Raw genomic sequence first — 90,547 nt, 5'->3', positions numbered from 1 at the left:
CCAGTACCGCCACTCTATCGCCCATTAAACCATTTAAAACAGGTAAGTTAGCCATGCCACCGGCGGCTGAAAAGTTCACACCTAAATCAGTTAATAACGATTCAGATGAACCTAACGATAGGTGTTTGTTTTGTGCTTGACCGTGTACTTCAATCACTTCAATTGAGGCGTCATCTGCAAAGGCAACAGGCGATAGTACGCCACTTATAACAAGTGCCAAAGGTGATACTAAATAGGAGGTTAGGGGATTTTTTTTATCAGTCATTATTGATTTACCACAAAAACTTTGTGGGTAAATTATACGTGCTGCGGCAAGTTAAAAAGCGCGACATATTGTCGCACTTTGTTAATTTTTAACCCTGTTCGTCATCAAAAATGTCTTCTATTTTAAGTTTAAACAACCTTGCGGCCTTAAAAGCCAGTGGCAAGCTGGGATCGAACTTACCCTTTTCAATGGCATTAATCGTTTGGCGCGATACATCCAACAGCTCGGCCAACTTTGCTTGAGTGAAATTATGCTCGGCTCTTAACACTTTTAATCTATTTTTCATTCATCACCTGCGCAATAGTATTTATTAAGCACATACACACTAATTAAATACACCGCCCCCATTAAAAACATTAAGTCGGGTATTTGCGCTTTAAAATCAATTAAACCACTCAATTGTAAATTGGTGTATGCCAGCCCGCCTACTAACACTGCACCTAAGGTAAACCCCATGGCACTGAGATGTATTTTTTGCATTAATTCATCCATGCCTTGCAAATAGCGCTTGTTGGCTAAAATCATCCCTACGCCAGCAGCCAAATTTATAATAATAAAAAAGCCACTAATTAGCGCTGAACGATCCCAGATTAAAGTGGGGCCAAAGCTGCAAATAGCTAAAGTAAAAAGCCATATTAAGGTCCATTTAGCTAGGTAACTGGTATTTTTAATTTGGCGTTGTTTTAAATTTAATTCTGCTTTCATTGCCTTTATCCTGTTTTTAAAAGTAATGTTTACTTTACAAATATCATTCATGCCTTACAAAAAGTCAAGTTAACATTACATTTTAAATTTAACACTGCTTATTTTTGATTGCGTTAATACTTTGCTGAACTTACTTAACCATCCTTTGGTTGGCTTAAGTTAAATTTTATTCATCTTAAATTATGGTTTAGTCCATGACGAAAGAGAGCTTTTAATTTAAAATGCACGCCTCTTTACTCCTCATTTCCACATTCAACTAAATAAGCGTGTGTGCTTTATTTTTAAACGCACTGGCGTTTAGTTTGTTATTAAATTTTATTTATTATCTTCAAGGATTTTATATGGCCGTTGATACTACATCGCCGTCGGGTCAGCCCAATAGAACCGCTATTTTAATTGTGCTGGCGTTGGGTACTTTTATTTTGGGGTTATCTGAATTTTCTATGATGCCTATGTTGCCATTAATTAGTGAGGCTTTTGGCAGTACCCCGTCACAAAGTGGTTATGCTATTAGTGCTTATGCTCTTGGGGTGGTGGTTGGCGCACCCATTTTAATGTTGGCAACGGCAAATATGCGAAAACGACGAGCGCTATTATTATTTTTAAGCTTAATGTGTATTTCAAACAGTTTAAGTGCATTAGCGACCTCGTTAGAACAACTGGTGCTGTTTAGGTTTTTAAGTGGCCTTCCCCATGGCGCTTATTTTGGTGCCGCGTTATTACTGGCCTCTGATATAGCACCGCAAGGAAAACGCGCTAGCTTTATGTCAAAAGTGTTTATGGGCTTAACCATAGCCACTATCGTTGGTGTGCCGGTGGTGACATTGGTTGGGCAAAATCTTAGTTGGCGTTATTGCCTCGCTGCGGCTGGGGTGTTGGCGTTTATTGCCTTTATTTTTGTGTATAACGTGGTGCCTAATATTAAAAACACCCATACCTCTAACTTACTCAACGAATTAGGGGTGCTAAAAAACAAATTGGTTTGGTCAATATTAGGGATTGTTATTATTGGCTTTGGTGGCGTATTTTGTATTTATACCTATGTGGCCGATACGATCTTAGAGGTCACTCAGAGCGCGCCCTATACAATTTCAATTGCTATGGTGATGTTTGGTATTGGCTCTACGCTCGGTAATTACATGCTAGGTAAAGCTGCCGATAAATCAGCGATAAAAACCACCGGATTTACGCTTGCCTCTACTATTGTTTTTGCATTTGCATATGTAAGTGCCAGCTATAATATTTATCTGCTGTATGCGGTTATATTTTTTATTGGCTGCAGCTTAGGGCTATCAACCTTAGTGCAAACGCTATTAATGGATGTATCACCTAATGGTCACGCCATGATTGGGGCATTAGTGCAGTGTGCGTTTAATATTGCAAATGCTATTGGACCTTGGGTTGGCGGCATTGCTATTGCAAAAGGGGCAGCGCCAAATCAAACAGGCTATGTTGCTGCGGCTTTATTTTTAGGTGGGCTGTTAATGTGGTTGCTAAGTTATATACAAATTAGCGGTAACAAAACTAAACACGCACAGCCTTGTTAATAAAAACAAAAAGAGCCACTAAGCGGCTCTTTTTACATTCACTCTTTAGCGTATTAAACGCTAATAGATGACATATCAATAACAAAACGGTATCGCACATCAGAGCGCTCCATACGCTCATAAGCGGTGTTAATTTCGTCTATGTTGATCATTTCACACTCTGGCAGTACGTTGTGCTCACCACAAAAATCAAGCATTTGCTGTGTTTCTGCAATGCCGCCAATTAACGAACCAGCCACACGACGACGACCCATTAAAAGAGGAACTGTGTTTAGCTCATCTACTGGGCCTACTTGGCCAACAATAACCAAGGTACCATCGATATCAAGTAGTGGTGTGTAAATTGATAAGTCATGCTTTACAGGCACGGTATCAATAATGACATCAAACGCTGACTGCGCATTTTTCATTTCATTATCATTGTTTGATACTAAATAATGCTGTGCGCCGAGCTTAATTGCATCTTCTTTTTTAGACTCAGTACGACCAATAACAGTAACCGTTGCACCCATTGCTACTGCATTTTTAACCGCCATATGACCTAATCCACCAAGGCCTACCACGGCAACACGGCTACCTGTTTTTACACCCCATTTATGTAACGGTGAATAAGTAGTAATACCCGCGCATAGTAACGGTGCCACACGCGATAATTCTAAGTTTTCAGGCACTGATAATACAAACTCTTCGCGTACTACAAGGTGTTTAGAGTAGCCACCTTGAGTCATTTCGCCGTTAACTCTATCGGTACCGCTGTAAGTACCTACCATACCTTCACGACAGAATTGCTCTTCGTGATTATCACATTGGTCACAGCTTTGGCAGGAGTCAACCATACACCCTACAGCAACGGTATCGCCTTGTTTGTATTTTTTAACATCACTACCGACTGATATTACTTTACCTACAATTTCGTGCCCTGGAACTAATGGGTAATTACTACCACCCCAGTCGTTACGCACTGCGTGTAAGTCTGAATGGCATACACCACAATATAAAATTTCTATTGCTACATCGTTATTTCGTAAATCGCGGCGCTCAAAAGAAAACTCTGTGAGTTCAGAACCTTGGCTTTTTGCTGCATATCCGACTGTTTTCATAATAACTCCATAGTTTATTAAAAATCATACACAGTATACACTGTCAGCTATGAACATAAGCTGATCATGTGCAACTGCAAATATCCCCGCAAAGTGCAGGGCTGTTTTTCTGTTATCAATTATTCCACAACAACGGCATTTAACTCTTCAATGAGTGTTTTAATACGCTGCGCATTTTTACCTAAATCACTTTTACCAATGCGTGATTTACTGCGTATATCGACCACGCGTTTACTGCCTTTATCGTTAATACGAACCACAACATCGTCTTTAAAACCAAACCATGTTGTGGTGTCTGTCGCTTCAACAATTCCGTTATTAACATCGCTATTGACCAGTTCCCAGCCTAAGTTTTCCATTGCTTTAGTGATTGCTGCCACCAGCTCTGTTTGGGTTTGGTTGTACTCGAGCGGTTTTAGCTCTGGGTACGCTTTACGTTGCTGCGCTGCGGTTTCTTCACCCGCGTAAGCAACCGGGTTTGGCGAATCTGCACGCAAAGGCACTACCGCAACAAATTTAGGCGGGTTAATCAAATCGGTAGAAATATCATGAATTGGCGGAACACTTTTTGCGGTGTTCATCATGTTAATCGGCATTGCAATAGCAACTGCTGCAAAAATAACCGTGACAACAGCACTGACTAAGCTCACTGTTTTACGCATAAATAGCACTTGAATCAATAGCAAGGCTAATGCTGCACCACCTACATAAACGCTTAATCTAAAACCGGCAAAGGCAGTACCTAGCTCAACCATATTAAATTTATAAAGAGGCCCCGGTAATACCACCATTAAAAATGCGATAAGCCCAACTAAGCTCACTAAATGTTTCATTGCCTACTCCGTTTTTGTTATGTCGTTATTGTTTTCAAACAGCTTTATACTGTTAACACTCCAATTTAGATTACTATGACCGATAAGTATCTATAAAGTCATAATTTATTGTCCTTTTAAAGTAGATAACTTGACTCCTTGGTAAAAATCAACAAACTACGGGGGTAAAATTATCAGGGTATTATTATTTATGAAAACAGAGATTAGTTATCGATTTGAATCATCCCAAGTTGCAAACCGTTTTTTACACGAATTAAAAGATTGGCCAGTCAATGACGTAAAAACACGTCTTTTTAATGGCGGCGACAGCGTTAAAGTAAGCTACGAGTATGATGAAAGCGGATTTGATTATACCGTTGCCGAACTTGATGATTTAGCCGAGCAACACGGCGGACAAGAAGTATCGAGTTAAGATACTTATACCTACGCTCAATAGCCACAACACACTTTGTAGCCATGCCTACATTGTAAACTTTAAGCTTACAAAGTTATGTAGCAATAGGTATTACACAACGTATTAAAGACCCCATACCCACTTTACTTTCAACCTCTATAGTGCCATTGTGCTCTTTAAGTACATTGTAAACTATAGCCATTCCCATACCAGTGCCTTGGCCTACGGGTTTAGTGGTAAAGAAGGGATCGAACATTTGTTTAAGTGTATCAGCGTCCATTCCACAGCCGTTATCTGCCACCTCTATGTAAATATTGTTTTCATTGGCAAACAGCTTAACACTTATTTTTCCTTGCTGATCGCGCAAATCGTCGCAGGCGTGTTTGGCATTAATTAATAAGTTTACAAACAGTTGTTTCATCGATGATATATTACACCGTGTTAGAGGTAACTTTTCAATGTGTAACTCTATAGCACACGTCCCTAGCTGGTTGTCGAGTAGTTTTAGTGTGCCATTGAGTGATTCTGTAATATCTGCCATTGCAGTTACGTTGTCTTTTAGGCTTGCAAAGTCGACAAGGTTACTAACAATATGAGCGATACGCTCTAATCCCTCTTGGGTATCATCAACTAAGTCATCAATATCGTCCACAATAAAGCTTAAATCGTTCTCTTGATTGAGCTGAACTAAAATAGACTCCAACTGCGATACTGAAATCGATTTATCTACAAATTTTTGAGCCGCCGTCATTAACGAAACCAGCACGGGCTTTATAAATTTTATACTTTCTACATTACTGGTTATATAAGCAAGCGGGTTATTTATTTCGTGGGCCATCCCAGCAGAGAGTGTCCCTAGCGTGGCCATTTTTTCACTTTGCATTAAGGTTATTTGTTGGTTTTTAACCGTTTCGAGCTTTTCTTCCAGTTCTTGATTAACAATAAACAATGCCCGTGTTTTGTCTTCTAGTAGGGTTTCTAATTGATCTCTGGCTGATTTTTCGCGCAAATACGCTTTTTTATAATTGTAGTCGTCTTCAGCCATGGGGAGTCTCATATTTTATTTCAATTAAACACGAATCAAACCCATCATGCATACACTGGGCATGATTAAGTTTAGCATCAACCCCATAATGAGCCGCAGCACCAAAAATAAGCCCTTCGGCGCACATACAAAGCTGTCGCTTAGAGTTGTAACGCATTAAAATAAACCCGTCTTCAATAATTTGGGCGTCAATTTCAGGTAAATTAGGCTCATGATAAAGCTTAGCTACTTCAACATGAATTACTTTATCAATACCAATAATGAGATCAGCAAAACAATTAAAGTTAGCAACAATGCTTGGATGACGTGCCTTTAAGTGAGAAAATAAATACTCTCCAAAGGCCTTTAATACCTCTGGCATAGACATAGAAAGTGCAGTGGCTACATCTTGGGCTAAACCAACTATTTCTTCATCTGGATAACTTTCTGCAGAAATATAAACACGACCCTCCGGTGCATTTTTTTCAAGTAAGTCGTCCCATGCAGCCATGTCACATTTTTCAATAACCAGTGCTTCAAGCCCTCTAAAGATAACGCCTTTCATGCATGTTCCCTCTATTATCACTTTTAGATTGTTAGCTGCATCTTCAATTAGTTACAAACGCTTGCTACCTTACTGCTCATATGTACACTAGGGTAATAAGTCTTACCCTATAAATATCAGCATTAAAGTAATAATAGTTTAGTGCTTGTAAAACGCCCAAAAATGTTCGTTATTTGCATGGTCAACATTTAACACTAAGTAAAATTAAGGAAGCGTGATCACATTCTGCTTTTTACTCTATTAGTGGCAACGCTATTGGCAGGATCGTCTGGCCAAAAATGTTTGGGGTAGCGCCCTTTCATCTCTTTTTGTACCTCGCGGTAACTACTATTCCAAAAATGTGCTAAGTCTTGGGTTAACTGTAGTGAACGCTTGCCTGGCGATAACAACTCCATTAGCAATGCTAATTTACCGTTAGCTAGCATAGGTGTACTGGTTAAACCATATACCTCTTGCATGCGCACACTAAGCTTGGCAGGTCCATCAAGTTGGTATTCAATTTTTATGTTAGAGCCACTTGGTACTGTTAGTCGCAGTGGGAGTAAAGATTTTAGCTCGCTTTGCTGTTGCCAATTAAAACAGTTTTGTAGTGCCTCAAAATAATTAAACTTTTTAAGTTGCTCAAGGGTTTTAATATTTTCAAGGTACACCCCTAACCAATCACCTGCTGTTTCAATGAGCTGCTGCTGATTAATAACAGGAAACTGTTCTGGCATCAATTTGCTGGCTAGGCACATTCTAATAAGTAACTGCTCACTTTCTTTTTGCTCGTTAAACAGTGAAAAGCCCTGCTTGGCAAACACACTAAGCCATGCCTTGGCACGCTCTGCTTTATCAAGCTTATGTTTACTTGGTTGGCTACTAAGGGTAATTTCTCCAAGTTTTACTTCATCTTGATGAATAAACCGAGCAGCTTTTTCATCAAACTCGCAGCGGGTCAACTCAGTGAATAAATGCGGTAAATACTCTTTAAGCGCTAATGGATTTAGCGCCGTGGCCGCAAAAACTCGCCCGCCTTTGTGTCCGCCCATACTGGCAATAGCTATATATTCGTCATTATGCCAGTAGTCAGGGTTTAGCTCGACCCCTGCGCCATTAGCAAGTAAGTAGCCATTACCGCGTTTTTTAGCGATGCGATCTGGATAGCCAAGCGACACTAATAAGCTTAAATGATCGGTGTTTAAGTCTGTTTTGCTGTCGGTAAATTTTAAGCGTTTTAACCAATAATTTAATTGTTGCTTATACACAGGATGCGGACGCTGCTGTTGACTATGCAGTGCTAGATTAAGCTCATTGGCAGTGTTAACTCGGCTTTCTAGTAAGGCGACTAAATAAATAGCTAAGCGATAAATTCCGCTTAACTGTGGTTCTAACATTTGCGCTTTTAATAACATATGCGCTAAGCGAATATCGGCACCAAAGCCCAACATTTTACTCCCCAGTGCGGTGAGCTTACCGTGGCTATCTATCGCTTCAAGCATAGATAATAAATTGGTAGCTTGGCTGCATTGTTGCTCACTCGGCGGGTCAAGTAAGGTGAGTTCACTAATGCTTGCGCCCCACTGCTTCGCCTCAAGCATCAGTTGGCTAATATCTGAGGTAAGAATATCAGGGTTATCGTGGCTGTTTCGTCGCTCAAAAGTTTGTTTTGAACCTAAACGATACACAACCCCTGGTTCTATTCGTCCTGCACGCCCTGCGCGTTGTACTGCCGATGAACGAGATATACTTTGCGTAGTGAGCTCAGTTACACCGGTTTTTAAATTAAAGCTGGCTGCACGGCGCTTGCCGCTATCAATCACAATTCGAATGCCTTCAATGGTTAAGCTGGTTTCGGCAACATTGGTGGTCAGTACTACTTTTCGCATCCCTTGAGGCGCAGGTGCTATTGCAGCTTGTTGATTGGCTTTATCTTGCTCACCAAATAAAGTGGCGACTAGGCAGTTACTAGGTAAGTCGCTCAATGCTTGTTGCACGCACAGTATTTCTCGTTGGCCGGGTAAAAATACCAGCGCACTGCCGGTTTGCTCATTGAGTGCTTGTTTTATAATAGCGGGGATGGCATCAAGCCAGCGGCTTTCATCTTTTATTGGGCAATATATTTCGTCAATCGGGTAACTTCGCCCGCTTGACTGAATAACTGGGCAATTAAAAAATGCGGTATAACGATCGCTATCGAGGGTGGCCGACATCAGCATAATGGTTAAATCTTCACGTAGCGCCGCTTGCGATTCTAAAGCAAAAGCCAGCGCGGTATCTGCTGCGATAGAGCGCTCATGAAACTCATCAAAAATCAGTAAATCAACATCACTGAGCTCAGGGTCATTTTGTAACATGCGTGTCAGCATGCCTTCGGTGGCTATTTCAAGGCGCGTGTTCACACTTACTTTACTCTCACCTCGCACCCGTAAACCAACACTTTGTCCAAGGGATTCGTTTTGGCATTGGGCTAGGTAATTGGCAATATTACGTGCAGCTAAGCGTCGCGGCTCCAACATCACTATGTGTTTATAATGCCCATCGCGCATAAGCTGTAATGGCAACCACGTCGATTTACCTGCACCAGGCGGCGCTTGCAGTAAGGTGATTGAGTTGGCTTTTAATGCATCAATGAGTGAGTTATATATTTCTTGAACCGGCAGCACGCTATTTACCCTAAATTACTTTGCCGCCATTGTAGCAAAAATTATCGTTTTATTATTAAAAAGCAAGTGGCGTTTTAAGTGATTTAAATGCCCTTAAATTAGCTCGTGATTGCATTTCGTTTCAAATACCTAGTAGGTATAAAGCTGTAAACCGAAGCTACAGCTAAGTAAATACTCTTTTTAATTATTACGTTTTGCGCAACTTCGCGGCTAATTGTATTTATAATAAGCAAAAAGATGCTAACGTCACCTTTATTAGACTAAAGAATGATTGCTGCTGAATCTGCTGATTTTATGACCTTTTCGCTATTCTGCATGACAAGATCACACTGTAAAAACAAAACAATAAACCACTGAATTTAAAGACCTTTTAAATTTAACAAGCCAGTTACAACACATCCCTTTGCTATTTTTGTTAACACTTACAAAGCGTTAAACTGGGCTATGCACGACCTTTTGCCTAATTACAATCTGTAGCAAGCTGTTTTACCCTGCGCACTCAACGTTCATTTGCTTTGTAAAAGCTGTATTTTTATTTTGAGTTAGCAACTAAGTTGCAGGAGAAGTCATGACCACCAAGCCGCTAGATGATAATTCATCTGATGCTATATCAGGAGCGGATACTCAAACCGTGTCCGATAGCTATGAAAATCTTCATAAGCCCAGCTCTGAGTTTGAAAGCCGCGACGCTTACCTAGAGCACGAACTGCAAATTATGCAGCCAAAACGCTGGCGTCCAAATTTACCATTTAGAGATTATCGCTTTGAATTTGAAGACACCATTCCAGCGATGGCCGCTACTATAGGTAAAGTAGTCATGGTTGCAGCCATTGCTGCCACGTTTGCAGGCCCTTTGGGTTTAAGTGATGGCTTTGTACTTGAAAACGTACGCTACGAACTTTTAATTGTTTCGCTATTTATTTTACTATTTTCGGGCTTTATTTTACCGACCGCTAATTTAGCCGGTACTCATGGCCCACTCATTCCATTAATTCCTATTGTGGTTGCCGCAGGCGGACATCCTATGGCCTTTGGTTTACTCATAGGTGCCTTTGGATTGATATTAGCATTTAGTAAAGGCGGCAGCCTCATGGCCAAGCTCACCAGTAAAGGGGTGTGTGGTGGCCTACTCCTCTATTTAGGCTTTGTGGGTACCATTTCACAAGTTAAAAAGCTGTTTGCATGGGCTGAAGAAATTCAAATGACCCATATTGCTTTTATCGTAATCTTAGCCACAATTTTACTTTATGCTTTATTGGAGCATTACAAAAAACGCTGGTTAGCCGTGCCACTGAGCTGTTTAATTGGTGGTTTTACTGCTTTTGCATTGGGCGCACCGTTTGAGTTTCATACCGCACCGGGCCTACCAAACATGAACCCTATGTACTGGTGGGGGGAAAACACTGGTTGGATGCTTGGTTTACCAACCGCTGAAAGCTTTGTAGTTGTACTTCCTTTTGCAGTTTTAGCGGTTGCTATGTGGTCGCCTGACTTTTTAGGCCATCAAGTATTTCAAAAAATTAGTTACCCAGAGCGTACTGAAAAAGTACAAATGAATATTGACGATACCATGCTTAGCGCATCAACAAGACAAACCTTTGGCTCGCTATTAGGCGGTGCTAACTTTGCGTCATCTTGGGGCACTTACATTGTTCCTGCTGCTATTGCAAAACGCCCTATTCCTGCAGGCGCTATTTTAACTGCGTTATTTTGTATTATCGCGGGTGTTTGGGGCTATCCAATGGACTTAGCTATTTGGCAGCCAGTATTATGTGTTGCCTTAATTGTAGGGGTGTTTATTCCACTACTTGAAGCGGGTATGGAAATGACCCGTGAAGGTAAAACCACGCAGTCGGCAGCTATTGTGGTGTTTGCCTCAAGCCTAGTAAACCCTGCATTTGGTTGGTCACTGACTATGCTTTTGGATAACTTGGGCCTTATTGGCTGTAAAGAAAGAAGTGCTGATTTATCACGAATGAGCCGCTGGATCATCCCACTTATTATGTTTGTGTTATTAACCGGTGTAATGGCACTGGTAGGTATGCTGCCAGGCATTCCTGCGCTAATGCCAAGCTTTAGACATTAATTCCTTTATTAAACACCAAAGCGAGCTTTAACAGCTCGCTTTTTTTGTACTTATAAAAAACCAGCACAGTGTCCCTGCAATAATCCCCCCTGAAGTAACAGCCCCTGAAGTCACAGTCCCTGCAATAATTACAAGCCACCCTGCAGAATTTTTATAAAGCTCGCCACCAGCTAAAAAACTTTACGCATCAAAAAACCATAACCAGTTGATATATAAATAAAATTAAAATTTTACTTTCTGGTATAGCCTTTGCAACTTTATAAGTGAACGTTAAAAATCATTTTATTAGTAACGCTTTTAAAATGAAAAATCATCACTCTTAATAAGGAGCTAATTATGAATAGCGATCGTATCGAAGGAAATTGGAAAGAACTTAAAGGTAAAGCGCAGCAAAAATGGGGCGATCTTACCAACGATGATTTAGATAAAATTGAAGGTAGCCGTACCGAGCTTATTGGTAAAATTCAGCAAAAATACGGTAAATCGAAAGAGGAAGCCGAGCGCGAAGTAAATGACTTTGAGAAAGGCCATTAAAATAAAGCGTGTTAACAGTTTTACTTGCTAATAAAAAACCGCCAATTGGCGGTTTTTTGTATACCTTAATTCTAGGAAGGTTTTGCTAATGCTAGCGCTTCGCCAGCAAGTGCAAAAATATTTTTAAGCATTAATTGCAAAATATGCCTAATAGAAGCGTAAGTAAAAGAAATCACCTGAAATGGATAGCCACAAAATGTCAGCATATGCCCTAAAATCCCTTTTACATCTTTAGTACAATTTTTAGAAAAATCAATGCTATCAGCTAATGCTTTAGCTATCTGATCGTATACTGTGAGAGCGTTCGAAAAATGATTTTGTATCGCATATAATTTACCAGTCTCACGTAAATGAGTAATTAAAGCTGCACCAATTTTCCGAGCCCATTTAGAGGTGCGGCTACATTCGAGTCGTCTCTCATAATCAAGCCTTACCTCTTCTTGAATTCGTTTTTCCATTCCCTTGTTAATAGCAGAATAACTTTTGAAGTTGCTAGCTGTATGCAAATATCCTGGCGTATCCTTAGTCATACTATGTGCTTTTGGAGTAATAGTGGCAGCACCGTGTAAAATATATTCTTGCTCCGTATGCATAAATGGCCACACAGGCACTAAAGGAACTGGGTCGGCTGCATGTACACAACGATAAATGCTATTATCTGTTGCGGACTCAGTTTTTACTGCAAAACTATTATAACCAACTCGCGGCGCACCAAAAGTATATAATTTTACATTCGCTCCAAAACGTTGCTTTAACCAGTTAGCAGCTAAGTTTGCTAAAGCACCACCTAAACTATGACCTACAACATGAATGTTTAATTTTTTCTTAGTGCTTTGTTTAAAATACAGCTCTAACTGATTTTTGAAAGAGTTAAATGTATGGTTGAAGCCTGCATGTACAGGTTGATTATTACTACAAGTACTTAAACCACAATGTAAGTCAGTAACAACATCACGTATTTTTGCCGTGCCACGTAAAGCTAAAACATAATCATCTTCATATGCACCCTTCTTACCTTTTGCAATACAGCCAAAATTGGTCGAGTGATTAAAAACTCGCTCAAGAATAGAACCACTTACACCTTTTATAGATTCTGATTCGAATGAAAATAAAGAGCTAATCCTTTCAAAATATGGATTAGCTCTTAAGCCTCTTTTATCAAGGCTTTCGTATGAGATAGCAGCAAAGTTAGCAGCTATTGCAGGGCTTAAAACATTCATCAATATTTCCTTATAATTTAGGTTTTGTTTTATTAATTTTCATCCGTTTCAATTTCTGAAAGGTCAAAATAAGCATTTTTTTCCACTACTTCAAAATCATCAGACCAACGACAAATACTTAAAGCTTCAAATTTATAGCCTTCAGTTTTTTTATTCTCAAATTTAAAAAGAACCTTTTCATCAGTGGTATCGGCTATTAATTGCCTTAATTTTTTTGCATATTCCTCTCGGTATTTAGCGCCTGACAATCTGGAACCCCAAAGGCAATATTCTTCATGATTGTAGGATAAATAAATAGCTTGAGAAGTAAAAATCTCAGCAAGTGGGACTGCTGGTTGATTAGAACGGATATTAATTTCAGGTAGTAAGAAACTTCCGTTCTTATCGGTGTAAGTGAAATCTTCAGCACATTTGCCATCAGAAAAATTTAATACTCTGTCTATTCTCACATTAGATAAAGGCTTGCCCTTTTCACTAACTTGGCCTTTCACCTCAGGGCACAAGTGCACTTTGTAAGCACCAATATGATTACCAAACTTTTTAAGTGTCGTTAAAAATGACATAAACAAGAAGCCTTAAAAATAGGCCGTGAACATTTTGTGGAGGGTTGCTACATGATTCCCTATAAGCTTAAATATTCACATGCCTTTGTAAATAGACCTCATATGATAAACAAGCCTATATAAAATACAATAATTAAAGCTTCAGATGTATAGGTTAAAGGAAGTTAAGCCGAGCGCGAAGTAAATGACTTTGAGAAAGGCCATTAAAATAAAGCGTGTTAACAGCTTTACTTGCTAATAAAAAACCGCCAATTGGCGGTTTTTTGTTATCTCAAGCTTAACTATTTTGCCAGTGCTAACTTCACTGCTGCCTCGGCATGTATTTTGGTGGTATCGTAAAGCGGAACCTGCGTATGTTGTGGTTTTACCAACAAGGCGATTTCAGTACAGCCTAAAATAATAGCCTGTGCGCCTTGTGCAAATAAGCGCTCTATAATACGCACATAATCAGCTCGCGAATCGTCATCAATAATCCCTTGGCATAACTGCGAATAAATAACCTCGTGCACTCGCTTTCGCTCATTAGGCTCAGGTATTAATACCTCAATGTTATGCTTATTAGTTAAACGCTCTTTGTAAAAGTTTTGCTCCATTGTAAATTGCGTTCCCAACAACCCTACTCGCGTAATGTTATCGTGCTTTAGTTGCTCAGCGGTGGCATCGGCAATATGCAAAATAGGAATGGTAATATTACTGGCAATCTCATCGGCCACTTTATGCATAGTGTTGGTACAAATAAGTAAAAAGTCGGCACCACCAGCCTCTACAGATTTAGCTGCCTTAGTGAGTAACTTAGCTGTTTGTTGCCAATCACCTTGATGCTGTAGCGCTTCAATTTTTGCAAAATCGACGCTCACCATACAAATTTTAGCACTATGTAGCCCACCCAATGAGTTTTTAACGCCTTCGTTTAAAGCTTTGTAATAGCTGGCTGTTGACTCCCAACTCATACCTCCGAGCATGCCAATCGTTTTCATAAAATTGCCTTGTTTAATAGTGGTTAAGAGCAAGCCGATTACTACACAGATATGCGACAAAACAATAAGCAAAGATACCTGTAAAGCCTTGTATAGCGAACCCTCTGACTCATTCTGCCTTACTGTTTTGCTAACTATCAGATGTTGACTTAACAACGAATTTTTCGAATACACAATTTAGTGGGAAATAAATTACCAAATAAATAGCTAGGAAAAGTAAAAACTCCATATAAAAAGGTAGATCTTTTAGGTTTATTATTGAATCAGTTAAATAGCGGCTAACAAACGATGTAATGAATGCAGATAAAAATATAATGACTAAGTTTGAAGTTTTTTTATTCATGTAAATCCTTTTAAAAAAGCTAATTGCACAACCAATTTCATTATCGTAGTTTATGCGACTACAATTATTGTTTTAATATTTATATATAAGATAATTCAATATCTACTTTTACCACATCATTTTTAATAGCCCATTGAAAAGCATCACTATTTTCAATAAACGCCCTAAGACTATCAACCTCATTTAACGCAGAACACCACTGACTCGTTGTTGAAAGCGCAAATGCAGCCTCGCTTGGTAAAAATTTAAAAGTCGTACTAAGTTGCTGCATAGCATCTGTAGCTTCATCTATGTCGTCTAAATCAGGAATAATTTGGCGTGTAATATCAACAATAAAGTAGTCTTTACTCAGGCTATCTTCCCCGCACTGAAAAAGAAGCATATCGCCGTCATTTTCTAAAATAGTATTTTCAATTCTGTAGCTTTCATATAAATCAATAACCAGTTTAATCAACTGTTTAATATCATTGTTTTTATAAAATTCAGAGCTTTCAATTTTTATCTTGATATCTTCTATTTTCATATTTTATTTCTAATTCTGTTTAATCATTAGTAACTATGTACTCTTTTCGATACTGTATTAACCTTTACTTACAACGTCTTCAAATAACAATTGCTTATCGTTTTTATATACTTCAAGCCAACCTGGTGGTGAGGTATCACAGCCAATTACAGTAACGTGTAATATGTAACTATAGCGCCCGTTTTTAAACGTATAACTGTGATTACCGCCACTGCCACTAAACGTTATCTCACCATGAATTAAAACGATATCAGGCCTATCCCTTGGGCTTTTATCAATACTCCACGATGCATAGCGGAAGTTTCCATCGCCTAAATCATCAATGCGAACACGATAGTTAGCTGTTTTCCAATCAAGTATTGGTTTTTGAAAGGTTTTAATACTTGAATGGAGTGATTGTTTATCTTGAGCGATTAACTTTTCTGCATGTGCTTGCTCAGTGATATTTTGTGTATTCACAGCAATAACTTTGCCGTCTGTGTCTACCCACATTACGCCGTTATTGAGCATAATGCCGCGCCAGCCCACTTTATCCCAATCAGTATCGATATTTGAACTGGCAATAACTGCGGCGAGTTTATCATCAAACACTTCATCAAAACGCTCTATCAACTCAGCTTCATTTTTAATATCAGGCAATGGATACTGCCTTTTTAGAGGGTAGCGAATATGCGCAGCAATCGCAGTTTTATCATGCGTTTTAAAAGCAGCAATAACAGGTAAAACACTCTCGTGATACTTTTGCTCAAGCGCAAATGTGTTCGATGTGAAAAATAGAGATAGGCAAAATAATATGTAATTTAGATACTTCATTGATAGTCCTTTATTCAAAGTAATAGAATAGATTTATAAAGAGATTAAATGTGTAACTCCTCTTAAAGCTTAGCCTTTACTATTTTTTAAAAAGGCAGCAAATTTGTGAGGCGAACTATCATAAAATAAACGTATTATATTTTCTGTTTCATCTTCATTTTTATCTATAAAGATTTTGAAGGTGTTACGCTTAAAAAAAGGTCCAAGAAAGCGCCTTCGGATAGAAACACTGGTAGAAATGCACCATAAACTTTTTTCTAGGCAACTTATTTGTAATGAAGCCTCATTATCCCCTAAAGCTTGAAAAAATAAAATTTTCATGGCGGATTCTGAATTTTCATTCTCCCAAATAAAACTTTTGAAAAAGGTTATAGCTTCACTAATGTTTGGTTGTAATGGAACATCCTGCTCCGCTTCCTCATCATAATAGCCACAAAAAATATTTTCCATTAGTTATTTTTTCCTTTTAAGTTATAAATTTTCCGCTTAAAGAAGCTAAAAGTTACATTAAATAAACCTTATAAACTATACAGTTTATTAGTAAATATATAGATTATTAATCCGCATATAAACGAAGCTAGTACATTTAAATAAATTCGAACGTTATAGCTTTTCACGAGCCGCTCTTTTATTAAAGTTAATGGGATCAAAGCTAAGCACAAATAAGCAAACCAAAATGATACAAATATATCTGCTAATCTAGATTGCATTAAGGGAGCGCTATTGCCATATCTTGCGTTACTTATTGCCTCAAAACTCTCACGATCGAATGCTATGGCAGCTACTGCAAATAAAAAAATTATATGAGTAAATAGTAAAGCTAAATTTAGAGTTCTTTTTAACAAGCTAATTTCATGAGTTTTAATAGTCCGCGATCCTTGCATTTAGTTTTTCTGCTCTTAAAAATTGATACGATGATAATATTTTTATATAAACTAAACCTGCTTTACGCTTTTTTAAAATTGACATAAGACACCTTACTTTTTTTTAGCCTAAACAAAGCCTGCTATTTCGTTTTTCACAGTGAAAGATTTAAAGTGGAGTCTAGTTTATTTATTCTTGTAGGCGCTCTTGTTGAAGGAACAGCTATGTGTTTAATTTATACTAATAGGATAACTAAAAAATTATAGCTAGTCTAAGAGTTGCTTATAATGCACATGACGAAAACCGTATAAAGTTTAACCGTAATTTATTTGTATACCTTATTTAAATGATGATTAAAGGGAGTTTAATGAAACACGAAAGAATAACGTTAAGTAAAAATATAAAGGGTATTTTTTTATTTACTTTCTTCTTTGTGCTCACCATTACTCTGCCTATGATCTCATACAGTGAGGTGACACTCGTTTTTGAAACTTTGAATCAACATCAGCTAATCTTTGAGGAGAAGAGTTTTAGTGCGTGTTTAATTTTATATACGCCAGCATTTGCAATGCTTACTCGACTGATATTCTTAAAAGTAAGAAATATTGAAATAAAGCCTGAGCTTTTAATTAAATGGTATAAGGTCTGTGGGGTTACTCTGATTTTGCTATTGATTTCAGTTCCTACTTATACCTACTTTATTGAAAGTAAGATTAAAAGTGAAGGCTACACTGTTTGTAATTCGTATAGCACCTCTAGGGGGGCAGATATTTGGGTTACCTCTCAACACTACTGCATTGAAAAGGGTTACAGAGTCAGCTCAGAAATAATAGATTGGTTAAAACAACAAACGACTGAGCCAACACCAGAAGATGTTATAAAAAAAGTAGATGAGCTAATCGCTAATAATCCTTAAAGATTTTTTATGTGTAATTTAAAAAACGAGCCTAACTTGGCTCGTTTTTGTTTTACTGATAGCTGACAGCTAAAAACTGACCGCTTCAACTTTTGACTGCTGCTCTTCTAATCAGGATCATACCCCAAGTTAGGCGATAACCACCTTTCGGCTTCTGCGAGCGTCATATTTGTTCGCTTGGCGTAGTCTTCCACTTGGTCACGTTGTACTGCCGCTACGGCGTAGTATTTCGCTTGTGGGTGTGAAAAGTACCAACCCGAAACCGCAGCACCTGGCCACATGGCGTACGAGCTGGTGAGCTGCATACCAATACGTTTTTCGGTATCGAGCAACTGCCAAATTTTCTTTTTCTCTGTGTGCTCAGGGCACGCTGGGTAACCGGGTGCTGGGCGAATACCTTGGTAGTTTTCACGTATTAGTTCATCGTTTGCGAGGTTTTCATCCGGTGCATAACCCCAATACTCTTTACGCACTTGTTCGTGCAAGTATTCAGCAAACGCTTCAGCGAGTCTGTCGGCAACCGCTTTTACCATTATTTTATTATAGTCGTCTTGCTTGGCATCGAACGCATTGGCGAGGTCGTCCTCTTCTAAACCACCCGTTACCGCAAACGCACCAAAGTAATCGGGTGTGCCTTTTGGCGCAATGTAATCGGCTAGGCAGTAGTTAGCAAAGTCGGTTTTTTCGGTTTGCTGACGTAAATGGCATGAGGTAGTTAATAGCTCTTTTCGCGTTTCGTCGGTGTAAATTTCTATATCATCGCCCACACGGTTAGCTGGGAATAAACCAATAACACCTAATGGCTGCAAAGTGCCTGACTTTTCAAGCTCATCGAGCATGTCGTTGGCGTCTTTAAACAAGCTTTGTGCTTGTTCGCCCACTACTTCGTCGGTCATTATGCGCGGATATTTACCGGCGATTGACCAGGTCATAAAGTACGGCGTCCAGTCTATGTATTTGCGTAGAGTCGCGATTGATACATTTTTAAACTCGGTCACGCCCAGCTTTTTAGGCACGGGTGGTGTGTAGTTATCCCAATCGAGCTTTGCAGCATTATCGCGGGCGCGCTGTATGGTAACTGGTTTTGAGCGCGGCTTTTTGCGTGCTTGTTGTTCGCGTACTTTGTCGTACTCGGCGGTGGTTTTAGCTAAAAATTCTGCTTTATGCTCTTTAGAAAGTAAGTTAGACACCACACCCACAGCGCGGCTGGCGTTATTTACATACACCACGCCTTTGTCGTACTGCGGCTCTATTTTTACTGCGGTATGCGCTTTTGAGGTGGTTGCCCCACCAATCATGAGCGGTAGCTCAAAGCCACGACGTTTCATTTCTTTGGCAACATGTACCATTTCATCAAGCGACGGGGTAATTAAGCCTGAAAGGCCTATAATATCGGCTTTTTCGTCAATCGCGGTTTGCAGTATTTTATCTGCTGGCACCATTACGCCAAGGTCGATTACTTCGTAGTTATTACATTGTAGTACAACGCCTACGATGTTTTTACCTATGTCATGCACGTCACCTTTTACGGTAGCCATAACAATTTTACCGTTGGTGGCGCCTTCTTCTTTTTCGGCTTCAATGAATGGGTCAAGGTAGGCCACGGCTCGCTTCATCACACGAGCCGATTTAACCACTTGGGGTAAAAACATTTTACCGGCACCAAATAAATCCCCAACCACGTTCATGCCATCCATGAGTGGCCCTTCAATGACGTGAATAGGTTTATCGGCGCCAGCACGGCACTCTTCTGTATCTTCATCTATAAAGGTGGTTATGCCTTTTACAAGGGCGTGCTCCAAGCGCTTCTCTACAGGCCAAGTGCGCCATTCTAAATCTTCTACCCGCTCAGCTTGTGCCATGCCTGAATATTTAGGCGCAAGTTCAACAAGGCGCTCGCCCGCACCGGGGTCGGTGTTAAGAATTACATCTTCTACGGCTTTACGAAGTTCCTCGGGGATGTCGTCGTAAACCGCAAGTTGCCCTGCGTTTACTATGCCCATATCCATACCCGCTTTTATAGCATGGTATAAAAACACCGAGTGAATCGCTTCACGTACTGGGTTATTACCTCTAAACGAGAACGATACGTTTGATACCCCACCCGACACTTTACAGTGCGGTAAGTTTTGCTTAATACGGCGGGTGCCTTCAATAAATTCTACGGCGTAGTTGTCGTGCTCTTCTATGCCGGTGGCAACGGCAAATATGTTGGGGTCGAATATAATATCTTCTGGCGGGAAGCCAATTTCATCAACCAAAATACGGTAGCTGCGCTCACAAATTTCAAACTTACGGTCTGCAGTATCGGCTTNCTTGGCCGTCAGTATCAAATGCCATTACAACAGCGGCGGCACCAAAGCGTTTTATAATTTTAGCTTGGCGAATAAACGGCTCTTCACCCTCTTTAAGCGATATTGAATTTACAATGGCCTTGCCTTGAATACACTTTAAGCCTGCCTCTATTACTTCCCATTTAGAGGAGTCGACCATAATAGGTACTTTAGAAATATCAGGCTCTGAGGCAATTAAGTTTAAAAACTTCACCATGGCCGCTTTTGAGTCCAGCATGGCTTCGTCCATGTTGATATCAATAACTTGGGCGCCATTTTCTACTTGTTCGCGGGCCACATTAAGGGCGGTCTCGTAGTCTTCTTCCATGATCAAACGTTTAAACATGGCCGAACCAGTTACGTTAGTACGCTCGCCGACATTGGTAAATACTGCAATTTGTTGGGTCATTGGCGGCTCCTAATTTAAGTTACAGGCTTCTAGGCCTGATAAACGCATACGCACTTCAAGCTCAGGTAATTTTCGTGGTGCTGTGCCTTCAAGCCCTTTAGCAAAGGCACGAATGTGCGCAGGCGTAGTGCCACAGCAACCGCCAACAATATTAATAAAGCCCGATTTACCCCAATCTATGATCTCTTTTGCCATGTCGTCTGCTTCTAAGTCGTATTCTCCAAACTCATTGGGTAAGCCCGCGTTAGGGTGAACAGAGACAAAGGTTTCGCACACGCGCGATAGCTCTTCAACGTATTGGCGCAGTAAATCTGGCCCAAGAGCGCAATTTAAGCCAATTGAAAGCGGCTTAATGTGGCGAATAGAGTTATAAAATGCTTCGGTGGTTTGCCCTGAAAGCGTGCGGCCTGAAGCGTCGGTGATAGTGCCTGATATCATCACTGGCAATTTGCGCCCTGCTTGTTCAAACGCTTCTTCTACTGCGAACGATGCCGCTTTTGCATTAAGCGTATCGAATATGGTTTCGATTAAAATAATATCTACACCGCCTTCCATAAGCGCCAGGGTCGACTCAACATACGCAGTCACTAACTTATCGAAAGTGATATTACGATAGCCGGGGTCGTTTACATCCGGCGATAACGAACAGGTTTTAGATGTTGGCCCTAAAACACCTGCTACATAGCGCGGTTTTTCTGGGGTTTTAGCACTAAATTCGTCACATACAGCGCGGGCTAACTTAGCTGACTCTAAATTAACTTCACGGCTTATACTCGCCATGTCGTAATCTTCCATCGAAATGGTGGTCGAGTTAAAGGTGTTAGTTTCGATAATATCGGCTCCGGCGGCTAAAAAGCTGCGGTGTATATCAGTAATAATTTCAGGCTTGGTTAGGCTTAATAAATCGTTGTTGCCTTTAATGAGCACGTGCCAATCTTTAAAACGTTCACCACGGTAGTCTTGCTCTTCAAGCTTATGCGCTTGGATCATGGTTCCCATTGCACCATCTAAAATTAAAATGCGCTGTTTGAGCGCAGCGCTCAGCTCTTGATGCTTATTGTTTTGAGGATTATTCGGCATAGTTGTTAGTCCTTACGTCTTGGCTAACTAAGTTAATATCATAGGGTGTGGTTTGGTAAACGTAATAATTTAACCAGTTTGAAAACAGTAAAAACGCGTGACTTTGCCATGTTTTAGACGGTTGCTTGCTGGTATCGTCATCAGGAAAATAGTTTTCGGGCTTTGGCGCATCAGGGCTTTTTTGTAAATCGCGCTCATATTCGGCTTTTAAACTGTCGGCATCGTATTCTGGGTGGCCGGTAATAAACACTTGGCTGCCCGATTTATTTTTAAGTAAATAAGCCCCGACTCGTTCAGAGCCCGCTAATACCACCAGCTCTTCACAAGCGTTTATTTTATCTATATCTATGTGGCCATAACGTGAGTGCGGCACTAAAAAGGTATCGTCAAAGCCGCGGGTAAGTGCACCATGGGCAAAGTAGCATTGATGGGTAAACACTCCGCAAAGTTTATTGTCTTTTAAATCGCGCTTTAAATTATAACGGTGATATAAAGCCGCGTGGGCAGCCCAGCACGAAAACAAAGTAGAAGTTACATGCTGCTCGGCCCAATCAATAATCACTTTGAATTCTTCCCAATACGCCACTTCTTCATACTCTAAATGTGCCAAAGGCGCACCGGTAATTAATAGTGCATCGTAATTATTGTTTTTCACTTCTGAAAAGTAACGATAAAAGGTATCTAAGTGTTGCTCTGAGTTGCTACTGCTGCGGTGCGTATCAAGGCGTAATAGCTCAACATTTACTTGCAGCGGAGAGTTAGCCAACAAGCGAATAAACTGTACTTCGGTTTCTACTTTATTAGGCATAAGATTAAGAATAGCCAAACGCATAGGGCGTATTTCTTGCGTTTTTGCACGCGTTTTTGGCATTACAAACACGTTTTCATGACGTAAACGTGCAATAGCTGGCAATTCGTCTTCTACTGTAATTGGCATTCTTAAAGCTCCTGCTCATAAAAACCGAGAATTAATACGCTCTCATTATGAACAGAATGTCAAAAATATCAACCTCTAGATGTATAGATGTCTAAATGAAATTTATTCACGCGTTTTGTACAAATTGAATATGTACTTTAAAACAGCCCCATTCGTTGACTGTTTCACCTGTGAGCCACTACAATACAGCATTGAAATTTTTATTATTATTGAAGGCTTCTTCCATGGTTTTACCTGATAAGTTTATATTCTCGATGAGTCGAGTATCTAAGGTTGTGCCACCAAAACGCACTATCTTAAAAGATATTTCGTTGCATTTTTTCCCTGGTGCAAAAATTGGTGTGCTAGGTCTAAATGGTTCTGGTAAATCATCATTACTACGCATTATGGCAGGTGTTGATGAAGATTTTGAAGGTGAAGCTCGCCCTCAACCAGGCACTAAAATTGGTTACTTGCCGCAAGAGCCTGTTTTGGACGAAAGCAAAACAGTTCGTGAAATTGTTGAAGAAGCTGTGGGTGAAGTAAAACATGCCCTTAACCGCCTTGACGAAGTGTATAACGAATACGCAATGGAAGGCGCTGACTTTGACGCACTGGCTAAAGAGCAAGGTGAATTAGAAGCGATTATTCAAGCGCACGATGGTCATAATATTGATAACGTATTAGAGCGTGCTGCCGATGCTCTGCGTTTACCTGAGTGGGACGCTAAAATTGAGCACCTTTCAGGTGGTGAACGCCGTCGTGTTGCTATTTGTCGTTTGTTACTTGAAAAACCAGATATGCTTATTCTCGATGAGCCAACTAACCACTTAGATGCTGAGTCGGTTGCCTGGTTAGAGCGCTTCTTACATGACTACGAAGGCACCGTTGTGGCAGTAACGCATGACCGTTACTTCCTTGATAATGTTGCTGGCTGGATTTTAGAGCTTGACCGTGGTGAAGGTATTCCGTGGGAAGGTAACTACTCGTCTTGGCTTGAGCAAAAAGATGCCCGCTTACAGCAAGAGCAAAAATCTGAAAAAGCACGTCAAAAATCAATTGCACAAGAACTTGAATGGGTGCGTTCAAATCCTAAAGGTCGTCAAGCTAAATCAAAAGCGCGTATGGCACAGTTTAGCGAGCTACAACAGTCTGATTACCAAAAACGTAACGAAACCAACGAATTGTTTATTCCACCTGGCCCACGTTTAGGTGACCAAGTATTAGAAGTAAACAACTTACGTAAAAGCTTTGGCGACCGTGTTTTAATTGATGATTTAAGCTTTAGCATGCCTAAAGGCGCTATTGTGGGTATTATTGGTGCCAATGGTGCAGGTAAATCAACGCTATTCAAAATGCTAAGCGGTGAAGAGCAGCCAGATAGCGGTAATATCAGCATTGGTGAAACAGTAGAACTGGCAACTGTTGATCAGTTCCGTGGCAACATGGACGAAAGCAAAACGGTATTCCAAGAAATCTCTGATGGCCAAGATGTACTAAAAATTGGTAACTTTGAGTTCCCAAGCCGTGCTTATGTTAGCCGTTTTAACTTTAAAGGTAACGATCAACAAAAGTTTGTTAAAGACTTATCTGGTGGTGAGCGCAACCGTTTACACCTAGCTAAGCTGTTAAAAGCAGGCGGCAACGTAGTGCTACTGGATGAGCCAACCAATGACTTGGACGTTGAAACATTACGTGCTCTTGAGAATGCTATTTTAGAATTCCCTGGTTGTGTCATGTGTATCTCGCATGACCGTTGGTTCCTTGACCGTATTGCTACACACATTTTAGATTACCGTGACGAAGGCCAAATTAACTTCTTTGATGGTAACTACACTGAGTACGAAGAGTGGCTTAAAAAGACCCTTGGCGCAGAAGCTGCACAGCCTAAGCGTATTAAGTACAAAAAAATTGGCTAACAGCCACAGTGAATAAGTTAAAAGCCCTGCATTTTATGCGGGGCTTTTTTATGCGAGCTATTTTTATCTTTGAGCAAATTGGCGTGTTGAGCATTACCAGCTATGCTTATTATAAATAACAACTTTATAAGATTATTATGCAAAACCGTCGGCAATTTTCTCGTATTATGTTCTCTACAGCAGCGCAATTGGAAACGGCTAGCTCCCAGTATGCATGTACCCTATTAGATATTTCTTTACATGGTGCACTGATCACTAAAAGCGATGCCTTTACATGCAACAAAAATGACGAAGCAATATTACGTTTTACCTTGCCACAAAGCGATATTGAAATAAAAATGCCGGTGGTTATTCGTCACATAGAAGAAAACCATATTGGTCTTAAATGTCATAACATTGATATAGACAGCATTACGCATTTAAAGCGCTTGGTTGAACTAAACCTTGCTGATGAAACATTATTACACCGTGAGCTTGAAACGCTTATTTACCAAACATAAATAGACGCACTGCGTGAAGTTGATTACCATAACCAAAAATAATTAAACGACGCAGATATGAGTTTAAATCCCAATCTACCTTTAGTTTATCATCCTAATTACTCGTTTAGTTTTGATCCCAAACACCGCTTTGTAATGAGTAAATTTGCGCAGCTATACCAGCATGTTAAAACCCTTGGGCTTGCTGGCAGCAATATCATAGAGCCACCACATGGTCGTGTTGAAGAGTTAGAAATAGTGCACTGTGAAAACTACATTCACGATTTATGGCATAATCGCCTAGATGAAAAAGCCATGCGCCGTATAGGCCTACCTTGGTCGCAAGCACTAATGAACCGCACATTTACCGCCCCATTAGGGACACTGCAAACTGCGCGTTTAGCGCTTAAAAGTGGTCTTGCGTGCCATTTAGCGGGCGGCACTCACCATGCCCACAGTGATTTTGGCTCGGGTTTTTGCATGGTGAACGATTTAGCTTTTACCGCACAAACGTTAATTCAAAATCGTGAAGTTACCAACGTACTGATTTTTGATTTAGATGTTCACCAAGGTGATGGCACCGCAGCCATGCTGGCTCATCAACCTTATGCGTTTACCTGTTCAATACATTGTGAGAAAAACTTCCCATTTAGAAAGTCTCCTAGCGATTTAGATATTGGTTTAGCCAATAATATGCAAGACGCTGAATACTTAGGTATTGTTGACGATACGCTACAATTTTTATTACACGAGCTTAACCCAGATCTGGTTTTGTATGATGCTGGGGTTGATATTTGGCAAGAGGATGGCTTAGGCAAACTGGATATTAGTTGGCAAGGAATAGAAAAGCGCGACCACATAGTGCTTAAGCGTTGCCTTGCAAATAATACACCTGTAGCCACTGTGATTGGTGGAGGCTATGACAGAGATCATCAGCGCCTAGCAAAACGTCATGGCATTGTTATAGAGCAAGCTGCCAGTTTTTAATTATACTTTTAACTGACTCGGCGTAATACCTGTCCAACGCTTAAATGCACGGCGAAAATTAGGAATATCATAAAATGCAAGCCGATCAGCCACTCGTTCATTACCTTGCTGGCACACCCCCAGTAAATGCAGAGCTTTAAGTTTATTTTGCTCATCTTGTAATTGAGAATAACTGACACCGTGTTGTTTTAACTTACGTTTAAACGTAGCAGAGCTCATGGCAAAATGCTCAGCACTGTTAGCAAGGCTGTTGTTTTTATCACGGTAAATGCGCTGGCACACAGCCTCAACAAAAGACTGTGATACATTCTTATGTAACTCACTTTGCGCTATGCACTGCTGCCACCTAAGCTGACTAGCCTCTGGGTTTGTGCACTTAAGTAGTTGTTTATTAAAGTGCCAACGGGTATAGGGTTGTTCAAACCGTATTCGTAAGCCTAAGTGCTGCTCATATTCTTGAATATGCCGAGGGCGTTTACAGGTAAAGTCAAAATAACAATGTGGATACACATTACATACTCGTTTAAGCAAGCTCATTAACGCAGCGCTATATATTTCAAAACAATAATTTTTTAATGACTCGTCCATACCGATACTCGGTTGCAAGTACAGATATAAATCGTCTTTAAATATATGCTTACGGGTAAATAATAAAGGGGCAATAACGGTACTAATTTGTTGTAATTGCTTTAAAGCCATACCTAAACTGGGGCTTAAACGCACACTTTGCACTGCTGGGCTAACGTCATTAACCAATTGATGACCCAGTAAAAAGCCACTATCATTACTCTTCATTAAGGCTTTAAACTGGCTAATTAAAGCCAATAACTGGGATAAACTAAAGCGCTGTGATAGATCATATAAATCTTGCTCAAAAATACCCGTACCACGCAGCAATTTATGCAGCGGGATCCCTCGCCCTTGAGCAAGCTCCACCAGCGCAGTGATCATTCCCTCCGCGCTGAGGTATTTATCATCTAGGCTAATATACTGCTGCACCTACAAGGGCCTTTTCTTGTTGTAATTGTTGATGTAACTGGCTGGTTTGCTGCACTGGATCTTGCGCTAAATCCATTGCCATGGTGGCGGTTAAAATATGCTGGAACTGTGCGCCTTTGCTTTTTGCGACTTTAAACGCACAATGGTTAAGCGCCGCTTTCATTTGCGCTAGTAATTCTTTGGCTTGGCTTTGGCTGGTATTCGGCATAAGCACAATAAAACAATCGCCAGCATAGCGACAAAGCACATCATTCAAACGGCAATTCATTACTAATAAATCACTAATTTCTCTTAGTAACCTATCACCTTCACTAAAACCAAACTGCGCATTAAACTTTGCAAAATCACGAATATCAATAACGCCTAAAGTGCCGCCTTGCTGCTCTGTTTGTTGTTGCTGCATGAGTGAATGTAAGTAGTTAACTCGGTATAACCCTGTTACAGGACAGACTTTTTCATGCTCTCGCAGATGCGCTTCACGACGACGTAACTGACGATTTAGAACAAACTGTTCTTGGTGCCAATAATAAAGCCCAGCGCTGGTAAGCGACATACCAAACGGCGCTGGCAGTGATTCAAACCAGGTGAGCCATAATTGTGAAGGTTGCTTTAACCACTCATCGAGTAAATCGAGCGTGGCTGAGAACATAAACAAACCTAAACCTAACACTAATAAGGTAGTTACTTTGCCTGGCGGTCGTGAAATAAGTAACGCAACTATCCAGCTGAGTGTCATCAACACAATACCGCCCTCACCAACAATATCGAGCCACGCAATGTCTTGCCATTGCTTAAGTTCGCCAAAGTAAGCGCATATTGCTACAGCAATAACCAATAATAAAATGATGGTGTTGGTTAATTTTGCATGGCTGGTAAATGGGTTATATCGCATTAGGGTGGCTTCTTTAGTCTATGTTGGTCTGCATGCTAGCTTAGTCATGCTGTGTTCGGCAGGGTCATATTGGCTCATTGATATGACATTGAGATTAAAATTTATAGGTATTTAACCTAGTAATAACCATCTTTAGTGCGCTGGAGCCGTGTTTAAACAGCTCAAATGTCTGTTTAAAAAGCACTAAGTTGGCGTTTTGTCAGGAATTAACGGTAAAACTGTCACATTAGCGTCATTAACTTTTTTTAGTTTGCTCACCAAACCAAGGACAACCGGAGCAAATCAATGAAACAATTTAAGTTAAATGCTGTTGTGGCGGCGTTAGCACTGAGCCAATTTAGTGTTAGCGTGAATGCACAAGAACAAACATCACCAAGAGAACCTGAAGTAAAGGTTTCTGAAGAACTTGTGGTATATGGCGAGATTGGTTATCGCAACCGCTCGCAAGAACTAGCGCCCACGCTTGAATACTCACAAGAATACTTTCAGCGCTTTGAACCACTCACCGCAGGTGATGCATTAAAGCGTGTTCCTAGTGTTACTTTTTTATCTGATGTACTGGAATCAGACGGCGCACGTATGCGAGGCTTAAGCCCTGCTTACACAAAAGTACTTATTAATGGCGAGGAAGTTCCGGGCGCAGGTGCTGACCGTTCATTCTTTGTTGACCGTATTCCTGCAGAATTAATTGAGCGTGTAGAAATTATTCGCTCATCTAGTGCCAACCGCTCTGCCGATGCCATAGCAGGTACGCTTAATATTGTACTACGCGATGGCTATAGCTTAGACGGCGGTTATATTCGCGCTGGTGGCTTACGTTATGATGATGGCGAAATAAAAGAGAGCCTTGCGGGCGTTTACGGCACTGAGTTTGCAGGTGGGCGTTTACTGTTAGGCGCTAATTTACAAGGTCGTTATAACCCAAAACAAAAATCAAGCAGACGTTATGGCGATAGCCCTGAAAATAACCCGAATTACGCAACAGACGATTTTGATAACCGTGAAGATCAATCTGATACCCGTGATGGCGATGATACCTCTTTAAATGCCAGCTTTGAGAAGGTATTTGATAATGACGGTAAGTTTGACATTAGTGCTATGTGGGTTGATACCGACCGTACTGAAGACGAACGCTCTTTTGAATACGACAACCCAACGGCAACGTCAGGCTCTGTTGTTGAAGGGGGTAATTTACTCTCAGATAACGCAAACGTTTCGTTTATTAATCAAACCAACTACAACATTAATTCTGGCTATGAATTACCTCTGCTCGGCGGCACCAGTAAATTTAAAGTGGGTTACGCCAGCTTTGAAGAGTCTGTTTACGAACAAGAAGTTGAGCTTGATACCTCAGAACTTCCAATGGTATTTGAAGAAGCAGAAGAAACCGTTGATATCGATGATAAAGAATGGTCATTACAATGGCAGCACAGCTTACTAGTAGGTGATTCAAAAGAAATCCAATTTGGTGCTTTTATACAAGGCAAAGAGCGCGATACCGCTATTTTTGTCGCTGAAGATGAGCTTGAAAAAGACTTTACCAATTGGGATCAATTTACTAAGAATCCACTGACTCTTGCCGGTTTTGACAACGCCTTTGAACCAGTGGCTGGTGGCGTTAATACCCTAGAAGAAGACCGTTTTGATTTATTTGCGCTAATCAAGCATGAAGCGGATGTGTTCTCGTGGGAGATGGGGGTGCGCTGGGAGTCAACTGATTCAAGTATTACTGATACCAATGAAGGCGTAACTGCCGAGAATGATTATGACTTTTTCTTACCGTCGGCTCACTTTCGTTATAGCATCAGCGATAACGGACGAGTCAGTGCCTCTGTTGCTCGCAGCTTACGCCGCCCTGACTTTGACTACATGACACCCGCCTTACTTGAAAAAGAGCTCGCCGATAATGACTTTTTAGGTAACCCAAGCCTTAAACCAGAATCGTCTTGGGGTATCGATTTAGGTTACGAATACCGTTTAGGTAAAAGTGGTGTTGTTGGTGTAAACGTATTTTACCGTGACGTTAGCGACCTTATTGAAATTGCCAGTACCGGTGTTGAAGGCTCTGAAGGCGAAGGCACATTTGTACTGCAACCACAAAATACTGGTGATGGCACAGTTCAAGGTGTTGAGTTTGATTTATCAACTCCACTAAGCGCCTTGAACATGCCTAACACTGGAATCTTCTTAAATTACTCTTGGCTCGACAGTGAAGTTGAAGACAGCTTTGGTAAGCGTAAATTTAATGACCAATCTGATTATGTTTATAACGTAGGCTTTATCCAAGATTTACCAACACTTGGCGCATCATTTGGTGCAACGTACCGTAATCAAGGTGATGCATACGGACGCTTTGTGGGTGAAGAAGTGACAACCTCTTATGGTGCTGATTTAGAGTTATTCGTAGAAAAACGCTGGGAAAATGTAACGCTTCGCCTAGTTGGTTCAAACCTACTTGATGCCAGTAAAGATGAAGTTTTCAACAAGTTTGACTCTCTTGATGATCAAAATAATCGTAACTTTGATGAGTACGAGCTTGAGTCTGAAGAAGCAGGTCCAGTGATTCAAGTAATGCTACGTTACGCATTCTAATCACACGTATTGTCATTTTAAGCACGTATTGGCAAGCCATCGCGTGCTTTTTTGGAGATAGAACATGTTTAAATTGTCTTTCATAATGGCCGCGCTACTGTGCTCATCAGCGCTTAGTGCTGGTGAGCCCGTTATTTATAAAGATGCGCTATATCAACAACAAAAAATAGCCAAGTTAACTACGTTACCTAATAGCCTTAACTTTATGGTTATTGGTGATTGGGGACACAACGGCCACTTTTATCAAAAAGAGGTGGCTCATCAGCTAGAAATCGCCATGTACCAAACCGATGCCGATTTTGTTGTCTCGACCGGCGACAACTTTTACCCAAATGGTGTGGCAAGTGTGAACGATCCTCTTTGGCAATCAGCCTTTGAGAATATATACCACGGCCCTCACACATTTGAAGATTGGTATGTTGTTTTGGGGAATCACGATTACCTTGGTAATGCTCAAGCACAAATTGACTACACAGCAAAAAGTCAGCGCTGGCAATTACCAGCAAGGTACTACAGTAAAACATTTGCACTTGAAAACAACGAGCAAGTGTTAATGGTTTTTTTAGATACCAACCCGATTCAACCTGAATATAAAACCCGTGAAAAATACCGCTCAACCCAAAGTCAAAGCTATCAAACACAATTGGTATGGCTTGAAACCCAACTAGCTGGCAGTAACGCAAAATGGAAAATTGTTGTTGGCCATCACCCGCTTTACTCTAGCGGTAAACGCTTTGGTCGCAACCAAGGTCTTCGCGACATTTTAGAACCTATTTTAGAACGCCATAACGTGCACGTTTATATCGCAGGGCACGAGCACGACTTGCAATACAATCAACCAAAAAATAGCAAGGTGGCTCACTTTGTCTCTGGTGGTGGCAGTGAAGCACGGTTTGTAAAACAACGTGAATTTACCCGCTACGCAGAAGCAACACCGGGCTTTTTAAGTGTCTCTATCAATGGCGAAACGCTAACAATGAGCGCGATTAATCACCTTGGTGAAGTACGTTTTAGCACTGAAAAGCACATAGATAAGTAAAGGATAAAATAATGAACTTTAAACTAAATACAATTTCAGCTGTGCTTGTCAGTGCACTCCTAATGACTGCAGTAAGCGGCTGTACAAGTAATGACGATACGCAAAATAATGCAGCAGTTGCAAAAAAAACATATATTGAAAAAACAGACATTGAAACCAAATTATTTGGCCCACAACAAAACATGCAAGGCTCACAAGCAGCAGCTCTAGGTAATAATCAATGGCTAATGGCGAGCGAAAGCCAGGGCTTATTACTTGCCGATAACGAGAAAAGCAGTGTGCTGTTAGCCGGTAACTTTGAATCAATTTCACTAAAGCAATTATCAGCACAGCAGTTTTTACTCGCCAGCCTTGATAAAAGCCAAGACAACGTAGCTATTTTTAAGCTTATAAAAAATGGCCGAACTTGGCAGCTAAATGAACTCACCCGCATTAGTCCACCTCAAGCCCAGCCTGATACAGTGTGTTTATTTAAAAACAGCAATACCAAGACTGTATCAGCGTTTGTGCCGGATGTTCGCGGCTTGATCAGCGAAACGGTTATTTATGATTTAGCCACTAACCAAGCTAAAAATATCGCAGTACGTGAGTTCTCTGCGGTCACTGAGGCTTCAGGTTGTGCTGTTAATGATGACACCAAAACTCTGTATGTGGGTGAAGCAGATCTCGGAGTGTGGGCTATTAACGCGGATGCAGAATCTGATGCCAATAAGCAGCCTGTGGCTTTGGTACAACCCTACGGCGAATTAAACAGTGAAATTGGGGCCCTATCGATATCACAAGACGGTACTTTATGGCTGAGTGCCACTGATGGTAATGTGGTTTATGCTTACCAAGCTCAAACAGACAAGCTAAGCCAATGGTTACTGGCAGGTGAGCACACAATAGAGTCTGTTGCAGCGAGCTTTATCAATGACAGTCAAGCCCAGCTGGTATTAATTGATGATGAAACAGGCGCTTACATTCAAGCAAACGTTAACTACACAGCGCAAACAGCGACTTCACAAAACAATGTCGCGATGACTCACCTTCATGCCAGCGCACAAACTACACCGGTTGCTGCGTTTGGTGATGCAGCAGATGATCCGGCTATTTGGATTAATGAGCAAGACGCTAAAAAAAGCTTAATTTTAGGCACTGATAAACGTCGCGGCTTGATGGTTTATGACCTTGCTGGCAGCAAAGTACAATCGCTTAATGTTGGCCGTTTAAATAATGTTGATGTGCGCCAACATCAAGGTATAAACAACCAGACCCATACGTGGATCACTGCCAGTAACCGTACTCTTAATAGCATTAGCGTATTTACTGTAGATGGCGATAACCAAGTAAACCATGTGACAGAAATAGCCACTAACCTACCTGAGATTTACGGTATGTGTATGTATTCCTCTGAGTCTGGCCATTACGTGTTTGTTAATGATAAATCAGGTTTATTTCAGCAGTATAAACTCACCGGTGAGCAAAGTAATTTAAGTGGTGAACTGGTTAGAGAGTTTACTCTACCAAGCCAACCTGAAGGCTGTAGTGCTGATGATAATCTAGGCCAACTATTTGCAGGTGAAGAAGATGCAGGCATTTGGTATATCGGTGCAGAGCCTACCGCTGGTAACAAAGCAGTAAAGCTACAAAGTGTTAATGAGCAACTGGTGGCAGATGTTGAAGGTATGGAAATTTATCATGCTAATGATGCTCGCTATTTAGTAGTATCAAGCCAAGGCGATAATAGCTATGTGCTTTATAAAATCTCAGATGACACAGAGCCTAGTCTAAGCTTTGCAGGTAAGTTTAATGTAATTGCAAACCTAGATAAAGGCATTGATGGCGTAGGTGAAACTGACGGTTTAACCGTTACAGCAACGGCTGTGCCTGGTTATCCTGAAGGCATGCTTATAGTACAAGATGGCTACAATCGCATGCCCCTACAACCACAAAACTTTAAAATTATTGACTGGCGCGAAGTGAAAAAAGCAATTAGATAATAGCTAACCCTAAATGTACTGATACACGCTAAAGCTTTAGTGTGTATCACGTTTAAGCTTTACTAAAATATAACTAAAGATAATTATGTATAAATGTATACTACACTTTATATCTATAAATTAATTGAGGTTATTATGCGGCTACCCTACTTCGTATATTTATTTATCAGCATTATATTTTGTACCAGCTCGCTTGCTAATGCCGAAGAGCCACCAGAACTTCCGCCATTAAACCCCAAGTATGAAGCAGAGCATGCCATGGTATTAGTTAATAAGGGTTCAAGTGTATACGCGATTAACATTCCAAGCTTTGAGCTTCCTTATGATGTACATGTTATGTACAAGGTAGATGTATCTGATATTCCATTTTTAGATTTAGTACGTGACGCTGAGTTAGTTACAGTAAAATCAAAGCCGTTTAATATTCAACGCTTAATGCGAGGCGAAGAAGTCGCGATTACCGCAGATGTATACCTTGGAGATTTTAGACAAGGAGGTAGCTTAGTTTACAGTGATAAATTAATAGAGCTTAGCGAGCAGTTATTTACTCGTGAGCTAACTGATTTAAGCCCAGCCTCAAAATGGCAACAGTACGATATGGTTACGCTAAAAAATAATGAGCGTATTTATATTCACCAAATAACTCAGCCACCAAGCTATCATCATATTATGTTTGTTGATTTAAGTGGTGCCTGTTTACAAAAGTTTCGCACCTCAACTGAAGTGCCCTCTGCTGGTGAGCTCAATTATAAGTTTATAAATTGTGGCACATTGAAACCGATGTTTTATGATGCTGAAAGCTTAAGTAAATAACTTAGCCTTGTTTTAGGGACGAAAAAAGGCTCCTCGCAATGCTCAGAGCCTTTGGTTAACTTTGGGAATTAACTCGGTTCATTGATCGTTTAAGATCAGTTTAGCGCCACTAGTTGTGGCGCAATTGTTTGATAATCTACCGCCATGGCAATACTCAAAGCGGTAATATTAATAATAGAAAACGCAAACACTTGGCGTGCCCAACGGGTGGTGTCTATGTTGTAGCGATATCCTCTAAGTGCCATGAGTAACCACCAAAAACTGGTAATACAGGCAACGGCCATAAAGGCAGCACCGGTATAACCACTAATTGGCAATAGCATCACCACTAAAGCATATACCGCAATATAAAGCACAATATGGCGCTTAGCTTTGTTAACACCTTGCGCCACGGGCAATACTGGAATATTAGCGGCTTGGTAATCTTTAAAGCGAAAAATAGCAATCGCATATGAGTGCGGCATTTGCCACAAACTAAACATCACCAACAGTATTAATGCACCCATATCGAACACACCCGTAACGGCGCAATAGCCAACAACAGGTGGAACTGCGCCCGACAGACTACCAATAAAGGTGCCGTAAACAGAGTTGCGTTTCATGTAGAGGCTGTACACCCCTACATAAATGACATAGCCAAAGGCGGCAAAAAATACCGCCGCTTGAGTGGTAAAGGCGATTAATAAGCCAAAGCCAATTAGCCCTAATAACACGCCATGGCTTAAAGCGGCTTTTGCAGACATTTCGCCCGTTACAGTTACACGTGAGCGAGTACGTGCCATAGCAACATCAATGTCTCTATCTATAACATTGTTTATGGCACATCCCGATGCAACGACAAGCGATAAACCAACCAAGGTAACCAACATTAACCATGGGTCTATATCACCGCGGGCGGCAAGTAAAAAACCACCGGCAACGCTGATCAAATTCCCCATAATAATACCTGGCTTAGTAACAGCTAAATAACGACGAAACATCTGAAACCTCTAATACATCATCATTGCGTTTGATTCATAAATGATCCAAACAGACAGTCCAACCACCATGACGATGATCAACGCGCTAAACAAGAAGGTAAAGGTATTCGCTTTGCCTTCATCGGTGGTGAAATTAAGGTGTAAAAAGTATTTTAAATGCACCCAAATTTGCACGATTGCAAAAGTAACGATACTCAAAAGCGTGGTGACTTTTGAAAAATCGCCCTCCATCACCATCCAAAATGGAATGGCCGTTAAAATCACTGACAAGACAAAACCAATAAGATAGGTTTTTACACTGCCGTGTGACTGATCATGATGTTGGCTTTGCATTTTCGCTAAAGCATGCGTTTCGCTATGGCTCATTACATTGCTCCCATTAAATAAACAACAGTAAATACACAAATCCACACAATATCTAAAAAGTGCCAAAATAAGCTTAAGCAACTTAGGCGCGTGACGGTTTGTTTACCTAAACCGCGCTTGATCACTTCTATCATCATTATGCTCATCCAGATAAGGCCTGCAGTTACATGTAAACCATGCAAACCCACTAATGAGAAAAACGATGTTAAAAAAGCACTTTGCTGTGGGCCATTGCCATGAACAATTAAATGATGGAACTCATAAATTTCCATGCCAATAAACACCGCGCCTAAACAAAAAGTGACCGCGAGCCAACCAAGCGTCAGCGCCTTTTTTTGCCCTTGAGCGGCAATCATGGCAAAACCAAAAGTGATACTACTAATAAGTAGCGCCGCAGTTTCTACGGCAACAAAATCAAGCTCAAAAATATCTTTGCCCGATACACCACCTGCGGTGTTCATATAAAGCACTGCGTAGGTTGCAAAAAATGAGGCAAATAAAAGGCAATCGGTCATTAAATAAAGCCAAAAGCCAAAGATTGTATCGCCAGAGGTATCGTGATGCTCATGCGTATGACTTACGCTATGAGGCTCTAAATTTACATGGCCTTGAGTTGCAGATAACGTACTCATGCGCTTACCTCCTTCGTATTACTGGCAATATGCGCGCCTTCTATTTGTAATATTTCATCGTTTTGCACGTAGTAATCTACATCGCTGGTGTAAGCACGGTTAATAAACAGCGCAATCGCGCCAATAAAACCAAGCCCTGCTAGCCACCAAATATGCCAGATCATGGCAAAACAAAACGCCGTTAAACTCGCAGCAATAAGCACACCCGATGCGGTATTTTTTGGCATATGAATTGGGCTATAGCTAGATTTACCTTGATAAGCTAGGCCTTTTTCTTTCATATCAGTCCATGTATCAATATCATCAACATGCGGGATTTCAGCAAAGTTATAATATTGTGGTGGTGATGACGTTGACCATTCAAGGGTGTGACCGTTCCAAGGATCGCCGGTGGTGTCATCAAGCGCTTCGCGGTTTTTAAAGCTCACATAAAGCTGAATAACTTGGCAAATAATACCGAACATAATAATCACGGCGCCCACTGCAGCAATATAAAGCCAGATATTCCAATCAGGATTATTTGAGTGATTTAAGCGACGTGTCATGCCTAAAAAGCCAAGTACGTACAATGGCATAAAGGCTACAAAGAAACCGATTAACCAACACCAAAATGATGCTTTACCCCAACGTTCATCAAGCTTAAAGCCCATTGCTTTGGGGAACCAAAAAACAAAACCAGCTAAGTAACCAAATACTGCGCCACCAATAATGGTGTTATGAAAATGAGCGATTAAGAATAAGCTGTTATGCAATACATAATCGGCACCAGGGATTGCTAGTAATACCCCCGTCATACCACCAATACTGAAGGTAACCATAAAACCAAGCGTCCACAGTACGGGCACAGTAATGCGCAAGCGACCACGGTAAATAGTAAACAACCAACTAAATAACTTAACCCCAGTAGGGACAGCAATGACCATGGTCATTACCCCAAAGAAGGCATTTACATTAGCGCTTGAACCCATAGTAAAGAAGTGGTGTAACCATACAATAAAGCCAAGAATAGAAATGGCACCGCTGGCATATACCATCGATTTATAACCAAATAAACGTTTACCAGTGAAGGTCGACACTATTTCAGAGAAGATACCAAAAGCTGGTAATACTAAAATGTATACCTCTGGGTGGCCCCATGCCCAAAACAGGTTGATATACATCATGGCGTTACCGCCTGCTTCATTAGTGAAGAAGTGGAAATCTAAATAACGGTCTAGCGTTAGCATGGCGAGCACTGCGGTTAAAATTGGAAATGATGCCGCAATTAAGATATTTGCCCACGTACATGCCCATGTGAAAATTGGCATTTTCATCAGAGTCATACCAGGGGCACGCATTTTAAATACTGTCACTAGGAAGTTAACAGCGGTTAATAGCGTACCGAGCCCCGATATTTGCAAAGCCCAAATATAATAATCGACCCCCACCCCAGGGCTAAAGGTCAACTCCGATAACGGTGGGTAAGCAACCCAGCCTGTTTTGGCAAATTCACCAAATATAAGTGATAAATTTATTAAAATGGCGCCACTGGCAGTAAACCAAAAACTTAAATTATTTAAAAATGGAAAAGCCACATCACGGGCACCAATTTGCAGTGGTACAACAATATTCATTAAACCAATCATAAATGGCATCGCCATAAAGATGATCATAATAACGCCATGAGCAGTGAATATTTGGTCGTAATGCTCTGGCGGCAGATAACCTGGCGCGCCACTGGTAGCAAGCGCTAACTGCGCACGCATCATAATGGCATCAGAAAAACCACGAAACAGCATGATTAGTGCTAATAAAATGTACATAACGCCTAAGCGTTTATGATCAACCGAGGTGATCCAGTCACGCCAAAGCACACCCCATTTTTTATATTTTGTTATTAGCCCAGCTATAATAAGCCCGACAACAGCAATCACCGCCATGGTAACCATGATAATAGGTTCATGAAACGGAATTGCATCTATAGATAATTTACCTAAAAACGACATGATTATTCCTCGCCCTGGCTGTGTGATGATGGCATTGAATGATTACCCATTGCTTGATGCTCATTACTCATCTGCTGATGTTTACCCATGGCATGATGTTTTTTATTCATATCGCCATGCGCCTGCATGTATTTCATCACTATGGTATGAAATAAACCGTCATCAACCTTGCCATAGTAAGCGACTGGGTTGTTCTCACTTGCTTTTGCAAGCTCAACATAATTGGCATGAGTAAGGTTATTAGCGTTAGTTTTTACCTGTTCAACCCACTGGTTGAAGTCAGCTTTTGTTGGCGTTGCGATGGCATTAAATTTCATACCAGTAAAACCCGCACCACTGTAATTAGCCGAAAAGCCTTTAAACGTGCCAGGCTCATTAGCAATTAAATGCAGCTTAGTTTCCATACCCGCCATTGAGTAGATTTGACTACCTAACTGAGGAATGAAAAACGAGTTCATGGTACTTTCTGACGTGATTTTGTATTCAACCGGAACATTAGCAGGAAATACCAATTCGTTTACCGTGGCAATACCTTGTTCAGGGTAAATAAATAACCATTTCCAATTAAGTGACACCACTTCAACAGTAAGATGTTCACCTTTACCCTCTATCGGTTTATAGGGGTCAAGCTCTTGAGTTGACTGCCAGGTGATCACACCTAAAATAACAACAATAACAATAGGAACCGCCCATACAACAGCCTCAATCTTATTAGAGTGAGCCCATTTTGGTGCGTAAATTTCATGGTTTTGTGTGTCTCTGTATTTCCAAGCAAAATATAAAGTCATCACAATAACGGGGATCACAACTAACAACATAAGCACAGTGGCGATGATGATCAGATTTTTCTCATCAATACCTATCTGCCCTTTTGGGTCGAGTACCCCGCCATTACAGCCTGATAAGATCAGCGCCATACTAGCTAAAGCAATATTAAAAAGGTTACGAATTAACAAGGGACTATCCTAAAACCTAAAGAGTTTTTATTAGCTGCCAAAAATATTTAGCAACGATATTTGATAAAAACCCAAGTTAATTAAGATTGAATTACAATAATGCAGAGCGAATGCAAGCATGAAGTATTGACCACTGGCTTAATAAAACCACCTAGCAGAACCAACCCAGCTTTTTTAAACACATTAATATAACGCAATAAAAATTAACTTGGGTGAGGTATGGTTGGCTGAGAGTGTGTAAAAAACACTAAGCTACAATGAAAGTAATCGTTATTTACAGCAAGAATAAATAATTAGATACCACAAGTGTAACCTATACCCATAAAATTAATGGGTAAACAGACAACCTGTAAAGCTAGGTGGAGCACGACAACCATGCGCAGCTTGCACTGGTTGCTGAACTTTAGCCTCGCTATAAGCAAAGGCTGCTTTACGGAGGATTATCCCAGCACGACGCGCTGGAAACATGTGGAACAATAGCCAACAAAGGCCAATAAGTAACTGACACGATAAGATGGGATGAGCTAAAAATTCGGCAATTGTCAGTAATAATGGCTCTATAAAAAAGCCATCACTGACCAATGCTTCAAGCCTAAAGGCATCCTCAATAGCGCCACTAAGCAACATAACGGCATTAAAAACTAATAATGTTACAGCCACACTCACGCCCTTTTTCGCTTTTTTAAAGCGCTCATGCAACACTGACTTACCTAAGGTAAGCAAAGCGCTGGTATGAAACAAAGAAAGTGAGTTCAAAAACATTAACCTATTAAAATGACTAATAACAAAATTCGGAGTACACCGTGGCAACAAAAAAGGTTGCAGCCGTAAAGCCTTATACAGTGACATGAAATACAGTCTCAACGCATTAGCACTATTTTGCCAAGCTAGTTTTGATCCGCATCAATAGAACTTTCAAAACTTACTGAAAGTTCGGGCATGAGTATAACAAAGAGAATTTTCTGTTCAAGATAAAAACACGATTATTTTATCGGCTGATGATTTATTTATGCCGATATAAATAAAAAACCTCCCGTAGTGAGCTACGAGAGGTTTTTTGTTTAAACAGGGATACCCTATTTAAAGAATTTGGTTTTCTTTCCATACTTGCTCTTTGGCTAGACGCTTTTTGCGTTTATCACATGGATCATCGCAATCACATGCTTTATCAATACCTACAGAGCCTAGGCCTCCGCAGCTACTCGCCATCGATTTTCTTTGTACTATCATGCCTATCGCCATTGCAGCGACAATTAAAATAAGTAAGCCAAAGGTTAGAAAAAAAAGTGACATTGCTTAGCCCCTATTGTTCAGCAATAAAATGAGCCCAAACATCATATCTGAGCTCATTGCATTATATACCCTCATGATAAGGATATAAACCTAAAGACTATAAATAAGGCTTAAACGCAGGACTTGAATAAGTGACTAACCCCTGTGCCGATTTAGCAATTAAATACACTGGTAAATCATGCTGCTGCGCATAACGTTGTGCTTTTTCCATTCCCATAACCGTTAAAGCAGTCGCTAAACCGTCGGCCGTCATAGCGCTAGGGTGTAAAACTGTAACAGAAACTAAGTCATGCTTAATTGGCATCCCTGTCATAGGATCAATAAGGTGAGTATAGGTTTCGCCATCCATTGTATAAAAGATTCGATAATCACCTGAGGTGGCAATACCGTTATTGCCTGGTGCAAGTACACGGTGTACTTTTCGCTCACCTGGGTTTGCATCAGGTTGTTCAATTGCTATTCGCCATGCTTGATTGTCTGGTTTTGTACCAGCAATACGTAACTCCCCGCCAATCTCAACCATGTAATCTGTAATGCCTTTGCTTTGTAATAGCTCAGCCACTTTATCAATACCATATCCTTTTGCTGTAGCCGAAAACGACAACTCTAAATCAGCCATCGTTTTTGCTAAGCCTTGCTCGTTAAGGACCAGCTTATCTATACCAATGTTATTGATCATATTTGCCAGAGCTTCATTCGTTGGGCGCTTTGTTGGTTTTTTATCTGGGCCAAACCCCCATAAATCTATCAACGGCCCCATAGTCACATCTAGGGTCTTAGTTGAATTACCTATACGCATAGATTCACTAATAACTGCCCTGAAGTCATCACTGATTGGCATTACTTCGTTGGCATCTAAACGGTTAAAGGTGTTTATTTCTGAATCTTCGATATAGGTCGACATAGACTGGTTGATATCAACTAAAACCGCATCGATTTCTGCTTGTACTGCTTGAGGGTCAACTTGCTCAGCGTAAAACTTAATGTGGTAAGTTGTACCCATCGTTTTACCTTCTAAGTAGGTTTCCTCTGGGACTGATTTTCCACATCCAGATAATAGTAAAGTCAGCGTGATTATAAATAAGGCGATTATGCCCTGGGGAGTATTTACTTTGTTCATAACAACCCTACTTAATAGGTTAAAAATTAATATAAAAAAGCCTCGTCACATAAAATGCGACGAGGCTGGTATTTTAACTAAATTTAATCAGTTTGGGTATTAGCCACCGAAATCATCTAGTAAGATGTTTTCTTCTTCAACACCTAAGTCTTTAAGCATAGTGATAACAGCCGCATTCATCATTGGAGGACCACACATGTAGAACTCACAATCTTCAGGCGCTTCGTGATCTTTAAGATAGTTCTCAAATAACACGTTATGGATAAAGCCTGTGTAGCCTTCCCAGTTATCTTCTGGTTGCGGATCTGAAAGCGCTGTGTGCCAAACGAAGTTTTCGTTTTGCTCAGCTAGGCCGTCAAAATCTTCAACATAGAACATTTCACGTTTAGAACGCGCACCATACCAGAAACTAATTTTACGTTTAGAGTTTAAACGCTTAAGTTGGTCAAAGATATGTGAACGCATTGGTGCCATACCTGCACCACCACCTACGAATACCATTTCAGCGTCTGTGTCTTTAGCGAAGAACTCACCAAATGGACCAGAAATAGTTACTTTATCGCCTTCTTTAAGTGACCAAATGTACGAAGACATTTTACCACATGGTAGGCTTAGGTTTCTTGGCGGCGGCGTAGCGATACGCACGTTAAGCATGATGATGCCTTCTTCTTCTGGATAGTTAGCCATTGAGTAAGCACGAATTGTTTCTTCGTCTACTTTTGACTCCAGATCGAAGAAACCAAAATGGTTCCAATCGCCACGATACTCTTCAGGAATATCGAAATCTGCATATTTAACATGGTGAGCTGGCGCTTCGATCTGGATGTAACCACCCGCACGGAACGGCACTGACTCGCCATCAGGAATTTGTAGCTTAAGTTCTTTAATGAACGTCGCTTTGTTATCGTTAGAGATAACTTCACAATCCCATTTTTTAACACCGAAAATTGACTCTTCAAGTTCAATTTCCATGTCGTTTTTAACATTAACCTGACACGCTAGGCGACAACCTTCACGTGCTTCACCTTTAGAGATGTGGTCAAGTTCAGTTGGCAGAATATCACCGCCGCCTTCTTTAATGTGTACGCGACACTGGCCACAAGAGCCACCGCCACCACATGCAGAAGATACGAAAATACCTGACTCAGATAGTGCACCTAATAGCTTACTACCTGCTGATGTTTTAATGGCTTTGTCTGCATCGCCATTAATGCCGATGATGATATCACCGCTTGCAACTAGCTTAGATTTAGCACCAATGATGATTAAAACTAGTATTACAACGATAGCGATAAAAACACCAACGCCTAAGAAAATATCCATGATTGACCTCGCTATTATTACAGTGAAATACCAGAGAATGACATAAAGCCAAGACCCATCAAGCCAACAGTGATGAAGGTAATACCTAAACCACGTAAACCATCTGGTACGTCTGAATACTTCATTTTCTCACGGATACCTGCAAGTAATGTAATTGCAAGCGCCCAACCCACACCAGCGCCAATACCATAAACAACAGACTCGCCGAAGTTATAGTTACGCTCAACCATGAAGGCTACCGCACCAAAAATTGCACAGTTAACTGTGATTAGTGGTAGGAAAATACCTAATGCGTTGTAAAGCGGTGGGAAGAACTTATCTAATGCCATTTCAAGAATTTGCACTAGTGCTGCAATAACACCAATGAAAGTTAAGAAACGTAAAAAGCTAAGATCTGCTTCTGGGTAACCAAGCCACTCAAGTGAACCTGGTGCTAATACCGCATGGTAAACCAAGTTGTTAACCGGTACTGAAATACCTAATACAACAATAACCGCTACACCTAGGCCAATTGATGTAGTTACTTTTTTAGACACGGCTAAGAAAGTACACATACCTAGGAAGAATGCTAACGCTAAGTTTTCAATAAAAACGGCTTTTACAAATAAACTAATATAATGTTCCACTTATCGCCCCTTACGCTTTAGCTTCTACTTGGTCTTTCTTATAAGTACGAAGTACCCAAATGAATAAACCAATGATGAAGAATGCACTCGGTGGTAAGATCAATAGACCCATAGGTTGGTACCAACCACCATTTTGTACTAATGGAATAATATCAACACCGAACAGTGAACCTTTACCGAATAACTCACGAATAAAGCCAACAGTAAGTAGCACTACAGAGTAACCTAAGCCATTACCTATACCATCAAGGAAAGACATTAATGGCGGCGACTTCATTGCATAAGCTTCAGCACGACCCATTACGATACAGTTAGTAATGATTAGACCAACGAATACTGATAACTCTTTTGCCGTAGCGTAAGAGAAAGCTTGTAGTACTTGGTCAACCACGATTACTAATGATGCAATAATCGTCATCTGTACGATGATACGTACTGATGATGGGATATGGTTACGAATAGTCGAGATAAAAAGGCTAGAGAATGCAGTTACCAAGGTCAATGCAATTGACATGATTAATGCATTTTTTAAGCTAGACGTTACCGCTAGCGCAGAACAAATACCAAGTACTTGTAATGCGATTGGGTTGTTAGCGAAAACTGGACCGAATAGGACCGCCTTCATTTCTTTAGTATCAGCCATTAGTTCAATGCTCCTTTACGTACTTTCGCAAGGAAAGGGCCAAAGCCATTTTCGCCAGTCCAAAAATCAACTGCATGGTCAACACCGTTAGACGTTAATGTAGCACCTGAAAGACCGTCGATCTTATGCTCATCACCGGCTGCAGTCCCTTTAACGATTTGGATTGGTAACTCTTTACCTTCCCACGTTGCAGTCCACTGTGGGTTTTGAATTTCACCACCTAAACCAGGTGTTTCGTTATGTTTGTAGAAAATAATGTCTTTAATAGTTTCGCCATCGCTTTCAAGCGAGATAAAACCGTACATTAAACCCCATAAACCATAACCCTGAATAGGAAGGATGATTGCATCAGTAGAGCCATCGTCTTTTTTAGAGATGTAAACAGGCGCACGCTTGGTAATACGTTGAATACCGGCGATGTCCTTAATACCATTCTCTTTAAGAGACTTGCTTAAATCAGCATCATATTTGCTTTTTTCAAAGTCGAAATCTTCTACCGGCTCAGCAAACTCACCACTTTGCATATCAACAAAGCGGGTTTCGATTTTAGCTTCAAACGTTTCTGCAACGTTATCAACTTTGCCAATACCAGCAGCAGCTAAGATATTGCTTTGAATATCTTTTGCTTTATTTGCTTTTTGCAGAGGGCGAAGTTGTACAGATGTTAGCGATACAATAACTGCACACACTAAACATAATGAGACAACAACAGCTAGCGTTTTGCCAATTGATTCGTTATTACTAGACATTACGTGCCAACCTCCGCTTGATATTAGCTTGCACTACAAAGTGATCGAATAAAGGTGCAAACAAGTTAGCAAATAAGATTGCTAGCATGATGCCCTCTGGGTATGCAGGGTTAACAACACGGATCATGATAACCATAAAGCCAATAAGCGCACCGTATGCTAATTTACCTTTATCAGTGAATGCAGCAGATACAGGGTCAGTTGCCATAAAGAACATACCGAATGCAAAACCACCTAATACCATATGCCAGTACCAAGGCATAGCAAACATAGCATTGGTTTCAGAACCAATAGTATTTAGTATTGATGAGGTTACTACCATACCTAGGAATACACCTAGCACGATACGCCAAGACGCGATGCGCACGTAAATTAGGAATAAACCACCAATAAGTACAGCTAGTGTAGACGTTTCACCCATAGAACCTTGAATGAATCCGTAAAACGCATTCCACCAAAGCTCAATATCAGTCGCGTAATTTAACGTACCAGCAAACGCTTGACCAAGCATAGTCGCGCCAGAGAATGAATCTACGGCAGTCCATACTGTGTCACCTGAAATTTGTGCAGGGTATGCGAAGAATAAAAACGCACGACCAGCAAGCGCAGGGTTTAAGAAGTTACGACCTGTACCACCAAATATTTCTTTTGCGATAACTACACCAAAAGTAATACCTAGCGCAACTTGCCATAAAGGAATCGTTGCAGGCAGGATTAATGCGAATAATACAGAGGTTACGAAGAAGCCTTCATTTACTTCATGCTTACGCACAGAAGCAAACAATACTTCCCAAAAACCACCGACAATAAAGGTTGTTGCATAAATAGGTAGGAAGAAACATGCTCCGTAGAACATTTTTGCGCCCCAACCAGCATCAACGGTTAACTCACCGCCTAATAACTGGAATAAACCTACTTGCCAAATGTTAGCTAGTTCAAAACCATTACCAAGCGCGATTGCCGCTTGATGACCAATATTGAACATACCAAAGAACATGGCAGGGAACGTCGCCATCCACACTAAAATCATCATGCGTTTTAGGTCGATGTTATCACGAACGTGAGTTGAACCTTTGTTTACGTAACCTGGCGTGTAAAAAATAGTCGCAGCGGCTTCATACAGCGCGTACCATTTCTCATGCTTACCACCTGGTTCAAAATGCGGTTCGATATCTTCTAAGAAAGTTTTTAAGCCCATTTTAGCCTTCCTTCTCGATCGTAGTTAAGCAATCGCGTAGGGCTGCGCCGTACTCGTATTTGCCAGGACAAACGAAGGTGCATAACGCTAAATCTTCTTCATCTAATTCAAGCGCACCTAATGAAATTGCACTGTCTAAATCACGAGACAATAAGTCACGTAATAAGAGCGTTGGCAAAATATCAAGTGGCATAACACGCTCATAGCTTCCAAGTGGAACCATGGCACGTTTTGAACCACCCGTAGACGTTGTCATTTTAAATAAACGACTCGGTGTAAGGTGAGACAAGAATGTACGCGTTACAGAGAATTTATCACTACCTGGTGCAATCCAGCCAAAAAATTCTTTTTCGCGACCTTCAAGTAATACAGATACTTGAACATGGTAACGACCTAAAAATGCATGAACGCCAGACGACGTAGCACCTGCAAGTACAGAACCAGAAATAACACGGTTATCACCGTCTTCTAATTCACCTGCAACTAAGTCATCAAGTGAAGCACCTAATTGTGTTTTCACTAAACGAGGATTCTTAACACGCGGACCTGCAAGCGAAATCACACGGTCTGTGTAAATTTCACCAGTAAGGAAAAGGTGACCATACGCAATAACGTCTTGGTAACCAATGTGCCAAACTTGCTTACTAGCAGATACTGGGTCAAGATGATGGATATGAGTGCCAACAAGGCCAGCCGGATGCACGCCACCAAACTCATGTACTTCTACTTGAGCAATAGGTGAACTAGGAACTTGACTACCTGCTTGCTTACAAACAAATACTTTGCCATCGGTTAAACGTGACACAACAGCCAAACCTGCTTCAAACGCTTTCGCATTTTCAGCAATAATTACTGCAGGATCTGCAGCAAGTGGATTGGTATCGATAGCTGTCACAAAAATAGAGCTCGGATTTGCATCCAACGCTGCCACTTTACTAAATGGACGAGCACGAAGTGCTACCCATTGACCCGATTGAACTAGTACTTCTTTAGCTTTTTCACGGTCTAAGCTGTTAAGCTCAGTTTCCGAGAAAGAACCAAAGGTGATTTGCTCACTGCCGTTTACTTCAATAACAACAGATTGCAGAACACGTTTAGCACCGCGATTAATTTCTTTTACTGTACCAGAAGCTGGTGCAGTAAATAATACGCCTGGGTTCTTTTTATCTTCAAAAAGTACCTGGCCTTTTTTGACTTGGTCATCCACACGAACATGCATGGTTGGACGCATACCGATAAACTCTTCACCTAGCACAGCTACACGTTTGACGGCAGAACCATCATGAATAACTTGCTGAGGTGCGCCCTCTAAGGGTAAATCCAGACCTTTTTTTATATTGATCATACGCACTTGCACTACATTAACGGAAAGAAACTGAAAAATCGTACTAACCACGCCGCTATTTGTATTATTGCAAGCTATATAAAATGACTCGCTATAAATACCAAACAAGCAGCGCAGTAAAACTCCTCACATATTGCTTTGATTTTAACATTATTGTGGCTGACTATGCGAGTGTATTTATGAAAATTATACGAGAGAAACGTTTATTTAGTTTTGTAATTAACAATTAATAAAATACAAGCTAGACCAAAGTGGTAAATTAGCCAACAATTAGCAAATATTTTTTCAAATCAAAGCTAAAAAACAAAAAAGCCGCACAAGGCGACTTTTTCAAAAATGCGCTATCAGCGACAAGTTAGTCAATCATATTGGCAATAGGTGCAACAGGATTTACATCTTGTTCATAATCAACCGCGTCAATACCAAAACCAAACAAGCGTAAAAATTCATTATGGTAACCAATATAATCGGTTAACTCATCAATTGAGTTTGTATCTACACTATCCCAAATGGCTTGAACGCGAGATTGAACGTCATCTTCCAGTTCTTTATAGTTTTGGAATAAATGCCCGCCCTCGTCAAAGCGAGGTGAATCACCGTATAAGTTCTCACTAAATAGCGCATGAATTTGCTCAATTGTGCCCTCGTAAGTGCCATCAGCCTTCATCACTTTAAATAAGGCAGAAATATAAAGTGGCATAATTGGAATTGCAGAGCTTGCTTGAGTAACAACCGCATTAAGCGATGAAACGTAGGCTTCACCATTTAAATCTTGGGTAGCAGCTTTAATAGCAGCAGTGGCACGGTCTAAATCTTCTTTGGCTTTACCAATTGTTGCATGACCGTAAATTGGCCACGTTAGTTCTTTACCAATATAAGTGTAAGCCGTGGTTTTAAAGTTATCTGCTAATACATCCGCTTCTTTAAGTGCGTCAATCCACATTTCCCAATCTTCGCCACCCATTACTTTAATGGTGTTGTCGATATCGTCTTGGTTTGCCGCTTCAACAGTTACTTCATCAATTTCACGCTTTGACGTATTTAAGTTTTTAGTGGTTACCGCATTACCAATTGGCTTAAGCGTTGAAGAAAACACTTCGCCGGTATTTGGATCAGTACGACGAGGTGACGCTAAGCTGTAAATAATACAGTCAACTTTACCTAATTCAGCTTTAATGGTGTCGATTGTTTTTTGTTTAATTTCGTTAGAAAACGCATCACCATTAATATTTTTTGACCATAAACCTTCAGCTTCAGCGGCTGCTTGAAACGCCGCCGTATTATACCAACCCGCAGAACCTGTTTTACGCTCAGTGCCTTCTTTTTCAAAGAAAACACCTAATGTTTTAGCGCCACCTCCAAATGCAGCGGTAATGCGAGACGCTAAGCCATAACCTGTAGACGCACCAATAACTAATACATTTTTAGGTGCATTTTTTAATGCCCCTTGCTGCTTAACATAATTAATTTGTTCTTGTACATGCTCTGCACAGCCTACTGGGTGTGCATTGGTGCAGATAAATCCGCGAATTTTAGGCTTAATGACCATTGATCATCCTATATCTTTTACAATAAAAATTAGCGCTAGTTTAAAGGCTAAAACAAAAAAAACTGATCTGATCAGTTACTCACTGCTCAAACCAATCCACTATTACCTGTTATCCAACTTTTGAGCCGCCCATGCAATTAGGTGATTGCGGTGCCTCACCGTCGTGCTCGGTAAATTCTTCAGGGGTGTAAGTGTGCATCGCAAGCGCATGAATATGATTTGCTAACTCATCTTTTAAAATTTCGTTAATTTCACGATGACGCTGCAATAATCGCTTACCAGCAAATTCCTCACTAACTACAATCACTTTAAAGTGTGATTCAGTGCCTGCACTGTGCATATGGCTTTCGTTGATCACATTTAAATGCTTGCACGCAATCGCATCGGCTAGCTTGTTACGTATTTGTTCTTGCATTGACATAAAAACCATCCTCAAAATTCAGTTATGTCCTTACTATAACAACTGCGGCTATACCATGGCTAATGCTATTTAACTGAAACTATTATTAATATAGCGAAACGTCAAACTTATTCGAGGGTGTTTAAGCGTTGTTTGTTTGGGCAATGCATGCTGGTAATTTTGTTGGCTTTGGCCGCTCATTATTAAACAGCTACCACTTTGTAATTTAATGTTAGTAATGCTGTTACTTACTTTGTGTTTAAGTTTAAATAATCGCTCTGCGCCAAGCGATACACAGGCTATTGTAGGCTCAGGCCCTAGCTGCGTCTCATCATCGCTATGCCAGCCCATGCTATCGTGGCCATCACGATAATAATTAACCAAAATTGAATTAAACGGTTGCTGTAGGTGATTTTCTAATCGTGTTCGCATAGCAAGTAATACGTCTGGCCAAGGCTCTAAATCGAGTTTATGCCCAGAATAGCCGTACTCAAGATTCTCTTCGCTGATAAAACATTGCAGCCTTGGTATTGGCCCCGTTTTGCCAAACACCGTGATATTTGGTTGTTGCCAATTTAAGTTTTGCTGCAAATAATAAAATAAATCGAGGCTTTTTTGCGCACTAAGCACCCTACTTTGATAAGAAAAGCCATTTGGTAACAGTTGGGGGTTGGCGTTTGGCGGTTGCATGTTAGAATTTACCTATCATTTGATTACCGATCATTAAACTATTATGACTACGCAAGCTACGCTCGGCGATAACACCTTTACTCTTGAACGCTTTCCTTTGGATCAAAAAAACCGCAGCTTACAAGCGTGGGATTCAGCAGACGAATACCTCATTGACTATGTTAATGAACACTACCCTGATTGTCGCTCTTTACTGATCTTAAACGACAGCTTTGGTGCACTTAGCTGTTACTTTAGCAAGCAACAATTAACAGTTTGTTCAGTAAACGACTCTTATATTAGCCATCAGGCGGCGGCTTATAACTTAGCGCAAAACAAAATCGCAACAACTGCGTTTAGCCAGCTTGATAGTTTATCGGCTTTGCCCGAACAAGTAGACCTAGTGTTGGTAAAAGTACCACGCACGTTGGCTTTTTTACAGTATCAGCTATCTGAATTAAGCGAAGTACTGGCGCCCGGTACACCGGTTATTGGTGCTGCAAAAACTAAAGACGTGCATAACTCTACGATTAAAGCATTTGAAGATTTTATTGGTGAGACGAAAACAAGCCTCGCAGTAAAAAAATCACGTTTAATTATTAGCCAAGCCGCTGGCGGTTATAAAGGTGCAGATTTCCCAGTGAGCTGGCCGCTCGAAGGCACTGATTTTACAATAAGCAATCATGCCAATGTGTTTTCACGTGATTCACTTGATATTGGTGCGCGATTCTTTTTTAATTATTTGCCACAAACAAATAAAGCCAAAAATATTATTGATTTAGGCTGTGGCAATGGCGTAGTTGGTTTAATGACATTAGCGCGCTGTCCTAATGCTCATATTAGTTTTGTTGATGAGTCATATATGGCGGTTGAATCAGCTCGACTCAACATTGAGCTCAACATGGAAGACAAGTTTGAACAATGTACCTTTATAGAGAATGATTGTTTAACTGACTTTGAACGTGAAAGCGCTGATATTGTATTGTGTAATCCGCCATTTCACCAAGCACAAGCGGTTACCGACCACATAGCATGGCAAATGTTCAAGCAAGCAAAAGACACATTAAAAGAAGGTGGCGAGCTGCGTATTATTGGTAACCGCCATCTAGATTACCACGACAAACTAAACCGTATGTTTGGTAACTGTACTTTATTAGGCTCTAATAAAAAGTTTGTGGTACTCAGCGCAACTAAAAATAGTGGGACGTTATAAATGAAACTCTTAAAAGCATTATTGAGCTGTTGTACATTAGTGTTTTTTTCGGGGTGTGCCAATCAGCCTAATCAGCTTATTCTCAACCCTGTGTATAAAAGTGGTCAAATAAGCTCAATAAACAGCAGCTTAAACACCAGCGTGATTGATTTACGTGGTGACAGTGCAACCTTAAAGCTAATTGAATCGAGCAAAACCAAAACCATTGCCAGTACGGGTATTACTGAATCGGTTAAAAGTGCGCTAGACAGTGCACTGAGTCGCAATGGCGCTAGCATTTCTAATTTAGCGCAATTGCGTTTTGAGTTAGATATTCGCACGCTGCAAGCGGTAGTTACAGAAACGCTAATGAGCCATACCAGTGAAGCCAAGATTGAATTTGAAGTGCGGGTGATTCGCCCGACCAGTAATTTTAGTAAACGCTACAGCGGTAATGCTAATTTATCTGGCCCGCTTGGTCACGATAGGGCAAAAGTTGAAGGTCAGCTCAATAAGTTGACTGAGCAGTTAATTACCCGCATTGTATCTGACCCAGAATTAATTGCATTTTTAGAAGGTTAACAATGAAGCAACTTTTTTTAATCTGCGTAAGCTTATTATTTAGCGTTAGTAGCTTAGCGGCTCAAGAGGGTCGTTTTGTGCAAAAAGATAACATTTTTCCTCGGGTAGAAATTGTGACATCGTTGGGCAGCATTGTGGTTGAATTAGACCGCTCAAGAGCTCCTATTACGGTCAATAATTTTTTAACGTACGTGTCGGATAAAAGCTATCAAGGCAGTGTGTTTCATCGTGTAGAACGCGACGTAGAAAATGATCGTGACTTTGTAATTCAAGGCGGTGGTTATGATAAAGATTACGATGGTCTACATGAAAACGCCCCTATTTTTAATGAAAGCGGTAACGGCTTAACAAACGATATGTATAGCATTGCGATGGCTTATCAAGACCGTGAACCACACTCAGGAACGCGTCAGTTCTTTTTTAATATGGATGATAACGATCATTTAAACCCTGGCCGTGATTGGGGATTTGCAGTGTTTGGCAGTGTGATGGAAGGCTATGAAACACTCGATAAAATCATGGCTGTAAAAACCGGATTTAATGACAAAATTGGCTACAACTTTGTACCCGAAAAACCGGTCGTTATATTAAATATTAAGGTGCTTGAGCAAGTTCCTTTATAACTTTTTTAATAAGAGCAGCCTTAGCTGCTCTTTGTATAAGCCAATGAGCCCCTATGAATAGCACACTTTCTGTTAGCGAATACTTTTCTTATTTTAAAGATAAACGTTTGATTAATGTTTTTATATTTGGAATGAGCAGTGGCTTTCCGTGGGTATTAATTGGCTCAGTAATGTCGGCATGGCTTAAAGATGAAGGTTTGAGCCGCAGCATGATTGGCCTATTTGGCATTGTGTTTGGTGCCTACAGCATCAACTTTTTATGGTCACCTTTAATCGACCGCACTAAACTGCCCTTTTTATATAATTGGCTTGGTCAGCGCCGTAGTTGGATACTGTTTTGCCAAAGCTTTATTTTGCTTGGCACATTGCTACTTGCAGGACTTGATTTGAAAGCAAACCTAGCGGTTGCCGCCGCACTTTGCTTGTTAATCGCCATAGCCTCTGCCACGCAAGATATTGCAATTGACGCCTTTCGAATAGACACCCTTAGTGAAAATGAATCTCACAAAGCCACCGCGGCTGCTGCAATGGCCACCTCAGGTTGGTGGACTGGCTATGCTTTATTAGGAGCTGTGCCTTTTTACATGGCTGATATGCCAAATATTGACTGGCCACAGGTGTATTATTTTTTATCCGCGATTATGCTGTTATTAATTAGCTGTGTATTTTGGGCTAAAGAGCCACAATCAAATCGCGAAGCCGTACATGCCGAACTAGAACGTGTTTATCTTGAAAAACTCGCCGCAACTAAACAAACACCACTGACAAAAACGCTCGCATGGCTAGGCGTTACCGTGGTTGATCCGTTTAAAACCTTTTTTGCTAAAAATGGCGTTAAAACCGCGTTGGCGCTGCTGGCGTTTATTTTCTTATTTAAGATTGGTGAAGCATTTTTAGCGCGGATGTCGATTGTATTTTATAAAGAAGTTGGCTTTAGTAATACGCAAATAGCAAATTACTCAAAACTCGGCACGGGGTTAATCACCATTGTATTTGCCTTTTTGGGCAGTATTTTTAACCATAAATATGGCATTGTGAAAGGCTTATTTATTAGTGGCGTAGCCATGGCAGCATCTAACTTAATGTTTTCTTGGATTGCCTTAGCTGGTCCACAAGAGCACTTATATGCAATGGCAATTGTAGTTGATGGCTTTACCCAAGCTTGGTCTTTAGTGGCAATGGTTGCTTTTATATCTATGCTGTGTGACAGAGCATTTAGCGCCACCCATTATGCGCTATTGGCATCATTGGGTAATTTAGGGCGTACGTTATTATCGAGTTACAGTGGCGTGGTTATTGATGATTGGCTAATGGGGAATTGGTCATTGTTCTTTGTATTAACTGCGCTTATGGTTTTACCCTCATTAGTGTTTTTATTTCTAATTAGGCACAAACTATATTCACTAGAGCAAAATTATCATAAAAATACCTAATGCATCCCTGCACTAGTATTGGCTGTAGACGCTAATTTAACTTTACGATTACAGCCAAAAAGAAAGCGTTAGTCAGCTTTAATTAAGCTTAATGCTTCATACGGGTCGACTTCTAATGCATTACAGTAGCGAACAAACTCAATTACATCTAAACGACGTTCCTGATTTTCAATTTTACCAATAAAAGAATGTGGCGTACCCAAGATTTGCGCTAAGCTACGCATGGTGTAGCCTTTTTCATGGCGTTTAGTTTTAAGCCACTTTGTTAATTTTGCATTTTCTTCCGAAGATACGGTTTTACCCATCATATACAACTCCTACTCGTTGTTTAAATATACATATAGCTAAGCACTTTACATCGCCAACACTGTAAACCTACAACCACTCACTAAAGCGCAGTGTAAACGCTTACAATTAAACCAATAAAAACGCTCAAATATGTATTAACACTTTATTATTGTGAAAAATGAAACCTTGCCCGTTTCACTCTTGGATACATTATATACCATTCACCGTTGATCTGAATGATTAATTAGTAATTATGCGATTAAAGTTTAACAACAAATATTTACTAACTCTGAATAAGGTTAAATATTTTATAACTTTTTTGTTTCATTTAAATATAAGCCGTTTATTATTAACTTATTATTTGCTTAAAAAGGCTAAATCATGTTTAGACTACTTTTTTTACTGCCTATTATTTTATGCTTGGGCTGGTACTTTTTTTTGCGCCATTATGCAATTCCAATCAAACAGGGTAAAAAAGGCTTTATCTATATTTTAGCTTTCTCTGCATTCGTACTTGGTTTTTTTGTGTTAATAATGCAAATAACAGAATACAGACCAACTGAGTTATGATTTTAAACACATAAAAAAACCGCTAATTAAGCGGTTTTTTTTCAAATAACGGTATCTTTACACGCTAAAACTAGCGCCACAGCCACACGTTGTTGTGGCATTAGGGTTAGAGACAAAAAAGCGTGCCCCTTCTAACCCTTCGGTGTAGTCTACTTCACCGTCAACTAAATACTGGATACTCATTGGGTCAATGACTAAGGTAACCCCGTTTTTAACAATTTCTAAATCGCCAGGATTCGCTTTTTCATCAAAAGTAAAACCGTATTGAAAACCTGAACAACCACCGCCTGTGACATAAACACGCAGTTTTAGATCTGGGTTTTCTTCTTCGTCGATTAACTGTTTAACACGCACAGCGGCTGCGTCGCTAAACTTAATGGGTAATTCTTCAGACATTTTATAACCCTCAATACCTTTATACTAATGCACCAGATTATCTAATACCTGAGTGTTTTAATCAAGTATAGTAAGCTCGCGTTTATAAGCTTTAATTAAAACAATGCGCGTTTAATCTGTTCTGTGAATCAATATACTATAAATTTAATTTAAATTAATCGGTTGTTAAAAATCTCAAGGACTTCCCTAGACTATTTTGATAAACTTGACGCCTAAAAATGCTACGGGGAAATAAAGCATGTGGCTTGAGCGACTGAGACGTCGATTAGCAAAACCAAAAACATCCGTACAATTATGCTTATTGGGCGTAAGTGCCGGATTAATTGCTGCATTTTTCATTATACTGTTTCGCCTAACCATTTTATTTTTTCAAAGCTTATTTTTAGAAACCCCTGACGACTTTACTACTCTCCCTACCCTAGAACGGGTATTAATGCCTTTGATTGCTGCACTTCTGATAGCCACATTTGCGGCTTTTACCGGCTTTAAACATTACCGCTTGGGTATCCCTTTTGTAATACACAGAATAAAACGTCATTACGGGCAAATGCCACTTTATAATACGGTTAACCAGTTTGTAGGCGGCGCGCTGGCACTGATCAGCGGTTTTTCTGTTGGCCGCGAAGGCCCCTCAGTTCATATGGGAGCAGCGGGGGCAAGCATATTAGCAAATAAACTACACTTACCCCACAACGCTATGCGTACCCTCAGTGGTTGTGGTGTTGCCGCGGGCATTGCTGCATCGTTCAACACCCCCCTGGCTGCGGTTATTTTTGTAATGGAAGTGGTGCTCAGAGAATACAAAGTGCATATTTTTGTGCCGATTATGCTTGCAGCCGTTACCGGCGCATTAGCAACACAGTTTGTATTTGGTGAAGGCTCAGAACTTGCGCTAATAACCATTGCCCCTTTAAGTGGGTGGCACTACCCCTATTTAATTTTATGCGGCATGGGATTAGGCGCGGTGGCTTATGCTTTTAATCAGAATTTAATGTTAATTATTAAAACCTTTAAACCACTTAGTATGTTTCCACGTTTAATGATTGCAGGGTGTATTGCCAGCTTAATTGCCTATGCAGTTCCACAAGCAATGGGCTCGGGTATGAGCGCTATCACTATTGCGGTTGAGTCACCTGAAAATATTCAACTACTCACCACTATTTTAATTGCTAAGTTATTAGCCACCTTATTTGCTATTGGCTTAGGTATTCCTGGTGGGTTGATAGGTCCGGTTATTGGGCTGGGCGTTTTAACCGGTACTTTAATGGCATTTTTTGCTCAATTTATTAGCCCCGGCACCGATATAGCCGGCACTTACGGGGTGCTGGGCATGGCAGGATTATTAGCGGCCACACTACACTCCCCCTTAGCGGCACTGACCACCGTAATGGAGCTGACCTCGTCACCGGAAATTATTGTGCCTGCGATGATCGTCATTACTACCGCCTACGTTACAGCTTTACAGGTATTTGGTAACCGCTCCATATTTTTACAGCAATTAGACTTTCAAGGGCTTCCCTATCATGTCTCTCCCGCCACTGAAGCCTTACAGAAAGTAGGAGTGATGGATGACATGGATGAAGACTTTAAACTGCTCTACTCCGACGATAAAGAGCAAATAAAAAACAGTCTAGATGCCATGGACAGTCAAACACCATTAATTGTATTTGATGAAGAAAATGGTTATCGCCTAGCTGAATATGACTTAAGTTTAATGTCTGATCAGGCGGTCAATATAAAATACATTAGCTTACAAGGTATTAGCAGCCAAGCCACCCTTGCAGATGCATTTGAAATTTTGAATGATAAACGCAGTGGTGCACTTTATGTATATAACTTATTAGATAATCAACAAATTATGGGATTACTAAGGTGGGATCAAATCCACCATATTTTAACCATACGTAACAGTCTACTTTAACAATAATGAGAACAATATGAGCGCATTATTAATCTACAAAACCTTGCACGTATTTTTTATGATTGCTTGGTTTGCCGGTATTTTTTACCTACCTCGACTTTTTGTTTATCACGCTATGAGTGAAGAAAAATCGTGTAACTCAATGCTAAAAGTAATGGAACGTCGGCTACTTTATTTTGTTACACCCTTTGCGGTGCTTACCGCAGTATTTGGCGTATTGACTATTGTTGAATACGGCCGAGAATGGTTTCGTTACAGCATGTGGCTGCATTACAAACTCGTGCTGGTGATTATTTTATATATTTATCATGGCTACTGTTTCAAATTGTTAGCTGATTTTAAACACGATAGAAATACTAAAAGCGATCGGTTTTATCGTATTTTCAACGAGCTACCTGTTTTAGCGCTACTCGTTATTGTCGCTTTGGCGATTATTAAGCCAAGCTTTTAGCAAAGGCTTATAAATTACGCTGCCAAGTCGCATACTAAGTTTGTATAATACGCGCGATTGCGTGCTCCTTTGTGGATTATCGCGCCTTTTTGAATAACTAGGAATAACCCCATGTTCAGTTTCCAAGGTGAAAATATACTCTCTGTTAATCAACTCGACCGAGACTGTATTGAACGCATATTTGCTGTGGCAAAAAAAATGGAGCCATACGCTAAAAAACAAAAGCGGACCAACGTGCTTGAAGGCGCTATTTTAGCAAATCTGTTTTTTGAACCCAGTACACGTACTCGTGTTAGTTTTGGCACTGCGTTTAACTTACTCGGTGGACTAGTTCGTGAAACCACCGGCATGCAAAGCTCTGCGCTTGCTAAGGGCGAATCACTTTATGATACCGCACGAGTTATTTCAGCTTATGCTGATGCTGTTGCTATGCGCCATCCTGACTCAGGCTCGGTAGCTGAATTTGCAACAGGTTGCAGCGTACCAGTAATAAACGGTGGTGACGGACCCAATGAGCACCCTACCCAAGCATTGCTTGATTTATTAACTATTGAGCGTGAACTTAACCGCTTCGATCAAAATATCGATGGTATGCATATTGCGCTAGTCGGCGATTTAAAATATGGCCGTACTGTTCACTCACTCTCTAAGTTACTGTGCCATTACAAAGACATTAAGTTTTCGATGGTTGCCCCTAATGGCTTGCAAATGCCTGACTCAATTTTATCTGCGGTTGAAAATGCCGGTCATAAAATTGAACTGGTAGATAAAATGGAAGGTAACTTAGCAGCCGATATCGTTTATCAAACACGAATCCAAGAAGAGCGTTTTCCATCACAAGAAGAAGCTAATAAGTATCGTGGTGGATTTAGAATTAGCCAGTCTATTTATAATACTCATTGCAAACCTAATTCAGTATTAATGCACCCGCTTCCTCGCGATAGTCGCCTAGAGGCAAACGAACTTGATAACGACTTAAATGCTAACGACAATCTAGCGATATTCCGCCAAGTACAAAATGGCGTACTCATTCGTATGGCACTGTTTGCTTTAACCCTCGGCGTAGAAAACAAAGTCGAGCAGTATGAAGTAAGCGTTCCTTGGTTTAGCCGCAAACGCGACAGCTAAGCTTTAATTTTAAAGTGATAAAACAATAGGATTTTTCATGACAATTAGCCAAGACTTATTTAAACGAGCTCAAGACTCTATTCCTGGTGGAGTAAATTCGCCAGTGCGTGCATTTAATGGTGTAGGTGGTACTCCGCTGTTTATTACTAAAGCACAGGGCGCGTTTACATTTGATGCTGATGGCAACCGTTACATCGATTATGTAGGCTCTTGGGGTCCAATGATTATGGGCCACAATCACCCTGAAATTAAACAAGCAGTGCATGACGCGGTAGAAAATGGTTTAAGCTACGGAGCGCCTACTGAAGCTGAAATTTTAATGGCTGAAAAAGTAAAAGAGCTAGTACCATCAATCGAAAAAGTACGCATGGTGAGCTCTGGTACTGAAGCAACAATGAGTGCAATTCGTTTAGCCCGTGGTTTTACTGGTCGTGACAAAATCTTAAAATTTGAAGGGTGTTACCACGGCCATGCAGACTCATTACTAGTAAAAGCCGGCTCTGGCGCATTAACTATGGGTGTACCTAACTCTCCAGGTATTCCTGAAGATTTAGCTAAGCACACACTCACCGTTTCGTTTAACAATATTGAAGAAGTGAAAGCGATTTTTGCCAAGTACGCCGATGAAATCGCGTGTATTATTGTTGAACCAGTTGCCGGTAACATGAACTGTATTCCACCAGTGCCCGGCTTTTTAGAAGGTCTGCGTGAAGTATGTGATCAATACCAATCCGTGCTTATTTTTGATGAAGTAATGACAGGTTTTCGTGTCGCCCTTGGTGGCGCTCAAGCGTATTACAACATCAAACCAGACTTAACCTGTTTAGGTAAAGTAATTGGTGGTGGCATGCCAGTAGGCGCGTTTGGTGGTAAAACAGAAATCATGGATTACATAGCTCCTGTAGGCCCTGTTTATCAAGCGGGTACACTTTCAGGTAACCCTATTGCGATGGCAGCAGGCTTAAAATCACTTGAACTACTAAGCGCTCCTGGCGTGCATGATAAGTTAGAAGCCATTAGTAAAGCGATTTGTGAAGGCTTTGAAGCCGCAGCTAAAAAAGCAGGTATTGCCTTAACGACTAACTACGCTGGCGGTATGTATGGCTTTTTCTTCACCGATGCAGAAAAAGTAACTACTTACAAACAAGCCACTGAATGTGATTTAGAGCGCTTTAAAAAGTTCTTCCACTTAATGCTTGAAGAAGGGGTTTATTTAGCGCCTTCAGCGTTTGAAGCTGGTTTTGTGTGTGCTGCGCACACAGAGCAAGAAGTTCAAGCAACGATTGAAGCAGCAGAGCGCGCTTTTGCTAAGCTATAACGTTTAGTTTTTAAAAACGCTTACCCATAAAAAAAGCCCTTTCGGGCTTTTTTTGTTTTTACTATTTAACGAATACATTCTGGTCTTGGTTTAAACTCACTGGCTCTAAGTGGCAGTTGAATCACTTTGCCACAGCCCGGTGGTGCTTGCTTCCCAGTTTGCTCGTTTACAAATGCCCACCTAATTGAAGGCGGACGGGTATCGGCAATTGCTTGCGGGTTTAGCGGTTTTAAATAACGAATATAGGTTTCAAGCGCGCCAACACTGCCGGTTAAGCCGGTGCTTTTATTATCGTCACGGCCTATCCATGCAACCGTCACTGTATTTTGATCAAATCCAGCAAACCAGCTGTCGCGTAATTCATTACTGGTGCCTGTTTTACCTGCCAACTGGATTGACGGAAAATGTAAGTTTAAGCGCTTAGCGGTGCCATCTTTAGTTACTCGCTTCATAGCATATTTGGTCATGTACATGGCATCTTTATCAAAACGTTGCTCGTTAATTACTTTGTGCTTATAAAGTACTTTACCAACAGAGTCGGTTAACGCAGAAATAGACGTCAGCTCTCTGTATTCACCGTCTGCTGCAATCGTGGTATAAAGCTGTGCCACTTCAAAGCTCGACATTTCAATAGCCCCTAATAACAACGATGGGTATTCATTAATATAACCTTTAGCTCCTAACCCTCTGAGCGTGTTAGCCACTTTATCGACGCCTACATCAAGCCCTAAGTTAACTGCCGGTATATTAATACTGTGGCTAAATGCTTTATAAAGAGGCATGGCACCACGGTATTGATGATCAAAGTTTTCTGGCTGCCATACGTTACTCTCCTCGTTGGTGACTTGAACAGGCGAGTCATCAAGTAACGTCGCTAAGTTATAATGAGGAAGCTGCAGTGCACTTAAATACACTGCAGGTTTAACTAATGAGCCAATATTTCGTTTGGTATCGAGCACGCGGTTAAATCCTGAGTAGCGTACATCACGTCCAGCGACTAACGCTGATACACCGGCTTTTTCAACATTAACGGAGATCATCGCCGCTTCTAACTCTTTGGTATTTGGACGTCTTTCTAAATAAGGTAAACTGGCCTGAATCGACTCTTCCATTGCGGTTTGTTTTTGTAAATCAAAGTAGGTAAATACACGCACCCCTGCATCCAATACGTCTTGATCGGGTAGCAGCTGTTTGAGCTCGCGATTAACCAACTCTAAGTAACCTGGATAAGACTTTTGCAAGCTGGCTTTCATTGGTGCAATATCAATTGCGCGTTTTAACGAGGCTCTATACTCTTTAGTAGAAATAAGTTTGTTATCGACCATTAAACGCAGCACTAGGTCACGACGCTCCATCGCACGTTCTTTGTAACGTCTAGGATTGTAATAAGATGGGCCTTTAACCATAGCCACCAGCAAGGCAATTTGGTCGTACTCGAGTTCATCAACAGGTTTGGCAAAGTAAAACTCGGCGGCCAGCCCCATTCCATGTACCCCTTGGTTGTATGACTGACCTAAGTACACTTCGTTTAAATAGGCTTCGAGAATCTGATCTTTTGAGTAACGGTAATCAAGAATAAGCGCAATAAAGGCTTCATTAATTTTACGCACTAACGAACGCTCACGGGTAAGGTAAATATTTTTAGCCAGCTGCTGGGTTAATGTACTCCCCCCTTGCACGGTGCGCCCTGCGCGAATATTGGTATACAAAGCGCGTAAAATTGAAAATACCGATACACCGTGATGATCATAAAAATCGCGGTCTTCAACTACTAATAAGGTATTTTTAAGCATGTCAGGAAATTTATCTAATGGTACAAACTCTCTATCTTGTTTTGAGTCATTACCAATACGGGCTATTTGTACAGGCTCTAATCTGGCAGTGTTTAAGCGACGGCCAAACTTATCTTTAATACTGGCTACCTTCTCTCCAGAGAAACGCAACTCAATAACATGAGCGCTCTCTAAACCATCATAAAATTCAAAGTCACGACGAAAAACCTTAATACTATTGGCTGTTTTAATATACTGCCCAGTCCGGCTTAAGCGATTAACCGCCGTGTAGTTTAAGCGCTTAAGCTCCCATAATACTTCTTGCTCTGATAAAAACTGGCCTGGAAAAAACGTCATTGAGCGAGCATACACTTGTGCCGGAAGTTGCCATTTATTACCTTCAAACTGGCGAGTTATTTTTGCATCAAGGTAAATAAAATAAAGTGCAATGGCGATAAACGTCGCCAGACTCAGTTTCCAAAAAATAGAAAACAACGTTTTAAAAAGTGGCCGTTTTGCGGTGCTTGAAGTTTTTTTAGTCGCACTTTTTCGCGCCGATGATTTAGATGTCTTTGTAGCGCGCTTAGTCGAGGGTTTACTGGTCGATGTTTTCTTTTTTTCAGCCATTTAAGTGTAATATATTCCAAAGGTTGATTTAACGCGAGGAGCTTATCACATTACTCTAGCACCTGAAAAATTAACCTCCCCTGAAATCAAAAAAGCCCTAACAGAGTAGGGCTTTGATTGAACACACAATACTTTTAATTAATTACTTCTAACTGATACAAACTCTGGATAAGCATCAATACCACAATCGTGTTGATCCATACCGTTTAACTCTTCTTCTTCGGTAACACGAATACCCATGGTTTGCTTGAGGATTGCCCATACAATGAATGAAGCAATAAACACAAAACCAATAATACATAGTAGGCCAATCAACTGATTAACAATGCTGGCCTCAGCATTAGTAACAGGTACTAGCACTATACCTAGGATGCCACACACACCGTGAACAGAAATAGCGCCCACGGGATCATCTATCTTCGCTTTGTCCAATGCGACAATACTAAGTATTACTAATGAGCCACCTAGTAAGCCAAATAAGCACGCCATTAATGGTGATGGTGATAATGGGTCTGCAGTAATAACCACTAAGCCTGCAAGTGCACCATTAAGTACCATGGTTAAATCGGCTTTGCCCCATAAAAGTTTACATAAGAACAAGGCTGAAATTGCCCCCATAGCTGCAGCAGCATTAGTATTAAGTAATATTTGACCTACCGCTGTTGCGTTTTCTTTATCTGAAATTAATAACTGTGATCCGCCGTTAAAGCCAAACCAACCCATCCATAAAATAAACGTACCCAATGTAGCAAGTGGCAAGTTTGAACCTGGAATTGGGTAAATTTCACCATTTTTACCATATTTACCTTTACGTGCACCCAGTAGTATTACACCCGCAAGCGCCGCAGCCGCACCCGTTGCATGTACAATGGCAGAGCCTGCAAAATCAACAAAGCCTAATTCAGATAAGAAGCCGCCGCCCCATGTCCAGTAACCTTCAATTGGGTAAATTAATCCTGTTAGTACTACAGTAAACACTAAGAAAGCCCATAACTTCATACGCTCCGCTACGGCGCCAGATACAATAGACATGGCCGTTGCAACAAACACTACTTGGAAGAAAAAGTCAGATTCTAGTGAGTGATTAGCATCTGCCGCTTGGCTACCTATTAGCCCACCAAACGAAGGAATAACGCCGCCTTCAACATTATCTACGTACATAATGTTGTAGCCTATCAACAAAAACATAGTACACGCGATAGAATAAAGCGCGATATTTTTAGTTAGAATTTCTGTGGTATTTTTAGAGCGCACTAAACCCGCTTCTAACATTGCAAAACCGGCTGCCATCCACATGACTAAGATGCCAGACATTAAAAAGTAAAACGTATCGAGCGAAAACTTCAGCTCTATAATTGTATTTTCCATGTTGCCCCCTTAAATTGCATCATCATCAAGCTCGCCAGTACGAATACGGACGATTTGATCTAGGTCGTAAACAAAAATTTTGCCGTCACCAATTTTGCCCGTTCCAGCGACTTTGGTAATGGTTTCTACAACGCGTTGGCAATTTTCACTACGAGTAGCAATTTCAAGTTTAATTTTAGGTATAAAGTCAACCTGATATTCAGCACCACGGTATAACTCTGTATGACCTCTTTGACGTCCAAACCCCTTAACGTCAACCACGGTCATTCCTTCGATGCCTAAATCAGCGAGTGCTTCACGCACATCATCTAGTTTGAATGGCTTTATTATTGCACTGATCATTTTCACAAAGGCCCCCTTAGGACACTAGCTTGTTATTGTATTTGCTCTATGCAATCCAACCTTTGTGCCATTTTTAAATTAATAATAAAAACATAAACTTAAAAAAATAAATAATATATAAAACAAAAAAGCGCACCATTTAGGTGCGCTTTTTTTATGCAAAATACTGCATTGGTGCGATATCAATGAAATACAAAGAAGGCGTTTAAAAAAAGTCTAACTATTAAACAAAGTTTATTCTTAACAGAGGTGGTTACTCGCTAACTCAACGATTATTATCGGCAGCTAGTCTCAATACTTTTGTTTTTTACTCAAATATCGCTATAACTGCAGTACATAAAATAAAAAGGGTCACTTATGAAATTTAGTCGAAGTCTATTTTTACCCATTGCCGCTATTGCACTTACATTTTCTAGTGCAACGTTTGCCGATAATCAACGCCGTATTGATATCGACAGTAAAGTAGTTACTCAGCACAAAGCAAAAATAAATAATGAACGATTTTCTTACACAGTAGCAACTGGCACACAACCGGTATGGGATGACAAGGGAGACGCCATCGCAACCCTTCAATACACTTACTACACGCGCGATAAGGTCGATGATAGAACAAAGCGCCCATTACTTATTTCATTCAATGGTGGCCCAGGCTCAGCGTCAGTTTGGATGCATTTAGCATACACCGGCCCACGCGTTTTAAAAATTGACGACGAAGGCTACCCTATTCAACCTTACGGTGTTAAAGATAACCCTTATTCGGTTTTAGACGTAGCCGACATCGTTTACGTAAACCCTGTAAACACGGGTTATTCGCGTGTCGTTGAAGATAAAGATGGTAACCTTCTACCAAAGGATAAACAAAAAGAGTTATTTTTTGGTGTGAATGCCGATATAAAATATCTAGCAGAGTGGCTTAATACTTTTGTATCTCGCAATGAACGCTGGCGCTCTCCTAAATTTTTAATTGGTGAAAGCTATGGTACCACTCGTGTATCAGGCTTAGCGCATGAGCTACAAAATAGTCAATGGATGTACATTAACGGTGTTGTACTCGTTTCACCTACCGATATTGGTATTAAGCGCGATGGTCCTGTAAAAGCCGCTAACCGCCTACCTTATTTTGCAGCCACAGCATGGTACCACAAGGCATTAAGCGCTGATTTACAAGCTAAAGACTTAGACGAGCTATTACCTGAAGTGGAACAGTTTACCGTTAATGAGCTCATTCCCGCGCTTGCAAAAGGCGGATTTATTGCCCCAGATGAAAAACGTCGTATTATTAAAAAAATGGCCAAATATGCAGGTCTATCTGAAACATTTGTTAGTCAAAACAATTTAGATATTCCAACACAGTTTTTTTGGAAAGAGTTATTGCGTGAACGCGGACAAATGGTTGGTCGACTGGATTCGCGCTATTTAGGCATAGATAAACGCGATGCCGGTGAGTCACCAGATTACTGGGCAGAGCTTACATCATGGCTGCACTCTTTCACTCCTGCAATTAACTATTATCTTCGTGAAGAGCTTAATTACAAAACCGATATCAAATATAACTTATTTGGTAACGTTCACCCATGGGACAGAAGCGGAAACAATACCGGTGAAAATTTGCGTTTAGCTATGGCTCAAAACCCTTATTTAAATGTGATGGTTCAGGCGGGTTATTTTGACGGTGCAACCAATTACTTTGATGCCAAGTACACCATGTGGCAATTAGATCCAAGTGGTAAAATGCAAGATAGGTTAAGCTTTAAAGGCTACCGCAGTGGCCATATGATGTACTTACGCCACGCAGATTTAGAAAGCTCTAATAACGATTTACGCGAGTTTATAAAACAGTCTTTACCCAAAGACGGAGAATCCGCTAAATACTAATTAGCTTATATCCACTTAAAAAAGTGACCACTTAGGTCACTTTTTTGCTTATAACCGCGGCAATTCGCCATGTGTGCAATCCCCAGTACGGATGACGGTTGGCTTTGCTGTGTACTGCTTTGTCGTGAGTATTTCAGCTAGATTTATTAGCGTGTTAAAGGTGCTTTTTAGAGCGACTCGGTTATTTAGCCAATTAGGTATACTTCCGCCTGGTAACGCATAAACCTGATAGTCAATATGCAAGTTATTCGCTTGCTGAGTCAGTAACCACGTCGCATCTAATGTGCTTATTCTTATTACCCCTTTAGTTTTAGGTAAAAAATCAGGACGGGCATGAATACTAAGTTGAGTTTGCAACGCGCTGCGTTTCGTATAGCACGAATACGTGACTAAATCTCTATTTGCAACGGGCCAAGGGGAGTCAATAAAGCTGTAAACAAGGTTTTCTGAGGGGCTTAAATATTTCAGTAATTTTACTTTAGCAATATTTTCTATCCAGCGGGGAGCAGCATCGGTATCACTGAATAAGGCGATTAAATCTTCTGCTGTGGTATTTTCACCACCGTTTCAGCTTTCATTTTCAAGGTATCGTCAGTTAAACGCTGAAAATAAACACTTACCCCTTGTTTGCTTTCGTAAAGTTGCCAAGATGGCTGTGAACACACATTGGTAGCAAAACACAAAAGTGAAAAAATCATGCACTTTTGCAGCAAAGTCCGGCTACAAAAGTGCTTAGCCATTAAAGCCAATAAGGTTCTGTATCAAATGAAGCATGTCGACTTTGCTCCATGGCACTGACTAAAAAGTCAGATTTTTGCTCTAACCATAGTTGTATTTTTGCTAGTTGAGCATCTTCTTGCCCGCCACACAGCTGTTTTAAATAATCAAGCGTGCTTAACTCATACATGCCATGAGAAATATCGAGCCAAGGAAGCCTAAATTCTAATCGTTCATCTTTATTAAACAGTGCACCTAAACAGTTACCACTGAGTAAGCTATTTTCTAACTGAGTACGAAAATTTAAATAATCATTGCCCGCTAAACTTTGCTCTTTAGGCAATAAACGGTGTAAATTTTTCCAATCTTTATCAAATAAACGATGAGCAATATCAATAACGGGCTGCTCAGCGTTTTGTAGCTCTGCTTGGCTCCAGTCTTTACGCCACTGCTTATTTATCAGCCATGTTGTTAAGCTCAGCAATAAACGGTTGTAACGCGCACTATGAAAAAGCGCAAAAATATCATCAATACTCGGTTGTAACTCTTTTAAATCATTAATAACTTGAGCTAAGGCGGGCGCACTGTTTATTTTTTTATAAAAAGCATGGCGCTTAGAAGTGTAAGTTTTTAACTGAATGGAATTTTCAACCCATGCTAATTCACTCAATAACCACTTTAGCTCCGTTCTGAGGTGCTCGGTGCTGTCTTTACTGACAATATCATCAAATAACCAAAAGTTATGACGAATTAAACTAATACCGTCGGTCACACGTTTTAATGTTTTTAAACTTGGCTTATCAAAATAGCATTGCTCATGTTTTTGCACAAAGCGAATACCAAAGCCCATGGCTTCAATAAGTGCTTGCTCTTGAGTGGCTTGCTTAGTAAGTTTAACAAAACCGATAGATTTACTCGGTTGTAACGGTGTGTTATCCGCTAGGCGGTAGCCTCTTGCTGCTTTTGAATAAAGCCCCAAGCGCACACTGTTTTGGCTTATTAATTTATCTGCTAAAGCAAATAGCTCGTCTCGGCTACCTTCGACGAGCTCTATTTCGAGCTCGCTAATAATCTCCACTTTACCCGAGGCGGCCACTTCACCTTTATCTAATACCACTTCAATTTTGGCACCATTTTGCGTTTCAATTAACCACGTACGGCGGATAAAATTAGTACTAAATATAGGGTAGAGGTTTTGTGATATAACATCAATTTGCATGCCGTGTGGCCAAATTGATGAATCAAACGCCATTAAATTAGGTCGATTTGTTTCTATGGGAAGGTTATATTCTGGACGTTGATGTAATCCCCCCACCACGTCTCCTGCAAGCTTAATTGTTTGCTCACAGCGCTCGTCTGTACAACGCGTTCTAAAACCAATATCGAGTGCTCTCAGCTCTCTGCTTGGCGTATCATAATAAGCATTTTGCAAACTTTTAGAAGGCTTGTTTGTAACTGTTTTTGCAAATTGAGTAATTAACGAGGGGATCAGTGGAATGACGTCATCTGATACCAAAAACTTCAGTTCTATCTCAGTATCCATTAGGCTTGCGGATTACCCTTAAAATTAATAAGTGCTCAAAATAAACAAAGCAGACCTATATTGCAAATTTTTTAATCATAAACACGCAAGCAAAATACTTTGGTTACAATATCTATCTTGCTATTAAACTATTAAATCCATACTATCTATATACTTATGCGAAATAAAAATCACGTTCACAACGGACACTGCTAGATTAACAAGGTAGATAAATGCTAAAACACTGTTTACTATGGCTGCTTTTAACAGCCGCCCCGTTTATGAGCCAAGCAGAAGAAGCTCAATCAACGCCGCCTACTAATGCTAAAACAGCTTATATAATCGATAACTTGTATACTTTTATGCGTTCAGGCGCCAGTAAAGACTACCGCTTACTCGGTTCTATAGATGCAGGCACGCAACTGACTTTATTATCTGATGAACAAAACGGTTTTATAAAAGTTAAAGATGATAAAGACCGTGAAGGCTGGGTAGAGGCTAAATTCATCAGCGAATCAGCTGGTTTAAAGCAGCAGTATCAAGCGCTTAACAGCGAAATTAGCGCTATGCAAAATAAATTACGCCAAGCGCAAGTAGAATTACCTGAACTACAAGAACAAAACTCACAGCTAACCGAACAAAATGCTCAGCTGTTAGCACAAATAAGTCAATTACAAGACTCGCTTGCTCAAGAACAACAATTAAAGCAAGCAACCAGTGCTAAAGAAAAGCGTCAGCTACTCACTTATGGCGGTGCTATTGCATTTTTAGGTTTGTTCTTAGGAATTATTTTAACCATCGTGTTATCGCGCAGAAAACGCTATGAAGGTTGGGCGTAAGCGCCACCTATATTGCAGGCATAAAAAAAGCATCGAAAGATGCTTTTTTTATGCCTGCAATTTTTAATACCTGCAATAATGTACTCAAAGGTTACATATCTAAACGCAGTCCAGGATCCTGTTTGATTTTTTCTATTACCATGTAAGTGTGGTGTGTACCCACCCCTGGAATATCAACCAAATCACCTAATACTTCTCTGTATTCATCCATATTAGAGACGCGAATTTTTAATAAATAGTCGTAACCACCCGCCACCATATCACATTCAACAACCTGCTTAATTTTAAGAATGTGTTCACGAAACACTTTAAATACCGCTGTATTTGAGGTGACTAACGATACCTGCACATGCGCCACTAGGCTTTGATTGAGCTTTTCCTCGCTTAATTTTGCAAAATATCCCTCTATGTAGCCTTCTTGCTCCAGACGTTTAACTCTATCTAAACAAGGACTAGGACTTAAATTCACTTGTTTTGCGAGGTTAACATTTGAAATTCTACCATTGCGCTGCAAAACGTCTAAAATTGATATATCGATACGATCAAGCAGGCGTAATCTATTCGGATTAGTCATATCAGTATTTTATATGGATAAGTTAATAATATGCCCTGTAAATTATCGTAAAACGGCAAAATTAACCAGCATATTCTGCTGGATTTTAATTAGAATGCACGCTTTACACCAACAACATTTAGCGGTAATTAATAATTACCCTAAGTCTTAACACTCCTGAGGGTTGCTTATGTTATTCAATGGCGATTTAACAACGACTTGTCCGATCAGACAAAAGATCCGTGACTTCTACCGTATAGATGAAAATGCGGTTATTGATCACATTTTACCACTTGCAGAAGTCGGTGTTAAAGCACGAAGCCGTGCATGGGAAAGAGCTCGCCAAATAGTTTTAAACATTCGTAAAGACCAAGACGGTCAAAGCGGTGTTGATGCGCTATTAAATGAATTTTCACTATCGAGTGAAGAGGGTGTGGTATTAATGTGTTTAGCCGAAGCGCTGCTTCGTGTTCCTGATAAAGCAACTCAAGAAACATTAATACGTGATAAATTAGCAAACGGCGATTGGAGCTCTCACTTAGGTAGTAGTGACTCTTTATTCGTTAATGCCTCGTCTTGGGGATTATTAGTAACCGGTAAAATGGTTAACTATAACGATAAGACTAAAGAGCAACAGTTTGGCATACTCAAAAAAACCATTGGTCGTTTAGGCGAGCCAGTTATACGTAAGTCTGTTAACTTTGCTATGAAGATAATGGGCAAACAGTTCGTAATGGGTCGTACCATTAACGAAGCGATTGAGCGTGCTGCTGAAAAAGAGCAAAAAGGCTATGTATATTCTTACGATATGCTAGGCGAAGGTGCTCGCACAATGAAAGACGCCAAGCGTTACTTTGATAGCTACATGAATGCGATTCATGCTATCGGTAAAGCCGCAAATGGCCGTGGTCCAATAAAAAGCCCAGGTATTTCTGTAAAGTTATCGGCTATTCACCCTCGATATGAGTTCACTCATAGAGAGCGTGTAATGGAAGAAATCGTTCCAAAACTAAAAGAGCTAGCCCTTGCCGCTAAAAAATACGATATCGGCTTTACTGTTGATGCTGAAGAAGCTGACCGTTTAGATATTTCTCTTGATGTTATTGAGGCAGTATTTAGCGATGACGATTTAGGCGATTGGCAAGGTTTTGGTTTAGCGGTTCAGGCTTATCAAAAACGCGCTATTTTTGTTATTGAATGGCTAACCGACCTAGCAACTCGTGTGGGTCGAAAAATGATGGTGCGTTTAGTAAAAGGCGCATACTGGGATACAGAAATCAAAACCACACAACAAGATGGTTTAGATTATTTCCCGGTGTTTACCCGTAAAGCAACCACGGATGTATCATATAAAGCGTGTGCGATTAAAATGCTTGAAGCACGTGATGTACTTTACCCTCAATTTGCAACACACAACGCCTACACCGCAGCGACTATTTTAGAAGTAGCCAAAGGTGATAACCAAGGTTTTGAATTCCAACGTCTTCACGGTATGGGTGAATCTTTATTTGACCAAATCGTTGATGAAGAAAAAATTCAGTGCCGCGTATACGCACCGGTCGGCCAACACGAAGACCTGCTTGCTTACCTTGTGCGTCGTTTACTAGAAAACGGCGCTAACTCGTCATTTGTAAATGCCATTGTAGATACCACACAACCGGTTGAAGCATTATTGCCAGATCCTGTTGAAACACTGCAAGGTTTACGTAATAAATACAACACACAGATAAAAATGCCAATTGATTTATACGGTGAAGAACGTGCCAATTCAAAAGGTATGGACTTAACTGATATTAACGTGATCACCCCGTTTAAAGAAAATTTAGACACTTGGTTTGAAGAGCATTTAATTGATGAAAGCCAAGTACCAGAGGGCGCGCTGGCAGTTAAAAACCCTGCAAACCATAAAGAAATTATTGGCCATATAAAATTACAAAATAGCGATGAAATGAAAGTGTTGCTAGCCAACGCTGAAACCGCATTTGAATCATGGTCACAAACACCGGTAAAAGAGCGCGCCAATTTATTACGTCGCGTTGCTGATATTTTAGAGCGCCATCACGATGAGCTTGTTGCTATCTGTATTAAAGAAGCAGGTAAAGTAGCACAAGATGGTATTGATGAAGTACGTGAAGCCGTTGATTTTTGTCGTTACTACGCAGCCCGTGCTGAAGAGCTTGCGCAAGATGAGCGCTTTGAAGCCCGTGGTGTTATTTTATGTATTAGCCCATGGAACTTCCCGCTCGCTATTTTCTTGGGTCAAGTTGCAGCGGCCATAGTTACTGGTAACACGGTTATTGCAAAACCAGCAGAGCAAACCAGCTTAATCGCACTACGTGCCATTGAATTAATGCTATCAGTTGGTTTACCTGAGCACGTTGTACAACCTGTCATTGCTCGCGGTAGCGAAGTAGGTAAAACCATTGTTCCTGATGAGCGTATTCAAGCTGTTATGTTTACTGGTTCAACTGAAACGGGCACGCTTATCTCGCAAACATTAGCGGCACGTAACGATATTCAGGTGCCTTTAATTGCAGAGACTGGCGGCCAAAACTGTATGATTGTTGACTCAACAGCGCTTCCTGAGCAAGTTGTTGATGATGTTATCAGTTCTGGTTTCCAAAGTGCAGGTCAACGCTGTTCAGCATTACGCGTACTCTTTATTCAAGAAGACGTAGCTGATGGCATTATCGATATGCTTAAAGGCGCACTTGCTGAGTTGCATATTGGCGACCCATCATTACTCTCTACAGACGTAGGCCCAGTAATAGATGAAAAAGCGCTTAAAACACTCAACGACCATGTTGAATACCTCAAGGGTAATGCAACACTTCACTATGAGTGTAAAATTCCTGATAACAGCGAAAATGGCGCATTTTTCTTTGCGCCACGTTTATACGAAATTAAAGACTTATCGGTATTGAAACGTGAAGTATTTGGCCCGTGTGTGCATGTTATCCGCTTTAAATCGAGTGAGCTTGATAGTGTTGTCGACCAAATCAACAACACGGGTTACGGCTTAACAATGGGTATCCATTCTCGCATTGAAGAGCGCTGTGAACATTTAGCGAAAATGTCGCGTGCAGGTAACGTATACATCAACCGTAATATGATTGGTGCCATTGTTGGCGTGCAACCGTTTGGTGGCCGTGGACTCTCTGGTACTGGCCCTAAAGCCGGTGGACCAAACTACCTACAACGCCTAATAAAAGAAAAAGCTTCACCAGATAACGTACAAATGACTAACCTAACGCCAGATGAGCTTGATTTACACCACTACAGTGGCGCAAATGAGCAAGTAGAAAAGCTGATGGTTAACTCTATGCGCGATGAAAAAATCTGGCGTGCAACGCCACTGAATGATCGTGTTTCTGCGGTACGTCAGTTATTAGCGAAAGTAGCGACGGTTGAAATTATTGACGACCTCGCGGACGATTTAGCGTTAACACTTGCCGATGCACGTGCTCAGTTAAACCGCTTAGAAAAGCACATGCGTAAATATACAACATTGCCAGGGCCAACAGGTGAGTCGAATACACTTCACCTTGAAGCTCGGGGTTGTGTGGTTTGTTACGCAGATAAAAGCACCTCATTTAACTTTTGGGCACTGTCTATTATTACCGCACTAGCGGCTGGTAATACGGTAATTACTGTTGCATCTGAAATATTTTACGACGAAGCGGTTGCCTTTAGAGATAAGTTTATTGCAACCGGCGTTGCTGAAGGTGTTTTCCAAGTAGCTAAACCAAACCAGTTACAAGCTATATTGGCACACCCTCACCTAGCGGGTGCGGTAGTTGCTGCACGTTCTTCTCGCTTAGGCTACTTCAGCCAACAGCTTGCACAACGTAAAGGCGCAATACTGCCAGTGATCAGCTCAGAGTATTACGACACGCTAATTAAGCGCTTAATTACTGAAAAAACAATCAGTATCGATACAACGGCATCAGGCGGTAACACCTCGTTGATGACGCTTGTTGAAGATGATGAATAGAAAATAGTCATCATTTAATTAAAAAGGCATCAATTTGATGCCTTTTTTTATTTCTAAATGTGAATTTATTTGTTACTTTCTCTAATCATATTTGTTAATTAGAGTTCACTTTGAAAACCATTCCTACTACACAGCTAAAACCTGGTATGTTTGTACAAAAAGTTGTTAAGCAAACTGGCAATATTAGAATAAAAAACCAAGGCTGGGTTAAAACTCAAAGTGGAATTGATAAATTAATAAAATCTGGCATTTTAGAGGTTGAAATCGATCCTGATAAAATGCTCACCTCTGAAGAATCTGAAACACAACCAACGCCTGCTACTAATCACGAAATCAAAAAGCGCGATCCATGGTTAATAACCCACAGCGCTGAGCAAGAAATGAGTAAAGCTAAAAAGCTTTATGATGAAGCAAAAAACTTACAAACCAAAGCATTTGGCGATATAGAATCTGGCCGCACTGTTGATGTTGCTCCTTTTAGGGAGCTGGCTAGCGGGTTTATTGACTCCGTATTTAGAAATCAAGATGCGCTGGCGTGCATTACGCAAATGCGCCAAAAAGATGCCTATTTATTAGAGCACTCGATAAATGTGTCTATTTTAATGAGTATTTTTGCAAAACATCTCAATATTGAAAAACCAATCATTGAAGAACTTGCAACAGGTGCCCTATTGCATGATATGGGAAAAATAAAAATACCTGACGCGATTCTCAACAAACCAGGTCGCTACAGTGACGAAGAATTTAAAGTGATGCAAAACCATGCGCGCTTTAGCAAAGAAATACTAGAAGACGCAGGATTAACGGGGATTGCTGTTGATATCGCAGGTATGCACCATGAGCGCTTAGATGGTAAAGGCTACCCCTTTGGTAAAAAGGGCGATGAAATAAGCCAGTACGTTCGTATGGCCTCTATTGTTGATGTATATGATGCATTAACCGCTGAACGCGTTTATAAAGCGGGTATGGAGCCAATTAAGGCGTTTAAAATATTAAAACAAGGTTGCCCAGATAGCTTTGATGGCGTGCTACTTAATAAGTTTATTCAATGCATTGGTATTCACCCAGTGGGCACGCTGGTAAAACTTTCCAGCCAAAAAGTGGGGCTGGTGACCCAAAGTAATCCTGCAACACCATTAAAACCAGTCGTAAAAACGTTTTTTAATGCCAAACATGGGCGTTACACTGAAGTTCAAGATATTGACTTATCAAGCAAAAGAACACAAGACACGCTTGAATCAGCAGTGAAACCCAAAGAATATAATATAGATTTAGAGGGCTTTTATAAGCACTCTATCTTTAGTTAATTGGCCACTATTGTGGCCAATCTTGCAGGGCTTTTAAGCTAAATTCATAGCCATCAAAATCAAGTACGCTCTGATCCGGTGCTATTTCTAGCACCCTCAATGCACCAATAGACTCCCCTTCATATAGCTCTCTGCCATTGAGTTTTATCCAGCGCTTATCTGCTGTCGACGAATAAATATGTGCCTGATATTTAATGCTTGGCAACATACTTTGTAGGCCATCCGGCAGTAGCTCAACGGGTTGTACCCGTGATGAATGACGAGAGCCTTGAGTTACTTCGTAGTCGGCTGTTGTTTCTGTGTCATTAACGGCTTGCGCAAACGCATTTTTAAGCGTGTCGGGAACCGTATCTAGTTCAGCGGTTGATTCTGGCTGGGCAGGCACATTTTGATTAAGTGGTTTACCTAACACTTTGTATTTACTTAACTCATCGGCACTGAGTGTTCTTTTCGTTGGCTGAGTTGGTACGCTTTTCGGTTGGTTGCTCGGTGATTGAAAACTAGATGAAACGTTATTCTGCGCCGAGAAATTGTGCGCTTGCCCTTGAGACGCTTGATTAACGCTCATAGGTAAATATTGCCCTTGAGGCGTAAGCAACATTTGCTGTACACCCGTTGGGGTTTGTACATAAACCAATTGCCCTGCCAGTGGCACAGAATTGTTAGGCGCAGTTGTAACAAGGGGCGCTTGAGGGTTTGTTACTGCTTGAACAACCGTTTTTTGTACTTCCTCTGGGCTTGTTGGTTTTTCTACCACTGCTGAGTCTTTTTGACTAAGGTCATTTTGGACAACCTTATTTTTTACGGCTACATTTTCTTGTTGCAGCCACTTCCCGACAAAAAAGCCACTGGTCAATATACCCGTTGCCAATAAACTTCCTGCGAGTAAAAAACTAATTCGACGATAGGTCATCAACTGGTGTTGTTGTTTTAATTGTTGCGCTTGCAAGTCATATTGCTCTGCGCTCATGGTATCGTGCTTTGACTGCTTTAACGCATCTAATAAATAAGACATGAATCACCTAACTAAAGAATAAATGACAGGCCAATTCCTGCACAAAAAAGCATTAACGCAGCAGCACTATAAGGCCAAATCGAACCTATTTTACTCACCTTATTATTTGTGGCAATAAAGTCGATAGGTAAAGATTCACTCGCCGCTTGCTTAACAATATCACTGCCAACAATTTCTTGCTGTTTGGAAAATGCCCCTACTAATGCGCGTTCACACACCAGATTCATTAATCGTGGCACACCGCCTGTGAGCTGATGCACCATTTGCATCGCTTCCATTGAAAATATTTTCTTGTCACAACCTGCTATATGCAACCGGTGTTGAATATAAGCAATGGTTTGCCCTCGTGTTAGCGCTAACAAGTGATACCTGGCTGTAATACGCTGTGCCAGTTGCCTTAACTCATTACGCTTTAAAAGTAGCTGTAACTCAGGCTGCCCAACTAATACTATTTGTAATAACTTTTTATGGTCGGTTTCGATATTGGTTAATAAGCGAAGTTGTTCAAGCACATCGGGGGCAAGCAACTGTGCTTCATCAATAATTAAAATAGTATGCCCCCCCGCTTTATTATTAAACTCAAGGTGCTTTTTAATCACATCCGTTAGACTCTTCAGCGTGGCATTTTTGGCGTCGTAAGTTATTTGTAATTCATCGCAAATACTGGCTAACAGTTCAAGTTCTGATAACGCAGGGTTATGGATCATGGCTACTTGGGTATTTTCAGGCAGTCGCTCTAACATACTACGTGTTATGGTGGTTTTACCTGTACCCACTTCACCTGTTAACAGCACAAAGCCACCGTCTTCACCTAGTCCATAGGTAAGGTGCGCTAATGCTTCTTTATGGCGTTCACTTAAAAATAAGTAGTGGGGATTAGGCGAAATTGAGAATGGCTTTTCTTGTAAACCAAAATAGCTTAAATACACCTTTATAGTCCTTGGTCGTTAATTCACGGCCTATAATGGCAAAAAAATAGCCTGGGTGACAACTACAACCAGGCTTTATTATTAAAATAGTGTAAATAAAAAGGCTAACCGTAAATAAAAGAGCATTTTTAGATTCGCTAATATATTAATTAACTACTTTTCATAGCGTACTAGGCGTAAATATACGTTACTTGTTTTAGCATGTAAGCTATTTAAACCACTTGCAAACTGATAAACCCATGCCGAATTTATATTGCTAATACCCGAGGTATTAGACCAATAATTTTGCGACTGCGTTGCTAAAAAAATACCCGCATTAATACTTGGATCGGTACAACGGTGATCTACTATACTAGCTAACTCTTTAATACTCGGCACTTGCCAGTCGTTATAATTTGCCGTGGTGTCATTAAGTGCGCCTTTAAGTGAGGCCTGCCAGTTTAATGGTTGAGTATCACCATCGCAGCTAGTTGTTTCGCTATTATAAACTTGACCATAATTACAGCGCTGCCACATTAGCCCTGTTTTAGTATCTGATACAGTGCCATCAATATTAATCACAAATCGGTCGGTATCATCGCTAGTCGCGACTTCCTGATAACACTGCTGCGCTGCAAGTGACTGACTTAATCCTAAGGCTAATAACATAGAGACTTTAATTAATTTCATAATAATCACCTTAACGATTTCTAACTAAGCGCACATAAGCGGCATTATCTTTTGGATAGGCTAAGTCGTTGCCATCCATCATATCGATAATGTAAGCCTGTGATAAACTAGCACCATCAACAGCCGTTTGCGAAGTCCAATAGCGTAAATGCCCTTCGGTGTTAGTCGATGGTGTATTAGGAAAAAATGCAGTATCTATCAATACGTTTTGCCCTTGTTTACCGTAATCAATTAAACCTAAAAGTTCAGTATAAGTGGGTAAACGCCAGTTACTGCCGCCACAAAAATCAAGCGCATTAACTTCATCAATATAGGTTTGTAATCCGCAATCAGTATCGCTCGGGCATGTGGTATTATCACTACCCGCTACATCGCCACTATTGACAGTCCCTTGCCAAATATAACGGTTTTGTCCATCACGCAACGAAGTATTTGGTAACACACCGGAATAAGGGCTTTTCACTTCCCAAACAAGGCCGGTAGTATTATCACGAATACAGCTAAAGTTTTGCGCATCATCGAGAAGCTCATCGGCAAACTCATTAAGTTTGGTGTAATCAAAAGCCAGATTCCCTTTACCCACTTTACCTAAACGATTGGCAAAACTATCGCGCCCAAGATCAGCATCTTGAGCTGGAAATTCATCATTATTACAATTAATTCGCTGAGTATTGTTATAACACTCTCCTACTCCTGTATCATTTATTAACCCAAGCGCTTTGGGTGTTACATCAATAAATACGGTATCTGTGTCGGTGCGCCCTTTTAAGTCCATAACTTGTACTTCAAAGCTAAGCGTTGCATTTAAATCAATATCAGAGGCAAAAAAGCTGGCAGTACATGACTGTGATTCAATCAGGGTTTCTGTATTACCGGTAAGTTGTTGCCACTTACATTGATAAGATTGAGTTGCCGCTTCGCTTGCAGTGGCATCTAAAATAACCTTATCAAACTCTTCTACTGTTTGATTAGCGCCTGCATCGGCAATAATCACTTGAGCTGTTTTATTAAGGGTCATATCAAATTGTGATGCAGATACTCCGCCCTCATCATCTGTTACGGTGAGCTGCCATTTTAAGTTGGTGTTATTTTCTAATAATGGATGAGGAAAACTAAGCGTTGGATTGGTATAGCTATCAATTGTTAAATCCGGCCCTGACAATAATTGCCACAAATAACTGCTAATTTCGCCATTTTCATCGGGGTCTGTGGAAGTTAAACCACTAAGGGTTACAGTATCCTTATAAACTGAGGGCAAGTTTGCAGGAGCAACTTGAGTAACAACAGCAAGAGGAAGCTGATTATTAGAGGCAATGAAAACACTCAAGTTGTCATTCACTAAACTGCCATCTGAGGTTTGATAGCTAACTCTTAATACCAGTTCACTGTCAGACTTTACATCTGGTGCAGTAATGGTTTGTTCAGCCCCTTCAAGCGGAAACACATCTATAATAGGGCCACTTACACGCTGCCAAGTAAATGTACCATCTGCAGGAGAGCCTTTTGCAGAAATAGTAAACTCTGATTTTTCTACAACTTGAAGATCGTTACCTGCAAATACTGATGTTTTTATATCACTGTTATCAGCACCGCCTCCCCCTCCGCATGCAGCCAAAAGCAAGCATGACATAAGTGGTATTAACGAAATTGCTCTCATACTCAGCACCTTTTTGTCTTAAAATTATCTAATAAAACTATTAAGCAAAAAAAATGCCATTATAAATTATAAATAGCTATCTTGATGAATACGAACAAATAATTTAGTGCCAACTTTACTGTAATCTACTTTATATTCGCGGCCATCTAAGGATTGAATAAACAACAATTGTTTTTCTTCGCTAAATACATCAGCACTAGTAATATAAACAACGTCGAGGTAACGCTCTTTTGCATCTCGGCGGTTTTTTGGCAGTTCTTCTTTAAATGGCTCAAGACCATTACCTGTTACTTTAATTTTAGGGTGAGTCTCACCATTAACAATCACTAAATCTAGTTTTCTGTCTTTATGTATTATGGTGTTTCGACCACTTTTAATGAAAGATCTGTCTTGGCTCATAGTTATTCCTAATCCCGCAGTGAGTGCTTATATTATTATTCACACTGCGACTTTATAAACTGAGAGGGATCGCGCTTCCATTTATTTAAATTTGCGCTAAATTCCCAAATATCACTTTCTATTACACTCGCTGGTAACAGTAAGTCATACCCTGTTAAAAGCTGAAGATGTTTAGCCCTATTAGCAAACATCGCTATGAGCCCATTATAGTCAATTCCTTTTTTTGACCTATATTTATTATCTTCAACTAACCATTCTGATGGGCAATGCCCATTTTTGCAATTTTTTTGAACAACTTGCATAAAGAAATGTCGCTGCTCTATCAACAATTTACCCGCAATTCTTGGAGTTAAAGCAGACAAGAATGAATCTATATCATTTAACTTAATACCAATCGCATTAAGCTCAAGGTAATCAATGCCATTATCAACCTTAGGTATACCACAATGGTGCAAATTCTCTGGGTGTAAATGCCATTGTCCATACTTATGCTGATATATTAATTGCTGCTCAGTTAAAATAATACTATAAAAAGGTTCTTGTGTTTTAAAAAAGCCAATTAAAATTGCAGCAATACATAAACTTACTAAAAAAATTTCGATAATACTTATTTCGCCTGGGCGTAATAAATTAAACAGCATGATAATAATCAAGCCAATGCTGCCGACCACTAATATTTCAATTCCATTTTTAGCGCCTTGCGCTCGGTATTTTAGTATTTGTTTATTTATATTAGCCATACTGAAAAAACGCCATATAAAATATAAACATAATAATAGCCCACAATACTAACTTTCTCAGCGTTAAACAGCGTTTGCATGATGTTTTAAAGCTCATCAATTAACTCCCATTATTACTGTTAAATATGCGCAATGACTAAGTATCAGTTATTTTTACGCTTAACGCACAAATTAATGAGATACATAACCGCCTTTTTTTGTCCTGATTTCGTACAATACTTATAATCTATTTTCAGGTATGAAAACAATGCACTCTAAACAATCAGGTAAAGCCTTATTTCCATTTATTATTTCGTTACTAATAATTTTTAGCGTTTATTTGTATTTTCCCGCATCACAGGGCGAGCAAGCCAATTACTCGGCAATGACAACGCAAGTTTCTGCCCACACGGTCAGATCGCAAGAAAACGCAATTATGATTGAAGCCATTGGCAGTGCTCGCGCTAATCAGGCTATCTACATTAAAAGCGCCCAAAACGATTATGTCACTAGCATTTACTTTGAAGATGGCGACTTGGTCAGCAAAGGACAAAAATTAGTACAACTGCAAAACCAACAAGAACAATTTGCAGTAAAAGAACTTAGCATTAATTTACAAGAAGAAAAACGTCAATTAGCCAGACTGACCGAGCTTTCTCGCTCGCAAGCGACGGCCAAGTCATTGCTTGAAGAACAACTCGCTCGCGTTGATGCCAGCGAAGCACAACTTGAAAGTGCTAAAACCAAACTCAATGAAATGGCCATCACCGCGCCTTTTTCTGGGTTACTGGGGAAACGCGAAATATCGGTGGGTGCGTATATTAATAATAGTACTGTGATCACAACCCTTGATGACATTAGTATTATAAAAGTTGATTTTAAAGTGCCTGAAAAGTATTTAGCTCAATTGAAAAACGGAATGATTGTTCGTACTCAAAACGATGCTTACCCTGATCAAACCTTCAGCGGTAAAGTAACCCATATAAGCTCACGTATCGACTCAATCACTCGCAGTGTAGAAGTAACAGCCAGTTTTGCTAATAAATCAGGTTTACTTCGCCCAGGTATGTTGCTTAAAACTGCACTAGAGCTAAGCAGTAACCAAGCGCTGATGGTGCCTGAAAAGGCCATTATTCCTCTGCAAGATAAGCATTACGTTTTTCAAATTGAAGATGGCATAGCAAACCGTAAAGAAGTACATGTTGCAAGTAGAAATAATGGCTGGGTTGCGATAGACAAAGGGTTAAGTAATGGCGAGCAAATTGTTACCGAGGGAATAATTAAAATTCGCTCAGGTAGTAAAGTAAGCGTTAAGGGGTAACACGTGAAAATTACCGATACTAGCGTCAAACGCCCCGTTTTTGCGATTGTTATTAACTTACTGTTACTCACATTTGGCTTAGTTGCTTTTAGCATGTTGCCTTTGCGAGAGTATCCAGATATTGAAACACCGATTGTAAATATTAGTACTGAATATACCGGTGCATCTGCCGAAATTATTGAAACAAAAATAACGCAAGTTATTGAAAACCGTATTTCGGGTATTGAAGGTATTAAAAGTATTAACTCATCGAGTCGTAATGGCCGCTCAAACATTACCATTGAGTTTAATATTAGCCGTGACATAGACGATGCCTCCAACGATGTGCGTGAACGTGTAGCGCGTGCACTTGATAGCCTACCCGAACAAGTGCGTCCTCCTGAAGTATCAAAATCAAATAGTGACGAAAGCCCTATCGCGTGGTTTGTACTTAACAGCGAAACCATGGATTCATTGCAACTTTCTGATTATGCACAGCGTTTTATTGTAGACCGATTAGCCGTTGTTGATGGCGTATCGAATGTGCGCATTGGAGGGGAGCGAAAGTATGCCATGAAAGTATGGCTTAACCGCCAAGCGATGGCCGCCCGTGGCATTACCTCCAGTGATATTGAGCAAACACTGCGTAGTGAAAATGTAGAACTTCCGGCCGGTGAAATTGAATCAGTTGATCGTGATTTTACCGTTCGCACTGCACGCAGCTATAAAAACCAACGTGATTTTCAAAACCTTGTTATTAAACGAGGTGAAGATGGTTATTTAGTGCGTCTAGGCGAAGTGGCTGACGTAAAACTAGAAGCCGCCGATGATGAAAGTTTATTCCGAGGTAATGGCCGTAATATGATTGGTATGGGTATTGTAAAACAAGCCAAAGCCAATACCCTAACTGTGGTTGATAACGCCCGCAGTGAACTGGAAAAAATAAAACGTAATTTACCTGAAGGCACCACCATAGAAGACAGTTATGATTCTTCGGTATTTATTAAAGAGTCAATTAATGAGGTTTATAAAACTTTAGCAATTTCTATGGGGTTAGTCGTGCTTATTATCTTTATATTTTTAGGTAACATTCGCGCCACTCTTATTCCCGCGGTCACCGTACCGGTCGCCCTAGTCAGTAGTTTTATGTTTTTATTAGCAATGGGTTATTCAATTAACTTATTAACTCTACTAGCACTGGTGTTAGCAATAGGCTTAGTGGTTGATGATGCCATTGTAATGCTAGAGAATATTCACCGCCGCATAGAGCTTGGGGAGCCGCCTTTATTGGCAGCTTATCGCGGCGCACGTGAGGTGGGCTTTGCAATTATAGCCACCACCTTAGTGCTTATATCCGTGTTTGTGCCATTAGTGTTTATGGAAGGACGAATAGGCGCACTATTTACAGAGTTTGCTATGGCGGTAAGTGCTGCCGTGTTTTTCTCCAGCATTACTGCATTAACACTCTCTCCGGCGCTGTGTTCAAAAGTGTTAAAGGCCTCTGAAAAAGAAAGTAAGTTTAGCCAAGTTATGGACCGTTTTTTTACTAAATTAGAAAATGGATACCGTAACGCTTTAGCGTCAAACATGACCCGTAAATGGGGCTTAATGCTGAGCTTAGTTTTGGCTGGGTTTGTTAGTTACTCATTATTTTTACAAATACCCTCTGAACTTACCCCTAAAGAAGACCGTGGCACCTTCTTTGTGCTTATGAATGGCCCTGAAGGGGCAAGTTATGAAAATAACGCAGCTAATATGGCAAAAATTGAAGAGCGCTTGATGCCTTATTCTGAATCTGGCGAACTAAGTCGAGTGCTTGTTCGAGTCCCAGGTTGGGGTGGCAGTGGCGGCGTGGCTATTGTTGGCATGGCTGACTGGGATAAGCGCAAACGCTCAACATGGGAAGTCATGGATGAAATAAGCGGCAAAATGCAAGAGGTCACCGACGTTCGTGCATTTGCTATTATGCGCCGTGGTATTGGCGGAGGTGGTTCATCTCGCCCTATTGAATTTGTTTTGCAAGGTAATGATTATGCTCAACTTGCCGATTGGCGAGATAGAATTATTAAACGCGCTGAGAAAAACCCTGGATTAGTGCGTATTGATCATGATTATAAAGAAACCTTCCCTCAGTTTTTAGTCAGTATTGATAAAAATAAAGCCGCTGATTTAGGCGTATCAGTCTCTGATGTGGGTCGTACACTTGAAACCATGCTTGGCCAACGCCGTGTAACCACCTTTATTGACCGCGGTGAAGAATACGATGTAATTTTAAAGGGCACAAAACAAGACTTTGCCAACCCGACTGATATTTCAAATATTTACCTAAAATCACGTAGCGGAGAACTTGTTCCTCTTGATAGCCTTATTAGCTTAAAAGAAGAAGCCACCGCCTCGCGTTTAAACCGTTATAACCGAATGCGTGCAATTACTTTAAGTGCCAACCTCGCTGATGGTTACACGCTAGAACAAGCACTAAACTTTTTAAACAAGGTTGCCACAGAGGAAAACGACATTGATGGTGCCATTGACTATAAAGGTGAGTCGCAATTGTTTTATGAAGGTGCCTCAGCCATGACCTATGTGTTTATGCTGGCATTAACCGTGACCTTTTTAGTACTGGCAGCTCAGTTTGAAAGTTTTATGCATCCATTTGTTATTATGTTAACTGTGCCACTTGGTTTAATGGGTGCCATGTTTGGGCTGTGGAGTATGGGGTTAACGCTTAATATATACAGCCAAATAGGTATTGTTATGCTCATTGGGTTAAGTGCTAAAAACGGTATACTGATTGTTGAATTTACCAACCAGTTACGTGATAAAGGCGTAGAATTTAGTGAGGCCATTTTACAAGCGGCTACACAGCGTTTGCGCCCTATTATTATGACCTCCCTAACAACGGTTATGAGTGCCGTACCTTTGGTGTTGGCTTCCGGCCCAGGCTCGGAAAGTAGAATGGTAATTGGTGTGGTGGTATTTACTGGCGTAACGGTGGCAACCATACTAACTCTGTTTGTGGTGCCAGCCGCTTATTACGCACTAGCGCGAAATACACAATCACCTGAGTTTTTACAACAAAAACTTGATAAGCAAGCCGCTGAAAAACCGCTTAAAGAGATCTAAGTCACTCAGAGCGTCGTAACTAGCTGTTACGGCGCTTTATTCAGTGCACATATCCCTAACAATTGAGGAAGTACTTATGAGTTCGACCACACAAGTAGCAACACTCGGCGGCGGCTGTTTTTGGTGTATTGATGCAGCATTTAGGCGTGTAAAAGGTGTACTCAGTGTTTGCTCTGGTTATACTGGTGGACATACTGATAACCCAACCTACAAAACTATTTGCACTGGCAACAGTGGCCATGCAGAGGTAATTAAGGTTGAATTTGATGCCAGTGTTATCAGCTTTGAAACCTTACTCGCGATGTTTTTTACCCTACACGATGCCACACAACTAAATCGCCAAGGTAACGATATAGGCACTCAATACCGCAGCGTTGTGTATTATCATAATGAGCAACAACAAGTACAAACACAGGCAGTTATTGCAGAGCTGCAAAGTCATGTTAGCGAACCTATAGTGACTGAGGTGAGCCCAGCAACCACTTTTTATCCCGCAGAGCACTACCATCAGGACTATTACAATGAAAATCCTGAGCAGGGCTATTGCAGTATTTTAATTGCACCCAAATTACATAAGTTTGAAACCGAATTTAGCGAGTTTTTATCGGAATAAAGTGCTTTTAATAAATAGCCCAGCAATAAGCTGGGCTATTTGTTCCTTGGCAACTAGGATAAGTGACTAAAACTGATAATTTGCCCCTACAAAGAAAGTTCTTCCTGCGCTGTTATAACCTAATAGCTTACCACTGGCAGCAAAGCCCGTCGCAGCAGTAAAATATTCTTCATCAGTAATATTCTCTATTCGAGCAGCTAACGACAAATTATCTAGCAACTGGTAATTGGCTGCTATATTAAATACCGTATAATCAGCGAGCTCCGAGTCATAATACGCAATCGAAGGACGCGATGAGCGATATTGCATATCCAAGCTGGCATCAAAATCACCCCATGTTTTAGCGAGTTGATAATTAAACGATTCAGAAGGTCTACGTGGTAAATCGGTATTCGTTTTTTCATCTGTAGCGTCTAAAAAGCTAAAATTAACCGAGTGTTCAAAGCCTAGCGCTGAAAACTCTGCCGACAGCTCAAATCCCTGCATAGATACTTTATCTATGTTAGTGGCAATATATTTACCTGCGTCTGCATCATAATTATTACTAATCAAATTATTGATACGGTTATCGAAAATAGCAATATCATAACGGCCCCATTGGGTTTCTAAAGTTATACCAAGCTCATTATTTAACGCTTCTTCAGGTTTAATATTATTGTTTGGTAAATAGTACGGGCTGTTAGTCACAAACGCATTAATTAACGAAGGAGCTCTAAATGCAGTACCGTGATTTAAACGTAGTGTTACATAGTTATTTGCTTTGTAACCAAGTCCTGTACTGTAAGTGTTTGCACGGCCATGGAAGTCATAATCATCGGTTCTAACAACCGCATTTGCTAACCATTTGTTATGGCTATAAAACACGCCTATAAACAACGCCTTATTATCGCGTTTTTCTTCTGATGACGTTGCTGACGAGTTTGATAAATCCTCAGATAAATAATTAAAGCCACCCGATATATCAAGTTCTTCAGTAAGGGTATAAAGCCCTCGATATTCAAACTCAACACGCTCTGTGCTATACACTTGCTGCACATCGGTACCTGTTTGGGTATTTTCTTCTTGCGAAACGCTCACCGAAGTACTTTGGCTATATACATCAGAGGCTTTCTTCCAGCCTAGCTTAGCGGTGTAATTTTCAAAGTCGTAGGCATCGTTACCCCATGCATTATCATATTGTGCTTCACCTTCACTGTACTGAGATTGCAGGCTCAATTGGCCTAGCTCAGCAAGTTCATAAGCTAAATTAAAGCCAATGTTTTTATTTTTGTAGCCATCATCATCATGATCTTTTGTGTACTCAGCCGCTGGATCTTTGCCAGTTACATCAAAACCATCCGTCTCTTCGTAGCCTAAATTATAATTAAAGCTAAGCGCCTCTTTTACAAGCCCACCAGCAAGCTGATAATTACTGTAGCTATGGCTGCCTAAAGTAGCCGAAAGCGAGTTATTTGAAGCTTTACGGGTGATAATATTAATTACTCCGGCTACCGCATCAGAGCCATAAATAGCAGCTCTTGACCCTTTAATAAGCTCAACACGCTCGATACTGTTAACTGGAATATTCGTCAGCGATACACTACCTGAACTTGCATCGCTCACTCTTACGCCATCAACCAATACTAAGGTATATTTAGCGCTGGCCCCGCGAACAAATATATCTGCCTTTTGACCTAACCCACCATTACGAACAATATCTATCCCAGCTATGGTATTTAATATTGCTGGTAAATCTCGGTAATTCGCTTTTTCAATATCAGCGCGCTCGATAACTGCAACACTTGCTAATACATCATGTATAGGTTGTTCAAATTTATTCGCAGTAACGGTTATTTTTTCAATGGTTTGTTCTGCAGCAGATACAGAAATAGAGAGTGCAGCCGAAATGGCCACACCCAATGCAGTTTTATTTAACATCATGTCCCCTATCTTTGCCCACCGCAAAGATGTTAGTAAGTAAGATTAAATCAAGGCCGGTCTCCGGACTCAGTTACCATAATTTAATACAGCATAACTTTACCGTTGCGGGGGCAGTGTTGGGATTGACTTCATCAATGAAAACGCACCAACTTCCCGATTATCCTACTAAAAAAATCACACCATTGAAGTGTTTAGCAAGCACCTTGAAAATAGGCTGCTATTGTTATCTGTTTACTAAAAAAAGTCAACGGACGTCTAAACTTCTAAAAATCCAAAGATTCAGGGGTCGGGGTTCGGGGTTCGGGGTTCGATAATTACCATAGATCCAAAAATAAAAAGCCAAACAATATAGCGTGTTTGGCTAAATACATGTTGCTTTGAACTAAGCGCCTGTAGTGCCTAGCTCGAAACAATAAATTAATCGCGGAAGTTTTTAAACTGAAATGGCTGACCTAAATCGGCAGTGCGTACAACTTGCATAGCAGCTTGTAAGTCATCACGCTTTTTACCCGTTACGCGTACTTCTTCGCCTTGAATAGCCGCTTGCACTTTTACTTTAGAATCTTTAATGGCTTTTACTACTTTTTTAGCCATATCTTTTTCGATACCCTGCTTTAGTGCAACGTTACGAAAAACATTTTTGCCTGCGCGAGAAATCTCTTGAAGTTCTAGGCTCGCAACATCCATTCCACGCTTTGAAACTTTTCCAGCTAAAATATCAAACAACTGCATAACCTGAGCATCTGCTTCAGCTTTTAATTTAATTGTTTTATCGTTTAATTCAATTGAGGCATCGACCCCTCTAAAATCAAATCGTGTTTCTAATTCACGATTGGCGTTATCAACCGCGTTTTGTGCTTCGTTCATTTCTACTTCAGATACAATATCAAATGAAGGCATGATGTTCTCCTAACTAGCTAATCTTAATTTTATGCGGCAATTATAACGTTAAAATGATAAATCTTTACACTTTTCTGCATCTTGTTCAGGTGCGATACTAATTTAGTTTGATATACTGAGGCTTCTTTTTTATACGATTTTAGGATTTTTTGTGACGAGGCGTGTTTACCAAGCTATTTTTTTGATTAGTATTGTCGCATTTACCTTCTTATTTGCTAAAGAGGTAAAAGGGGCTGCAAACTTATTTCCGCATGTAGATAAAGTGGCGCATTTTGGTATTTTCTTTTTACTTGCCATTATTATGGATAAAGCCTTTAAACTGCCTTTATATGCACAAATATTGCTGTTAGCCGGCTATGGTGCCGCAATAGAAATTATGCAAGATAGCCTCCCTTACAGACAAGCATCACTGGCCGATTTTGTTGCCGACTTTATTGGTGCGGCAAGCTACTTTTTAGCTAAAGCGCTATTAACACTACGTAAAAAGAAGCGTTATGGCTAACATACTTGTTGTTGGTGATGGTGCTATTGGCTTGTTATTTAGCCATTTTTTAGCTAAACGTCGCACTGTTTACATCCTTACCAAAAAGGGCACAGTCAATACGCGCTTTTATAGCTGTGGTGATGCTCCTTCGGAAAAAATTAACGCTACTTTCATCTCACAACAGCAATTAGCTCAAGCTCCTGAATTTGACATTGTCTTATTCACTGTTAAAGCGTTTGCAGTGCAACAAGCCTATGCGCAAGTAAAACCTTTTCTAGGCAATAATACCCATATTATACTGAGTCATAATGGCATGGGTAATGTTGAACAATTAAATGCACAGTTAACACAGCAGCAATCGTTGTACTTTTTAACCACTAGCATGGCTGGATTTAAGTCAAACCCTAATATTGTGCAGCATACTGGAAACGGGCAAAGTGTATTAGGGGGCTATAATCAACTAGCTATTCAAAATCTTCAACAGTTTAGTGCGCAATTACACACTATTCCGCAATTAATTGTCAGCAACAATATTGAGCAACTTAGGTTTGAAAAGCTACTGGTTAATATTGCCATAAATCCATTAACCGCTCTGTACAATATAAAAAATGGCCAGTTGCGTGCGCCACAGTTCAATAGCTCAATTATTAATTTATTAACAGAGGCGTGCCATATTGCGACCGCGCTTAAACTTAATATTAAGCTTATCGATGCCCTCGAGCGCGCCTATAAGGTGATGAGTTTAACCGCAGAGAATTACTCATCTATGCATCAAGACGTTTTGCACAATAGGCAAACTGAGATCATGGCAATTTGTGGTTATATTAGTGAACAAGGCAAGCATCATAATATTGCGACCCCGTATAACGACGCTTTACTTGCTGAAATTTTGGCAAAAAAAAGCGCGGAATAAATCCGCGCATCTAGGGTCTGTTGACTTTTGCGGATTACAATTTGTTCAAACTAGGGGTGGTTTAATCGCGGCGCGAGGTTTGTAACCTAGTGGGCTAAGTAAAAACCGAGCAACAAAGAGTAAATCGCCCCTAGGCAGAACCCTTCGGGCAGCGCCTGTTTGGCATTGATGCTGCGTTATCGCCTATTTATGGGGAATAACCACACCACATAGGCTCTGCCTTGCCTAAATACCAAACAGACTTCTGCAAATTTAACCTTAAAGGGTCAACAGACCCTAATATATTAAGCCATTAACGACGATAGACTTTTACAGTGGTAAAGCCTTCTTCGTGAAGAATAAGCGCTTGTAACTGGCTCATTACCCCTTTTTGGCAATATAAGTAATAGTCTTTACCTTTAGGTAAATCACCAAACTTAGTTGCTAAACGGAAAAACGGTAAATGAATAACTTCAATACCATCAATTTCAAGCGGAGCGGCATCTTCTTCCTCAGGTGAGCGAATATCAACAACAACCGCTCCCTCTGGTAACTCTGTAACTGACTCAGCTTCTTTAAGCTCTTGCTTAGCTTCAACATCGATATCGCGCACATCCATAACACGGGCGTTATCAATAACGGTATCTAATACGTCAAAATCAAACTTCTCTTCTTCTGCTTTAATGACTTCAATTTTGGCTTTAACCGTCGGCTTTTTAGAGATCACACCACAGTATTCAGGCATCGTTTCTGCCATTTCTGCAGTGCCTATTTGGCGAGCTATATTAATGATCTCTTGCTTATCATGTTGGATAAGTGGGCGTAAAATCAGCGTCTCGGTTACACGGTCAATCACACTTAAGTTAGCTAAGGTTTGACTAGACACCTGACCTATACTTTCACCCGTTACCAAAGCTT

Annotated in this window: 80 protein-coding genes, 3 pseudogenes and 1 riboswitch (1 of these 84 running past the window's edge); of the genes and pseudogenes, 30 read left to right on the top strand and 53 right to left on the bottom strand. The window is 40.5% G+C overall.

What is annotated here, in order from left to right:
* The 3 genes and pseudogenes from L641_RS22310 to L641_RS0110995 all read right to left on the bottom strand — a co-directional run.
* Positions 1 to 265, bottom strand: a pseudogene (locus L641_RS22310) (TonB-dependent receptor); the annotation flags it as partial.
* 88 nt (positions 266 to 353) lie between these two features.
* Positions 354 to 551, bottom strand: a complete 198-nt coding sequence (locus L641_RS0111000; protein WP_013464415.1) for a helix-turn-helix transcriptional regulator — start codon at positions 549 to 551, stop codon at positions 354 to 356.
* Positions 548 to 970 carry a hypothetical protein gene (locus L641_RS0110995; protein WP_024601917.1) on the bottom strand — a complete coding sequence of 141 codons (423 nt, stop codon included), beginning with the start codon at positions 968 to 970 and terminating at the stop codon, positions 548 to 550. Before L641_RS0110995 ends, L641_RS0111000 begins: the two co-directional genes overlap by 4 nt.
* A 341-nt stretch (positions 971 to 1,311) precedes the next feature.
* Between L641_RS0110995 and L641_RS0110990 the strand changes: the two genes are divergently transcribed.
* Positions 1,312 to 2,517 (top strand): MFS transporter, encoded by a 1,206-nt coding sequence (locus L641_RS0110990; RefSeq protein ID WP_024601916.1) that lies wholly within the window; start codon positions 1,312 to 1,314, stop codon positions 2,515 to 2,517.
* A 53-nt stretch (positions 2,518 to 2,570) separates the two neighbouring features.
* On the opposite strand, the gene L641_RS0110985 is transcribed toward L641_RS0110990, so the two are convergent.
* Together L641_RS0110985 and L641_RS0110980 are read right to left on the bottom strand one after the other, a co-directional pair.
* Positions 2,571 to 3,617: an NAD(P)-dependent alcohol dehydrogenase gene (locus L641_RS0110985; RefSeq protein ID WP_024601915.1), complete on the bottom strand. Its 1,047-nt coding sequence runs from the start codon at positions 3,615 to 3,617 to the stop codon at positions 2,571 to 2,573.
* Positions 3,618 to 3,736: 119 nt separating this feature from the next.
* Positions 3,737 to 4,450 (bottom strand): DUF1499 domain-containing protein, encoded by a 714-nt coding sequence (locus L641_RS0110980; RefSeq protein WP_024601914.1) that lies wholly within the window; start codon positions 4,448 to 4,450, stop codon positions 3,737 to 3,739.
* A 190-nt stretch (positions 4,451 to 4,640) separates the two neighbouring features.
* On the opposite strand from L641_RS0110980, the gene L641_RS0110975 reads away from it, so the two are divergent.
* Positions 4,641 to 4,862, top strand: coding sequence for a hypothetical protein (locus L641_RS0110975; protein ID WP_008108632.1), 222 nt, complete (start codon positions 4,641 to 4,643; stop codon positions 4,860 to 4,862).
* Positions 4,863 to 4,938: 76 nt separating this feature from the next.
* On the opposite strand, the gene L641_RS0110970 is transcribed toward L641_RS0110975, so the two are convergent.
* From L641_RS0110970 to hrpB, 3 genes are all read right to left on the bottom strand, one after another.
* Positions 4,939 to 5,889, bottom strand: coding sequence for an ATP-binding protein (locus tag L641_RS0110970; protein WP_024601913.1), 951 nt, complete (start codon positions 5,887 to 5,889; stop codon positions 4,939 to 4,941).
* Entirely contained in the window at positions 5,882 to 6,433 is a 552-nt protein-coding gene (locus L641_RS0110965) for a heme NO-binding domain-containing protein (RefSeq protein WP_024601912.1), read from the bottom strand. The genes L641_RS0110970 and L641_RS0110965 overlap by 8 nt, the downstream gene beginning before the upstream one ends.
* A gap of 218 nt (positions 6,434 to 6,651) precedes the next feature.
* Complete coding sequence (gene hrpB, locus L641_RS0110960) at positions 6,652 to 9,078, bottom strand: ATP-dependent helicase HrpB (protein WP_024601911.1); 2,427 nt, start codon at positions 9,076 to 9,078, stop codon at positions 6,652 to 6,654.
* 568 nt (positions 9,079 to 9,646) lie between these two features.
* Between hrpB and L641_RS0110955 the strand changes: the two genes are divergently transcribed.
* Both L641_RS0110955 and L641_RS0110950 read left to right on the top strand, forming a co-directional pair.
* Positions 9,647 to 11,164, top strand: coding sequence for a DUF3360 family protein (locus L641_RS0110955; RefSeq protein ID WP_024601910.1), 1,518 nt, complete (start codon positions 9,647 to 9,649; stop codon positions 11,162 to 11,164).
* A 336-nt stretch (positions 11,165 to 11,500) separates the two neighbouring features.
* On the top strand, positions 11,501 to 11,698 hold the full coding sequence (locus L641_RS0110950; RefSeq protein ID WP_016899392.1) for a CsbD family protein: 198 nt from the start codon (positions 11,501 to 11,503) through the stop codon (positions 11,696 to 11,698).
* Between the two features lie 71 nt (positions 11,699 to 11,769).
* Here the strand turns inward: L641_RS0110950 and L641_RS0110945 are convergent, their stop codons facing one another.
* The 6 genes from L641_RS0110945 to L641_RS0110920 form a co-directional block, all read right to left on the bottom strand.
* On the bottom strand, positions 11,770 to 12,918 hold the full coding sequence (locus L641_RS0110945; protein ID WP_016899391.1) for a lipase family protein: 1,149 nt from the start codon (positions 12,916 to 12,918) through the stop codon (positions 11,770 to 11,772).
* Between the two features lie 32 nt (positions 12,919 to 12,950).
* Positions 12,951 to 13,481, bottom strand: a complete 531-nt coding sequence (locus L641_RS0110940) for a DUF6795 domain-containing protein (RefSeq protein ID WP_013464373.1) — start codon at positions 13,479 to 13,481, stop codon at positions 12,951 to 12,953.
* Between the two features lie 281 nt (positions 13,482 to 13,762).
* Positions 13,763 to 14,458 carry an aspartate/glutamate racemase family protein gene (locus tag L641_RS0110935; protein WP_024601909.1) on the bottom strand — a complete coding sequence of 232 codons (696 nt, stop codon included), beginning with the start codon at positions 14,456 to 14,458 and terminating at the stop codon, positions 13,763 to 13,765.
* Positions 14,459 to 14,880: 422 nt separating this feature from the next.
* Positions 14,881 to 15,324, bottom strand: a complete 444-nt coding sequence (locus L641_RS0110930; RefSeq protein WP_010391128.1) for a hypothetical protein — start codon at positions 15,322 to 15,324, stop codon at positions 14,881 to 14,883.
* 57 nt (positions 15,325 to 15,381) lie between these two features.
* Entirely contained in the window at positions 15,382 to 16,137 is a 756-nt protein-coding gene (locus tag L641_RS0110925) for a hypothetical protein (RefSeq protein ID WP_024601908.1), read from the bottom strand.
* A 69-nt stretch (positions 16,138 to 16,206) separates the two neighbouring features.
* Positions 16,207 to 16,587, bottom strand: a complete 381-nt coding sequence (locus L641_RS0110920; protein ID WP_024601907.1) for a hypothetical protein — start codon at positions 16,585 to 16,587, stop codon at positions 16,207 to 16,209.
* A 781-nt stretch (positions 16,588 to 17,368) separates the two neighbouring features.
* Here L641_RS0110920 and L641_RS0110910 point away from each other — a divergent pair.
* Positions 17,369 to 17,917 (top strand): hypothetical protein, encoded by a 549-nt coding sequence (locus L641_RS0110910; RefSeq protein WP_024601905.1) that lies wholly within the window; start codon positions 17,369 to 17,371, stop codon positions 17,915 to 17,917.
* 107 nt (positions 17,918 to 18,024) lie between these two features.
* On the opposite strand, the pseudogene metH reads toward L641_RS0110910, so the two are convergent.
* The 3 genes and pseudogenes from metH to metA form a co-directional block, all read right to left on the bottom strand.
* Positions 18,025 to 20,659 (bottom strand): annotated as a pseudogene (metH, locus tag L641_RS0110905) (methionine synthase).
* Positions 20,660 to 20,668: 9 nt separating this feature from the next.
* Positions 20,669 to 21,739, bottom strand: coding sequence for a homocysteine S-methyltransferase family protein (locus L641_RS0110895; RefSeq protein WP_024601902.1), 1,071 nt, complete (start codon positions 21,737 to 21,739; stop codon positions 20,669 to 20,671).
* Entirely contained in the window at positions 21,729 to 22,676 is a 948-nt protein-coding gene (gene metA, locus L641_RS0110890) for a homoserine O-succinyltransferase (protein ID WP_008465491.1), read from the bottom strand. The genes L641_RS0110895 and metA overlap by 11 nt, the downstream gene beginning before the upstream one ends.
* A gap of 224 nt (positions 22,677 to 22,900) precedes the next feature.
* Between metA and ettA the strand changes: the two genes are divergently transcribed.
* The 3 genes from ettA to L641_RS0110870 all read left to right on the top strand — a co-directional run bounded on the left by ettA (position 22,901) and on the right by L641_RS0110870 (position 26,040).
* A complete protein-coding gene (ettA, locus tag L641_RS0110885) occupies positions 22,901 to 24,574 on the top strand; it encodes an energy-dependent translational throttle protein EttA (RefSeq protein ID WP_024601901.1) in 1,674 nt (557 codons plus the stop codon).
* A 137-nt stretch (positions 24,575 to 24,711) separates the two neighbouring features.
* The gene (locus tag L641_RS0110875; RefSeq protein WP_016899382.1) at positions 24,712 to 25,074 is read left to right on the top strand and encodes a PilZ domain-containing protein; all 363 of its coding nucleotides are present in this window, start codon (positions 24,712 to 24,714) and stop codon (positions 25,072 to 25,074) included.
* 57 nt (positions 25,075 to 25,131) lie between these two features.
* A complete protein-coding gene (locus L641_RS0110870; RefSeq protein WP_024601900.1) occupies positions 25,132 to 26,040 on the top strand; it encodes a histone deacetylase in 909 nt (302 codons plus the stop codon).
* Here L641_RS0110870 and L641_RS0110865 read toward each other — a convergent pair whose 3' ends face one another.
* Positions 26,041 to 27,039 carry an AraC family transcriptional regulator ligand-binding domain-containing protein gene (locus tag L641_RS0110865; protein WP_024601899.1) on the bottom strand — a complete coding sequence of 333 codons (999 nt, stop codon included), beginning with the start codon at positions 27,037 to 27,039 and terminating at the stop codon, positions 26,041 to 26,043.
* Complete coding sequence (locus L641_RS0110860; RefSeq protein WP_024601898.1) at positions 27,023 to 27,931, bottom strand: GGDEF domain-containing protein; 909 nt, start codon at positions 27,929 to 27,931, stop codon at positions 27,023 to 27,025. Before L641_RS0110860 ends, L641_RS0110865 begins: the two co-directional genes overlap by 17 nt.
* A gap of 285 nt (positions 27,932 to 28,216) precedes the next feature.
* Between L641_RS0110860 and L641_RS0110855 the strand changes: the two genes are divergently transcribed.
* From L641_RS0110855 to L641_RS0110840, 4 genes are all read left to right on the top strand, one after another.
* Complete coding sequence (locus L641_RS0110855) at positions 28,217 to 30,523, top strand: TonB-dependent receptor (RefSeq protein ID WP_024601897.1); 2,307 nt, start codon at positions 28,217 to 28,219, stop codon at positions 30,521 to 30,523.
* Positions 30,524 to 30,587: 64 nt separating this feature from the next.
* Positions 30,588 to 31,562, top strand: a complete 975-nt coding sequence (locus tag L641_RS0110850) for a metallophosphoesterase (RefSeq protein WP_024601896.1) — start codon at positions 30,588 to 30,590, stop codon at positions 31,560 to 31,562.
* Between the two features lie 11 nt (positions 31,563 to 31,573).
* Positions 31,574 to 33,544, top strand: a complete 1,971-nt coding sequence (locus L641_RS0110845; RefSeq protein WP_024601895.1) for a phytase — start codon at positions 31,574 to 31,576, stop codon at positions 33,542 to 33,544.
* A gap of 135 nt (positions 33,545 to 33,679) precedes the next feature.
* A complete protein-coding gene (locus tag L641_RS0110840) occupies positions 33,680 to 34,357 on the top strand; it encodes a hypothetical protein (RefSeq protein ID WP_013464357.1) in 678 nt (225 codons plus the stop codon).
* 95 nt (positions 34,358 to 34,452) lie between these two features.
* Here L641_RS0110840 and cyoE read toward each other — a convergent pair whose 3' ends face one another.
* The 17 genes from cyoE to L641_RS0110750 form a co-directional block, all read right to left on the bottom strand.
* Entirely contained in the window at positions 34,453 to 35,337 is an 885-nt protein-coding gene (gene cyoE / locus L641_RS0110835) for a heme o synthase (RefSeq protein ID WP_008111919.1), read from the bottom strand.
* Positions 35,338 to 35,346: 9 nt separating this feature from the next.
* Complete coding sequence (cyoD, locus tag L641_RS0110830; RefSeq protein ID WP_024601894.1) at positions 35,347 to 35,703, bottom strand: cytochrome o ubiquinol oxidase subunit IV; 357 nt, start codon at positions 35,701 to 35,703, stop codon at positions 35,347 to 35,349.
* Positions 35,703 to 36,335: a cytochrome o ubiquinol oxidase subunit III gene (gene cyoC / locus L641_RS0110825; RefSeq protein WP_008111916.1), complete on the bottom strand. Its 633-nt coding sequence runs from the start codon at positions 36,333 to 36,335 to the stop codon at positions 35,703 to 35,705. Before cyoC ends, cyoD begins: the two co-directional genes overlap by 1 nt.
* Complete coding sequence (cyoB, locus tag L641_RS0110820; protein ID WP_024601893.1) at positions 36,332 to 38,320, bottom strand: cytochrome o ubiquinol oxidase subunit I; 1,989 nt, start codon at positions 38,318 to 38,320, stop codon at positions 36,332 to 36,334. Before cyoB ends, cyoC begins: the two co-directional genes overlap by 4 nt.
* 2 nt (positions 38,321 to 38,322) lie before the next feature.
* Positions 38,323 to 39,276 carry a ubiquinol oxidase subunit II gene (cyoA, locus tag L641_RS0110815; protein ID WP_024601892.1) on the bottom strand — a complete coding sequence of 318 codons (954 nt, stop codon included), beginning with the start codon at positions 39,274 to 39,276 and terminating at the stop codon, positions 38,323 to 38,325.
* A 327-nt stretch (positions 39,277 to 39,603) separates the two neighbouring features.
* On the bottom strand, positions 39,604 to 40,032 hold the full coding sequence (locus tag L641_RS0110810) for a hypothetical protein (protein ID WP_024601891.1): 429 nt from the start codon (positions 40,030 to 40,032) through the stop codon (positions 39,604 to 39,606).
* A gap of 324 nt (positions 40,033 to 40,356) precedes the next feature.
* The gene (gene nqrM / locus L641_RS0110805) at positions 40,357 to 40,569 is read right to left on the bottom strand and encodes a (Na+)-NQR maturation NqrM (RefSeq protein WP_010391098.1); all 213 of its coding nucleotides are present in this window, start codon (positions 40,567 to 40,569) and stop codon (positions 40,357 to 40,359) included.
* Between the two features lie 97 nt (positions 40,570 to 40,666).
* Positions 40,667 to 41,689 (bottom strand): FAD:protein FMN transferase, encoded by a 1,023-nt coding sequence (locus tag L641_RS0110800; RefSeq protein WP_024601890.1) that lies wholly within the window; start codon positions 41,687 to 41,689, stop codon positions 40,667 to 40,669.
* Positions 41,690 to 41,788: 99 nt separating this feature from the next.
* Positions 41,789 to 43,012 (bottom strand): NADH:ubiquinone reductase (Na(+)-transporting) subunit F, encoded by a 1,224-nt coding sequence (nqrF, locus tag L641_RS0110795; protein ID WP_008111899.1) that lies wholly within the window; start codon positions 43,010 to 43,012, stop codon positions 41,789 to 41,791.
* Between the two features lie 17 nt (positions 43,013 to 43,029).
* On the bottom strand, positions 43,030 to 43,638 hold the full coding sequence (gene nqrE / locus L641_RS0110790; RefSeq protein WP_006791490.1) for an NADH:ubiquinone reductase (Na(+)-transporting) subunit E: 609 nt from the start codon (positions 43,636 to 43,638) through the stop codon (positions 43,030 to 43,032).
* Between the two features lie 10 nt (positions 43,639 to 43,648).
* A complete protein-coding gene (locus tag L641_RS0110785; protein ID WP_006791491.1) occupies positions 43,649 to 44,281 on the bottom strand; it encodes an NADH:ubiquinone reductase (Na(+)-transporting) subunit D in 633 nt (210 codons plus the stop codon).
* Positions 44,281 to 45,030, bottom strand: coding sequence for a Na(+)-translocating NADH-quinone reductase subunit C (locus L641_RS0110780; protein ID WP_024601889.1), 750 nt, complete (start codon positions 45,028 to 45,030; stop codon positions 44,281 to 44,283). Before L641_RS0110780 ends, L641_RS0110785 begins: the two co-directional genes overlap by 1 nt.
* Positions 45,023 to 46,228 carry an NADH:ubiquinone reductase (Na(+)-transporting) subunit B gene (locus tag L641_RS0110775; protein WP_008111893.1) on the bottom strand — a complete coding sequence of 402 codons (1,206 nt, stop codon included), beginning with the start codon at positions 46,226 to 46,228 and terminating at the stop codon, positions 45,023 to 45,025. Before L641_RS0110775 ends, L641_RS0110780 begins: the two co-directional genes overlap by 8 nt.
* Position 46,229: 1 nt before the next feature.
* Positions 46,230 to 47,573, bottom strand: coding sequence for a Na(+)-translocating NADH-quinone reductase subunit A (locus tag L641_RS0110770; RefSeq protein ID WP_024601888.1), 1,344 nt, complete (start codon positions 47,571 to 47,573; stop codon positions 46,230 to 46,232).
* A gap of 355 nt (positions 47,574 to 47,928) precedes the next feature.
* Entirely contained in the window at positions 47,929 to 49,122 is a 1,194-nt protein-coding gene (gene fabV, locus L641_RS0110760) for an enoyl-ACP reductase FabV (RefSeq protein ID WP_024601887.1), read from the bottom strand.
* Positions 49,123 to 49,231: 109 nt separating this feature from the next.
* A complete protein-coding gene (locus L641_RS0110755) occupies positions 49,232 to 49,543 on the bottom strand; it encodes a BolA family protein (RefSeq protein ID WP_024601886.1) in 312 nt (103 codons plus the stop codon).
* Between the two features lie 69 nt (positions 49,544 to 49,612).
* Complete coding sequence (locus tag L641_RS0110750) at positions 49,613 to 50,212, bottom strand: alpha-ketoglutarate-dependent dioxygenase AlkB (RefSeq protein WP_024601885.1); 600 nt, start codon at positions 50,210 to 50,212, stop codon at positions 49,613 to 49,615.
* Between the two features lie 43 nt (positions 50,213 to 50,255).
* Between L641_RS0110750 and L641_RS0110745 the strand changes: the two genes are divergently transcribed.
* Genes L641_RS0110745 through L641_RS0110730 form a run of 4 tightly spaced genes read left to right on the top strand, consistent with a single transcriptional unit; the run spans position 50,256 to position 54,021 of the window.
* Entirely contained in the window at positions 50,256 to 51,404 is a 1,149-nt protein-coding gene (locus L641_RS0110745) for a methyltransferase (protein WP_013464343.1), read from the top strand.
* Positions 51,405 to 51,965: a YajG family lipoprotein gene (locus L641_RS0110740; RefSeq protein ID WP_024601884.1), complete on the top strand. Its 561-nt coding sequence runs from the start codon at positions 51,405 to 51,407 to the stop codon at positions 51,963 to 51,965.
* 2 nt (positions 51,966 to 51,967) lie between these two features.
* Positions 51,968 to 52,588: a peptidylprolyl isomerase gene (locus tag L641_RS0110735; RefSeq protein ID WP_024601883.1), complete on the top strand. Its 621-nt coding sequence runs from the start codon at positions 51,968 to 51,970 to the stop codon at positions 52,586 to 52,588.
* A 53-nt stretch (positions 52,589 to 52,641) separates the two neighbouring features.
* The gene (locus tag L641_RS0110730; protein WP_016899368.1) at positions 52,642 to 54,021 is read left to right on the top strand and encodes an MFS transporter; all 1,380 of its coding nucleotides are present in this window, start codon (positions 52,642 to 52,644) and stop codon (positions 54,019 to 54,021) included.
* Positions 54,022 to 54,089: 68 nt separating this feature from the next.
* Here the strand turns inward: L641_RS0110730 and L641_RS0110725 are convergent, their stop codons facing one another.
* Positions 54,090 to 54,329 carry a helix-turn-helix transcriptional regulator gene (locus L641_RS0110725; protein WP_008111877.1) on the bottom strand — a complete coding sequence of 80 codons (240 nt, stop codon included), beginning with the start codon at positions 54,327 to 54,329 and terminating at the stop codon, positions 54,090 to 54,092.
* A gap of 361 nt (positions 54,330 to 54,690) precedes the next feature.
* Here L641_RS0110725 and L641_RS23580 point away from each other — a divergent pair, with 361 nt between their 5' ends.
* Positions 54,691 to 54,879, top strand: a complete 189-nt coding sequence (locus L641_RS23580; protein ID WP_013464338.1) for a hypothetical protein — start codon at positions 54,691 to 54,693, stop codon at positions 54,877 to 54,879.
* Positions 54,880 to 54,936: 57 nt separating this feature from the next.
* Here L641_RS23580 and erpA read toward each other — a convergent pair whose 3' ends face one another.
* Entirely contained in the window at positions 54,937 to 55,275 is a 339-nt protein-coding gene (gene erpA / locus L641_RS0110715; protein WP_002958911.1) for an iron-sulfur cluster insertion protein ErpA, read from the bottom strand.
* A gap of 238 nt (positions 55,276 to 55,513) precedes the next feature.
* Here erpA and L641_RS0110710 point away from each other — a divergent pair, with 238 nt between their 5' ends.
* From L641_RS0110710 to hemL, 4 genes are all read left to right on the top strand, one after another.
* On the top strand, positions 55,514 to 57,196 hold the full coding sequence (locus L641_RS0110710; protein ID WP_016899367.1) for a chloride channel protein: 1,683 nt from the start codon (positions 55,514 to 55,516) through the stop codon (positions 57,194 to 57,196).
* A gap of 16 nt (positions 57,197 to 57,212) precedes the next feature.
* Positions 57,213 to 57,647 (top strand): CopD family protein, encoded by a 435-nt coding sequence (locus L641_RS0110705; RefSeq protein ID WP_010391077.1) that lies wholly within the window; start codon positions 57,213 to 57,215, stop codon positions 57,645 to 57,647.
* A 111-nt stretch (positions 57,648 to 57,758) separates the two neighbouring features.
* A complete protein-coding gene (locus L641_RS0110700) occupies positions 57,759 to 58,775 on the top strand; it encodes an aspartate carbamoyltransferase (RefSeq protein ID WP_013464336.1) in 1,017 nt (338 codons plus the stop codon).
* Between the two features lie 37 nt (positions 58,776 to 58,812).
* Positions 58,813 to 60,093: a glutamate-1-semialdehyde 2,1-aminomutase gene (hemL, locus tag L641_RS0110695; protein ID WP_024601882.1), complete on the top strand. Its 1,281-nt coding sequence runs from the start codon at positions 58,813 to 58,815 to the stop codon at positions 60,091 to 60,093.
* A gap of 65 nt (positions 60,094 to 60,158) precedes the next feature.
* On the opposite strand, the gene mrcB is transcribed toward hemL, so the two are convergent.
* The 3 genes from mrcB to L641_RS0110680 form a co-directional block, all read right to left on the bottom strand.
* A complete protein-coding gene (mrcB, locus tag L641_RS0110690; protein WP_024601881.1) occupies positions 60,159 to 62,492 on the bottom strand; it encodes a penicillin-binding protein 1B in 2,334 nt (777 codons plus the stop codon).
* A 138-nt stretch (positions 62,493 to 62,630) separates the two neighbouring features.
* Positions 62,631 to 63,860: an ammonium transporter gene (locus tag L641_RS0110685; protein WP_016899363.1), complete on the bottom strand. Its 1,230-nt coding sequence runs from the start codon at positions 63,858 to 63,860 to the stop codon at positions 62,631 to 62,633.
* A 9-nt stretch (positions 63,861 to 63,869) separates the two neighbouring features.
* The gene (locus L641_RS0110680; protein WP_010391070.1) at positions 63,870 to 64,208 is read right to left on the bottom strand and encodes a P-II family nitrogen regulator; all 339 of its coding nucleotides are present in this window, start codon (positions 64,206 to 64,208) and stop codon (positions 63,870 to 63,872) included.
* Positions 64,209 to 64,559: 351 nt separating this feature from the next.
* Here L641_RS0110680 and L641_RS0110675 point away from each other — a divergent pair, with 351 nt between their 5' ends.
* Positions 64,560 to 66,077: a carboxypeptidase gene (locus L641_RS0110675; RefSeq protein ID WP_024601880.1), complete on the top strand. Its 1,518-nt coding sequence runs from the start codon at positions 64,560 to 64,562 to the stop codon at positions 66,075 to 66,077.
* 48 nt (positions 66,078 to 66,125) lie between these two features.
* On the opposite strand, the pseudogene L641_RS22300 reads toward L641_RS0110675, so the two are convergent.
* Together L641_RS22300 and L641_RS0110665 are read right to left on the bottom strand one after the other, a co-directional pair.
* A pseudogene (locus L641_RS22300) lies at positions 66,126 to 66,817 on the bottom strand (START domain-containing protein).
* Positions 66,817 to 68,337 carry a CYTH and CHAD domain-containing protein gene (locus L641_RS0110665; protein WP_024601879.1) on the bottom strand — a complete coding sequence of 507 codons (1,521 nt, stop codon included), beginning with the start codon at positions 68,335 to 68,337 and terminating at the stop codon, positions 66,817 to 66,819. The pseudogene L641_RS22300 and the gene L641_RS0110665 overlap by 1 nt, the downstream one beginning before the upstream one ends.
* A 212-nt stretch (positions 68,338 to 68,549) precedes the next feature.
* Here L641_RS0110665 and L641_RS0110660 point away from each other — a divergent pair, with 212 nt between their 5' ends.
* Positions 68,550 to 69,155: a TIGR04211 family SH3 domain-containing protein gene (locus L641_RS0110660; RefSeq protein WP_013464329.1), complete on the top strand. Its 606-nt coding sequence runs from the start codon at positions 68,550 to 68,552 to the stop codon at positions 69,153 to 69,155.
* Between the two features lie 91 nt (positions 69,156 to 69,246).
* On the opposite strand, the gene L641_RS0110655 is transcribed toward L641_RS0110660, so the two are convergent.
* Positions 69,247 to 69,729, bottom strand: coding sequence for a winged helix-turn-helix transcriptional regulator (locus tag L641_RS0110655; protein WP_016899359.1), 483 nt, complete (start codon positions 69,727 to 69,729; stop codon positions 69,247 to 69,249).
* A 169-nt stretch (positions 69,730 to 69,898) separates the two neighbouring features.
* Between L641_RS0110655 and putA the strand changes: the two genes are divergently transcribed.
* The gene (gene putA / locus L641_RS0110650; protein ID WP_013464326.1) at positions 69,899 to 73,702 is read left to right on the top strand and encodes a bifunctional proline dehydrogenase/L-glutamate gamma-semialdehyde dehydrogenase PutA; all 3,804 of its coding nucleotides are present in this window, start codon (positions 69,899 to 69,901) and stop codon (positions 73,700 to 73,702) included.
* A 110-nt stretch (positions 73,703 to 73,812) separates the two neighbouring features.
* Entirely contained in the window at positions 73,813 to 75,009 is a 1,197-nt protein-coding gene (locus L641_RS0110645) for an HD-GYP domain-containing protein (RefSeq protein ID WP_024601878.1), read from the top strand.
* A 7-nt stretch (positions 75,010 to 75,016) separates the two neighbouring features.
* Here the strand turns inward: L641_RS0110645 and L641_RS0110640 are convergent, their stop codons facing one another.
* From L641_RS0110640 to L641_RS0110615, 6 genes are all read right to left on the bottom strand, one after another.
* Entirely contained in the window at positions 75,017 to 76,024 is a 1,008-nt protein-coding gene (locus tag L641_RS0110640; RefSeq protein ID WP_024601877.1) for a general secretion pathway protein GspB, read from the bottom strand.
* 11 nt (positions 76,025 to 76,035) lie between these two features.
* A complete protein-coding gene (locus tag L641_RS0110635; protein WP_024601876.1) occupies positions 76,036 to 76,953 on the bottom strand; it encodes an AAA family ATPase in 918 nt (305 codons plus the stop codon).
* Between the two features lie 153 nt (positions 76,954 to 77,106).
* Positions 77,107 to 77,622, bottom strand: coding sequence for a DUF1566 domain-containing protein (locus tag L641_RS0110630; protein WP_008465984.1), 516 nt, complete (start codon positions 77,620 to 77,622; stop codon positions 77,107 to 77,109).
* A 10-nt stretch (positions 77,623 to 77,632) separates the two neighbouring features.
* Entirely contained in the window at positions 77,633 to 79,279 is a 1,647-nt protein-coding gene (locus tag L641_RS0110625; RefSeq protein WP_024601875.1) for a DUF1566 domain-containing protein, read from the bottom strand.
* A 66-nt stretch (positions 79,280 to 79,345) separates the two neighbouring features.
* Positions 79,346 to 79,678, bottom strand: a complete 333-nt coding sequence (locus L641_RS0110620) for a hypothetical protein (RefSeq protein WP_013464320.1) — start codon at positions 79,676 to 79,678, stop codon at positions 79,346 to 79,348.
* A gap of 35 nt (positions 79,679 to 79,713) precedes the next feature.
* A complete protein-coding gene (locus L641_RS0110615; protein WP_024601874.1) occupies positions 79,714 to 80,418 on the bottom strand; it encodes a DUF2982 domain-containing protein in 705 nt (234 codons plus the stop codon).
* A 247-nt stretch (positions 80,419 to 80,665) separates the two neighbouring features.
* On the opposite strand from L641_RS0110615, the gene L641_RS0110610 reads away from it, so the two are divergent.
* The 3 genes from L641_RS0110610 (at position 80,666) to msrA (ending at position 85,433) form a co-directional block, all read left to right on the top strand.
* On the top strand, positions 80,666 to 81,718 hold the full coding sequence (locus L641_RS0110610) for an efflux RND transporter periplasmic adaptor subunit (protein ID WP_008465994.1): 1,053 nt from the start codon (positions 80,666 to 80,668) through the stop codon (positions 81,716 to 81,718).
* Between the two features lie 3 nt (positions 81,719 to 81,721).
* Positions 81,722 to 84,820: an efflux RND transporter permease subunit gene (locus tag L641_RS0110605; protein WP_024601873.1), complete on the top strand. Its 3,099-nt coding sequence runs from the start codon at positions 81,722 to 81,724 to the stop codon at positions 84,818 to 84,820.
* Positions 84,821 to 84,896: 76 nt separating this feature from the next.
* On the top strand, positions 84,897 to 85,433 hold the full coding sequence (gene msrA / locus L641_RS0110600; RefSeq protein WP_013464317.1) for a peptide-methionine (S)-S-oxide reductase MsrA: 537 nt from the start codon (positions 84,897 to 84,899) through the stop codon (positions 85,431 to 85,433).
* A gap of 66 nt (positions 85,434 to 85,499) precedes the next feature.
* Here the strand turns inward: msrA and L641_RS0110595 are convergent, their stop codons facing one another.
* Positions 85,500 to 87,350 carry a TonB-dependent receptor gene (locus L641_RS0110595; protein WP_024601872.1) on the bottom strand — a complete coding sequence of 617 codons (1,851 nt, stop codon included), beginning with the start codon at positions 87,348 to 87,350 and terminating at the stop codon, positions 85,500 to 85,502.
* Between the two features lie 36 nt (positions 87,351 to 87,386).
* A riboswitch (cobalamin riboswitch) is annotated at positions 87,387 to 87,552 on the bottom strand.
* A 218-nt stretch (positions 87,553 to 87,770) separates the two neighbouring features.
* Positions 87,771 to 88,253, bottom strand: coding sequence for a YajQ family cyclic di-GMP-binding protein (locus tag L641_RS0110590; protein WP_008113183.1), 483 nt, complete (start codon positions 88,251 to 88,253; stop codon positions 87,771 to 87,773).
* A 151-nt stretch (positions 88,254 to 88,404) separates the two neighbouring features.
* On the opposite strand from L641_RS0110590, the gene L641_RS0110585 reads away from it, so the two are divergent.
* Together L641_RS0110585 and L641_RS0110580 are read left to right on the top strand one after the other, a co-directional pair.
* The gene (locus tag L641_RS0110585) at positions 88,405 to 88,755 is read left to right on the top strand and encodes a VanZ family protein (RefSeq protein ID WP_008113182.1); all 351 of its coding nucleotides are present in this window, start codon (positions 88,405 to 88,407) and stop codon (positions 88,753 to 88,755) included.
* Positions 88,748 to 89,650 carry a 2-dehydropantoate 2-reductase gene (locus L641_RS0110580; protein ID WP_024601871.1) on the top strand — a complete coding sequence of 301 codons (903 nt, stop codon included), beginning with the start codon at positions 88,748 to 88,750 and terminating at the stop codon, positions 89,648 to 89,650. Before L641_RS0110585 ends, L641_RS0110580 begins: the two co-directional genes overlap by 8 nt.
* A gap of 292 nt (positions 89,651 to 89,942) precedes the next feature.
* Here the strand turns inward: L641_RS0110580 and thiI are convergent, their stop codons facing one another.
* Positions 89,943 to 90,547 carry the 3' portion of a tRNA uracil 4-sulfurtransferase ThiI gene (gene thiI / locus L641_RS0110575; RefSeq protein WP_008113180.1) on the bottom strand. Its footprint extends 853 nt past the window's final position, so the window shows 605 of its 1,458 coding nt (coding positions 854-1,458); its start codon lies off the right edge, out of view — the gene reads right to left on this strand; it ends in the stop codon at positions 89,943 to 89,945.

The organism is Pseudoalteromonas sp. TB41 (genome assembly GCF_000497975.1).
Classification (GTDB): domain Bacteria; phylum Pseudomonadota; class Gammaproteobacteria; order Enterobacterales; family Alteromonadaceae; genus Pseudoalteromonas; species Pseudoalteromonas tetraodonis.
Note: the sequence above shows the minus strand (reverse complement) of the source record. Positions and strands in the feature narration are given on the sequence as shown.

Bases quoted from the DNA above. Each gene is read 5' to 3' on its own strand.
- metA (WP_008465491.1), bottom strand. From the start codon at position 22,676: ATGCCAATTACAGTAGAAGACGAATTGCCAGCTATTGCACGTTTACGT.
- nqrF (WP_008111899.1), bottom strand. From the start codon at position 43,012: ATGGATATTTTCTTAGGCGTTGGTGTTTTTATCGCTATCGTTGTAATA.
- L641_RS0110770 (WP_024601888.1), bottom strand. From the start codon at position 47,573: ATGATCAATATAAAAAAAGGTCTGGATTTACCCTTAGAGGGCGCACCT.
- L641_RS0110910 (WP_024601905.1), top strand. From the start codon at position 17,369: ATGAAACACGAAAGAATAACGTTAAGTAAAAATATAAAGGGTATTTTT.
- L641_RS0110970 (WP_024601913.1), bottom strand. From the start codon at position 5,889: ATGGCTGAAGACGACTACAATTATAAAAAAGCGTATTTGCGCGAAAAA.
- L641_RS0110740 (WP_024601884.1), top strand. From the start codon at position 51,405: ATGAAACTCTTAAAAGCATTATTGAGCTGTTGTACATTAGTGTTTTTT.
- L641_RS0110625 (WP_024601875.1), bottom strand. From the start codon at position 79,279: ATGAGAGCAATTTCGTTAATACCACTTATGTCATGCTTGCTTTTGGCT.
- L641_RS0110615 (WP_024601874.1), bottom strand. From the start codon at position 80,418: ATGGCTAATATAAATAAACAAATACTAAAATACCGAGCGCAAGGCGCT.
- L641_RS0110685 (WP_016899363.1), bottom strand. From the start codon at position 63,860: ATGGAAAATACAATTATAGAGCTGAAGTTTTCGCTCGATACGTTTTAC.
- L641_RS0110780 (WP_024601889.1), bottom strand. From the start codon at position 45,030: ATGTCTAGTAATAACGAATCAATTGGCAAAACGCTAGCTGTTGTTGTC.
- L641_RS0110860 (WP_024601898.1), bottom strand. From the start codon at position 27,931: ATGCGATATAACCCATTTACCAGCCATGCAAAATTAACCAACACCATC.
- L641_RS0110980 (WP_024601914.1), bottom strand. From the start codon at position 4,450: ATGAAACATTTAGTGAGCTTAGTTGGGCTTATCGCATTTTTAATGGTG.
- L641_RS0110735 (WP_024601883.1), top strand. From the start codon at position 51,968: ATGAAGCAACTTTTTTTAATCTGCGTAAGCTTATTATTTAGCGTTAGT.
- L641_RS0110785 (WP_006791491.1), bottom strand. From the start codon at position 44,281: ATGGCTGATACTAAAGAAATGAAGGCGGTCCTATTCGGTCCAGTTTTC.
- L641_RS0110975 (WP_008108632.1), top strand. From the start codon at position 4,641: ATGAAAACAGAGATTAGTTATCGATTTGAATCATCCCAAGTTGCAAAC.
- L641_RS0110630 (WP_008465984.1), bottom strand. From the start codon at position 77,622: ATGAAATTAATTAAAGTCTCTATGTTATTAGCCTTAGGATTAAGTCAG.
- L641_RS0110655 (WP_016899359.1), bottom strand. From the start codon at position 69,729: ATGACTAATCCGAATAGATTACGCCTGCTTGATCGTATCGATATATCA.
- cyoD (WP_024601894.1), bottom strand. From the start codon at position 35,703: ATGAGCCATAGCGAAACGCATGCTTTAGCGAAAATGCAAAGCCAACAT.
- L641_RS0110800 (WP_024601890.1), bottom strand. From the start codon at position 41,689: ATGAACAAAGTAAATACTCCCCAGGGCATAATCGCCTTATTTATAATC.
- L641_RS0110925 (WP_024601908.1), bottom strand. From the start codon at position 16,137: ATGAAGTATCTAAATTACATATTATTTTGCCTATCTCTATTTTTCACA.
- L641_RS0110700 (WP_013464336.1), top strand. From the start codon at position 57,759: ATGTTCAGTTTCCAAGGTGAAAATATACTCTCTGTTAATCAACTCGAC.
- msrA (WP_013464317.1), top strand. From the start codon at position 84,897: ATGAGTTCGACCACACAAGTAGCAACACTCGGCGGCGGCTGTTTTTGG.
- L641_RS0110590 (WP_008113183.1), bottom strand. From the start codon at position 88,253: ATGCCTTCATTTGATATTGTATCTGAAGTAGAAATGAACGAAGCACAA.
- L641_RS0110660 (WP_013464329.1), top strand. From the start codon at position 68,550: ATGCTAAAACACTGTTTACTATGGCTGCTTTTAACAGCCGCCCCGTTT.
- cyoB (WP_024601893.1), bottom strand. From the start codon at position 38,320: ATGTCGTTTTTAGGTAAATTATCTATAGATGCAATTCCGTTTCATGAA.
- hemL (WP_024601882.1), top strand. From the start codon at position 58,813: ATGACAATTAGCCAAGACTTATTTAAACGAGCTCAAGACTCTATTCCT.
- L641_RS0110995 (WP_024601917.1), bottom strand. From the start codon at position 970: ATGAAAGCAGAATTAAATTTAAAACAACGCCAAATTAAAAATACCAGT.
- L641_RS0110750 (WP_024601885.1), bottom strand. From the start codon at position 50,212: ATGCAACCGCCAAACGCCAACCCCCAACTGTTACCAAATGGCTTTTCT.
- L641_RS0110965 (WP_024601912.1), bottom strand. From the start codon at position 6,433: ATGAAAGGCGTTATCTTTAGAGGGCTTGAAGCACTGGTTATTGAAAAA.
- L641_RS0110595 (WP_024601872.1), bottom strand. From the start codon at position 87,350: ATGTTAAATAAAACTGCATTGGGTGTGGCCATTTCGGCTGCACTCTCT.
- L641_RS0110665 (WP_024601879.1), bottom strand. From the start codon at position 68,337: ATGGATACTGAGATAGAACTGAAGTTTTTGGTATCAGATGACGTCATT.
- L641_RS0110950 (WP_016899392.1), top strand. From the start codon at position 11,501: ATGAATAGCGATCGTATCGAAGGAAATTGGAAAGAACTTAAAGGTAAA.
- L641_RS0110990 (WP_024601916.1), top strand. From the start codon at position 1,312: ATGGCCGTTGATACTACATCGCCGTCGGGTCAGCCCAATAGAACCGCT.
- cyoC (WP_008111916.1), bottom strand. From the start codon at position 36,335: ATGAGTACGTTATCTGCAACTCAAGGCCATGTAAATTTAGAGCCTCAT.
- L641_RS0110895 (WP_024601902.1), bottom strand. From the start codon at position 21,739: ATGCCGAATAATCCTCAAAACAATAAGCATCAAGAGCTGAGCGCTGCG.
- L641_RS0110745 (WP_013464343.1), top strand. From the start codon at position 50,256: ATGACTACGCAAGCTACGCTCGGCGATAACACCTTTACTCTTGAACGC.
- L641_RS0110935 (WP_024601909.1), bottom strand. From the start codon at position 14,458: ATGAAAACGATTGGCATGCTCGGAGGTATGAGTTGGGAGTCAACAGCC.
- cyoE (WP_008111919.1), bottom strand. From the start codon at position 35,337: ATGTTTCGTCGTTATTTAGCTGTTACTAAGCCAGGTATTATTATGGGG.
- mrcB (WP_024601881.1), bottom strand. From the start codon at position 62,492: ATGGCTGAAAAAAAGAAAACATCGACCAGTAAACCCTCGACTAAGCGC.
- L641_RS0110710 (WP_016899367.1), top strand. From the start codon at position 55,514: ATGTGGCTTGAGCGACTGAGACGTCGATTAGCAAAACCAAAAACATCC.
- L641_RS0110940 (WP_013464373.1), bottom strand. From the start codon at position 13,481: ATGTCATTTTTAACGACACTTAAAAAGTTTGGTAATCATATTGGTGCT.
- erpA (WP_002958911.1), bottom strand. From the start codon at position 55,275: ATGTCTGAAGAATTACCCATTAAGTTTAGCGACGCAGCCGCTGTGCGT.
- L641_RS0110730 (WP_016899368.1), top strand. From the start codon at position 52,642: ATGAATAGCACACTTTCTGTTAGCGAATACTTTTCTTATTTTAAAGAT.
- nqrM (WP_010391098.1), bottom strand. From the start codon at position 40,569: ATGTCACTTTTTTTTCTAACCTTTGGCTTACTTATTTTAATTGTCGCT.
- L641_RS0110850 (WP_024601896.1), top strand. From the start codon at position 30,588: ATGTTTAAATTGTCTTTCATAATGGCCGCGCTACTGTGCTCATCAGCG.
- L641_RS0110875 (WP_016899382.1), top strand. From the start codon at position 24,712: ATGCAAAACCGTCGGCAATTTTCTCGTATTATGTTCTCTACAGCAGCG.
- L641_RS0110705 (WP_010391077.1), top strand. From the start codon at position 57,213: ATGAGCGCATTATTAATCTACAAAACCTTGCACGTATTTTTTATGATT.
- L641_RS0110775 (WP_008111893.1), bottom strand. From the start codon at position 46,228: ATGGGCTTAAAAACTTTCTTAGAAGATATCGAACCGCATTTTGAACCA.
- L641_RS0111000 (WP_013464415.1), bottom strand. From the start codon at position 551: ATGAAAAATAGATTAAAAGTGTTAAGAGCCGAGCATAATTTCACTCAA.
- L641_RS0110945 (WP_016899391.1), bottom strand. From the start codon at position 12,918: ATGAATGTTTTAAGCCCTGCAATAGCTGCTAACTTTGCTGCTATCTCA.
- L641_RS0110855 (WP_024601897.1), top strand. From the start codon at position 28,217: ATGAAACAATTTAAGTTAAATGCTGTTGTGGCGGCGTTAGCACTGAGC.
- fabV (WP_024601887.1), bottom strand. From the start codon at position 49,122: ATGGTCATTAAGCCTAAAATTCGCGGATTTATCTGCACCAATGCACAC.
- L641_RS0110755 (WP_024601886.1), bottom strand. From the start codon at position 49,543: ATGTCAATGCAAGAACAAATACGTAACAAGCTAGCCGATGCGATTGCG.
- ettA (WP_024601901.1), top strand. From the start codon at position 22,901: ATGGTTTTACCTGATAAGTTTATATTCTCGATGAGTCGAGTATCTAAG.
- L641_RS0110985 (WP_024601915.1), bottom strand. From the start codon at position 3,617: ATGAAAACAGTCGGATATGCAGCAAAAAGCCAAGGTTCTGAACTCACA.
- L641_RS0110870 (WP_024601900.1), top strand. From the start codon at position 25,132: ATGAGTTTAAATCCCAATCTACCTTTAGTTTATCATCCTAATTACTCG.
- L641_RS0110920 (WP_024601907.1), bottom strand. From the start codon at position 16,587: ATGGAAAATATTTTTTGTGGCTATTATGATGAGGAAGCGGAGCAGGAT.
- L641_RS0110930 (WP_010391128.1), bottom strand. From the start codon at position 15,324: ATGAAAATAGAAGATATCAAGATAAAAATTGAAAGCTCTGAATTTTAT.
- L641_RS0110620 (WP_013464320.1), bottom strand. From the start codon at position 79,678: ATGAGCCAAGACAGATCTTTCATTAAAAGTGGTCGAAACACCATAATA.
- L641_RS0110840 (WP_013464357.1), top strand. From the start codon at position 33,680: ATGCGGCTACCCTACTTCGTATATTTATTTATCAGCATTATATTTTGT.
- L641_RS0110955 (WP_024601910.1), top strand. From the start codon at position 9,647: ATGACCACCAAGCCGCTAGATGATAATTCATCTGATGCTATATCAGGA.
- L641_RS0110640 (WP_024601877.1), bottom strand. From the start codon at position 76,024: ATGTCTTATTTATTAGATGCGTTAAAGCAGTCAAAGCACGATACCATG.
- putA (WP_013464326.1), top strand. From the start codon at position 69,899: ATGTTATTCAATGGCGATTTAACAACGACTTGTCCGATCAGACAAAAG.
- L641_RS23580 (WP_013464338.1), top strand. From the start codon at position 54,691: ATGTTTAGACTACTTTTTTTACTGCCTATTATTTTATGCTTGGGCTGG.
- L641_RS0110845 (WP_024601895.1), top strand. From the start codon at position 31,574: ATGAACTTTAAACTAAATACAATTTCAGCTGTGCTTGTCAGTGCACTC.
- L641_RS0110675 (WP_024601880.1), top strand. From the start codon at position 64,560: ATGAAATTTAGTCGAAGTCTATTTTTACCCATTGCCGCTATTGCACTT.
- L641_RS0110580 (WP_024601871.1), top strand. From the start codon at position 88,748: ATGGCTAACATACTTGTTGTTGGTGATGGTGCTATTGGCTTGTTATTT.
- L641_RS0110725 (WP_008111877.1), bottom strand. From the start codon at position 54,329: ATGATGGGTAAAACCGTATCTTCGGAAGAAAATGCAAAATTAACAAAG.
- L641_RS0110610 (WP_008465994.1), top strand. From the start codon at position 80,666: ATGCACTCTAAACAATCAGGTAAAGCCTTATTTCCATTTATTATTTCG.